We start from the raw sequence: 82,175 nt of genomic DNA, 5'->3' as shown, positions 1-82,175 counted from the left end.
GGTACCTGCCGCCTGCATTTTTTTCGCAGGCGGGCCATGGGTGAGGCCTTCACCCGGCATTCCCTGCGCCCTCTGCACTCTCGAGGGCCACGCGGATCGCAGCACTCGGGCATCCCATGCCGCGAGACTGCGCCGTCATGTCCCGGACCTCTCTTCGGCTGTTTGAATCGTAAATGAGTTCTCCCCTCCGCCGTCGTCCTAGGCAAGCTGCGCCGCGCCCATCCATCGTGAGGAGGCGATGCCGCCTCACCCCATCGCCAGCACCGCGACCGACAGCAGCGCCAGCATCACGGTCGAGCCCAGGAGCTGCAGCGATGCCTCGGGCTGCGTGCGCCAGCGCAGCACCTTGTCGGCGAGGCCCAGCGTCGCGTCGTAGAAATCAGCCGCGTAGGCCTGCTTGAGCACGCGCTGAAAGCGCGGCCCCGCAGCGGAAGTCATCAGCACGTGGATGATGGTCGCGCTCGCGACGAAGCCGATGATGCCGGCCCGCAGCGCCGTGCTGTGCGCCAGCTTGAGGATCAGCGCGGCGCCGGCATAGGTTGGAATGGCCTGGAACAGCGCGGTCAGCGCCATGCCTTCGAAGAGGTTGAGCAGCGGCGCCTTCGGCGCGGAGGTGCTGGGAGAGGCGACGGTGAGCATGGCCCGGACATCCGGTTGCGGCGGTCCTCGGCGAGGACCAGACCGCTCCCGTCTAACCGGCACGCCGGAGGAGGACCGTGAGCCCCGTCACGCGAGGCCATCGCCGCCGGCTGGGATGAGGGCACGCCGAGCACGGTCGACGCGCGGCATCGACTAGGTCCGGCCCTGCCCGTTCACCTGGCCCTGCTGCTGCTGACGCTCCTGCTCCTTGGCGCGGTGACGGCCATAGAGGCAGCCGGCGGCGGCGCCGAGCACGCCGTGATGACCGGCATAGTGGCCGGCCACGCCGCCGACGATGGCGCCCTTGATGCACCCCTTGGCCTCGGCGGCCTGCGTCGACAGCAGCGCCAGCGCTGCGACGGAGGCGGCCAGCATGGTCTTCGTGATCGACATCGTCATGATCGAGCTCCGCAAGAATGGTGCGAGGTAACGGCGACGCGGCGGGGCGGTTCCCGCCTCGCAACCGGCATGACGCATTGCGCGAACCTTATCGCGCGCGGTGATGACCCAAGAGCTGAGAAATGAGCTGAGAGATGAGCCGAGAGTGGGCTGAGACATGATCGTGACGCGATCACTCGCCAAGCTTCCGTTCACCGTACCGGCGCATTGAGCCGGCCGACGGTCACACAGGTGGTTGACGGCCGTCCGCCGGCATCTCCAGAACGAGATCGCCGACGCGGACATTCCCGTCAGTGGAGACAGGATGATCGAGCACATCAACAAGCAGCGCGTGCGCAAGCTGCTCGAGGCCCATGCCGCCGGCGATTTCGACAGCGTGCTGGCGCATTGCACCGACGACCTGGAGCACTTCGCCTCGGCGCCGATCGACATCTTCCCCCATCTCGGCGGCCGCCGGGGCAAGGCCGAGGTGCGGCAGATGTGGGAGACGGCGCGCAGCCGCTATGCCGAGGTCCGGCACGAGATCAAGACCATGATCTGCGAAGGCGACCAGGTCGCCGTGGATCTGCGCATCTTCCTGCGCAAGCGCGACAACGACCGCATCGTGCAATACGACCTCGCCGCCTTCTACACCCTGCGCGACGGCCGCATCGCCCGCATCCGCGAGATCATGGACACCTACGACCTGGTGCAGCAGGTGCTGGAATGCGATCTCAGCCGGCTGCTGATCGCGGGCGCCGCCCGGCCCTGAGGCCGGCACGGCCGTGGCGGACCAGGGCCTGGACCAGCCGATCACGCAAACGTCACCACCGGCGGCCTCGTCGCCTTGAACCTGTGGCCCGGGCTCCGCACCCCATGAGCGGTGGTATACGGGGCATCGGTGACATGAGAATAGCATTCCTGGCGATGGCCGGACTGGTGATGGGCGTCGTCGGCGGCGCGACGATCGGAGTAGGGCTTGGACTGGCCTGGATCGAGCTGTTCAACACCAGCGAATTCGAAGGCTATGCGGGCATGCTGGTGTTCTTCACCTTCATGCCGCTCGGCGCCCTGATCGGCGGCCTCGCCGGCGCCACCCTGTTCGGCATGGCCGCCTTCCGCGACCACGAGGTCGCGATCGCGCAGCAGCGCATGCAGCATGAAGGGCGTTAGGGCGCGGCGACCGGCGGTCGCGCGCATTTGTGCAATGCAAAAACAGCCGTTGCGCGCGCAGGTGGTTGATTTATGTGAGGCTCAAGAGAGATAGATTCGGCGCCCCGGCGCGACGTCCGTTGCGACGTCGCCTTGAGGCCGGCGCGCCCCCTTGCAAGCCAGTTCAGGATCCCGAGCCGATGACGGAGCACAGCCTCTGGCGTCTGTCGCGCGCATTGCATGGCGCGATCAACGACCGCCGTTTCGACGATTTCGCCGAGCTTCTCGATGACGACATCGACTGGGCCATCTACGGCCCGATCGACATGTTTCCCTTCCTCGGCGCGCGGCACGGCCGCGCCGCCGTGCTCGACGCCGTCAGGCAGATCGCGGACAATGTGAGCATCCGCCGGCTGGAGCGCGAGACCTTGATGCTGGACGAGACCAGCGCGGCGACCATGGTCCGCTGCGCGATGACGGCGCAGGATTCCGACAAGCCGATCACGGCGCGGCTCGCGCAATTCATGCAATTCCGCGCCGGCAAGCTCGCGCGGCTGCGGATCCTGATCGATACGTTCGATCTGGTCGAGCAGACGCTCGGCCGCCCCATCGACCTGCCGCGCATCGGCAGCTTCGCCTGAGCCCGCCGGCGTGTTGGATTGTGGTCACACTCACCGGCAACCCAACAGATCGTGACTGGCGCAGCCATAATTTTGCGCCAAGATTCCACCATATTCCGGCACACAGGTTCGGGCGGCGGGGGTTGCTCTCATGACATCGTATGGTTGCGCGCTGGCGGTTTTCACGGCCGGCTTCGGCCTTCTTGCGTCCGCCGCGCCGGCCCAGACGCTGATGCAGGCGCCGCAGCCGCTGCAGATCACACCCTGGCAGCAGATCGCGCCGGAGCCGGAGGACGAGGACAAGTCCGAGGACCAGGCAGCGGCCGACCCGATGAAGGACATCGACGTCGAGAAGCTCGACTGGAGCCAGCTCGCGATCGACGACACCACCTTCCTCGACCGTCCCGAAGCGGCCGCGGCGGCGAAGCGCAAGGCCGCCGCAGAGAAGGCCGCCGCGCTCGACTGGTCGAACCAGAACAAGGGCAGCCTCGCCTCGGGCGTGTCGGTCAAGCAGTCGGTGTCGCCGTTCTGGGACGCCCGCGTCGGCGCCGACATGACGGTCGCGCGGCAGCCGACCACGATGTCGGAATTGCTGGCGGAGAAGGCCGAGAACGGCGGCAATGCTCCGGAATCCGGCGGCTCGGCCTGGGCGGCCGTCACCGCGCCGGGGGCCGGCTCGATCTGGGACAAGACCGCCATCGAGGCCCGCGTCGATCCCGGATCCGATCACAGCCGGCTCGGCACCACCATCACCAAGGCGGTGCCGATCGATCACTACAATCTGACCCTGCAGAACGGCTACAACGTCACCCAGCAGGGCATGGTGCCGATTCCCGGCGCGGCGCCGAAGACCAGCCGCAGCTTCGACACCGAGCAGTCCGCCAAGCTCTCGATCGGCGACACCGGCACCAGCGTCACCGCCGGCCAGACCCTGTCGTCGAGCGACGACAAATGGCTGCGCAAGGTCGGCGCGGAGCAGAAGCTGTCGGATGGTCTCAGCATCTCCGGCTCAGTCAGCGAGACCGCGCAGGGCGGCACCAGCAAGAGCATCTCGGCCGGCTTCAAGCGGAGCTGGTGACGTTCACCATTGCGGCAGCCCGCCACGAATGATCGAACGTTCGCCGCAGCTTCGCCGCGGTGCGGCCCAATTTGGCCGCACTGATAGGCTTTGAGAAGTTCGTCGTGCGGGGACACCGCGCTCGCTTGAACGCGAAATGAGGAATTAGCCGATGAATGTCATTCGTCCGGACAAGATCGATGGAACTGAAGCCGAGCTGGATACGGATCTGGCCGCGGTCTCCGAAGTCGAGGCCGGCATTCGTGATTTCGTCCGTAACGATATCGCCTATCTGCGCCGCCCCAATGCGGCCGCCACGGCCGAGGCCTCGATCGATGCCGATGCAGCAGTGAACAGCGTCACCACGCTGATCCAGCGCGTCGCCGGCACCTCGCTGTCGGAGATCGAGAACCTGATCGGAGAGCTCGAGAGCCTGCGCGAACTGCTGCATGCCGAGGGCCAGCGGGTGCAGCGCGAGATCGCGAGCTATGCACAGCTCAGCCAGGCGGCGATGAAGTCGACCCGGGCGATCGCCGAGAACGTCACGCAGTGGAAGCGCGCCGCCGACGGCCTGCGCAGCAGCTGAACATTCTTTCCGGATCTTGAAGAGGGCCGCCGTGCGAGGCATCGCGCGGCGGTTTTCGTCTTTGCAGCGCCGCGTCCTTGAACGCGCTCCGGCCCTCCCGCGACCAACTTCCGCCGCTCTCGTGGCGGGCAGGTTGCGTCAGGGGGATGTCGCTCTCATGGAAACGATCCGGCCGCACAACACCGATCCGATTCCTCTGCGGCCCAAGCCTCAGCGGATCGGGACCATCATGGTCCGTTTCGTCGGTTTGCTGGTGGTGGCGATGGCGATCATGGTGCTCATCTGGAGCCGCTAGATCGCCTCTACGAACAGGACCGCGTGGTCCGTTCTGGTTAACGAGTAGTTAAACCGTCACTCGTTGATCGTCGCTGACGTCTCGAGCGAATACGATCCGTCCGCGTAGCCCTTCACGACCATTCCCGTCGCGAGCATCACCGCGAGCGTCACGCTGGCAAAGATAAAGCCGAGGAGTTTCAGACCACCGCGATCTGCCATACTCATCCCCCACATCCTGATCCCTGATTGGCTGTCTTATAGAGTCGGAGTTCAGAATGCGTTAGCGCGAAGTTCGTTCCGCGCCGACAATCCTACGAAGCGTGACCTTTTCGCCTCAACCGTTGTTCCGTCGAGGGACGAAGGCCGACGCAAGCACAGAGAACACCAGCTCGTCGCGCTGATTGATGCCGGTATTGCGCGCCTGCAGGATGCCCCACTCCGGGCGCGAGGCCGACTCGCGAAGCGAATCAATCTCGCTCGAGAAGCTGATCGTATCTCCTGCAAGCACCGGCTTGTGCCAGCGCAGATCACGGAAGCCGGGAGAAGGACCTCCGAGAGCGATCGGCTCGCCACGCATGCGCGCGATCTCCAGGAGTCGCTGATTGTCCGCGATGATCAGCTTCATGCAGACCGAGCCGATGTGCCATCCCGATGCCGCGAGCCCGCCAAACAGCGACCGGCGGCCCTCTTCCTCGTCGAGATGAAAGCGCTGCGGATCGAATTGAATGGCAAAGCGCTTAATCTCTTCGGCAGTGAACGTGTAGGAGCCGAGCTCGCGGCGCTGGCCGACCTGAAGATCCTCGAAAAAGCGCATCAGCCCACCTGCCCGCGGCTCTCACGGCGCTCGACGATGATGGGAGAAACCATCTCGCAAAGTCTCATGCCAGCCTTGTTGCGCACGCTGCATTTGAAGGTGACGATCCCGGTCGACGGACGGCTCCGCGACACCCGCGCTTCCAGAACCTCCACATCGAGCATCAGCTCATCGTCAGGACGCAGCGGCGACAGCCACCGGACCTCGTTGACGCCCGGCGAGCCGAGCGAAGCGGTGCGGCCGATGAAGCCGTCGAACATCATGCGCATCATCAGCGAGCAGAGGTGCCAGCCCGAGCCGGACAGACCCTTGAGCATCGACTGCGAGGCAGCCAGTTCGTCCAGATGCATCGGCTGCGGATCAAACTCAGACGCGAAGGCGATGATCTCGTCGCGGGTGACGTGTCGCGGGCCGAAGCTGCCGAACGGGCCTTGCGGAAAATCTTCGAAGGTGAGGGTCATGAGGTTGGGAATGGCTGAAAGAAGCCCGAATGTGGCCGCACTTTGCAGCAATCACAACCGGGCCGCTCGCATGGCTGACGCCCGGTCCAGTCGCAAGAGAGTGCCAGAAGGCGCCATACACCGGAACGAATTCGGCTGCCGCCGATGCCGTCTGGCGCGCAATTCGAGCACGACTTAAAGACGGATTTGACGACCGATTCGGACGTGGCCGGGGGATCAAGATGTTGGAATTTCGCGATTTGTTCCAGTGGGACCGCTTCATCACGCCCACCATCATCAAGACGTTCTATTGGCTCGTGATTGCGCTGATCATCCTGTCGGGAATTCGCGGCATTTTCACGGGCCTCTCCGAAATGGCGATCAGCCCGTTCGGCGGTTTCCTGATGCTGTTGTCGTCGCTCGCCGGCATCATCGTCGGCATGGTGTTCTCGCGCATCATCGCCGAGTTCGTGCTGATCGTCTTCCGCATCAACGAGCATCTCGGCGCGATCCGCGAGCAGGGGCGGATGTAGCCGCCCCGCACGGCCTTAGTTGTTGAAGCGGAAGTGCATGACGTCGCCGTCGGCGACGACATACTCCTTGCCTTCGAGGCGCAGCTTGCCACCCTCGCGGGCGCCCGCCTCGCCGCCGAGCGCGACATAGTCGGCATAGGCGATGGTTTCGGCGCGGATGAAGCCCTTCTCGAAATCGGTGTGAATGACGCCAGCCGCCGCCGGCGCCTTGGTGCCGCGGTGAATGGTCCAGGCGCGCGCTTCCTTCGGACCGACCGTAAAGTAGGTGATCAGGTCGAGCAGCTGATAGCCGGCGCGGATGAGCCGATCGAGACCTGCCTCTTCGAGCCCGAGCGTCTCCAGGAAATCCACCCGCTCCTCGCGCGACAGCGTCGCAATCTCGGACTCGATCTTGGCCGAGATCACGACGGCGACCGCGCCCTCCTCCTTGGCGCGCTCAAACACCGCCTTTGAGAAGCTGTTGCCGTCCTTGGCCGAGCCTTCCTCGACATTGCAGACGTAGAGCACGGGCTTGGAGGTGAGCAGTCCGAGCATGCCGAAGGCGCGCTCCTCCTCCGGCTTGCGCTCCAGCAGCCGCGCGGGCTTGCCGTCGCGCAGCAGCACCAGAGCACGGGTGACCAGCTCGTACTGCTCCTTGGCGTCCTTGTCGCCGCCCTTGGCCTTCTTGGCGAGGTTGTCGACCCGCTTCTCGAGGCTGTCGAGATCGGACAGCATCAGCTCGGTCTCGATGGTCTCGATGTCGGCGAGCGGGGCAATCTTGCCCTCGACATGGGTGATGTCGGAATCCTCGAAGCAGCGCACCACATGCGCGATCGCGTCGACCTCACGGATGTTGGCGAGAAACTGGTTGCCGAGGCCTTCACCCTTGGAGGCGCCGCGCACCAGTCCGGCGATGTCGACGAAGGTCAGCCGCGTCGGAATGATCTGGCCCGACTTGGCGATCGCCGCGAGCTTTTCCAGCCGCGGATCGGGAACGGCGACCTCGCCGACATTCGGCTCGATGGTGCAGAACGGATAGTTCGCGGCCTGCGCCGCCGCCGTCTCCGTCAGCGCGTTGAACAGCGTCGACTTGCCGACGTTGGGCAAGCCGACGATCCCGCATTTGAATCCCATGATCCGTCTCGCATCCTCTTGAGGCGAGGGCCCGGGGCGCCTTACGCGGCGCCGACATCGCCCTTGTCCAGAAAACCTTTGGCCTGCAGCGCCAGATGCACCTTGTTGGCGAAGGTGGAGTCGCGCCGGCCCGTCAACAAACCCGCATTGTCGGCCACCGCCTCGCACAGCGCCTCGACCCAGGGCATCTCGGACTTGGCGAAGTCCGACAGCACATGGCCGTGCACCAATTCCTTGACGCCGGGATGACCGATGCCGAGCCGGACGCGGCGATAGTCGTTGCCGAGATGCGCCGAGATCGAGCGCAACCCGTTATGGCCGGCAATGCCGCCGCCGACCTTCACGCGCAGCTTGCCCGGCGACAATTCCAGCTCATCCTGAAACACCGTGACGTCGCCGACGCCGAGCTTGAAGAAGCTGGCCGCTTCCTGCACGGCGCGGCCGGATTCGTTCATATAGGTCGTGGGCTTGAGCAGGATGACGCGCTCGGAGTCGAGCGTGCCTTCCGAGGTCTCGCCCTGAAACCTGCGTCGCCACGGCGAAAAGCGGTGACGCCGCGCGATCTCGTCAACGGCCATGAAGCCGATATTGTGCCGGTTGCGCGCATATTTCGCGCCGGGATTGCCGAGGCCGACAAACAGCAGCATGACGCGGCATCCGCCCCCGCCGTCGCTTCGAGAAGCACGGGACCCGCCCGTGCTTCCCAGAAGCGGAACGGCTTACTTCTTCTTGTCGCCGCCAGCCGGCGCCTTGGCAGCGGCCGCGGGAGCCTTCGCAGCGGCAGCCGGAGCAGCAGCAGCGGGCGCCGCTGCGGCGCCAGCAGCCGCCTTCTGCTCCTCGCCATAGCCCGACGGCGGCACGATGGTGACGAGCGTCGCGTCGTCGCGCGAGAGCGTCTTCACACCGGTCGGCAGCTTGACATCGGAGATGTGCAGCGAGTGGTTGATCTCGAGCGCGCTGACATCGGCCTCGATGTACTGCGGAATGTTCTCCGCGAGGCACTCGAGCTCGAGCGTGTGGGTCACGATGTTGACCGTGCCGCCGCGCTTGACGCCCGGCGCGCCTTCCGAGCCCACCACATGCAGCGGCACGCTGACGCGAATGGTCGCGCCCTGGCCGAGCCGCATGAAGTCGACGTGGATCGGGAAGTCCTTGACCGGATCGAGGTGGAAGTCGCGCGGGATCACCCGGTGCTTCTTGCCGTCGAGGGTGACGTCGAAGATCGTGGTCAGAAACCGGCCTGCGAGGATGCGCTGGCGCAGCTCGCGGTCTTCCACCGAGATCGGCAGCGGGGGCTGGTTGTCTCCATAAATCACTCCGGGCACTCTCCCGGCGCGACGCTCTGCCCGTGCGGCCCCCTTGCCGACTGACGGACGGGCGGTCGCCTTCAGTTCTCTGACGGTCGCCATCGTGTTAAGTCCTTGTTTTAAAAAGTTAAAGGCCGCAATGCGGCCCGTTGCTGGACGTCCTTCGGCAAGCCTCCAGGGGTGCGGGGGCCGCGGACGTGGCGGCGTTCTAGCGGCAAACCCGGGAAATGACAAGGAAATGAAGGGGCCGCCTGCCCCTCCCGTCCCAGGGCGACCCGGCCGCGGCGTCAGCCATCCGCGCTGCCGGCGCCCGGCGGCGTGCCGGCCGCACCACCCAGCTTGGCTTCCAGCGCCGCGATCCGCGTCTTCAGCGCCTCGTTCTCCTCGCGGGCGAGCCGGGCCATGTCCTTGACCGCCTCGAACTCCTCGCGCTTCACGATGTCCAGGTCGTTCAGGATCTTTTCCGCCTGGTTGCGGATGACGGAATCGACCTCCCGCTTCATGCCCTGGGCGGCACCTGCGGCATCGTTCATCAGGCGGCCGAGTTCGTCGAAAAACCGGTTGTTGGTCTGGGTCATGTGAGAAACTCCGCGTCCCGCGACGAGCAAGATAATGGAAGACAGAATGGCGATCCCTGTCGCCGCCCGCAAGATGGGCCGTCTTGTCATGCCTTGGTTTCCTTGTCATCGTACTTGTTGCGCCGGCCCGCGGCGCTGGTATGAGCAGCCCTGAGATCACATCGCGCCGCGCCCGTTCATGTGGCGAGGCTCGTTCGAAGCCCGCATCGCCCGGGGGCTTCCGGAAGCGGGACGCCGTGTCCACGAAAGCCAGTGAATGACGCCTCTCCTCATCGATTTCCCCGTGTTCGATCCGGTTGCGATCGCGATCGGCCCGTTCGCGATCCGCTGGTACGCGCTGGCCTATATCTGCGGCATCGTGATCGGCTGGCTCTACGCTCGCTCGCTGCTCAAGAAGGAGCGGCTGTGGGGCGGCCCGGCGCCGGTGTCGCTGGTCCAGCTCGACGACTTCATCCTGTGGGTCACGATCGGCATCATCCTCGGCGGCCGCACCGGCTACGTGCTGTTCTACAACCTGCCGTTCTTCATCGATCATCCGATCGAGATCTTCGAGCTGTGGAACGGCGGCATGTCGTTCCATGGCGGCTTCATGGGCTGCGTGCTCGCCGTGATCTGGTTCGCCCGCCGCAACGGCCTGCCGATCCTCTCGCTCGGCGACGTCACCACCGCGGTCGCGCCCATCGGCCTGCTGCTCGGCCGCATCGCCAATTTCATCAATGGTGAGCTGTGGGGCCGTGCCGCCGATGCAAGCGTGCCCTGGGCGATGATCTTCCCGCGCGATCCGACCCACCTCCCGCGCCATCCGAGCCAGCTCTACGAGGCCGGCCTCGAAGGCATCGTGCTGTTCATCGTGCTGGCGATCATGATCCGGTTCGGCGCGCTGAAACGGCCCGGCCTGATCCTCGGCAGCTTCATCACCCTCTATGGCGTGGCGCGCATCACCAGCGAGCTGTTCCGCGAGCCCGACAAGCAATTGGGCTTTCTCTGGGGTGGCCTGACCATGGGCATGGTGCTGTCGGTGCCGATGCTGATCATCGGCGCCATCCTGGTGGCGCGGGCGCTGCGCAAGCCCGGGACACATCAAGCCACTCCCCCGCTGCAGGCCAATCCGTGATCGAAACCTCTCCGCTCCACACCGAGATCAAGCGGCTGATCAAGGCATCCGGACCGATGCCGGTCTGGCGTTACATGGAGCTGTGCCTGATGCATCCGGAGCACGGCTACTACATCTCGCGCGATCCGCTCGGACGCGAGGGCGACTTCACCACCGCCCCCGAAGTGAGCCAGATGTTCGGCGAGTTGCTCGGGCTGTGGGCGGCCTCGATCTGGAAGGCGACGGGATCGCCGCAGCAATTCCGGCTGATCGAGCTGGGACCCGGCCGCGGCACCATGATGTCGGATGCGCTGCGGGCGCTGCGCGTGCTGCCGCCGCTGTACCAGACGATCTCGGTTCACCTGGTCGAGGTCAATCCTGTCCTGCGTGAGAAGCAGAAGGCCACGCTGACCGGCCTGCGCAACGTCAACTGGCACGAGAGCTTCGACGAGGTGCCGGAGGGCCCCAGCGTCATCTTCGCCAACGAGTATTTCGACGTGCTGCCGATCCACCAGATGATCAGGCGCGAGACCGGCTGGCACGAGCGCGTCGTCGAGCTCGACGAGGAGGAGAACTTCGTCTACGGCGCGGCCGCCGATCCGACGCCCGGCTTCGAGCTGCTGCTGCCGCCGCTGGTGCGCGCCGCGCCGGCCGGTGCCATCTTCGAGTGGCGGCCGAACACCGAGATGATGGGGATCGCCAAGCGCCTGCGCGAGCAGCGCGGCGCGGCCGTCATCATCGATTACGGGCATGTGCGCAGCGATGTCGGCGACACCTTCCAGGCCATCGCCCGTCATAGCTTCGCTGATCCCCTCAAGACACCGGGGCTTGCCGACATCACCGCCCACGTCGATTTCGACGCGCTGGCGCGGGCCGCGGAAGCCGTCGGCGCGCGCGTTCACGGCCCGGTCACGCAGGGCGAGTTCCTGCAGCGGCTCGGCATCGAAACCCGCGCGCTGACCCTGATGCAGAAGGCGTCGCCGGAAGTCTCGCAGGACATCGCGAGCGGGCTGAAGCGCCTGACCGGCGGCGGCCGCGGCGGAATGGGGTCGCTGTTCAAGGTGCTCGGCATCTCCGATCCGGCCATTCCGGTGCTGGCGGGCATCAGCGACGAACACACCAACGAGAACACGGGAGGCGCGTGATGCTGGTATCATCGGATGTGATGTCCGCGATCCCTGGCCTGCGCCACGCCTTCTTCACCCGCGAGGGCGGCGTCTCGGACGGCATCTATGCCGGCCTCAATGGCGGGCTCGGATCGAATGACGTGCCGGAGAACGTCCGGGAAAACCGCCGCCGCATGGCCGCCCATCTCGGCGTCGCGCCCGACCAGTTCCTCAGCCTGCACCAGATTCATTCGCCCGACGTCGTGGTTGCGACCGGGCCCTGGGACGGCCCCGTCAGGCCGAAGGCCGATGCGCTGGTGACCGCGACGCCGAATCTCGCGATCGGCGTCACCACCGCCGATTGCGGGCCGATCCTGTTCGTCGACCCGCATGAGCGCGTCATCGGCGCGGCCCATGCCGGCTGGAAAGGTGCGCTCACCGGCGTGCTCGAAGCCACGCTGCAGGCGATGGAGGAGCTCGGCGCAGAGCGCGGCCGGATCATTGCCGCGATCGGCCCCCTGATCCGCCAGCCGAGCTACGAGGTCGGCGCCGAGTTCGTCACGCGCTTCCTCGACGACGACGCCGAACACGCGCGCTTCTTCCTGCCGTCGACGCGCGACGGCCACGCGATGTTCGACCTCGCCGGCTTCATCCGGATGCGGCTGGAAAACGCCGGCTTGCTGCTGATCGACGATCTCGGCCTCGACACCTATGTCGACGAGCGCTTCTTCAGTTACCGCCGCTCGGTCCATCGCAACGAGCCGGACTATGGCCGGCACGTTCATGCCATCATGCTCGAAGGCTGAAGCTGGGCGCGATTGTGGCCGCATGTGGATTGCTTAACCCTTTCTGTACAACTGAATGCACTCTGTCCCAATCTGTGGCAGCCGCGACCTAGACGTTAATCGATTTTAACGATATCGCTCCCGACGATGAGGGGAGCGCCGACACCACTTCGACGGATCAGCCGCGCTGCGCAGCACGCCTGCGTTGCCGTTTTGCTGATGACGTCCGCTGCAACGCTCGGCGGCTGCGCGACCAGCAGCGGTGGCCCGTCCAACGCCTATGCGATGGCGCCTGCATCGGATAGCGCCACGATCGCCTTCGAGCAGATCGACGGCCCGCCGCCGCAGATCTTCGACCGCATGGTCAGCGTGCTCGACAGCGAGTCCAAACTGCGCAGCCTCGCCATCGTGTCGCGCGAGGCCCCTGCAGCGTATCGTGTCCGCACCTATCTCTCCGCCCAGGTCGTCGGCGGCAAGGGCGTGATCGCCTGGGTGTTCGACGTCTACGATCGCAATCAGCAGCGCGCGCTGCGGCTGTCGGGCGAAGAGCCGGTCGGACGCGGCGGCCGCGATCCGTGGAACAATGTCGACGACATGGTCCTTCGGAAAATCGCGCAGGCGGGCTTCAGCGGACTTTCGAACATGCTGAACGGCACCGCGCCCGCCGACGGCGCGCCACCGGCGGCACCGGCCACCCGCGGCCCTGCGGTCGCCGTGGCCGAGCCCGCGTCGCCGGCGTCCGGCGGCACCAGCGTCGCGGCCCTCGGCTACACCGACCATTAGGCAAAGAGGCGCATTTTGCGCCGTTTTTGACCGGGAAAAACACCCGCGGCGGGTTGCCATGCGCGCGGTGTCCTTGATATCACCTCGCCCGTGCAAAACTGCCGGTTCCATGGATAGCCCGATATGCTGAACAAGGTCTCCAGCGAGACGCGAGGAGAATTCACGATGTCGGCCAAGAACGGCTCCATCAAACTCGTCGCCGGCAACTCCAATCCGGCTCTCGCCGCCGGCATCGCCGCTGAACTTGGGCTGCCGCTGACGAAAGCGGTGGTCCGGCGCTTCGCCGACATGGAGATCTTCGTCGAGATCCAGGAGAACGTCCGCGGCTCCGACGTCTTCATCATTCAATCGACGTCCTATCCGGCGAACGACCTGCTGATGGAGCTCCTGATCATCACCGATGCGCTGCGCCGCGCCTCCGCGCGCCGCATCACCGCCGTGGTGCCCTATTTCGGCTATGCGCGGCAGGATCGCAAATCGAACTCGCGCACGCCGATCTCGGCCAAGCTCGTCGCCAACCTGATCACCCATGCGGGCGTCGACCGCGTCATGACGCTCGATCTGCACGCCGGCCAGATCCAGGGCTTCTTCGACATCCCGACCGATAACCTTTTTGCCTCGCCGCTGATGGTGCGCGACATCAAGGATCGCTTCGATCTCTCCAACCTCATGGTCGTCTCGCCGGACGTCGGCGGCGTGGCGCGCGCCCGAGGCCTGGCCAAGCGCATCAACACGCCGCTCGCCATCGTCGACAAGCGCCGCGAACGTCCCGGCGAGTCCGAGGTCATGAACGTGATCGGCGACGTCTCCGGCCACACCTGCATCCTGATCGACGACATCGTCGATTCCGGCGGCACCCTGGTGAACGCGGCGGATGCGCTGCTCAAATACGGCGCCAAGGACGTCTACGCCTACATCACGCATGGCGTGCTCTCCGGCGGTGCCGCGTCCCGCATCACCTCGTCGCGGCTGAAGGAGCTCGTCATCACCGACTCCATCATGCCGACCGAAGCGGTCCGCAACGCCCCCAACATCCGCACGCTGGCGATCGCGCCGCTGATCGCCGAGGCGATCGGGCGGACGGCGGCGGAAGAATCGGTGTCGAGCCTGTTCGACTGACCTCGGTTGTCTGCGAACGACGCCTCATCCTTCTCGCGCTAGAACTCGATTTGGCCCACCCTCCCCTGGAGGGGGAGGGTCGATCGCACGCGAAGCGGGCGAGCGGGGTGGGGTGATCTCTCCGCAGGCTCTGCTGCAAGTGGAGAGATCACCCCACCCCGCCTCACGTCTCGCTTCGCTCGTCGTGATGCGACCCTCCCCCTCCAGGGGAGGGTGGGCAGCTTGCCCCGTACGCCGTCATTGCGAGGAGCGCAGCGACGAAGCAATCCAGGGTGCCTCAACGGAGAGATCCTGGATTGCTTCCGCCTACGCTCTCCGAGCTCCGGCGGACAAGTCGCTGCGCTCGCAACGACGCCCGCGGTGTCTTTCATGGCAACATTGTCTGCCGACATCTGGCGATGCAGCTCCGCGATCTCGCGACGCATTTTGCGTCCGAGCTTTGCTCATCGTGCCGCCCTCACGAGATGAAGGGCGCAGGGAAGGCCGGGCGCTGGCCGCGCCCGTGGCCCGCCTGCTGAAAAAAATGCAGGCGGCAGGTACCACAGGTCTGGCCGAACACACCCGGCCCTCCCTGCGCGACGGTTTTGACGGCTGCTTCGCGTTCTCCCCGGTGCGCCGGCTTGTTGGCCACCGTGCGCGCAACGCGCTTGCGCGCGTTACGCGGGACACCAGCTTCGGGGTGCCAGGACCGCGCGACTTGACCGTGCGTGCCGGATCGTTCGTCGGCGCAACGTCAATCACGCTGCGACCCGACACGCCCATCGCATTCCGCTGCCGACGTCCATGACGACCGCGATACGTCCCCTCCGACGCAACGGAACGAGCGGGACCATAATGCTGATTTTGCGAAATCGTCAAGCGATTTATTTTTATCCGAAGGGCTGGACAGGATTTTGCAGCAATGAGGTGATTTGGTCGACGGGCAGAAGATTGCCCCTTTAGCGCGGATACATACGGCGGATTACGGCTGCGCCTAATCCGCCCTACGGTCGAGCGTAGGGCGGATTAGCGAAGCGTAATCCGCCACCACACAGCACGGGATTTCGAGACAAACTTGACTCCGTCAACGCTCTCCGAACGTTCCGCTGACCTCGACATCACCCGCCCAGTCCGCAGGAAACATTCCTGCGCGCACATCGCGATGAAACGAAGAATGCGGCCAGTCCGCGACGCGGCTGACGAAGCTATGCTTCACCGGATTGATGTAACAATACTCCACGTGACGGGCATAATCTTCTTCGTCGCGGATAAGATGCTCCCAGAATCGGCGCTGCCAGATGCCGCGCTCCTGCCGCACCACCCGAGTGGGGCTGAGATTTTCTGTCCTTGGAAGCGCCCGCGCGAAGCGGTTCTTGATCAGCCGCCAGCGCATCGAGAAGTCGGCTTCATCGGGCGGCAAGGTCCAGACGGCATGAAGATGATCGGGCATCACCACGAAGGCATCGATCTCGAAAGGAAAACGCCGCTTCGTGGCGGCGACCGCGGAGCGCAGGACGCCGATGTGATCGATCAGCAAGCTCTGACGCCGATCGAGCAGATTCAGCGTGAAAAACCAACAACCGCCTGGAACGAATGCGCGTCGATAGTTGGGCATGGATCGAGCTTCGAGTCGAAACCAACGTAAGCCTACTCGCAGCGGATGCATGAATTCAAGATTTGCGGCGGATTACGGCTTCGCCTAATCCGCCCTACGCTCGAACCTGTAGGGCGGATTAGCGAAGCGTAATCCGCCGATCAGCCCCGTGCCTTGCACAGGCCGTCCTGTTCGGCCAACATCCCCTGGAGATGCGAGGAAACAAGAACCCCAGCCCCGAGCCCCGCCCTCATGTTCAGCGCCATCGAACGCCCCGCGGGCCCGCCGCCCAGCGCCGCCCGGATCGCCGACGATTTCGGTCCGCTCTACGCCTCGCATGGCTTCATCGGCTGGCTGTTCGCGATCACCGGACCGGTCGCCATCATCCTGTCGGTCGGCGCCAATGGCGGGCTGTCGCAGGCGGAGATCGCGTCGTGGATCTTCGGCGTGTTCTTCATCAACGGCCTGATCACGCTTGCGCTGTCGTGGCGCTATCGCGAGCCACTGGTGCTGTTCTGGACCATTCCGGGCACCGTCCTGGTCGGCCAGTCGCTGACGCATCTCAGCTTCCCGCAGGTGGTCGGCGCGTTCTACGGCACGGCGCTGTTGATGCTGGTGCTCGGGCTCACCGGCTGGGTCAAGCGCGCGATGCAACTGGTGCCGATGCCGATCGTGATGGGCATGGTCGCCGGCGTATTCCTGCGCTTCGGCCTCGATCTCGTCCGCGCCGTGTTCGCCGACTTTGCCATCGCCGGGCCGATGGTCGTGCTCTGGCTGCTGCTGACCGCGCTCCCTGCGCTGGGCCGGCGCTGCCCGCCGATCATCGGCGCGCTCGTCATCGGCACGCTCGCGGCTCTCCTGTTCGGCAAATATGATCAGAATGCGTCGGTGCAGATCGCGCTGATCCATCCGGTGATCCCGACGCCATCCTGGTCGCTCGCGGCCATGATCGAGCTGATCGTGCCGCTCGCGGTCACCGTGCTGGTGGTGCAGAACGGCCAGGGCTTTGCGGTGCTGACCGCCGCCGGGCACAAGCCGCCGGTCAATGTGGTGACCGTCGCCTGCGGCATCGGCTCGGCGCTCGCGGCTGTCGTGGGCGGCGTGTCGACCTGCCTGACCGGACCGACCAACGCCATCGTCGTCTCCGGCGGCGAGCGCAAGCGCCACTATACCGCGGCGATGGTCGTGGGCGTGCTGGCGCTCGGCTTCGGCCTGCTGGCGCCGACCTTCACCACGCTGCTGCTGATCGCGCCGAAATCATTGATCACCGCGCTGGCGGGCCTCGCCATGCTGCGCGTGCTGCAAACGGCGTTCGTGACCGCGTTCAGAACGAACTTCTCGCTCGGCGCCCTGATCGCCTTCCTCGTCACCGTCGCCGACGTGCCCCTGCTCAACATCGGCGCCGCGTTCTGGGGGCTCGTCGCCGGCTTTGCACTGTCGTGGCTGCTGGAGCGGACGGATTTCACAGCCGCATCGGGCGCATAACGGATTGCCGCATCGCACCACGCGCTGTCGTCGCATCCCCAGTCGAACGGGCACCATGCTGTTGCAGCGCCGCTGGATCGCGCTACACTTCACGACCAAACAAGAAGTCTTCTGGGAGGATATGATGACCGCGATCACGCGCCGCAACATGCTTGCGGGTACGGCAGCAGCAGGCGCGCTTGCGCTCACCGGCCAGCCCGCCTGGTCGGAGCCGCAGTGGAAGAAATATGCCGGTACCAAGCTCGAGGTGATCCTGGCCAAGGGGCCGCGCGGCGACAATCTGCAGAAGAACATCAAGGAATTCACCGCGCTGACCGGCATCGAGGTGGAATCCGAGCAGATCCCGGAGCAGCAGCAGCGACAGAAGGTCGTGATCGAACTGTCGTCGGGCAAGCCGAGCTTCGACGTCGTCCATCTCAGCTATCACGTGCAGAAGCGGCAGTTCGAGAAGGCCGGCTGGCTCGCCGACATCACCGACTTCATGAAGGACCCGAACCTCACCGCGCCGGACCTCGTGCAGAGCGATTTCTCCGCCGCTGGCCTCAGTTACGCCAGCAACGACAAGGGCCGGATGTTCTCGCTGCCATGGTCGGTGGACTACTTCATCCTCTACTACAACAAGGAGCTGTTCGCGAAGAAGGGCGTCGAAGTGCCGAAGACGCTCGACGAGATGGTCACGGCGGCGCAGAAGCTGACCGATGCCAAGGACGGCACGTTCGGATTTGTCGGACGCGGCCTGCGCAACGCCAACATGACCCTGTGGACGAACTTCTTCCTCAACTATGGCGGCGAGTTCCTGGACGCCAAGGGCAACATCCTGACCGACGGCCCCGAGGCAATCGAGGCCACCAAGCTGTATCAGAATCTGCTGACGACCTGCGCGCCTCCGGGCGTGGCCGGCTTCAACTGGATGGAGTCGATGGCCTCGTTCACGCAAGGCCGCTCGGCGATGTGGATCGACGGCGTCGGCTGGGCGCCGCCGCTGGAGGATCCCAACGCCTCGCGCGTGGTCGGCAAGGTCGGCTACACCGTGGTGCCCGCAGGACCGAGGGGGCAGTACTCGGCGACCTATGGCGACGGCATCGGCATTGCGGCCGCGAGCAAGAACAAGGAAGCCGCTTGGCTGCTGTGCCAGTGGCTGGTGTCGAAGCCGCAGGGCGCCCGCCTGGTGCAGGCCGGCGGCGGCGTGCCGTTCCGCAACTCGGTGCTCAACGACCCCGGGGTCCAGGGCGGCGTGAAGATGCCGAAGGAGTGGCTGCAGTCGGCGATCGACTCCGGCAAGATCTCCAAGCTCGGCCTGCCCGTGATCATCCCGGTCGCCGAATTCCGCGATCTCGTCGGTGCGGCGCTGACCGCGACGCTGTCGGGCGCCGATCCCGCCACCGAGCTAAAGAAGGCGCACGAACAGTTCCGCCCCATCCTGGAGCGCAGCGAGAAAGCGTGAGCACGATCGTCGAACAGGCCGGCGCGGCAGCGGAGGCGGCTGCGCCGGAACGTGCGCTGCGGCCGCCGTCGTACTGGCCGTTCGTCATCCCGGCGCTGGTCACCGTGCTGGCGGTGATCATCTTCCCCTGGCTGTTCACGATCTGGATGAGCTTCCAGGAGTGGAAGGTCGGTTCGCCAACGACTTTCGTCGGGCTGTCGAACTATCTCAGGCTGCCGGCCGATCCCCGCTTCGTCGAGTCGGTCGGGCACACGCTGTCCTATACGGCTCTATCGGTGCTGCTGCCGCTGGTGCTCGGCACCTTCGCGGCGGTGATCTTCCATGCCCGCTTCCCCGGCCGGGGACTGCTGCGGGCGCTGTTCATCATGCCGATGATGGCGACGCCGGTGGCGATCGCCCTGGTGTGGACGATGATGTTCCATCCGCAGCTCGGCATCCTCAACTACCTGCTGTCGCTGGTCGGCCTGCCGCCGCAGCTCTGGGTCTTCCATCCGGGTACGGTGATCCCCTCGCTGGTGCTGGTCGAGACCTGGCAGTGGACGCCGCTGGTGATGCTGATCGTGCTCGGCGGCATCGCCTCGCTGCCGACGGAGCCGTACGAGAGCGCACAGATCGACGGCGCCAGCACCTGGCAGATGTTCCGCTACATCACCCTGCCCTTGATCATGCCGTTCCTGTTCATCGCCGCGATGATCCGCGCCATCGACGCGATCAAGAGCTTCGACATCATCTTCGCGATCACCCAAGGCGGGCCCGGCTCGGCGTCGGAGACCATCAACCTCTATCTCTACAGCGTCGCCTTCGTCTATTACGACCTCGGCTATGCGTCGGCGATCGCGGTGGTGTTCTTCGCGCTGATCATCGCGCTGACTGCGCTCTTGCTGGTGCTGCGCCGCCGCGCGCAGTGGAATGCGCTGGGGAGCGACACATGAGCGCGCAGACCATCCTCGGCCGGCTCGGGCTCGCGCTCGGCGTCTTCCTCATCGTCTCGCCGGCGATCCTGTTCTTCCTCTGGATGATCTCGCTGTCGGTGAAGTACGAGGTCGACAACGCCGCGTATCCGCCGGTGTTCTGGCCGGAGCATTTCGCCTGGAAGAACTATGCCGACGTGCTGTCGTCCAACCGCTTCTTCACCTACTTCAAGAACAGTCTGGTGGTGACCGGCGGCGCGACGGCGCTCGCGATGCTGGTCGGCGTGCCCGCCGGCTACGGCATCGCCCGCATGGCCGCGCACAAGTCCGCGATCGTGATCCTGATCGCGCGCATCACGCCGGGCCTGTCCTATCTGATCCCGCTGTTCCTCTTGTTTCAGTGGCTCGGCCTGCTCGGCACGCTATGGCCGCAGATCATCATCCATCTCGTCGTCACCGTGCCGATCGTGATCTGGATCATGATCGGCTATTTCGAGACCACGCCGATCGAGCTCGAAGAAGCCGCGCGTATCGATGGCGCGACGCGCTGGCAGGTTTTCCGTCACGTGGCATTGCCGGTGGCGAAGCCCGGCCTCGCCGTCGCCTTCATCCTCGCGGTGATCTTCTCCTGGAATAATTTCGTGTTCGGCATCGTGCTGGCCGGACGCGAGACCCGCACCTTGCCGGTCGCGGTCTACAACATGATCTCGTTCGATCAGCTCTCGTGGGGGCCGCTCGCGGCGGCCGCGCTGATCGTGACCCTGCCGGTGCTGCTGCTGACCGTGTTCGCGCAGCGGCAGATCGTGGCCGGCCTGACGGCGGGTGCGGTCAAGGGGGGCTGACGGGTATAATGCATACCAAAGAGAACCTGCGGCGGAATGCCAAACTTGCCTTGGTCAGGCCATAGTCTGCCACTTGGTTACCTGCGTGGAACCGGGATTCGCCCCGCCCCTGAGGCGCGGCGATGGCCGCGTTGATGGCTTCATCTCGTCTCTGCGCCGGCTTCGTTCCAGCCGAATACCACTGCGCCGCACGATCGACCGGCTCCGGATTTGCGCTCCGTCCGGTCCGTCTTGCAACCTGTCACTGGCTGAACGCCCGACCGACGAAAGCTGCATGACGTCCGATCGCGACGCCTCCGCGCCAGACCGATTGACTGCCCTGTTGCAGACCGAGCTGCTCGACTCGCCGCCGGAGCCGGGCTTCGATCGCGTCACCCGCTTGACCTCGCGGCTGCTGCAGGCTCCGGCGGCGATCATCGCGCTGGTCGATCGCGACCGGCAGTTCTTCAAGAGCTCGGTCGGCCTGTGCGAGCCGTGGGCGTCGCTGCGCGAGACGCCGCTCAGCCACTCCTTCTGCCAGCACGTCGTGACCTCGGCGCAGCCGCTGGTGATCAGCGACGCCAACGAGCATCCGCTGGTGAAGGACAATCTCGCGGTGCCGGTTTTCGGCGTGATCGCCTATCTCGGCGTCCCCCTGCGGCTGCCGAGCGGCGAGGTGATCGGCGCGCTCTGCGCCATCGATCACGAGCCGCGGCCGTGGAGCGACGACGACATCGCCCAGCTCACCGAGCTCAGCGAGATCGTGATGGACGAGATCGCGCTGCGCACCGAGAATGCACGGCGGCGCACGATCGAGCAGCACCATCGCGTGCTCGTCCATGAGCTCAATCACCGTGTCAAGAACACGCTGGCGCTGGTCGACAGCGTGATCGCGCTCAGCATCCGCGCCGATTCGGCGCTGGCCGCGTTCGGCGAGGTGCTGCGCGGCCGCATTGCCGCGCTGACCCGCAGCCACGCGCTGGCGCTGGACCGCGGCCGCGAGGCGATCGCGCTCGATGAGCTGGTCTGCGCCGAACTGGCGCCGCTGCAAGGCGACCGTGTCACGGTCGACGGTCCTGCCGTGCCGCTTCCGCCGGGCGTCGCGCTGTATCTGTCGATGGGGCTGCACGAGCTCGTCACCAACGCGGTGAAATACGGCGCGCTGTCGAACGATGCAGGACGGGTGACGCTGAGCTGGACCCATGCCGACGGACGGCTCAAGCTGTCCTGGGAGGAGAACGGCGGCCCGCAGGTCTCCCCACCTGCGAGCAACGGCTTCGGCTCGCTGCTGTTCGAGCGCATTCTCGGCGCGGCGCTGAAGGGCGAGGTCACGCGCGACTTCGCGCCGGATGGGCTCAGGGTTTCGTTCGACCTGCCGCTCGCGCCATGACGGAATTCAGCCGCGCTGGCCGCGCCGGCGCGTCAGCGTGATCTCGGCCAGAATCGACATCGCGATCTCCTCCGGCGTGATGGCGCCGAGATCGAGGCCGGCCGGTGCCTTGACCTTGTCGAGCAGCGCGGCGTCGATGCCGGCCCTGATCAGCTTGTCGCGCAGGCTGTCCATCTTGCGGCGACTGCCGACGAAGGCATGGTAGGCCGCATCGCAGGCGAGCGCGGCGCGCAAGGCCGCCTCGTCGCCCTTGCCTTGCGTCGACACCACGACGAAGCGGCTGCTCCCGGCCGGTTGATCCAGCGCGAAGCCATCGATCAGCACATCGGCCTCCGGTGTCGTGACGAGATCGGACGCCGGCGCCGCCAGCGTCACGTGATAGCCGAGCGGCCGCGCCTGCGCCGCGAGCGCGATCGCGACCGGGCTCGCGCCGAGGATGACCAGCGCGGGATGCGGCAGCACCGGCTCGACGAAGATGTCCATGGTGCCCTTGCTCGGGCACATGTTGGCGGCGAAGCGCACGCCCTCCCTGGTTTCGCCCGGCTTGACGCCGAGCTCGGCGAGCAGGTTCTCAGGCTGCACCGAGACCATGCGCGGGATGCCGTCGGCGAGCGCCTCGCGCGCCGCCTTCAGCACCGCGCCGCGGGCGCAGCCGCCGCCGATCCAGCCCGCGACGATGCTGCCGTCGGGGCGGATGATCGCCTTGGCGCCGGCCTTCGCGGCGGTCACCGACACCGTACGGACGACGGTGGCGAGCACGAAGCTCTCGTCGTTGGCTTTCAGTTGCGCGGCGAGATCGAGCAGTTCGGAAGAGGCGGTCATGATTGCCTCCTCTGCGGACTGTCGGAAGCACACTGCTTCGACAGAGAAGGTATGTTCCCTCCCCCCTTGTGGGGGAGGGCTAGGGAGGGGGGGCGTCTTGCACCGATGTCGGGGTACCCCCCTCCCCAGCCCTCCCCCACAAGGGGGGAGGGAGCGCACCACCGATGCTGCGACAGCGCGCCTTGAGCTCACAACGATGCCGCGCATCCGCATCCTCACAACCTCGCCAAATAAGGCTCCAGCGCCGCGAGCGAGCTCAACGTATGCGCGGGCGCGTAGAGATCGACGAAGGGCAGCGCGGCCTTGATGCCGCGCGCTTCCGGCGCATAGCCGTCCCAGCCGAGCATCGGATTGAGCCAGACGATGCGGCGGCAGCGGCGCGACAGCTGCGCCATCTCGCGGCCGAGCAAGGCTGGGTCACCGGTGTCGTAGCCGTCGGAGACGATCATCACGCAGGTCCGCGAATGAATGACGCGCGGCGCGTGCCAGCGATTGAAGGTCTGCAGGCTCTCGCCGATCCGCGTCCCGCCGCCGGCGCCCTGCGCCATCATCGAGAGACGGTCGAGCGCCCGCGCGGCATCCTTCTCCTTCATCGCATCCGAGACATAGGCAAGCCGGGTGTGAAACAGGAACGCTTCGGCCTCATGAAAGGCGTCGAGCACACCGTGGATGAAGCGCAGGAACACCGCGGTGTAGGGGCTCATCGAGCCGGAGGCGTCGAGCAGCACCACCAGCCGCAGCGGCTTGTGCTTGCGTCGCCGGTGCACCAGCGCAATCGGCACGCCGCCATGGCTGATGTTGCGGTGGATGGTGCGGCGCAGGTCGAGCCGCTCGCCCTTGCGCCGCAACTGATCGCGGCGCGTCAGCCGTGTCCGCATCGCCCGGGCGAGCCGCGCCGCGGCCTCGTGCGCCAGCGCGACCTGGTCGGGATCTGCGAGCTTGCGGAAGTCGGTATCGCTGATGGACTCCACGCGCGATGCCCCTTCGCGCAGGCCCTCGCCGCCCGCGTCGCGTGGGGTTTCGTCAGAGGGAATCTGATCGGTCGCGCCGTGAGACTCCGGCTGACCGGCATTCGCATCCCGCAGACTCTTCAGCGACGGGCTGTTCGCTCTCGCCGTCGCGCCGGCGACCAGCGAGCGCGAGCGCACGCGCTTGCCGAGCCAGAACGCGTCGAACAGGCCGTCGAAGCGATCCCACTCGCTCTTGCGCGCCGAAAGCAGGTGCTTGAAGGCGGAGCGCAACAGGCCGGGCTTATCGGCATAGCCCGCACTCATCACGGCCGCCGCGTCCTGCCCCTCCGACAGGCCGACCGCAAAGCCGTTGTCGCGCAACGTCTTGAGAAATGCACCGAGGCGTCCCGCGACCAGCCGCGCGACCGCGTTCATGTCCTCGTGGTCGGGTGTGGTGCCACAGCAGCTCATGCGACCTTCCCCAGCAGCCGCGCCGTGACCTCGCGCGTGATCCGCGCGCGGTCCTCATGGGTCTTGAGCAGGCACATCAAGGTGTCATGCACCATCTCCGGCTGGTCCTTGAGATCGCGCACGTCGAGCCCGACCAGTGCCGCCGCCCAGTCCAGCGTCTCGGCGACGCCGGGCACCTTGCGCAGTTCCTCCTTGCGCAAGGAGTCGATGAGGCGCGCGATCTGCAGGGCCAGTTGCGCCGAGGCGCCGTCGATCCGCGCCAGAATGATGCGGGCCTCGCGATCGACGTCGGGATAGTCGACGTAGTGATAGAGGCAGCGCCGGCGCAGCGCGTCGGACAATTCGCGGGTGCCGTTGGAGGTCAGCACCACGTGCGGGATGCTGATTGCTTTGATGGTGCCGAGCTCGGGAATCGAGACCTGGAAGTCCGACAGGAGCTCCAGCAGGAACGCCTCGAATTCGTCGTCGGCGCGGTCGATCTCATCGATCAGCAGCACCGGCGGCGTGGCGCGGCGGATCGCCGCAAGCAGCGGCCGCTCCAGCAGATATTTCTCGGAGAAGATTTGGTCCTCGATGGTGTCCGGCTGGCCGCGATGCGCCTCGATCGCGAGCAGCTGGCGCTGGTAGTTCCACTCGTAGAGCGCGGAGCTCTGATCGAGGCCTTCATAGCATTGCAGACGGATCAGCTCGGTGCCATGCACGCAGGCGAGCGCCTTGGCGACCTCGGTCTTGCCGACCCCGGCCTCGCCTTCCAGCAGCAGCGGCCGCCTGAGGAGCTGCATCAAGGTGATGGCAGTCGCGAGCTCGCCGTCGGCGATATAACCGCAGGCGGAGAGCGATTGTGCGATGTCGTCGCGGGCTTTCATGTCAAGTTCGACTGCAGCGTCATCGGAGGTGAACTCCCCTCCCCCTTGTGGGGAGGGGTTGGGGGTGGGGGTCTCCACGGCACACTGCCCGTGGGGTACCCCCCTCCCTAGCCCTCCCCCACAAGGGGGGAGGGAACGCACCGCTCGCGCGGTAAACGCCAGCGCCTTCAGTCTACGCCACCACACCCAAATTCTTCGCCGCCTGCCAGTTGCGCCAGAAGTCGTGGGGCATCTGGATGTGCGTCGCGCCCAGGAACGAGAACGCGTCATTGACCGCATTGGAGAACGCCGGCACGCCGCCGACATTGGGGCTTTCGCCGACGCCCTTGGCGCCGATCGGATGGTGCGGCGAAGGCGTCACCGTGAAGTCGGTCTCCCAATGCGGCGTCTCCACCGCCGTCGGCATGAAGAAGTCCATGAACGAGCCGGTGACGACATTGCCCTCGGCGTCGTAGCGGATCTCCTGGCCCATCGCGATGGCGAAGGCTTCGGTGAGGCCGCCATGGATCTGGCCCTCGATGATCATCGGGTTGATGCGGGTGCCGCAATCATCCAGCGCATAGAAGCGTCGGACCTTGTACACGCCCGTATCCACATCGATGTCCATCACGCAGAGATAGGCGCCGAACGGATAGGTCATGTTGGGCGGATCGTAGTAGCTCACCGCCTCCAGCCCCGGCTCCATGCCGGGCGGCACCGAGTTGTAGGCCGCCCAGCAGATGTCCTTCATCGACATCACCTTCTCGGGCAGGCCCTTGACCCGGAAGCCGTCGATGTCCCATTCGAGATCGTCCTCATGGACCTCGAGCTTGTAGGCCGCGATCATCTGCGCCTTGGCCTTGATCTTGCGCGCCGCCATCGCGATGGCCGCACCTGCCACCGGCGTCGAGCGCGAGCCGTAGGTGCCCAAGCCGTAAGGCGCGGTGTCGGTGTTGCCTTCCTCGACCATGATGTTGTCGGCGGGAATGCCGATCTCGCTGGCGATGATCTGGGCCCAGGTGGTCTCGTGCCCCTGGCCCTGGCTCTTGGTGCCCATCCGCGCGATGCCGGCGCCGGTCGGGTGCAGCCGGATCTCGCAGGAATCGAACATCGCGATCCCCAGGATGTCGCAGTTCTTCGACGGACCGGCGCCGACGATCTCGGTGAAGAAGGAGACGCCGATGCCCATGATCTCACGGGTCTCGCCGCGCTTGAACGCCGCGCGCTTCTCGACCTGCTCCTTGCGCAGGCCTGCGTAGTCCACCGCTTCCATCATCTTGCGCATGGCGGTGTGGTAGTCGCCGGAATCGTACTCCCAGCCGAGCGCCGAGTGATAGGGAAACTGCTCCGGCTTGACGAAATTCTTCAGGCGCAGCTCCGCCGGGTCCATGCCGAGCTTCTGCGCGAGAATGTCCATGCCGCGCTCGATGCAATAGGCCGCCTCGGTGACGCGGAACGAGCAGCGATAGGCGACGCCGCCCGGCGCCTTGTTGGTGTAGACGCCGTCGACGGAGAGATGCGCGACCGGGAAGTCATAGGAGCCGGTGACGATGTTGAAGAAGCCGGCGGGCCATTTCGACGGGTCGGCGCAGGCGTCGAAGCCGCCGTGGTCGGCGAGCACGTGGACGCGCAGGCCGGTGACCTTGCCGTCCTTGGTCGCCGCGATCTCCGTGGTCATGTGGTAGTCGCGGGCGAAGGCAGTCGCGGTCAGGTTCTCGATGCGGTCCTCGACCCATTTCACCGGCTTGCCGGTGACGATCGAGGCCACCGCCGCGCAGATATAGCCGGGATAGGCGCCGACCTTATTGCCGAAGCCGCCGCCGATGTCCGGCGCGATGACGTGGATCTTTTGCTCCGGGATCTTGGCGATCAGCGACACCACGGTGCGGATCACATGCGGCGCCTGGAAGGTACCCCAGATCGTCAGCTCGCCCTTGATCTTGTCGAACGCGCAGACGCACTGGCAGGTCTCGAGCGGCGACGGATGGGTGCGGTGATACGAGATCATCTCCTTGATGGTGACGTCGGCCTTCTTGAACGCGGCGTCGGTGAGCTCCTTGTCACCGACACTCCATTCGAAGATGTGGTTGTGATGCTTGCGTGGGCCGTGTGCGCCTGTGGTCTTGCCGGCGAGATCCTCGCGCAGAACAGGGGCGTCCGGGTCCATCGCCTTGAACGGATCGACCAGCACCGGCAGCGGCTCGTACTCGACCACCACCTTCGAGACGCCGTCATCGGCGGCGTAGCGGTCGGTCGCGACGACGAAGGCGACCTCCTGGTTCTGGAACAGCACCTTGCCGTCGGCGAGCACCATCTGCACGTCGCCGGCCAAGGTCGGCATCCAGGCGAGGTTGACGGTCTTCAGCGTCTCGGCGGTGATGACCGCGAGCACGCCGGGCACTTTCAGCGCCTCCTCGGTGTGGATCGCCTTCACCCGCGCATGCGCATGCGGCGAGCGCACGAAGTCGCCGTGCAGCATGCCCGGCAGCTTGACGTCGTCGACGTAGTTGCCCTTGCCCTGGGTAAAGCGGATGTCCTCGACGCGCTTGCGCCGGCAGCCCATGCCTTCGAGCGCGGCTTCGCGTTGTTCCCGCGTGGGAGTCAGGTCGTTCATTCCGCGGCCTCCTGGAATTCCACGCCGTTGATCTTGGCGGCGGCGTATTGGATCGCCTTGACGATGTTCTGGTAGCCGGTGCAGCGGCAGATGTTGCCGGAGATGCCGGCGCGGATTTCCGCCTCCGTCGGCGACGGATTCTCCTGCAGCAGCCGATGCGCGCGGATGATCATGCCGGGCGTGCAGAAGCCGCATTGCAGGCCGTGCATCATGCGGAAGCCTTCCTGCAGCGGCGACAGCGTGCCGTCGGCGTTGGCCATGCCCTCGATCGTGGTGATCTCGCAGCCGTTGGCCTGCACGGCGAGCATGGTGCAGCTCTTCACGCTCATGCCGTCGATGTCGATGGTGCAGGCCCCGCAATGGCTGGTCTCGCAGCCGATATGGGTGCCGGTGAGCTGCGCCTGCTCGCGCAGGAAATGAACCAGCAAGGTGCGCGGCTCGGCGAGGCCTTCGACCTCGCTGCCGTTCACCTTCATCGTGATATGGGTTTTGGGCATTGGTTGCTCCCTCGTGGGATTGTGGGATTGGCCTCACTAAGGCCACAGCATCGGTGCGCTCCCCTCCCCCTTGCGGGGAGGGGTCGGGGGTGGGGGTGCCACGAACACAGACCTTTCGTGGGGTTACCCCCCTCCCCGACCCTCCCCCACAAGGGGGGAGGGAGAAGACCGCCCTCGCGGCGGCTTCAATGCGAAAAGCGGATTACGTCGCCCGGCTCGCCGCGCGCTGCAGCGCGCGCATGACCATGATGCCGCCGACATGGATGCGGTACTCGGCCGGGCCGCGCGCATCGGACGCCGGCTGCATGATCGCGCGCGCCGCCGTCGCGGCGGCCTTCAGCGCGGCATCGTCCAGCGCCGTGCCGATCACGGCGTTCGCCGCGTCGGTCGCGAGCAGCGGCGTCTCGTGCAGATTGGTGAGCGCGATCACACAGCTCGCCACCTTGCCGCCGGCCATGGTCAGCACGACGGCCGCCGCGGCGGTCGCGTAGTCGCCGACCTTGCGCTTCAGCTTCTCATAGGCGTAGCCGTGTCCCGCAGGCGGAACGGGAATGCTCATCCCGGTGAGGATCTCGCCCGGCTCCAGCGCGGTGAAATAGGCGCCCTGGTAGAACTCCCGCGCCGCGACCTCACGGGCGCCGTTCGGCCCCTCCAGACGGTAGCTTGCATCGAGCGCCAGCATCAGCGCCGGCATGTCGTTGCCGGGATCGCCATTGGCGACGTTGCCGCCGAGCGTGCCGCGGTAGCGCACCTGCGGATCGGCGATCAAAAGCGCCGTTTCGTGCAGGATCGGCAGGCTGGCTCCGATCTCGGTCGAGGCCAGCAGCTCGGCCTGCGTGGTCATCGCGCCGATGACGATGCGGTCGCCATCGCGGCGGATGCCCTTGAGCCCGGCGATGCCGTGCAGATCGATCAGATGCGCCGGGGTCGCCAGTCGCAGCTTCATCATCGGCAGCAGGCTGTGGCCGCCGGCGAGCGGTCGCGCGTCATCGCCGAGGTCGGCGAGCAGCTTGATCGCATCGCTGACGCTCGCCGGCCGGTGATAGTCGAACGGGCCAGGAATCATGACATTTCCTCTCCTGTGCTGGCCTGCCTTATCGGCAAGGCCGTCGCGTTGTTGCGGCGGGCGTTCGTGCTGCGAGAGCGAAGTGCGAACGCGGACGCATCGCGGATTGGCGCGGAGCGTCGATCGGGATCGATGGTCGCGCAACGAAGCCGGCACGGAGAGCGGCGAAATCGCACGAATTGCGGCTGATCGCGCACGAATTGCGTCAGCGAGGGCGACCCAATCGCGCGAGTGACGGCGTGAGCGGCCGCGCAAGACGCGCGCGCGGTGTTGCATGCGTTGGGGAGAATGGCGGCGCTCTGTTGCAGCAGCGAAACGAGCGCTGAACTCAGGCCGGCCGCCGCAGCCCGAGCCGCGCCTTGACCTCGGCGACCTTGGCGCGGCTCACCGGCACGCGCGGCTTCGAGGGGCCATCGAGCTCGATGATCGCGCCCTCGCCTTCCCGACCGACGTAGATCACGTGCTCGATCGCGACGATGTGGCTGCGGTGCACGCGGATGAAGCGGCCGGGATCGAGCTGCGCCTCAGCCTCGGAGATCGACCATGGGCACATCCGCTCGCGGGTGCCGTCGTGGATCCGCGTGTAGTGCGCATCGGCGCGCACGCTGCGCACGTCCCCGGCATCGATGAAATGGGTGCCGTTGGCGCCCTCCAGCGGCAATCGCGCCGCGGTCGCGCGCGGCGGCTGGCCGATGCCCCCCAGCGGCGCCGCCGTCGCCCGGCTCATGGCGGCGACCTCGACCACCGGCTCGGCCGCCGTCGCGGCCGGCTCCGGCGCCAATTGCGGCGCAGCCTCGGCAACGGCCGGCATCGGCTGCGATTGACGGCGCGGGTCCGGCACCAGCGACAGCAAAAATCCGGCGGCGATGACGAAGCACAGCACGGCGACGACGATCGCGAGCGCTTGCGGCGACGCAGCAAGTCCCGGTGCGGCGTGGTGGTGTCCCTCGCCCATCGGCACGACATGCATTCCCAGCATCGCCGTGTAATGCATGCCGGACACGGCGATGCCGAACGCAACCGCGCTGATGGCGAGCCGCAGCCCGTCCTGCCGCGCCAGGAAGATGCGCAGGCCGCCATAGGCGGCGCCGATCGCAATCGCCACCGACAGCGCCACCAGCGCCGGATCATGCGTCAGCCCGAATGAGCCGGACAGGCCGTGCATGCCCACATAATGCATGCTGGCGATGCCGGCGCCGAGCAGCAGCGCGGAAGGGACGACGCGCCGGGGGGAGGGATCGCCGATGCTGACGAAGAACAGCGAGATGCCGATCACGAGCGCGCAGATCAGGAACGAGATGATGGTCGGCAGCACCAGATAGACGGCATCGGGCGGCAGTGGCGCCGCCATCATGCCCACGAAATGCATGGTCCAGATGCCCACAGCCAGAATGCCGGCGGCGCCGGACAGCAGCACGCGCGCATTCTCTCCCGGCCCGCTGCGGATGCGCGCGGTGAGACTGAAACCGGTATAGCCACCCAGGCTCGCGATCACGACCGAGAGCGCGACGAGATAAGGATCGTATCCTTCGATCATCCTTGTCGGCCGCCCGTCGCCACGGGCCAGCCTCCTCCCAAGGGAGATTTTACAGGGGTGGCGAGGAAATTGACAACACAAGGCGGGGAGCGTGAGGGGGCGTGTTGTCGCTGGGGGACAAGCGAGGGCGGCAAGCTTGATTGGCGTGGCGCCAGACGTTGGATTCGATCTGGAGCGGCGAACGCGGTGAGTTCCCCTCCCCCTTGCGGGGAGGGGAGCAGGCCGCCGTCGCGGTGAGACCTCGGCTCCCGACACTGAAGCATGTGTGGCCGGCCGTGACCGGCCACACACCGTCCGCCTCAGATAATCCCCGCCGCGACCTGGCTGCGCAGCCGCTCCAGGCTCAGCAGCGTCTCGGCGCAGGCGGTCGCCACCTCGATGCCCTTGATCGCAAAATGTTTGCGGAAGAACTCGAAATGCGCCTGCGTCTCGTGGAATTGCTGCGGCGTCAGCACCGCGGAGAACACTGGCACCTCGGTGCGCAATTGCACGTCCATCAGCGCCTTGATGACGGTGTCGGCGACGAATTCGTGGCGGTAGATGCCGCCGTCGACGACGAGGCCGGCCGCGACGATCGCTGTATAGCGCCGCGTCTTGGCCAGGAGCTGCGCATGCAGCGGGATCTCGAACGAGCCCGGCACCTCGAAGATGTCGACACGATCGCGCGGGATGTGGCGCGCCTCGATCTCGTCGAGGAAGGCCAGACGGCATTCGGCGACGACGTCGCGATGCCAGGCCGATTGCACGAAGGCGACGCGCTGCGGCTTGCTGAAGCGCGGATGCGACGGCGCCGGTGGCGACTCGTCGGGCGGTGACGCGACCGGCGTATCCGCCGGCGGCGACGTTCCTGCGGTGATGGTGTCGGTGGGCGTATCAGTAGGCGCGTCTTGCAACATCTGATTCATGGTTGTCCTCGTCAGAGACCAGAATCAGGGCACACGGAACGACGACGCCCCCACGCTGGATTGCGCGGGGTGCCGGGACCCGTTCTCTTTCATCCGGACTGTGACCGTCGGCTTCGGAATCGCACCGAATCTGCTGACCCTTCTCTGCGCGACACGTTCCGGAGAACAGAATTCTCCAGACCGTGCCTTGCCGAGAAGGCGCTCGCGGGCTCGCGCTCGACCGAGAACGCTTACCGCCGGTGGGGAATTTCGCCCCGCCCTGAGAACATCGGCCGCCCGGATGGACGGCCTGAATGAACTATGCAGGCGGTCGGCGGCTGCGGCAAGGCCTCACGCCCGCGGTCCGCGACGGGCGGCCATGCAGACGCTCACGGCCGTTCCTGCGGCCAAATCACCTCAGACCGAGCGGCTGCGGCGTGTCCGATTCCGTTTTGTTCTCGTTCGCCGATGATTCCACAGGCCGGACAGGAGTTGTGGACGAAGCGGTGTTTGGCTGTGGACGGACTCGCCCCCCCGTTGCGCAGATTCCGCAAATCACATCAGTTTGTCCTCGCACGCCTCGGGGTACCTCCGGGACTGCAAGCCGGGTCGCGAAGCGCCAAGAGGGCGTGGGCCGGGTCGCCGCGTATGTACCAACGAGATCAAGAAGACGAGGTCGAGACGGCATGTCCCTGCTCGAAAGCACTATCGATTCCGCAGATCATCCGCTGAGCGTGGTCGAGACAATTGCGGCCGACAATAATTGGATGTTCGAGCGCTCCGGCGAGGACGAGATCACGATCGCCTCCAAGGGCCAGTGGACCGACTATCAGCTTTCCTTCACCTGGATGGCGGAGATCGAGGCGCTGCATCTGGCCTGTGCCTTCGACATGAAGATTCCCGAGGCGCGCCGCGCCGAGGTGCAGCGGCTGATCGCCGCGATCAACGAGCAGCTCTGGCTCGGCCATTTCGACATCTGGACCCACACCGGCATGGTGATGCACCGCCAGGCCCTGGTGCTGCCCGGCGGGATCACCGCGTCGGGACTGCAATGCGAGAGCATGCTGGCGGGCGCCATCCACGCCTGCGAGCGCTATTTCCCGGCCTTCCAGTTCGTGGTCTGGGCCGGCAAGTCGACCCAGGAGGCCATGGCGGCGGCGCTGTTCGATACAGAGGGCGAGGCGTAAGCCGCCGCCGCTCCATCACACGCGGTGTCGTCCCTGCGCACGCAGGGACCCATACCGCGTGATGTCCGTGTGGCGCGCGACGCTTGTCGCTCTGCCCCTGCTCCACTAGAACCGCCGGTGGTTATGGGTCCCTGCTTTCGCAGGGACGACAGCGGAGTGCGTCGTGACATCAGCGGACAACAACCTGCTTCATCAGCTCACCGGCACCATCGTGCTGGCCGGCGCCGGCAAGATGGGCGGGGCGATGCTGACCGGGTGGCTGGCCGGCGGCCTTGATCCCGCGCGCGTGGTCGTGATCGAGCCGATGCCGTCGGCCGAGATCACGGCGCTAAAGGCCCGAGGCGTCCGCCTCAATCCGACGGCGACTGCGCCGGCCGAAGTCGTCGTCGTTGCCGTCAAGCCGCAGATGTTCCCCGACGCCGGCCCCGCCTTGAAGCCGTGGGTCGGCGACGCGACGCTGGTGCTGTCGATCATGGCGGGGACGACGATCGCCGGCCTGCAGCAAACGATCGGCGGCGCGGTCGTGCGCGCGATGCCGAATACGCCCGCCGCGATCGGCCGCGGCATCACCGTGGCCGTGCCGGCCGGCAACGTCAGCGCCGCGCAGCGGGGGCTGACGGACGCGCTGCTGCGTGCCACCGGCGCAGTGGAATGGGTCGACGAGGAGGCGCTGATGGACGCGGTGACTGCCGTGTCCGGCTCGGGGCCCGCCTATGTGTTCCTGCTCGCCGAGGAGCTCGCCCGCGCCGGCGTCGCCGCCGGCCTGCCCGAGTCCCTGGCGACGAAGCTCGCGCGCCACACCGTGTCGGGCGCCGGCGAGCTGCTGCGCCAATCGGACCTGCCGTCCGCCACCCTGCGCCAGAACGTCACCTCGCCGGGCGGCACCACCGCCGCGGCGCTGTCGGTGCTGATGGGAGCCGACGGCTTCCAGCCGCTGCTGACCAAGGCGGTCGCCGCGGCCACGGCGCGTTCGAAAGAGCTCGCGAAGTAGACAACCGCGAGCTGACAGCTCAGCGCGACGGCGTCGGCGGCCCGCCATGCTGCTGGCGCCATTGCAGGAACTGGCGGAACAGGGCGCTGCGCTCAGCCGGATCGTTCGACAGCTGTCCCCCGCTCTGGCGCACGAAGCTCTCGAACTGGGTCTGGCGCACGTCGGCGACCTGCGGCCGCGGCACCATGTTGTGCGCCAGCAGCCACTCTTCCGCGGCCTTGAACCGCTTCCAGTTCGGGATGGCGGCGACGATGCTCGACTCCCGCCATTTCGGATGCCGCGGCGGCTTCATGAACTCGTCGTAGTTGGCGAAGAACGCCTCGACGAAGCGCGCCACCTTTCGGTAGCGCTCGGTATTCTCCGGCCAATTGTAGCTGACGAGCAGCATGCCGATCGCCACCGTCTCGATCGTCTCGCCGGGGTTGAGCAGGTTCGGATATTCCTCGGAGGACAATGTCGTCGGCAGATAGAGGTCCTGCAGCCGGCGGTCGTAGGGGATCGTCACCAGGTGCAGCGCGCGGTTGTCGTTCCTGATGTTGCGGGCGAGCTGGAACACCTTGCCGGTGGAGACGATGTAGGCGTCCGCGTCGCCATCGATCAGCTTCTGGATCGATTTGGCGTCATCGGTCGCGTAGTCGAATGACGCCGTCAGGCCCAGCCGGTTGAAGATCACGCGCGCGGAATAGAAGCCGACATCGGTCGGCGCGATGACGCGCTTGCCGTTGAGATCGAAGATCGAGCGGATCGAGGAGCGCGCGATGACATGGATCTCGTTGTGATAGAGCCGCGCGATGTAGCGGAGTTGCGAGGTGATGTCGGGAATGCCGTATTGCAGGCGGTAGAATTCGGGCACGTCGGCGGCGACCGCGCCCATGTCGATGCTCTTCAGGAACAGAATATCCGAGACGTTGCGCACCGGTCCCTTGCCGAGCACCGGCAGCACGCGGACGTTGGTCTGATCATCGAGCACGCGCGCCATGTCCGAGCCGAACACGGAGGTGGCGCCGCCGGCCGGCGCGGTGATGATGGTGACGGTGCCGTCGTTGACGTCGGTCGGGTTGGGCAGCCGCCACACGTCCGGCCCGCTGCCGGGCGCGGGCGACAGCGACGCCGGCAGGCCGGCGGGACGTGGCGGCGCGGGGATCACGGGCGCGCCGTTCGGCCGGACGGCCGGGGCGACGGGCACGATGATGGAGCGGGTCGCTGCCGGGCGCGGCGGCTGCGGCGGTTGTTGTTGCAGCTGCGGCCAAGCCTGCGCCGATGCCTGGCTCAGCATGAGTCCGGCTGCGAGCGCGGCGAGCGCGACTTGCGAAGCTGCCTTCGTGACGATGGACATAGCGCAACGGCCTCCTGCACCATCGCGATGCCGCCGCAGCGTTCTCGACCCGTCCGGAGCATTCACCTCGAGGCCTGCCTGCGTCAGGCATGCGACGGGCGACCGCGGCCTCGGCTGAGACCTCGCGACAACCAACCTCGCGATGCGGAGCGCGCCCGAGGCCAAATGGCCGCGATCGGCTCCGATCGAGTTCCATAGTTGCGTGACGTGATTCGATCGATTTGCGGCGGCCGCCGGGATTTTGTATGACGACGTGCATATAAGCCGGATATTGGGCTCCGGCTGTGGCTCTCGTGCAACGCCTCTTGTTTCAGGCTGCCAGCCGGTGTTGCCGTCGTGCCAGGATCAGCAGCGTCACGACGATGGCCAGGTTCAGACCATTCCACGCGACGCCGTTGGCGAAGGCCGCCGAATAGGACCCCGTGGCGTCGAAGATGACGCCCGAGACCCAGCCGCCGAACGACATGCCGAACACCGAGGCGAAGATGATGATGCCGACCCGGGTGGCGGCCTCGCGCGCCGGCATCGCCTCACGCACGATGATCGCATAGCTCGGTACGATGCCGCCCTGGAACAGGCCGAACATGCCCGAGATCAGATAGAGCGACGTCAGGCCGTCGAAGAACAGATAGAACAGCAGCGCAAAACCCTGCGCCAGCGAGCCGATCAGCAAGGTCCTGACGCCGCCGATGCGATCGGCGAGAAAGCCGGAGCCGATCCGGCTGACGATGCCGAGCGCCATCATCAAGGACAGCATCTGCGCGCCGATGGCGACGCCGTAGCCGAGATCGCCGCAATAGGCGACGATGTGCACCTGCGGCATCGCCATCGCCACGCAGCAGGCGATCGCGGCGACGCTGAGCAGCACCGTCAGCGCATTGGTGGAGATCGGCAGCTCCAGTTGCGGCGGCGCCGCGCTGGCATGATTCTGCGCGCCGGCGCCATCCATGCGGGCGCGCAACACCAGGAGCAGCGCGCTCATCGTCACCGCGCAGAACACACCGAGCGCGACATGGCTGGCGCGCCAGCCGATCTGCTGCACGCCCCAATTCACCAGCGGCGGCCACACCGTGCCGGCGACGTAGTTGCCCGAGGCGACGATGGTGACGGCGAGGCCGCGATAGCGCACGAACCAGTGCGACGCCTCCGCCATCAGCGGCGCGAAGGTGACGGACGAGCCGAGTCCGACGAGGAAATACACCGCCTGAAACTGCCACAGCGTCACCGAGGCGCCGGCGAGCAGATAGGCCGCGGCCGTCGTCGCGATGCTGAGCGCCATTGCGGTGACGATGCCGAAGCGGTCGGTGATCCGGCCGACGATGACGCCGCCGAGGCCGAAGCCGAACATCGTCAGCGTGTAGGCCAGCGAGACCGCGCCGCGGCTGGCAGCGAACTCGGCCTGCACGACCGGCAGAACGACGACGACGGTCCACATCCCCGCGCCGCCGATGGAACCGATGACGAGCGCAAGCGCCAGCCGCGCCCAGGCCTGGCGCGAGTCCGGAATGAAATGAGGCGCTTGCTCGAATCTTGTATTGGGTCCGTGCACGATTTCAGCAACTTCGTTGCCGCACCGCATCAGGTCAAGCCACATTGCTGCGGCAATGGGCATGCAGAAGCAGCGCAACAGGAGGGATCTGCACGATCACGGTTCGGCCCTCTTGGCGGCGCAACGCTTTATCATTAGGTTGCGCGCCGGATTGGAGTGATTGGCCGCGCATGTCGTTGGGACTGACACGAAAGATGCTGATGGTGGCAGGACGGCTGCTCGTCCTTGCTTACCTCGTCTGCGTGGTCAGCCCCGGCGTGGCGCTCGCGCTCGGCGCGGGGGTGGCGCCCTGTCTCGACGAGACCGTCGTTGGCGCTGTGGTCTCGCCTCACGACGCGGCTCGCCACGAGATGGTCATGACTGCGATGCCGCAGACAATTGCGGCGCACGCCCATCATCATGCTCATCCTGTCGCCGACGCCGGAATGCACGCTCCAGCTTCCTCGCCGTCGCACCACGATCATGGCAAGATGCCAGGCCCGTGCTGCGCCATGATGTGCGCCGTGGGCCTGGCCGCCACGCTGCCGGCAGTCGCCCTCCCCGCCCGCCTCGCTGCCATCGGCGTCGTTGCGCGCGACGAAGGCCTGCCCAGCCGCACGCCGCCGCGCCTGTACCGTCCCCCCATCGTCCTGGCCTGAGCGAACGACCCCGGCTTCGCGCGCAAATGACGCGCGGCCGCTCGCGTTTCATCAGACCAAGGATACCTCATGTTGTCGCAATCCAGGGCGACGCCCGCTGCCGCATGTCCGGCGCGGCGCAGCCTGCCATTCTCCGTCGTCGCCGGCGCATTGACGCTGCTTGCCGCGACGAGCCTCGCCGCCTGCCAGCCGCGCACGGTCGCGTTAGCCGGGGCTGATCCGGCCGATCCGGCGGCGAACGCTGCGCCCGTGCGCATGTCGGGCGTCGTCGGACCCTACACGCCACTGCGCCCGGCCGCGCCGGCCGCCTGGGGCCAGCGCACCGACCCCGGCGCACCGCGCCCTGAGCCGAGCCGCTAAGGAGCGCCACATGCAGGGGACCATCAGGCTCGCGGCGCTCGCCGCAGCACTTGCGCTCGCAGGCTGCGCCTCGTTCTCGCCGGACGGCGGCATGAGCGCCGTCGCGGACATCGCCGGCCACACCACCGGCAAGGAGGTCGCCTCGGTGAGAGGCAATGACGACGCCGAACGCGTCCGCGCTGCGACGCGCCGCCTGCTCGCCCGGCCCTTGTCGGCTGATGCCGCCGTGCAGGTCGCGCTGTTCAACAACAAGGGCCTGCAGGCGACCTACAACGCGCTCGCGCTCAGCGAGGCGGACATGGTCGAGGCCAGCCTGCCGCCGAACCCGACCTTCTCCCTGATGCGCATCAGCGGCGACGGCGCGCTGGAGGCCGAGCGTCAGGTCGCCGGCGACATCCTGGCGCTCGCCACCTTGCCGCTGCGCTCGGAGATCGCGCGCGAGCGGTTTCGCCAGGCCCAATTGAAGGCCGCGCTGGCGACACTGCGGCTCGCCGCCGAGGTCCGCCGCGCGCATGTGCGCGCCGTCGCCGCCAACGAGCTGGTGGCCCTGCTCGTCGAGGCGCAATCGGCCGCGGAGGCGACCGCGAAGCTCGCCTCGAAGCTCGGCGAGACCGGCGCGCTCAACCGGCTCGATCAGGCGCGCGAGCAGGTGTTCTATGCCGAGACCACGGCCGAGCTCGCCACCGCCCGCCGTGCCGCAGGAAGCGCCCGCGAGCGGCTGATCCGTCTGATGGGCCTGTGGGGCGACGATCTGAATTTCCGCCTGCCCGATCGGTTGCCGGCGCTGCCGCGCCGCCCGCTGAGCCAGCCCTTCGTCGAGGCCGATGCCGTCGGCCATCGCATCGATCTGCAGGTCGCCCGCCTCGAGCTCACGGCGCTCGCCACCGCGCTGCAGCTCAGCGAGGCCACGCGCTTCGTCACCCTGCTCGATCTCGCCGGCCTCGACCGCAAGACCGTCGAGCCCGACGGCCGCATCATCCGTGAACGCGGCTACGACGTGCAGTTCCAGATCCCGATCTTCGACGGCGGCGAGGTCCGCGTGCGGCAGGCGGCCGAGACCTACAACATCGCCTTCAACCGCCTGACCGAGCGCGCCGTCACCGTCCGCTCCGAGGCGCGCGACGCCTATCGCAGCTACCGCGCGGCCTTCGACATCGCCGGCCATTACGCCCGCGAGGTGCTGCCGCTGCGCCGGATCATCAGCGAGGAGATGCAGCTGCGCTATTCCAGCATGCAGGTCGACATCTTCGCGCTGCTGCTCGAGGCGCGGCAGCGCCTGGCCTCGCGCCGCGCCGCGATCGACGCCGTCAGAGACTTCTTCCTCGCCGAGGCCGAGCTGTCGGCCGCCGTCAATGGCGGAGTCGCGAGCGGCGAAGACAGCGCACAGCAGACCGCGAGCGCGCTCGCGCCAAGCAACGACTGAGAGGAGAGCCAACATGTTGTCCCGCCGAACCCTGCTCGGCTCCGCGGCGCTGGCCGGCGCCTCCGCCGTCTCCGGCCGCGTCCAGGCTGCTTCCATTCCGGAGGCGCCGACCATGGACAAGGCCGTGATGCAGCCGCCGCTGCATCCCAGCGCCGGCCCCGACTATCAGCCGGTGGTCACGCTCAACGGCTGGTCGCTGCCGTTCCGCATGAACGGCGACTGGAAGGAATTCCATCTCGTCGCCGAGCCGGTCACGCGCGAGTTCGCGCCCGGCATGACCACGCATCTGTGGGGCTACAACGGCCAATCGCCGGGCCCGACCATCGAGGCGGTCGAGGGCGACAAGCTCAGGATCTTCGTCACCAACAAATTGCCGGAATACACCACCGTGCACTGGCACGGCGTGATCCTGCCCTGCGGCATGGACGGCGTCGGCGGACTGACGCAGCCGCACATCAAGCCCGGCAAGACCTTCGTCTACGAGTTCGAGATGAAGCATGCCGGCACCTTCATGTATCACCCGCACGCCGACGAGATGGTGCAGATGGCGATGGGCATGATGGGCATGATCGTCGTGCATCCGCGCGACAACCTGCCGCCGCCGGTCGACCGCGACTTCGTATTCGTGATGTCGACCTACCGCATCGAGCCCGGCAGCTATCTGCCGAAGGTCAACGAGATGACCGACTTCAACATGTGGACCTGGAATGCGCGGGTGTTTCCCGGCATCGATTCCTTGCCGGTGCGGCTCGGCGATCGCGTCCGCATCCGCATCGGCAATCTCACCATGACCAACCATCCGATCCACCTCCACGGCCACAAGTTCAAGGTGATCGGCACCGACGGCGGCTGGCTTCCCGAAACGGCGCAATTCCCGGAGACCACGACCGACGTGCCGGTCGGCGCGGTGCGCGTGCTCGACTTCACCGCCGACAACCCCGGCGACTGGGCGTTCCATTGCCACAAGTCGCATCACACGATGAATGCGATGGGCCACGACATGCGCAACCTGATCGGCGTGCCGCGCAAGGAGCTGGCCGCCGCCGTCGGCAAGCTCGCGCCCGACGGCATGGTGATGGGCAACACCGGCATGGCGATGGGCAACATGGAGATGCCGGCCCCCGACAACACGCTGCCGATGATGACCGGCAGCGGCCAGTTCGGGCCGATCGAGATGGGCGGCATGTTCACGACCGTGAAGGTGCGCGAGGGCCTCGCCCGCGACGACTACCGCGATCCCGGCCCGTATCAGTTCCCCAAGGGCACCGTGGCCTACGAGGTCGCAAGCGCGCCGGAGCCGGTGCGGCGAAGCGACGGCGCACCGACGCAGGTCCGCACCCAGCGCTGAATTCACCAAACACCGCATCAACCGACGACCACCATCAGGAGATATCCATGAAGACTGCATTCGCGATCAGCGCAATGGCGGCGGCCGCTCTGATCGTAGCACCGGCCCGTGGCCATGAGCAGCACGGATCGCGCGGCTATTCCGCCGGTGAGCCGGGTGATCCCAAACAGCCGTCACGCACCATCGAGGTGCTGCTGAGCGAGATGGAGTTCACGCCGGCGCGCATCGAGGTGAAGCGCGGCGAGCAGATCCGCTTCGTGCTGCGCAACACCGGCAAGGAGGATCACGAGTTCCTGCTCGCCACCAAGGCCGAGAACCTGAAGCACGCCGCGGTCATGAAGAAGCACCCGCATATGGAGCACGACGAGCCCAACGGCGCCCGGCTCGCGCCGAACAAGACCGCCGAGCTGCTGTGGCGGTTCACCAAGCCCGGCACGTTCGAATATTCCTGCCTGATCCCAGATCATCGCGAGTTCGGCATGACCGGCCACGTTGCCGTGAAGTGACGGATGAAGCCGTCTTGACAACGCGTAGGGCGGATCATCGCCGCGTCATTCGCCCTACGCCTCGCCATGAGTTCACCAGTAGAAGGAAACACATCATGAAGACGTTCTCTCAGCTCACGACCGCCGCCGCATTGGTTCTCGCTCTCGCGACCCCTGCCCTCGCCGCCGAGGCGATCAGCGGCGACGTCAAGAAGGTCGATGAGGCCAACGCCAAGATCACCCTCCACCACGGCCCGGCCAAGAGTCTTGGCATGGACGAGGCCATGACCATGGTCTACCGCGTCAAGGACGCTGCGCTGCTGAAAGGCCTCAAGGCCGGCGACAAGGTGAAGTTCGAGGCGGTCGAGGACGCCTCCGGCTACACGGTGACCAAGATCGAGAGGGGCAAGTAGGCGGCAGCGTTTCGAGCCGTCCCGTTCTTCACCGCTGTTCCGGGGCGCGCGCGGCGACGACGTCGCCGGACAGCGCGAGCCCGGAATGACGTGTGGATGGATCAGGCCACGAACCGGTGGCCGGATGGGTTTGCTTTCCAAGTTCGGATCGTATGATCGCGGCTCCCTGCGCGGAGCATGCCATGAAAGCCTATCTCGTCCTCGATCTCGCCGTTCACGACCTCGCAGCGTTCAAGGTCTACATCGAACGGATCCCCGCCTTCATCGCGAGGCATGGCGGCCGCTACATCGTCCAGGGCGCAGTGCCCACGCCGGTCGAAGGCGGCTGGACGCCAGAGCGCATCGTGATCCTGGAGTTCCCGTCGCGCCAGAACGCCACCGACTTCCTTGGTGATCCCGAGATCCAGGATCTGTTCGCGATCCGGCACCGCGCCACGTCGAGCCGGTTGGTGCTGGTCGACGGCTGCGCGGAGTGAGCGCTGCAATGTTGTGCCGGAAGGCTGTGCCGAGCCAAGGAGGCGCCCTATCGTCGGCGTGACATCCGCAGCTGGCGGATCACGCGGCGCTGATCCGCCCTGCGCGAACTGCCCCGTCGCTTCCTGGGCATTCGCGGGCGCGACAAGTTCCCTCCGTCCTCCCGTTAACCATTTGCTAACCATGGCGCGGGCAAGCTTCGCCGCGTCGCGCTGCGCGTGGCCGGCGACCGGACGACCACAGGACATCCTGGGCTTTGCTGCCGCCGGGCATGGCGGCGGCCCGGTTGCCGGCCGCAGCGCGCCGCTGCGGCGTCCGACGCCATGCCGTCCTGTCTGTCCGGAGACCCAAGTCCTTGAGCACCGTCGGTTCGCGCGCCTTCCAGAAGGCGCGGCAGGAAAAGAAGCAGAAGAAGCTCGTCGAGACGCAGCTGACGACGGCGTACAAGGCCTTCCAGGCCGGACGCCAGGCGGAGGCGCAGGCGCTGTGCGCGAAGCTGCTGCAGGAGGTCCCCGGCTGCTTCGATGCCATGCATCTGCTCGGCGTGTCGCTGGTGTCATCGGCGCGCTTCGCCGAGGCCACCGCCTTCCTGACGCAGGCCGTCGCGATGGAGCCGAATTCCGCCGACGCGCAGTCCAATCTCGGCTGGGCGCTGATCAATTGCGAGCGCTACGCGGAGGCGCGCGCCGCGCTGGAGCGATCGCTGGCGCTGCGCCCGAATGCGCCGATCACCTTGCGCAACCTCGCAATCGCGCTGCTGCGGCTCGGACAGGGCGAGGCCTCGCTCGCGGCCGCGACCCGCGCCCTCGAGCTCAAGCCGGACGACGTCGATGCCTGGTGCAATCGCAGCGTCGCCGAGCTGATGCTGCGGCGCTGGGACGCCGCTGCCGCCAGCGCCGAGCGCGCGCTGGCCTTCAGCCCGAACCATTTCGAGGCCACGGTCAACAAGGGCCTCGCCCATCTCGAGCTGCACCATTTCGAGCTGGCGGAAGCGACCTTCAATGCGGCGCTGGCGGCACGCCCGGCCCACGCCGAGCTGCGGGCACATCGCGGCCGGCTCTACATGATCTCCGGACGCACGGCGGAAGCCGAAGCCGATTTCGACGCCGCCGTGACGCTCGATCCCAATCTGCAACTGGGATGGCAGGGCAAGGCGCAGATCTGCATCCTCAACGGCAACGTCGCGCAGGCGATGGCCGCCTGCAAGCGCGTGCTCGACACCAATCCGAAGGCGCAGGTCGCGCTCACCCTGCTCGGCGCCTGCCGCGGCCGGCTCGGCGACGTCGCAGGCGCCATCGCCCAGTTCGACCAGGCGCTCGCGGTGCAGCCGGACTATGACGAGGCGATCACCAAGAAGATCTTCTATCTCGACTTCCTGCCCGGCGCCGACTTCGCGGTCCAGCAGGCGGCGCGGCAATATTGGTGGATGGCGGTCGGCTCCAGATTCCCGCGCCGCAAGCTTGCGCCGCGTTCGCTCGATCCCGACCGGCGCATCGTCGTCGGCTACGTCTCGGCCGACTTCCGCATGCATTCGGCGGCCTTCGCCTTCCTGCCCGTGCTGCGCGGCCACGACAAGACGCAGGTCCAGGTCAACTGCTACTCGACCTCGCCGCGGCACGATTCCTACACCGCGACGTTCCAGTCGATCGCCGACGTCTGGGTCGAGGCCTCGAGCCTGTCCGACGACGAGCTCGCCGACCGCATCCAGGCCGACGGCGTCGACATCCTGGTCGATCTCTCCGGCTACACCACGGGCACGCGCATGCCGGTGTTCGCGCGCAAGCCGGCGCCGATCCAGGTTACGGCCTGGGGCAGCGGCACCGGCACGGGCCTTGCCACGATGGACTACTTCTTCGCCGATCCGGTCACGGTGCCCGAGAGCGTCCGGCCGCTGTTCGCCGAGCACGTCCACGACCTGCCGTCGGTGATCACGATCGATCCGGTGCTCGACGTTCCGCCGTCGCCGCTGCCGATGCTGACGAACGGCTACGTCACCTTCGGCGTCTACAACCGCATCGACAAGATCTCCGACGCGGCGATCGCGCTGTGGGCACGGCTGCTCGCCGATATCCCCGACGCGAAGCTCGTCGTCAAGCATCTCGCGCTGAACGATCCCGCGGTGCGCGACGGGCTGCTCGCCCGCTTCGTCGCACACGGCGTGCCCGAGGCGCGCATCCTCTGCCTCGGCGCCAGCGAGCGCGTCGAGCATCTCAAGTCCTACGAGCGCATCGACATCTCGCTCGACCCGTTCCCGCAGAACGGCGGCATCTCGACGTTCGAATCGCTCTACATGGGCGTGCCGGTCGTCGCCAAGCTCGGCGCCGGCGCGGCCTCGCGCGCCGCCGGCGGCATCCTGACCGCGGCCGGCCTCGCCGACTGGGTCGCAGGCGATGATGACGGCTACATCCGGATCGCCAAGAGCTTTGCCGCGCGGCCCGAGCTGCTGGCGAAGCTGCGGCCCGAACTACCCGACCTGGTCGCGCGCTCGGCGGCTGGCGACGTCGCCAACTACACGCGCTGCGTCGAAGCCGGCTATCGGCAGTTCTGGCGGGACTATTGCGCCAAGGGAAGCAAGGCCGGCGCCTGATCGCGCCGTGCCAAGGCCTCGATCTCGCAGCAGCCCTCGACGCCCGATCGCACGAACGTCCGGCTTCGACCGCCCCCTGCAACCGCAAGCTGCATCGATCTCCGCTGTGCCATTTTGGCCGCGTGCGATCTCGCGCGCGGCTCTCGGACTGATACCACGGCGTTTCTCCGTCCAGACCAAGGCGCAATCAAGCCTATGGCTTTTTGGTGGCGAGGATGCGCCTCGCAGCAGCCCCGGTTGCGCCCAACCGGCGAGTAGTAGACCTGATTCATCAACCAAGGAGATAATGCGCGAAAATCGACCGTGCCTCGCGATCGCCGTGTGGCCGGCAACGGAGGAATTTGGGGCATGCGGGTCGCGTTGTTGAGTTGCGTCGTTGCGGCGGGATTGAGTTTGGCGGCACCGTTGCTCCCGGCCATGGCACAGACGGCGCGGACCGGAAGGCCGGCGGCGGCAACGGCCGCTGCGGCCGGCGAAGGCGGCAAGCTGCAGGAGTCCAACGAATGGACGGTCGGCGTCGCCGGCGGCCTGCTCGAAGGCACCAACATCCGGTTTGCCGCCGAGATGGCCAAGGTGCTCGACGACCGCCCGAACCTGCGCGTGCTGCCGATGGTGACCTACGGCGCGCTCGGCAACATCGAGGACCTGCTGTATCTGCGCGGCGTCGACGTCACCATCACCTCGGCGGACGTGCTCGACGAGTTCGTCCGCAACGGCACGCTCGCCAACATCAAGAACCGGATCCGCTACATCTGCTCGTTCTACATCAACGAGATGCATGTCTACGTCCGCCCGGAGATCAGGACGCTGGAGGATCTCGCCGGCAAGAAGGTCTCCTTCAACACCGTGGGCAGCGCCGCCAACCTCACCGGCGGCATCGTGTTCGACCGGCTCAAGATCGGCGCGGAAAAGGTGTTCATCAACAATTCGGTGGCGCTGGAGAAGATGCGCAGTGGCGAGATCGCCGGCGTCGTCCACGTCACCGGCAAGCCGACCGATCTGTTCGCCAAGTTCAAGCCGGAGCCGGGCTTCCACTTCCTGCCGATTCCGTTCGCGCGCAGCCTGCAGGACTACTACGTGCCGACCAAGCTGACCTCGCAGGACTACCCCAATCTGCTCAAGCCCGGCGAGAGCGTCGAGACGATCGGCGTGCCGCAGGTGCTGGCGGTCTACAACTGGCCGCCGGAGACCGAGCGCTACCGCCGCGTCGCGCGCTTCGTCGACTATCTGTTCAAGCGGTTCGACCAGTTCAAGCAGCCGCCGTTCCATCCGAAATGGAACGAGATCAACCTCGCCTCCTCGCTGCCCGGCTGGACCCGCTTCCGCGCCGCGGAGGAGCTGCTGGCCAGCACGCGCCCGCCGCAGGCCGACGGCGCCGCCGTCAAGCAGCAGTTCGACGAGTGGATGAGCACGCGGGCGCCGACCGGCGGCCGGCGGATGAGCGAGGACGAGACCAGGGTCCTGTTCGAGCAGTTCCGCGACTGGATGAAGCGGGACGGCGGCCAGCCGGCGCGATAGCGCCGAGGGTCGTGGCGTCGACTACGACACCGCCGGCTTGCGGCGCAGCGCCGCCGGCGTGTCGGGTTGCGCCAGCGGATGGGCGGACGCGAACGCCGGCAGCGCCATCGCGGCCTCGACGACGCGCTGCACCGTCGGCGTCGCGGCGAGGTCGAGGCCTTTATTGCGCGCGAAGACGGCGTGGCCGGCGAGGCAGATGTCGGCCATCGTCGGCGCATCGCCATGGCAGAACCGGCCGGTCGCGACATGGCCGGCAAGCTGGGCCTCGATCGCGACCAGCATCTCCGCCGCCCAGTGCCTGAGCCAGGCCGCGCGCGCCGCGTCGTCCACGTGCAGCACCTCGGTGAGATAGCGCTGCACCCGCGGCGTCGTCAGCGGATGCGCATCGCAGGCGATCATCGCCGCCAGCGCCCTCACCCGCGCGCGCCCCTTGGCATCGGCAGGCAGCAGCGCAGCGCCCGGACAGGCTTCGTCGAGATATTCGAGGATCGCCAGCGACTGCGTCAGCACGGTGCCGTCGTCGAGCACCAGCGCCGGCAGCGCCATCTGCGGGTTGAGCGCGGCATAGGCCTCGTCGCGATGCTGCTGCCGGTCGACATCGACCGCGACCTGCTGATAGGCGATGCCCTTGAGGTTGAGCGCGATGCGCACGCGAAAGCTCGCCAGCGACTGCCAGAACGAATAGAGCTTCATGCGGGGTCCCCCTGGGCAGGCGAGTGAATGTCGACGTCTTCGATCGATCCGTCGCCCACGGTCGACATTCGATATCCGGCGATCAGTTCACGCTCGAGATGAAGCCTGCGAGAATCGTCCGGCTCTGGCTGAGTGCCTCGATGCGTTGATCGATGAGGCCGACCTGCTGCGCCAGTATTCTTCGCAAATTGTCGCAAGGCCTGAAATCTGGACGGTTGTTGCGCACGCAGGGGAGCAACTGCTTGATCGTCTCGAGCGTCATGCCGGCTGAGCCGAGCAGTTTGATCCGGCGCACGGCTTCCTCGTCCGCCGGCCCGTAGTCGCGGTAACCGGACGAGGTTCGGTGCGGCGCAAGCAAGCCTTCGTCCTCGTAGTAACGCAGCATCCGGATGCTGACTCCCGTCCTCCGGGAAAGTTCGCCGATCTTCACTGAAAACCTCTTGACCCTGACAGCGCTGTCAGACCTTACAGATCGTGCTCATCCAAGTGGAGTCCCTTGTGAAGGAGCGACGATGAAAGCCTATCATTTGAATGGCCATGCGGGCGCGGGTCGCCTGGTGCGCACCGACGTCATCAAACCCGAACCCGCCCCTGGCGAGGTCCGCATTCAGGTCGAGGCGGCAAGTCTCAACTATCGCGACCTCCTGATCCTCGACCGAGCGGGTGAAGGCGGTTTCGACCGCCGAGTCCCGCTCTCCGACGGCGCAGGCATCGTTGATGCCGTAGGCTCCGATGTCGTTCAATGGCGCCCGGGCGACCGTGTGGCCGCATCGTTCTTTCGCGATTGGATTTCCGGGCCGTTCAAGGCGAGCTATGTTCCGTCAGCCCTCGGCGGCAGCACGATGGATGGCATGCTGGCGGAGTACGTGGTGCTGCCGGCGACGGCGCTGGTCCCCGTGCCGGCGCACCTCACGTCGATCGAAGCCGCGACCCTGCCCTGTGCCGGCGTGACGGCCTGGCACGGCCTCATCACCCGTGGCGGAATGGGCAAGGCCGACACGCTGCTGGTCCAGGGAACCGGCGGCGTCGCGCTGTTCGGCCTTCAGTTCGCGGCCGCGCTGGGCGCGCGCGCGATCGTCATCTCGTCCTCGGATGAGAAGCTCGCCCGCGCCCAGGCGCTCGGCGCCTCGATCCTGATCAACTACCGCGACACGCCCGATTGGGATGTCGCCGTGATGAAAGCGACGGATGGCGAAGGCGCCACGCATGTCCTCGAGCTCGGCGGCCCCGGCACCTACGACCGATCGCTGCGGTCGGTCGCTTCGGGTGGCAAGATCGTCCAGATCGGTGTCTTGACGGGGTTCGGCCCCAAGCCCGACCTCGCCCGCCTGCAGTGGGAGAATGCCGACATCATCGGCGTCACCGTGGGTTCGGTCGAACATTTCACGGCCATGAATCGATTCCTGGCCGAACACGCGATCCACCCGATCGTCGATCGGGTCTACGACTTTGACGACGCTCCCGAAGCGTTCGGCCTTCTCCGGTCCGGCTCGCACTTCGGCAAGATCGTTGTGAAGCTATAGGCGAGAGGATGTGAGCACTTCGCCGATCTGCGATGCCGGAAAGCGCATCCCCCGGAGTTGGCACCTGCCAACAAAGAGCGGCCGGAAGTCTCTCCGGGTTGGAATCAACCCACGCAACAAACCGAGGGGTCGATCACGCCTCGCTGATCCGCACGCGTGGCCCCGGCCGGCAGCAGCGCCGGACGGCGCGTGACCGGTCCTGCTTCACCGTCCGCCCGCTGTCACTCCGCGCCGGCCGTGAAGTCCTGGTCGGCAACGCTGGCGGTCTGCGGCACCTTGATGACCACGGCGGCGCGATTGAGCGCCTGGTGGCAGGAGTTGCAGGCGGCGGTGAGGTCGGCATAGGAGCGCTCGAAGCGGCCGATGTCCTTCTGCTTGATGGCCTGCGCCAGTTCGTCGAACGGCTGCTGCGTCACGGCCGTCGTCATGTCGGCAAACGAATTGCCCTCGACCAGTGGCTGCGCCCGGCTGACGCGGTTGAACGCGCCCTTGAGATTGCCGAGCTCATAGGCGCTGAACGCCCAGTTGCCGCTATGGCCGGCGATCCAGAGCCTGAGATGGCGCGGCTGGATGGTCGCGATCATCAGGTCGCTGACGGTCGGCAGGTAGGCTGGCGCCGGGGTCGGTGTCGGCGTCTCCGCCCTGGGCGCAGCGACCGCGATGAGCGATGCAAGCCCGGCCAGGCCAGCAGCCGTCGCTGTCAGCCGCAGACCATGGGGGAGCTTCTGTCGACGCATTTTCGGTTCTCCTGCATTCAATTTAGAAGCCTTCTAAAGAGCAGCATCCCTCGCCGCCAATCGCAAACGCTGATCGCAGCGATCAGAAAAACTTGATGCCGCGCGCCGCGCGACACGCACGATATCGACACATTGCTCGGCGCCATGCGCGCAGCCGGACGACGCGCAAGCGCCGAGCCCCGGGTCAGCAGAAAACCTGAATTTTGATTTGACGAAATATTCTTGTTTCATTTTTTCCGAAATCATGTATATGATCTCCCATCCTGCTTCCGCCGGAGGGGCGTGTCGCGACCGTCACGAGACGTGGGAGGTGGGATGCGATGGGCGCAGGGAATCGCAGCGTGGCTTCGTGCCGCGCGGACGAACGGTTCGTTGCGCACGGCGAAATCGTGCGGTCCTGATACCCCGACGCTGGTATCAAGCGGGTGGCGGTGCTCACGCATTGCGCCTGTGATGGTGGCCAACAAGCCCGGCGCACCAGGGAGACCACGTATAAGCCGTTCCAACCGTCGCGCAGGGAAGGCCGGGTGATTCGGCCAGACCTGTGGTGACTGCCGCCTGCTTTTTTTGCTGCAGGCGGGCCACGGGCGCGGCCAGCGCCCGGCCTTCCCTGCGCCCTCCATCCGATCGAGGGCGGACCTGACGCACAACTCGGGCGCGCGGCGCCGCGAGACCGTGGGCGCACGCCAACCAAGCCGATGCAGGAGACCGACCGATGCAGACCAGCGCCTGGCTCGCCAAGTGCGCCCGCTCTCCTGCCCCCGCAACCCTTTGTTAACCGCCATTAACCGAACGCTAACCAACCACCGGGCAAAAATTGCCGGGTGGAATGTGCGTGTCGTGGTTGGGTGCAGTTGACGGAGGAGACCTTCCGTGGACGCCGGCGCGGTACCTCAGTTTCGGAACGGCGGCCCTGCGGCCGTCGCGCAGTCGTTTGGGGCCGGCACACGCGGCCCGCGGGAAGGGGCGAAAGCCATGGTCGACGTCACGGCGGGTCAGGGGGTCGGATCTCCGGCCGGCGGGTTCTCATTCGCTGACCTCAAGACAGCAGTCCTGCGCGGCGACATCGCGCTGGCGCTCGGCATCCTCACCATCCTGGTGGTGCTGATCCTGCCGCTGCCCTCGCTGGTGCTCGATCTGTTCCTGGCGATCTCGATCACCCTGTCGATCCTGATCCTAATGACCGCCTTATTCATCCAGGCGCCGCTGGAATTCTCGTCCTTTCCGACCATCCTGCTGATCTCGACGATGCTCCGGCTGTCGCTGAACCTGGCCTCGACCCGCCTGATCCTGTCGCGTGGCCACGAGGGCACCGATGCGGCCGGCCACGTCATCGAGGCGTTCGGCAACTTCGTGATGAGCGGCAATTTCGTCATCGGCATCATCGTGTTCGCGATCCTGGTGACGGTGAACTTCGTCGTCATCACCAAGGGTTCGGGCCGCATCGCCGAGGTCGCGGCGCGCTTCCATCTGGACTCCATGCCCGGCAAGCAGATGGCGATCGACGCCGACCTCTCCGCCGGCCTGATCGACGAGAAGGTCGCCAAGATCAGGCGCAAGGAGCTGGAGGACGAAAGCGGCTTCTTCGGCGCCATGGACGGTGCCTCCAAATTCGTCCGCGGCGACGCGGTCGCCGGCCTGCTCGTCGTCTTCATCAACATCATCGGCGGCATCATCATCGGCGTCGCCCAGCAGGGTCTCGGCTTTGCCGAGGCCGCCCGCACCTACACCACGCTGACCGTCGGCGACGGCCTCGTGACCCAGGTGCCGGCGCTGATCGTCTCGACCGCCGCGGGCCTCCTGGTCTCCAAGGCCGGCGTCAGCGGCGCCGCCGACAAGGCGCTGATCAAGCAGTTCTCGGGCTATCCGCAGGCGCTCGGCATGTCGGCCGCCGTGATGCTGGTGCTGGCGCTGCTGCCGGGCATCCCGACCCTTCCGTTCCTGGCGCTCGGCGGCGGCGCCGCCGCGCTCGCCCTCAAGGCGCGCAAGCAGAAGGAGGTCGCGAAGGCCGAGGAGGTCGCCGCGGCTGCAGCGCCGGCGGCGGCTGCCACCGCCGCGGCCGCAGAGGAGCCGATCTCGGCCGCGCTCAAGATCGACGACCTCAAGATCGAGCTCGGCTATGCGCTGCTGCCGCTCGTGAACGCGCCCGACGGCACCGACCGCCTGACCGACCAGATCAAGGCGCTGCGCCGGTCGCTGGCGATCGAGATGGGTTTCGTGATGCCGTCGGTGCGCATCCTCGACAACGTCCAGCTCGAGGCCAACACCTACATCATCAAGATCAAGGAGGTCGACGCCGGCTCCGGCAAGATCTGGCCGAGCCAGTTCATGGTCATGGACCCCGGCGGCAACCAGGTCGCGGTGCCCGGCATCCACACGACGGAGCCGACCTTCGGCCTGCCCGCCACCTGGGTCGACGCCGGTCTGAAGGAAGAGGCGACGCTCAAGGGCTACACGGTCGTCGACGCGGCGACCGTGCTGTCGACGCACCTGACCGAGCTGCTCAAGGCCAATATGAGCGACCTGCTGTCCTACGGCGAGGTGCAGAAGCTCCTGAAGGAGCTGCCGAAGGAGCAGAGCGAGCTGGTCAAGGACATCGTGCCGACGCAGATCACGATTTCCGGCATCCAGCGCGTGCTGCAACTGCTGTTATCGGAGCGCATCTCGATCCGCGACCTCTCGACCATCCTCGAAGGCATCGCCGACGCGCTCGCGTTCTCGCGCAACCCGGCAACGATCGTCGAGCACGTGCGCGCCCGCCTCGCCCGCCAGATCTGCGCCCAGAACACCTCGCCGATGGGCTACCTGCCGCTGATCGCGCTGTCGGCCAGGTGGGAGCAGGCGTTTGCGGAATCGCTGATCGGCCAAGGCGAGGAGCGCAGCCTCGCGATGCAGCCGTCGAAGCTGTCGGAGTTCATGACCGCGACGCGCGATGCGTTCGAGCGCGCCGCGCGCGAGGGCGAATCGCCGGTGCTGGTGACGTCGGCGGCGATCCGGCCGTTCGTCCGCTCGCTGGTCGAGCGCTTCCGCGCCCAGACCACGGTGCTGTCGCAGGCCGAGATCCATCCGCGCGCGCGGCTGAAGACGGTGGGGAGCGTGTGACGGCTGGCGTTGCGGAACCGCAGAATTCCGGGCGCGTTTGATCGGCGGGGCCGGCGCGAGGCGTCGGCTTTTGCCGTTTTTACCGGCGGACCACCCCTTGCTTTGCCGCCACAGGCAAACGAATTCTTAATTTTGCGTTAGGTGGCTGAAATTTCATCCGCATACCGAACAACAAATCAAGTTATTGATATAACTATATAAATTCATATTTTATCGACTTTCGATCGCGAGGCATCACGCCTTATCACACACTTGTGATGTGGCCTACGAAACAGAATTGAGGTTTCCTACGTTAGTTCACGCGAGACGATGAACCGGAAAGCCCCCGGCTCACACGAATCAGCGAAGGACGGAAGACGGCAGGAGGCTTCCATGAACCACTCGATTTACAGCGCGGATCGTACGACCCACCTCAAGATCGTGGTGGTTGCGCTCGTGGCTGGCATCGCAGTGGCCGGCCTCGGCATCTCCGCCCGACTGAATGCGGAGCCGAACTACGCGCAGACGGCAAAGGTCCTCAAGGCCGGCAAGCCGGTCGTGGTGACGAGCTCGGAGATGTCGGTGGTTCGCTGACAGGAATTCCCGGAATTCACGCGGTTCTCACAGCCCCCCAACTGGCCGCGTGGATATGTAGTAGACCCAACCCCAAGTCGACTACTGAAAACGCCCGCTCCCCACGGGCGTTTTCTCTTTTGGGCCTTAAATCACCGCGCCGACGGCACCGTCTCGATCAGCTTGCCGGTAAAAACGATCGGCCCGGTCGCCTGCCCGGTCGGCGACCCGCCCTCAGGCTCGACCGTGACGGCGTAGGTCGCACGACTCACGGTGTCGGCGTCGTAGGACGAGAGAACGGGACGGCTGGTGAAGTCGCTGCCGCCGATCACGCCGAGCGAGCGCGGCTTCTGCAGCTTGTCGGACACGAGCCACAACTCGAAGCTCTTACCCGGCTCCGGCGCGGCGCCGACCCGGCGCACAGTGTAGCTCTTGCTGGCGGCATCGACGGTCAGGATGAACGCCGGCGACGCCGCGTCCTTCTGCAGGAGGGCAACGAACTGGGCGGAGGGTTGCGCGACCGGCACCTTGACCTCGACAGTCTGGATCCGCGGCTTCGGCTGCAATGGCCGCGGCAGGAGGTCGGGGCGGTAAACCTGGACGCCGACCAGCGCGAGCAGCACGGCCGCGAGCGCGGTCATGACGTTGGCAACCGCGCGCAACTGCCGGACCTTGGACGAAAGCTGAACGACATTGGTGTCGTCGTTCGCGATCTCGCCAGCCGCGAACGTGCTGCGTGTCGGCGTGATGACCGGCGCCGCGACCTCAGGCTCTGGTTCGCTGACGGGAGACGCATGGATCGGCGCAGCTTCCGCTTCGACAGGCGGGACCTCGGGAGGCGCGGGCTCGGGCTGAGCGGCAACGACCGGAGCCTCGACGATCGTCACCTGTCCAGCCGGCGCGCTCTCCGCGTTCGCGCGCAACCGCGCGATCTCGGCCTTGATGCGCTCCCACAGCTCGGGGCGCGGCTCGACCAGCCCGACCATCTGGTTGAGCGGACCGAGACGAAATTCCCACGCCTGGACCAGCGTCGTAAATTCCATGTCGACGGCCATCATGGTCTCAACCTGCGCCCGTTCGGCGGCATCGAGCGTCCCGAGCGCATATTCCGCCGCCAGCGCGATATGGTCTTCGCTATACGCCATCACAGGTCCAGGTCACGTCCTACAAGGTCTCTCGCCGGTCCGAACAGCACCTCATCCGAGACCGAGGCATTGGCGGATGTCCATCATGCTCCGCCTCAGCCAGGTCTTCACCGTGTTCACCGGCGCCTCGAACTTGGTCGCCAATTGCTCGCGGCTCCAGCCGTTATAGTAGGCGAGCAGCACGAGCTTCTGGCGGTCGGGCTCGAGCTGGCCGACGCATTCCAAAAGACGCTTGAGCTCCTCCGACATCTCGCGGCGCGCCAGCGGATCCGGCGTCTCGGCCGCAACCTCCAGCGCGGAGGGCTCATCCTCCAAAGACAGCTCACCGCGCTTTCGCACCAGGTCGATGGCGCGGTTGCGGGCGATGGCGGCCATCCAGGTGATCGGGGAAGACACCGCCGGGTTGAACTGTGCGGCGTTGTTCCAGACCTTCACATAGGTCTCCTGGACGACCTCCTCGGCGAGGTCCTGTCGGTGCAAGATACGGAGCACGACGCCATAGAGTTTCGCGCGCGTCGCCGCGTAGAGGCGCTCGAAGGCGGCCTCGTCCCCTTTGGCAACAGCGGCAAGCAACCAGACCAGCTCTGCCGGCGTCAGCATTCAGCGTCCCCGAAAATCGCCCCACTCCCTCGTTCGAGCCTACGTCCTCCCGTAGCACAAGTCCTGGGCAACTCTCCACCGGGGCGGGCGCGACGAAAAACCCGGACCTCGCGGCCCGGGTTTTCGAAAGCGACAGCCGTGACGGCGACAGGCTCAGGCGATGACGCCGAGCCGGGCGCGCATCAGGCCGATAGAGTCCATGTCGGCCTGCTCGCGGGCGCTCTCCTCGGCCTTCTCGCGGGCCTGGTCACGCTCGTCGAGCAGCTCGACCTTTTTCATTTCCTCGAACGCCTCGGACAACGCGGCCTTGGCGTCCTCAAGCTGGGTGCGCAGCTCGTCGGCCGAGCGCGTCAGGTTTTCCCGGCGCTGGATCGCGGCCTTGGCGTAGGTCGGATAGGCAAAATGGGTCGGGTCGTTGATGCCGGCCCGCTCCTGCTCGGTCTGGATCTCCCGCTCGAGCTCGGCCGACATGCGCTGGAAGTCAGCGATCATGCCCTCGATCTGCGTCACCCGGCGGCGTTTCTCATCCACCTGAAATTTCTTCAGACGGATCAGCGTTTCGCGCGACTTCATCGACTCATACTCCCCAGAAGTCCCGTGTACGGCGCGGGACAGGGCCGGCCGCCCTTGCTGGGCTCGCCGACTAGGCTCATTACATGGAGGGGATGATTACCCGACAAAGTTAGCTTTCCGTTTCCAAGCGCCCCAGGATCTGTTCCAGCTCCCGATACCCGTTCTGCAGCGTCGAGACCTCGTCCTTGCGCTGGCGCAGGAACGCCTCCAGCGGCTCGTGCAGCCGGATCGCCTCGTCGACCTCCGGACTGGAACCGGCGCGATAGGCACCGAGCCGGATCAGCTCCTCCATGTCGGCATAGGTCGCCATCACTTGGCGCGCGCGCATGATCGTCGGCAAGAATACGGGGTCGGCCGATTTCGGCATCGTGCGCGACACCGATTTCAGGACGTTGATCGCCGGATAGCGGCCGCGTTCGGCGATCGAACGCTGCATCACCACGTGGCCGTCGAGAATGCCGCGCACCGCATCCGCCACCGGCTCGTTGTGATCGTCGCCATCGACCAGCACCGTGAAGATCCCGGTGATGGTGCCCTCGCCGCTGCCCGGCCCCGCCCGCTCGAGCAGTTTCGGCAGCTCGGTGAACACCGTCGGCGTGTAGCCCTTCGCGGTCGGCGGTTCGCCGGCCGACAGCCCGATCTCGCGCTGCGCCATCGCAAAGCGCGTGACCGAGTCCATCAGACAAAGGACATCCTTGCCCTCGTCGCGAAAATATTCCGAGATCGCGAGCGTCAGATACGCCGCCTGCCTTCGCATCAGCGCCGGCTCGTCGGACGTCGCGACCACGACGACCGAGCGCGCGAGGCCCTCCTCGCCGAGATCGTCCTGCAGGAACTCCTGCACCTCACGGCCGCGCTCGCCGATCAGCCCGATCACCGACACCGCCGCGTCGACGTTGCGCGCCAGCATCGACAGCAGCACCGATTTGCCGACGCCGGAACCGGCGAAGATGCCGAGTCGCTGGCCGCGGCAACAGGTGAGAAAGGTGTTCAATGCACGGACGCCGAGATCGAGCGGCGAGCCGACGCGCCGGCGCGAATGCGCCGGCGGCGGATTGTTCCGATAAGGAACCGGCGAGGCGCCCTGCGGCAGCGGCCCCTTGCCGTCGATCGGCTCGCCCATCGCATTGATGACTCGGCCGAGCCAGGCCGGCGACGGCCGCACCTGATTGGCGGCATTGGCGATCACGGCGCGGCAGCCGCGGCGCACGCCCTCCAGCCCGGCGAACGGCATCACCACGGCATTCTTGCCGGAGAAACCGATCACTTCGGCAGGGATGTAATTGTTGCCGGTCTCGATCACGATGCGCGCGCCGACCGACATCGCATGAATCGGCCCGGCGATCTCCACCATGAGTCCCTTCACGCCGACGACACGCCCATAGGTGTTCACGGCGTCGATGTCGCTGATCTGCTCGGCCAGAGCCTTCATTGCCAAAGCGCCTTCATCGCGAGAGAGCTGTCATTGGGCCAGAGCCTTCATTGCGAAAACCTTAAGTAGGGGCAGATTCGCGTCGTCGGCTTAACTCTGTGTTTACTCGCATCATTAATCATTACGTCATGGTCTGGAGTGACTGACGTGCTTCGCTTTGCCGCCCTCAAAAAGCGGTGAGATCCGAGAGTCGGTTAGGTCCATCTCTTAACATGGAGCTTGAACGAGAGCGGCTAAGAAAAACTGCTTCATCGCAACACCTTACGGCGATTCGATAAAAATTGCACGGATAGAGCTTGCGGAGGGGAATCAGGATTTGTTAACCATCTCTCGTCAGGATCCGAATCAGTTGTTCAAAGGCGTTTTGAGTGCCGCAGATGGCGGCCGACCTGACGCCCGGAGCGGCGACTATGGGGAACTGGCATGCGCGTTTTGCTGATTGAGGATGACAGCGCCGTCGCGCAGTCGATCGAACTGATGTTGAAGTCCGAAAGCTTCAATGTCTACACGACTGACCTGGGCGAAGAAGGCGTCGACCTCGGCAAGTTGTACGACTACGACATCATCCTTCTCGACCTCAATCTGCCCGACATGTCCGGTTACGACGTGCTGAAGCAGCTGCGTGTCTCGAAGATCAAGACGCCGATCCTCATCCTGTCCGGCCTCGCCGGCATCGAGGACAAGGTCAAGGGTCTCGGCTTCGGCGCCGACGACTACATGACCAAGCCGTTCCACAAGGACGAGCTGATCGCCCGCATCCACGCGATCGTCCGCCGTTCCAAGGGCCACGCCCAGTCGGTCATCCAGACCGGCGACCTCGTCGTCAACCTCGACACCAAGACGGTCGAAGTCGGCGGCCAGCGCGTGCATCTGACCGGCAAGGAATACCAGATGCTGGAGCTGCTCTCGCTGCGCAAAGGCACCACCCTGACCAAGGAGATGTTCCTCAACCATCTCTACGGCGGCATGGACGAGCCCGAGCTGAAGATCATCGACGTCTTCATCTGCAAGCTGCGCAAGAAGCTCGCCAACGCCTCCGAAGGCCGCAACTTCATCGAGACCGTCTGGGGCCGCGGCTACGTGCTGCGCGAGCCGCACGACATGGACGAGCGCATCCCCGCCTGATCTTTCACTGGGTCCACCGGCGAGCCTCACGGCTTGCTCCTCCCAGACTGGGCCCCGCCGCGAATGGCGGGGTTTTTGTTTGTGGGGGGTGTTGTCGTGTCGCTGAACGCGCAACGCGGACGCTCACGCTCTGGGCTTCGATGAGCGTTCGACACGAGCTCTCGCGCCGCGACCGGTGCGCTCCCCTCCCCCTTGCGGGGAGGGGTCGGGGGTGGGGGTCTCCGGAAACGGTCTTCATGGAATCCCCATCGAAGCTGACAAAGCAACGCTCGCACCGATGATACTGGGCGCCTGCCCCAAACTCCGTCCTGAGCAAGTCACCCCCACCCCCAACCCCTCCCCGCAAGGGGGAGGGGAGCTCACCGCGACTGCCGCACGGGGCGTGCCTCAAACGTCCAGAAACTGTCGTCCGCGTCTCGCAGCACAGCACGTCACAAGCACTTCGGCGGTCGCGTGCCATCTGCATCGCGCCCCACATCCAATCACCCCAAACCCTCGCGATCTCGCGGCGCCCAGCGCCCGAGCTATGTGCCATTCTCACCGCCCTCTCCTAACCGAGGGCGCAGGGAAGGCCGGGCGCTGGCCGCGCCCGTGGCCCGCCTGCAGAAAAGAAAGCAGGCGGCAGTCACCACAGGTCTGGCCGAAACACCCGGCCCTCCCTGCGCGATGGCTTTACGATTTATACGCGATCTCCCTGGGGACCGGCTGTCTTGCCCCCATCACCCGCAGGCAGCTCATCAGCAACGCCCGCAGGCTCGACCTCAGCACCGGGAGGCCAGGACCACGCGACTTCACCGTGCGCCCGGGATCGTTCGTCGGCACGGCGAACCATGCTGCGATCCCAAGCGCCCATCGCATCCCACACCCGACGTCCGTGACGACCGCGAAGCGTCCCCTCGTTGGGGCGGGACGCGCGGAGTAAAGCACATTTTTCGTAAAAACAAAATAGAATTTCGATAAACAGAAATCATATTTCTTCCAGCCGTTCGAACGGCCACCGTGAAGGCTTGCGTTCCCGATCGAGACCCTGTCGAACGCTCCTGTTTCGGATCGACGATCTGCCATGTGCGGCTTCGCGCAAGTCACCTGCGATGCCCATGCGGCGCAGAGATCGGTCCCAACGTCAGAGGCATGTTGCGGAGCGACATCGGCTCCGCCGGGCACCGCACCAGAGCCGAAGAAATGATGCCAAAAGGTGTGCGGACCGTGACGTCGCACCCGCCCTTATTACCTTGAGTTGCATCAAAGACGGCCAGCAATTTCCGTGGCAGGCTAGCACTGACGGCGTATCCGTCATCAATGGTCCTTCAACGTGAGGAGTTCACTATGGCTAGAAGCATTGCTGTTGGTCTTGCTATTCTCGCCGTCTCTACATCTGCGGCCTTGGCAGGACATCGTACTCATCATGCAAAAGGTACTCATGCAAAAGCCAGTGCGGCTCAGCAGGTCGGGGCGAGCAAAAGTGATCGCGACCAATATGGAAATATGCAGGTCAATCCCGGAACTCCGGGCCTGAGCGGCAGCAACGCTGCCCTACATGCAAAAACGCATCGCGATTCCGGCTACGGGCCGAAGAGTGACTACAATGCAGACGGGACCCTGCGGGTTGATAGCGGAACTCCGGGCGTAAGCGGCAGCAACGCTGCCCTACATCGTAGAACGCACCGCGATTCCGGCTACAATCCCAAGAGTGACTACAACGCGGACGGGACCCTGCGGGTGCATCAATAGTCGTTTCTTGCGACCACGTGATTGGCCCGGAGCGTTCCGCGTACCGGGCTTTCACGTCCACGAAAACTAGCGGTCCTTGCATTGACCGACAGCGATTACGGTGACGCTGCTCGACTGCACAAAACTATCATCTCGGCCGTTGTGTAACGGCGGGCCCATGAGTCTGGCCGGTCGCGCTGGCGGCACCGTACGCGCGGACGCCATGTAGGAGCTAGTCGCAAAGATACTGTTCCTGCTGTCGTCCGAGGCGTCGAACCTGACCGGCGCGTTCTACGCGACGGACGGCGGATGGACGGCCTATTGAACCCGCTTCCAGTCCGCTGAGGACTGGAACGATTGTTCACCCACGATCAGCTTCGAGCAAAGAGACGAGATCATGATGCGATCCCGCGGACCCGCATCATGATCTCAGAGTCTCGGAAGAGCCGCGGACCTAGCGGCACTCCTTGATTACGGTGACGCTGCAGAAAACTATCGGAAAACTACCGCGCGATCCTCCTCCAACGGCGAGCCTCGCCAAAAGCACGTCCATGAGTCCGTCCGGTCGCTCTCGCTGCAGCGGCGCGGACCGGATGGGTGGCCTGCGGCACATTTCGCTCTGGTTGATCAAGATCAATCGCGCTACCTTGGCCTCGCCGATCATCGGATCACGCAATGAGCTGGTGGCAGAGCCATGCCGGACGGCAGACGTCTCCCAATGCGCGGAAGCCTCGGTCCGCACCTGGCGGCGTGGCTGTTCTCGCTGCTGCTCGTTTCTGCCGCCGGCGCCCAGGCACTGGGGCCCACGTTCGAGAACCGGCCGATCGAGTCGGTGCGTCTGGTGCTGTCGGGCGTGGTGCCCAGTGGGGCGCAGCGGGTCGCGTTCGAGGATCGCATTCGGCGGGCACTCAACATCTATCCGGGGTCGCAGCTTCACGACCTGATGGTCGATTTCGGGCTCGCCAAGGTGAAGCGCATCCCCGGCGTGGCCACGGCCTCGATCAACTACGTCGACGGCAACACCGGCGGCGTTGCGGTCGAGCTCAGCGTCGTCGTCGGCGACCGGCCGCAGGCGGATCCGGGCCGCGTCGATTTCCCCTATCTTCATCAGGGCGACGACAGCCTGCTGAAGCTCAAGCTGACGGCCGCGACGCTCGGCTACGCCAATCACGATGCCTGGTATGGCCGGCCGCAGGCCTTCGTCGGCGCCAATCCACTCGCCAAGGGACCGGCCGGCGCCGGCTGGTCGTCGTTCGGCGAAGCCGCGCTGGAGGGCGGGCTGCAGGGCATCGGACCGGTCGGCAACAACATCTATGCCTATGGCAGCCTCTCCTATCTGGCCAGCGGCTCGACCGGCACGGACCTGTTCGTCACCGGCCCGCGCCGCCATGGCGCGATCGAGGACGCCTATGCGGGCCTCGTCACGGGGATCACGGGCGACGACGGCTCGCGGCTGGTGATCAACCTGTCCGGCGGACGGCAGCCGTTCCAGATTGCCGACGGCATGCTGATCAGGATCACGGCAGCCAACGGTTTTGACCGCGCCGCGCTGCAGCTCAATCCGCGCTGGGCTGCCGACAGTTTGTTCCTCGCGCAGGCTCGCTACAACACCACGAAATTCGAGGCCTTCCGTCTCGCCCCCGACGAGCTGCCGGCGATCGATACCCACACCGTCATCGCCGGCGCGAACCTCGAGACGGGCCTGGGCACGCCGCATCAGCTCGGACTGACCTATCTGACCGTGCCGCGCTCCGACTACGGCTGGTACACGGCGACGGCGCAGGGCACGCGCCAGGGGCTGCAGGTCGCCGACGTGCGCTACTACTGGACGCCGGCCATCGGCGCGTCCGGTCCCTATGCGAAGACGGAGCTGGCGTTGCAATGGAACGACCGCAACGCGTTTCCGATGCGCGCCTGGGGCGGCTATGTCGAGGCGGGCTACACCTTCAACGAGGCGCTGTGGCGCCCCACTTTGAGCTATCGGCTGTCCGGATTCAGCGGCGACAATCCGGCGACGCGGACCTATGAGCGCTGGGATCCGCTGTTGTCGGGCGGCACCGGCGAGGAATGGGTGCAGGGGCTGAACCACTACAAGCTGTTTCAGGACACCAACCTGATCGCCCATCGCCTGCAGGCGATCCTGCGGCCGGCGCCGCAATGGGAGCTCGTGCCGCAGGCCTGGCTGTTCCAGGCGCAGCAGCTCAACAATATCGGCGGCACCACCTCGACGCTGGCCAGGCATCTGCTCGGCTACGAGGTCAATTTGACGGTGAAGTATTTCATGAGCCGCAACGTGATGTTCCAGTCGGGCGTCGCGCTGACGGCGCCGCTGTCCGGCGTCAGCCAGGCCGTTGCCGGCAACACCCGCCCGTGGTTCAGCGCGATGTCGCTGGCCCGGATCAGCTTCTGAGGGGAGATGTCGATGGATCGCCGCAGCATGTTGCAGAGCCTGGGTTCGGGGGCCGTGACGATTCCGCTGGCGCAACTGCTTCCGGGAGGCGCTGAGGCGGCTGAGCCCGTCGGCCCGGCCAACCTCGCGATCAGCCCGATCGATCCGGACTACTTCATCAAGGATCGCTTCAAGTCACGGACGATCGCCATCACCGGATTTGCCCGCGGCATGGGCCGCGCCGCCGCGCTGCGGGCGGCGCGCGAGGGCGCCAACATCGTCGGGATCGACTGGCTGCCGGACACGGCGCGCGAGACGGCGGCCATGATCCAGCGCGAGGGTGGCGCGATCGAATTTCTCGTCGGCGATGTCGCGAAGGGCGACACCTGCGACATGATGGTCAGGCGGGCGGTCGAGAAATTCGGCGGACTGGATTTTGCCATCAACAATGCCGGCGTCATGGACGGCGTATTTTCCGGCGAGGCGTTCGACTACGACAAGCAGAAGGACCTGCTGTTCGCGCCGATCCACGAAGCCTCCGATGCCTATTGGGACAATGTCCTCGCCACCAACGCCACCGGCGTGTTCCGCGCCATGCGGGCCGAGCTGCGGCAGATGGTCGCGCAGAAGCGCGGCGGGGCGATCGTCAACGTCGCCTCGATCGCCGGCCTGACCGGACTGGCCGGCAATCCGGCCTATGTCGCCAGCAAGCACGCCGTCAACGGATTGACCGCCAACGCCGCGGTCGACTACGCGCCCCACGGCATTCGCATCAACTCGGTCAACATGGCGGCGACGGACACGCCGATGATCGCGCGGGCCGCGCAGGCCGTCGCGGCCAAGATGCAGCGGTCGCCGGCCGACGGCGGCATGGGACGGCTGAAGACAAACTCGATCCTCAGCTATGCCGATCCCAGGCATCGTCCGGCCACCGTGTGGGAGCAGGTCGCGGTGATGCTGTTCCTGCTGTCGCCCGAGGCGTCGAACCTGACCGGCGCGTTCTACGCGACGGATGGCGGATGGACGGCCTACTGAGCCCGCTTCAAGACGGCTAGAGCATGATCTTTTCGGAAAACCGGTTTCCATTTTTTTGGATCATGCTCTGAGGACTGGAACGCTCGTGTGCCCGCGATCCGCTTCGGGCAAGAGACGAGATCATGATGCGATCCCGCGGACTCGCATCACGATCCCATGGCCTCGTCTGCGCGGCGACGGTTCAGCGCGGGCGCAACGCTCAGCGCCCTTTCCTCTTGGCGCTCGTCTTGGCTCGCCTGGCGGTCTTGGTCGCGGTCTTCTTCGCCGGACGCTTGGCCGCCGTCTTGGTCGCCTTGGCCTTCGCCTTCTTCGCTGAGGCGGCACGCTGGCTTGCCGTTTTCGACGCCTTCTTCGCGACCTTCTTTGTCGTGCTTGTCTTGCGGCCGGCCGAGGTCTTGGCTGCAGCGGCGGTCTTCTTTTGGGCCTTCTTGGCCGGCTTGGTCGACGGCCTCGCGGGCTTCGTCGTCGCAGCCGGTGTCTTGGCCGGCTTGGTGGTGCCGGTTGGCTTGGCGGGCTTCTTCGGCGTCGGTGGCGTTTCGACCGCCCCGCCGCCACCCGCCGCCGACAGCCAGAACCGCAGCTCCGGCGACTTCTCATCCGCGCCCTTGATGTAACGGTCCTGCCAGGTGTCGTCGGATTGCAGCGGCTTGCCGAAGATCTCCGGGTGCTGCTGCAAGAGGAAGCGCCAGGCGTAGTGGTCGTAGAGGTCGAGGACGTGGCAGGCATAGGCCTCGGCGAGACCGCGGTGACCGCGGATGATCAGCATGTTCTCGTCGTTGTTGTGCGAGGCGCGGAAGCCGAGATTGTGCGAGCCGGTGACGACGACGCAGTCGTCGCTGAACGGATCGATCACCACGATCTTGCTGTGGATGATGGCGAAGCCGTATTTGCCGAGCTCCCTCTCCCACTTGCCGAACGCGTCCTGCACCGCGCCGGCCGGCACGGCGCGGAAATCGATGCTGCCCTTGGCGCCCGGCTTCTTCGGCTTGCCGGCCTCGCCGACCACCGTCACCTGGGGCGCGGTGTCGTCCGCTCCCTCCTCCGCCGGCACCTCCGAATGGCCGCCGGAATGCAGCGCGGCGGAGAAGTTCGTCGCGCGCACCGGGCTGGTCAGCGCGCCCCGCACGAACAGATCGGGCTTGTCCTTGAGCAACTGGCCGGCGACGTCGAGGATCGAGTTGTTGCCGGGATCGAAGGCCAGGAACAGCACGGCGTGCTTGGCCGATCGCATCAGCTCGAACACGCGGCCCATGTCACCGGGCGTATCGGGATTCTTGCCGAGCTTGCCCGGCGTGTTCGGCGAGAACATCGGCTCGATGGTGACGCCGTGGCCCAGGTCGACCGGCGCCTGGATCGCGTCGGCATTGTTGGCGCGGGCGAAGTCGCGCAAGGTCTTCGACTGCAGCGCCGACTTGTCGCCGGCGGCGGCGTCGACGTCGGCCTTCAGCGCGTTCCAATAGCCGAGATAGCGCTGCGCCAACACTGGGCTCTCCACCACCAGCGCGTTGTTGGTCTGGGTGCACAGGCCGGTCGAGGTCCAGTTGGTCGAGCCGGACAGCACCGCGCTCGGCTTGCCGTTCTCGGTGAGCACCATGAACTTGTTGTGCGGGATGCTGCCCTTACCGAGGATGCGGTCGATCACGGTGACGCCGGCGGACTTGAGGTCGGCGCGGTTCTCGGCGTCGGCGTCGTCGGTGTCCTTGCCCTGCTCGTTGCCGAGGATGACCGTGCGGCTGTTCGGGTTCTGGTGCAGCTGCTTCTCGAGGCCGTCGGGATCGTTCAGCTCGTAGAGGGCGGCATGGATGGCGCCGCCGCCGGCATCGGCGCGCGCCAGCAGCGAGGTCAGGCCGTCTTGAAGCTGGCCCATCAGGCGGATGCGAATGGGATCGGCAGGATCGAGGATGTGCGGGGCCAGCGCCGACACGCTCGGCTTGTCGTTCAGCGCATGGCTGAGCGCCTGGGTCGCGGTGATGCCGCGGTTGAAATAGACGTGGAACGGCGGCCGCTCCGGCGTCAGCGTGACCGGATTGCTCTCCAGCGGCGCGACGCCTTCGAGCGGCGTCAGCGCCTGGCCGGGCGTGCCGGCCATCGGCACGATGCGATATTTGTAGGTGCCGCCGCGCTTGGCGAACAGATCCTTCCACCAGAACTTCTGGATCGGCGCCTGCTCGGTGGTGAGCTTGTCCGCGGTCTGCCCGGCAAACCGTGCCAGCGCCGGCAGCACGGTGTCGGTGTGATCGGCGAGATCGATGCGATGAATGGCGAAGCCGAGACAGCCGTCGAGACGGCGATCGAAGGTCCAGGCGATGACGGCAATATCATTGTTCGAAAAGGCAAGCGCGGGCATGGCGGCACTCCTTGTCTGACAAGGATATGTCGTGCGGTTGTGACAAGGGTTCGACACATCCGGAACAAGAAGTGGCTAGTCGGAGGTCGCGAGGGAAGATGGTGCGGTGCGGGAGAGCAGTGGCTCGACCGGATCGCTGCTCACCCTCCTCCGGAGAGCCGGGGTGGGGGACAGACTACCCACACATGAGGTAAATGGGATGGATTGGCGAGGAAGCTTTCCGGATGGACGACGCGCGTAGCCTCACCCTCCCGGGCAGAGCGATCGCATATGGCCCCCTACGTATTGCTCTCGTCTGTTTCCACGTCGTCCGGCGCCCTGGGAGCAACGTGGATGCCCGGGACAAGCCCGGGCATGACGGAGTAACTAGCCGGCAGGCGTCGCTGCCGCGATTGTCGCATTCGTCATATGCGATCGCCCTGCCGTCCAGGGGAGGGTGGGCACCTGTGTCCAACTCGTCATTGCGATGAGCGCAGCGACGAAGCAATCCAGAGTCCCGTTCACGACTCTGGATTGCTTCGCTTCGCTCGCAACGACGCGTCGAGAGAGCGCGCTCAGGCCGCTCAGGCCAGGCCGCCCGGCTTGCCGCGGGTGACGTAGCGGCCACTGCCCTTGGCGCCGATCAACTCGCCGTCGCGCACGACGAATTTTCCGCGCAGCATGGTCGCCACCGGCCAGCCGGTGATCTCGATGCCTTCATAGGGCGTGTAGTCGGAGCCGTGGTGCAGGCCGGACTGGCTGATCTTCGCGGTCTTCGCCGGGTCCCACAGCGCGATGTCGGCGTCGTAGCCGATCGCGATGGAGCCCTTGCCCTTCAGGCCGTAGGTCTTGGCATGGTTGGTGGCGGTGAAGGCGACGAACTGGTTCAGGGTGATGCGGCCCTTGCTGACGCCTTCGGAGAACAGGATCGGCAGCCGGGTCTCCACGCCGGGGATGCCGTTCGGCACCCAGCGAAAGCTGGTGCGGCCCTTCGGCGTCAGCTTGCCGGCCTCGTCGTCGTAGCGGAACGGGCAGTGGTCCGACGAGAACAGCGAGAACACACCCCTTTGCAGGCCTTCCCAGCACGCCTCCTGGCTGGCCTTGTCGCGCGGTGGCGGCGAGCAGACATATTTGGCGCCTTCCATGTTGAGGCCCTGCATGTCCTCCTCCGTCAGCACCAGATATTGCGGGCAGGTCTCGCCATGGATCTTCAGGCCGCGCGCCTGCGCGCGGCGGATCTCCTCCATCGCCTCGCGGTTGGACACGTGGACGATGACGATCGGCACGTCGATCAGCTCGGCCAGCGAGATCGCGCGATGGGTTGCCTCGCGCTCGACCGGAATCGGGCGCGACTTGCCGTGATAGTACGGCGCGATCTTGCCGGCGCGCTCCAGGCGGTCGGTGAGGAAGCGGATGGCGTCATAGTTCTCGGCATGGATCTGCACCAGCGCGCCTTGCTCGCGCGCGACCTGCAGCACGCCGAGGATCTCGTAATCGTTGAGCGCGAGCCCCTCATAGGTCATGAAGATCTTCAGCGACGAATAGCCGTCGGCGACCAGCGCCGGCAGCTCCTGGCCGAGCACGGCGTCGGTGGGATCGGCGATGATGAGATGGAAGGAGTGGTCGACGTAGCAGGCCTTGTCGGCGAGCGCGTGATAGTCCTTCAGCGCTGATCGCAAGGGCTGGCCCTTCTCCTGCAGGCAGTAGGGCATGACGAACGTGTTGCCGCCGAAGGCGGCGGCGCGCGTCGCGCTCTCGAAATCGTCGGCCATGACGATGCCGGGGCCGGAGGGCTGGCTGATATGGACGTGGCTGTCGATGCCGCCCGGCAGCACCAGCAGGCCCGTGGCATCGACGATCTCGTCGGCATCGGTGATGGCCTCGCCGATCGCGACGATGCGGCCGCTCTTGATGGCGACATCGGCCTTGAACGTATCGCTCGCGGTGGCGACGGTGCCGTTGCGGATGACGGTGTCGAAGGCAGCCATGTGACGCGCTCTCCCTAGTCCAGATTCAAGCGAATTTCTGAAACAGCGATCCCCACCCGCTGACGCCGCTGACATCGACCCCTGCCAGTCTCAGCGATTTCCATACCACGGTGGCGATGGTGTCGAGAATCGGAATGCCGGTCTCCAGCTCGAGCCGCGCGACCAGCGGCGCGGCGCGCATGTTGGTGCAGACCACCGCGATCGCATCCGGCTTCTCGCGCGCGACCTCGCGGATCATGGTCTCGATCTCGGACGGCGTCACCTCCGCGAAGGAGAAATTGTCCTGCAGGTTGAGGTGCCGGTCGCCGCGGCAGGCGATGCCGAGCTTGTCGTAGTTGGCGATGATGCGCGCCTGGACGTCGTCGCGGTAGGGCGTGACGAGGCCGAGCGAGGTGGCCTTCGCCGCCGCCAGGATCTCGTTCAGCGCCAGCATCGAGGTGGTCGCAGGGATGCCGGTCGCGGCCGTGATCTGCTCGCACAGCTTGATGTCGGCTTCGAAGCCGAGCCAGCCGGACGAGGTGCCGTTCCAGCCGATGACGTCGACCTTGGCATGCGCCAGCAGCTCGGCGGCGCGCAGGATGTTGGAAATGTCGAACTGCGCGAGCGCGTCGGACGAGAGCGCGATCTCGGTGACCTTGAAGCGCGAGAAATGCGCGGAGACGTTGGGCAGGCTCGCGACCATCGCCGAGGTGATCGGCTCCAGCGCGGTGTTGGACGACGGCGTGAGCATGCCGAGCAGCGTGCGTGTGGTCATGGGTGAACGACCTCGTTCGATCGCGGATGGCGAGCGGGAGAGCCTCCCCCGCTTGCGGGGGAGGCCGGATCGCATCGCAGATGCGATCCGGGTGGGGGAACTCTATCCGCTCGGGCAGCGCGCCGTGCGGCGCCCCCACCCCAGCCCTCCCCCGCAAGCGGGAGAGGGGGCGCACTGCCGTTGTGGCGAGGGCTTGACCTGAACATGCAGCGCTTGGGCGGGCGCGATTGAGCAGCAATCATGCACTCGCCCCCTGCTCCGCCCGCTCGCCACGCAACAACGCCAGGATATGCCGCTTCAACTCATTGAACTGCGGTGACGTGATATCACGCGGCCGCGGCAGATCGATCGGGATGATCTCGACGATGCGCCCCGGCCGTGCGCTCATCACCGCAACATGCGTGCCCAAGGTCAGCGCCTCGTCGATGCCATGGGTGACGAACACGATCGTGCCCTGGTGCTGCTGCCAGATGCGCACCAGCTCGGTCTGCATGTCCATGCGGGTCTGCTCGTCGAGCGCGCCGAACGGCTCGTCCATCAGGATCACCTGCGGATTCATCAGCAGCGCCCGGGCGATGCCGACGCGCTGGTTCATGCCGCCCGACAGCTCGGACGGATAGTGGTTCTCGAAGCCGCTCAGGCCGACCATGTCGATATAGACCTGCGCCCGCGCCCGGCGCTCGGCCTTCTGCCCGCCGCCGAGCAGGAGATGGAAGGCGACGTTCTCCCACACCGGCAGCCACGGCATCAGATTGGCATGCTGGAACACGACGCCGCGATCGGCGCCGGGCGCGATCACCGGCCGGCCGTCGACGGTGATGTTGCCGGCGCTCGGCTTCTCGAAGCCGGCAATCATGTTGAGCAATGTCGACTTGCCGCAGCCGGAGGGACCGAGCAGGCAGACGAGCTCGTTGCGGGCAATGGACAGATTGATGTCGGCGAGCGCGGTGACGTCGGCGTTGCGCTTCTTGTCGGTGAAGATCTTGGAGACGCCGGAGATCTCGATCGTGGCCATCGTCATTCTCCGCCACGAAGCGTGGTGTTGCGCTGCCAGTGCAGCACGCGCGCCATCACGAAGCGGATGGCGAGGTCGCTGCAGAAGCCGAGCAGGCCGATGCTCGCCATCGCCGCCAGCACCAGATCGTAGCGCAGGAAGTAGTAGCTGTCCCACAGCACGTAGCCGAGCCCGCTTTTCACCGCGACCATCTCCGCAGTGACCGTGAGCATCCAGGCCGAGCCGATGCCGATGCGCAGCCCTGCAAAGATGCTCGGCATCGCCGCGGGCACGACGATGTAGCGCAGCAGCTTGCGCTCGCTGCCGCCGACCATGGCGCCGGCGCGGATCAGATTGCGGTCGCAGGTCTTCACGCCGTGGATGGTGTTGAGCAGGATCGGAAAGAACGCGCCGAGGAACACCAGGAAGATCGCCGGCTTGTTGGCGATGCCGAACCAGATGATGGCGAGCGGGATCCACGACACCGGCGGGATCGGCCGCAGCATCTGAAGCGTCGGCTCGATCACGATCTCTATCTTGCGCGACCACCCGATGGCGACCCCGAGCGAGACGCCGAGCACGGTGGCAATCGCAAAGCCTGCGGCAACGCGCGACAGGCTCGCCAGCATGTCGGCGAGCCAATGGCCGCTGTAGGTCTGGGTGTTGCCGTCGGTGCCGACCAGCCAGTCCGCCCACGCCCACACGACCGTCGACGGCGCCGGCAGCAGCGCTGCCGGCAGCGCGCCGGAGCGCGAGAACGCCTCCCAGCCGGCGAGCACGAGCACCGGCACGACATAGCGGTCGAGCTTCCTGAGCTGGGCGAGCGCCGTCATCTCAGTAGCCGAGCTCGGTCTTCGGCTTGCCCGTGGCCGCTTCCAGGAAGCGGTAGTCGAGGTTCTTCTCGACGGCGGCCGTGACGTCCGAGTTGATGTATTTCAGGTCGCGCATCATCGCGGCGATGGCGAGCGCCGAGGCGCGGTACATCTTCGGGTCGGGATCGAGATTCTCGACCGCGCCGGTCGCGATCGCCTTGTCGAGGCCGGTGATCTTGGAGATGACCTCGATCAGCGCCGGCTTGTCGGCGGCGATGTGCGCATCGACCTTGACGACCGCGCGCACCACGCCCTCCAGCGCCTTCGGGTTCGACGCGATGACGTCGGAGCGGGTCAGGATCAGGTTGGTCAGCTTGCCGGCGGCCTGGTCATAGGGGAAACCGAAGAACTTCGCCGCCTTGGCCTGCATGATCTGGGTCGCGAACGGCTCGACGGTGCAGATCAGCTCGACCTCGCCGCGGCGCAGCGCCTGCAGATGGTCGGACGGATTGGGGATGTTGACGAACTGCACGTCCTTGTTGATGTCGATGCCCTGCTTGGCGAAGGCGCCGCGCATGTGGATGTCCTGCGCATTGCCGCGCGAGGCGGCGACGCGGAACGGCTTGCCGTCGGCCTTGTATTTGGCGATCAGCGCCTTCAGCGCGCTCCAATCGCCCGGCGCGACCTCGAGATCATTGCCGAGCAGGATCGCCGAGCCGCCATTGACCTGGCCGGAGATCGCGACCACGTCGAAGCCTTTGTCGAGCGCGATGGCGTAATGCAGATAGGTCACCTGCGCGACGTCGATGTTCTTCGAGACCAGCGCGGTCAGCGCGTCCGTGCCGGTGTTGAAGCTGACGGCATCGATCGCGACGCCTTCGGCGAACTGCGGCGTCAGCGACATCGGCGTGCAATGCGCGCATTTGGCGTAGCCGAGTTTGATCTTGGGCGCGTCGTCGGCGAAGCTGAGCGAGGGCAGCGCGAGCAGGGCGAGAATGAGCAGCACGAAACGTTTCACATCCATCTCCAGGGCAGGTCGATCCACGGGCTTGTCTCTCATGGCTTGTGCTCTCATCAGCAAGCGACATGCCAACTGGATGCGATATGCAATGTTGCTTTTATGCAATAAAATCAGTATTTAATGACCATCAAATCTTGAAGGACCTGCCTGATCCGCGGGCGCATCGCCCGAATTTCAGGCATCTCGCAGCGGAGCAGCCGCGCCGACATGACCCCACCAGCACCCCGGCCCAGACTGAAGACGCGCTTCAAGCCGGCGCGGCTGAAGCTGTCGTCCGACCACTCCAAGCGGCCGCTCGAGCGGCTGTCGCTGCACGATCAGGTCGTCGCCAGGGTGCGCGAGATGATCGTGGACGGCGAGCTCGCCGCCGGCGCTGCCTTGCCCGAGCGCATGCTATGCGAGACTTTCGGCGTGTCGCGCACGCCGCTGCGCGAGGCCTTCAAGATCCTCGCCGCCGAGGGCCTCATCGAGCTGCGGCCGCATCGCACGCCCGTGGTGGCGCCGATCGACGCCCGCGAGATCGCCGAGATCTTCGACGTGATGGTGTCGCTCGATGCCGCCGCGGGCCGCGCCGCGGCCGCGCGTGCGACGGCGGACGACCTCGCCAGGCTCGAGGCCATGCATGCCGAGCTGGTGGCGCTGCATCGTGCCGCCGAGCGCGCCGCCTATTTCCGGCTCAACCAGCAGATCCATGCCGAGATCACCAAGCTCGCCGGCAACGCCGTGCTGCTCAACATGTGGGGCACGCTGCACGCGAGCGTCTTCCGCGCCCGCGCCGTGGCCAATTACGATGCGCGGCGCTGGGACGAGTCGATCCGGGAGCACGAGGCCTTCATGGCGTTGCTGCGGGCCCGAGACGGCGACGGCTTCGCGCAGGCGCTCTCCGAGCACACCCGCAAGACCGGGGATTCGGTGCTGCAGATGCTGGACCAGGCCAGGCGGGATCTGGCGAAGGGCGGATAGACTTTGTTCACGTCGAACCGGGCATGCTGGCATAGCGACAGATGAGAGCTCCACACGCTTGGCCTGATCATGATCCTGCAATCGCTCGCCGGCCTGCCGGCCTTTCTGGTGTACTTCTGTACCGCGCTGGCCGCGGTGACGGCCTACCTGTTCGTCTACACCCGCGTCACGCCCTACAATGAATTCCAGCTGATCCGGGACAATCACCCCTCGGCCGCGATCGCGCTCGGCCTCAGCCTGCTCGGCTTCACCCTGCCGCTGGTCAGCGCCATCGCCCATTCCGCCAACGTGCTGGACTGCCTGGTTTGGGCGCTGGTCGCGCTGATCGTCCAGGTGATCGTCTATTACCTCGTCCGCATTCCGGTGCCGGATCTCGCCCAACGCATCGTCGCCGGCGAGCTGGCTTCGGCGATCTGGCTCGGTCTCGCGTCGCTCTCCGCCGGCGCGCTGAACGCCGCCTCGATGATCATCTGACCATGGCCGAGAAACGCCGCGAATTCGGCAAGCGCCGGCCGATGCCGCCCCCGCCCGCGACGCCGCCGGTGAAGCGCTCCGGCCATGTCGCGCTGCTCTTGATGGGCACGCTCGCCGTCGGCAGCACTGCCTATGCGCTGATGCCGCGGCATCAGAGCTGCCCGCAGCCAGGCGCCGAGACGCCGACCATCGCCGGCCAGCCGCAGACGAGCGAATGCACGACGCGCCGCTCGAGCGGCGGTGGTGGCGGCGGCAGCGGCTCCGGCCGCTGGGGATTTTCCAGCGGCGACAGCGATTCCAGAAGCAGCGGATCGAGCCATGTCGCCGAGGCCTCCTCCGCACATGTCTCGCGCGGCGGCTTTGGCTCGTTCGGACACGGCTTCGGAGGCGGCGGCTGATTTTCGTCGCGCCGGCGCCGTGAAAACACCGCGTTCATGCTGTTATCTCGGATTCGGATCTTTGACACAGACTCAAAATCATAAAAAACTGGCCTACCTACTGATCGGAAGCGATCCGATGCAATGTCGGCACCTGATGGTGCCAGCGACGATGAGGGCTGCGGCGACCGCCGCCGCCTCGCAGCAATCTGCTGGCAGGCGATCGCGTGGTCGCCGGCGCGGGATGGCGCCGGGACCGCGCGGACGTGATCATGGCCGCATCATTGATGGCGGCCGCGGTCGTGCTGCGCCCTGTTGCCACGGGCACGGCTTGTTCGCTGCTGCCTTGGGCTGACGCCGATGCAGCGCATCCCCTGTCCCGAACGTGACGACTGGCGCGAGACCGCGGCACGATGCGGATTCGACTTCTACGAACTCGACGGCGAGCGCTATTGGGACGAGCGCGCCTACTACGCATTCACGATCGCCGAGATCGAGCTCGGCATCGAGGAGCCGACGGCCGAGCTCGAGCAGATGTGCCTCGCGCTGGTCGCGCGCGTCGTCGGTGACGAGGCGCTGCTGCGCCGGCTGAAGATCCCGCAAGCGGTCTGGCCGCTGCTGGCGGAGAGCTGGCGCCGGAGGGACGGCAGCCTCTATGGGCGGTTCGACCTCAGCTATCAGGGCGGCCGTACGCCGGCGAAGCTGCTCGAATACAACGCCGACACGCCGACGTCGATCTTCGAGGCCGCCGTCTTCCAATGGACGTGGCTCGAGCAGGCGATCGAGCGCCGCATCCTGCCGGGGCGCGCGGACCAGTACAACTCAATCCATGAGCGCCTGATCGAACGCTGGCGCGCCCTCGGCAAGCGGCGCCGCGTGCATCTGGCCGGGCTGACCGCCAACGCCGAGGACGCCACGACCCTGGCCTATCTGGCCGACACGGCAGCCCAAGCGGGCCTGTCGACAACCATCCTTGACGTCGCCGACATCGGCTGGCGCGAGACCGGCGGCGGCTTCGTCGATCTCGAGAACGGCGACATCGCGCTCGCCTTCAAGTTGTATCCCTGGGAATGGATGTTTCGCGATGCGTTCGGCGTCAAGCTCGCGGAGGCGCCGACGCAATGGATCGAGCCGCCGTGGAAGGCCATCCTGTCCAACAAGGGCATCCTGCCCCTGCTCTGGCAGATGCACGAAGGCCATCCGAACCTGCTGCCGGCCTATTTCGAGGACGATCCGAAGGCCGCCGGCCTCGGCCCGAGCTTCGTACGCAAGCCGATCTACTCGCGCGAGGGCGCCAATGTCAGCCTGGTGTCCGACGGCGTCGCCGTCTCTACGCAGGAGGGTCCCTACGGCGCCGAAGGCTTCATCCGCCAGGCGCCGGCGCCGCTGCCGGATTTCGGCGGTGTGTTCCCGGTGATCGGCAGCTGGCTCGTCGACCATCAGCCCTGCGGCCTGTCGATCCGCGAAGACACGAGCCCGATCACGGGCAACCGCTCGCGCTTTTTGCCGCACGCAATCCTGTAGGATATTAACGACCGCCGACGAAAACGCCTCGACACGCCGGTCGAGAGGATTAGATAGACCGAGGGTGAACTCCCTGCGCGATGGGCGCGCATGACCGGGACATGACCGGGACGAGGCATGGCGACGGACAAACCCGAACTCGAAGGCTTGCGTATCCTGGTCGCCGAGGACGAGGGCCTGATCGCGCTCGAGCTGGAAACGGTGTTGCAGGGATTCGGCTGCGAGGTGGTTGGTCCCGTCTCGCGCGTCGGCGACGTGCTGCGCGAGGCCGAGCGCGGCGGCCTGGACGGCGCGCTGCTCGACGTCAACCTGCGCGGCGAGCAGATCTTCGCCGTCCTGCCGCAGCTGATCGCGCGCGAGCTCAAGATCGTGATCACCTCCGGCTATGACGATGCGACGCTGTTTCCGCCGGAGTTCCGCAGCCTGGCCCGGCTCGCCAAGCCGTTCGACGAGCGCGCGCTGCGCGCGATGTGCGAGGCCACGTTCGTTCGGCGTCAACGCAACTCATAACGCCTCGCTCACGCCCGGCGCATCGGGAGGCATCGCGTGTCCATCATCGAAGATACCGCGGCCTACGAGGCCTGGCTTCGCAGCCAATGCAAAGTGGTCGAGGACGACCTTCTCGCCAAGCACCAGCGGATGCGAAAGTCTCCGTTCGCCCTGCTGCGCGCCACCTACTATCGCTGGGCGCGGCGCATCGAGGAGATCTGCCCGGAGCTGGCCGAGGCGCCGGTCGCGCTGTGCGTCGGCGACATCCATCTGGAGAATTTCGGCACGTGGCGTGATGCCGACGGGCGCTGGGTGTGGGGCGTCAACGATTTCGACGAGGCCGCGAGGATGCCCTACGCCTTCGATCTGGTCCGGCTCACGACCAGCATCGAGCTCGCGCCCGACATGGCAATCGACAGCCGCGACGCCGCAGACGCGATCCTCCAAGGCTATCGCGACGGTCTCAAACACCCGCGGCCGGCGCTGCTCGACGAACACGAGATCTGGATCAGGCCCTACGTCAAATGCTCGGATGATTGCCGCCGCGCGTTCTGGGAGGAGATCAACGGCCTCGCGGCCGCCGATGCGATTCCATCCGCGGTGCAGAAGCTGCTCACCGCCAGCCTTCCGGAGCAGGCGAAGAATGCCGCATTCTTCCATCGCTTCGCCGGCGGCGGCAGCCGCGGACGCACGCGCTACGTCGTCGTCGCGACATGGCGCGGCGGCCGCGTCGTCCGCGAGGCCAAGGCGCTGGTCCCTTCGGCCTGGACCTGGGCCAAGAACAGGACGAAGGGCAGGATGCAGCCAAAGCCGGCGCCGCCGCACCGATTCGTCGAGCTGTCGACCGGGACCTATCGCGCGCCCGATCCATTCCTGCACGTTCACAGAACCAATGACGGGGACTACGTGGTCCGACGCCTGTCCGCGGACTCGCGCAAGATCGATCTCGGCAAGGAAGCCGGCGCCGATCTCAAGCTGGAGCTTCTGCGCGGCATGGGCACCGACCTCGCCTCCATCCATGCCGCCGACCGCCGCGCCGGCGCCGGGATCGCGGCGGACCTGAAGCAGCGCGGTTCAGGCTGGCTGCGCCGAGCAGCGCGCGCCGCGCGTGAGGCGACGGAAAGGGACCACGACGTCTGGCGCCGCAAGGCGGCACGCTCCGTTCCGATCGCGCGCTGAGGCGGGCATCCGATCAGTCCGGCTGCACGGCCGATGCCGGCAGATGCTCGGGGGTCGTCTCCGCGGTCAGCGCAAAGGTCAGCGAGCAGCGAATGCCCGCGGGCTCGAAGTCGAGCAGGGCTTCGCCCTCGAGATCGAAGCGGACGACGCGGTCGATCAGCGTGGTGCCGAAGCCGCGCCCACCGCCGCCTTCGATCAGCGGTCCGCCGCGCTCGAGCCAGACCAGCTCCAGCCGGCGGCCATCGTCGCGCAGGCGCCAGGAGATCGTGACCTGGCCGTGGGAGGCGGACAACGCGCCATATTTGGAGGCGTTGGTCGCAAGCTCGTGCAGCACCATCGAAAGCGGCAGCACCAGCCGTGCCTCCAGGAGCACCGGAGGGCCGTCGATGGCGATCCGCCCTTCGCCGATGCCATAGGGCGCCAGCACGGCGGTGAGCAGTTCGTTCAGTCCGATGCCGATCCAACGGGTCTGCGTCAGGATGTCATGCGCGATCGAGACCGCCTGGATGCGCCCGGAGAACGCCTTGTTGAAGGCCGGCAGCGACGGTGAGGTCCGCAAGGTCTGCCCCGCCACCGACTGCACGATCGCCAGGATGTTCTTCACCCGGTGATTGAGCTCGGCGACCAGCACGGTCTGCTGCTCTTCCGCGCGCTTGCGTTCGGTGATGTCGGTCAGGGTGACGATCGAGCCGACCGTCTCCTTGAGATCGTTCACCAGGGGCCCGCCGGACAGCAGGAACGACCGCCCCGACGCCCGCGCGTTGCGCAAGGCGACCTCGACGCCATGGAAGGGCTTGGTCGCCAGCGCCTGATCAAGGCTCTCGCGCGAGAAGCGCGTCAACGTGCCTCGCTGGCTGGCGCTCTGCCCATCGAGCGGGAACGCCTCAGAAAACAACTGGCCGACCGGCGGTCGTTCCGCGAGCTGCTCCGCGACCCAGCTCGCATGGGTGATCCGGCCGTCGAGCGCCAGCACCACGACCGCATCGGTCGCCTGCTCCAGGATCGAGCGCGCAAAGCGCTCGGCATTGGCGACCTCCTCGGCGCGCCGCTGAATCGACATGTCGGTCAGCGTCACGAGCGTGGCCACCACGCCGCCCATCGCCATCTGGCGCATCCACACCGACACTGGCAGTTGGCCGCCGTCAGCGCGGCACAGTTGAGCGTCGGTTGCCGCATCGTCGGCGCGCTGCTCGGGCACCGCTCCCGCAAACAGCGAGGCAAAGCTGCGTCCCACCAATTGCTGTACGCCGAGGCCGGTCAGCGCGCACAGCCTGGAATTGACATAGACGATGCAGCCGTCGGCATCGAGCGTCAGAGCGCCGTCGCTCATGCGCTCGACCAGAACATGATAGGGCGCGTCCGCGCCCTGCAGCATGATGACCTGGGGTCCGGTCGGGCCCTGCACCACCACGGCATCGACGTTGCCGCGATGAATGGCCTCGACCGTCTCCTCCGCCTCGTTACGCGGCCGTCCCGCCTGCATCGCGTCTGTTGATGCCACGCGTCCTCCGTTCAGCTCGGTGCGATGTCCAGACCAACCAGCACCTTCTCCGCATTGGAGAGATCGCCGATGATTCGCTTGAGGGGCTCGGGCAGTTGACGGATCAAGGTCGGGATTGCGACGATCTGATCTCGTTGTGCGAGGGCCGGATCCTTCATCAGGTCGATCACCTCGATCGTGTAGCGGCCCGGCAGATGCGTCTCGCACAGCTTCTTGAGGTTGGCGAGCGCCGCCAGCGATTTCGGCGTCTGACCGGCGACATAGAGCCGGAGATTGTAGCCATCCTGTTCCATCGGAGCCGCCGTCATTTTCTGGATGTCAGCGGGTTGGCTGGGGAGCTCGGACGAGGCCTGGACGAGCGGCTCTCGATCTGCGCGAGGCGAGCGGCTGCGCGCTGATCCTCGCGGGCAGCGCCTTCCAGATTGATGAGCTCCATCTCGCTCTCCTCGTTGGCCAGCTGAGCCTTGAGCGTTTCGATCTGAGCCGCGAGGTCGCGGCGGCGACGTTCGATCTCGCGCGTGCGTCGTTCCGTATCCTGCATGCGCAGCAGGCGCTCGACGCGATCTCTCGCCTCCTGCGCCACCCTGGCCGATCCCGTGAGCACGCCCTCCGGGCCGACATAGACCTCGCGCAGCGAGATGCCGTCGGCACTCATCAGGAATTCGCGGACCTGGTTGGAATGCGCCATGCCGCGCGACTTCAGCAGATAGAGCTGGCGGTTGTGCTCGCCGTTGCTCTCGCGATTGTAGAGCAGCAGCCAGGTGTCGGTGAGCGACGAGATCTGCATCTCCGTGGTCGCCGTCTCCGCGCTGCCGGCGCCGAGATTGGTGAACAGCGCCGTGACGCCGCGCGCCTTCAGGAAATCGATGAGGCGCAACGTCATCGAATGCACGTCGCCGGCAATGCCGGCGCCCATGAGCGCCGAGATGGGATCGACCACGACGGCGGCGGGATCGAACTCCTTGACCTCGCGATGCATGGCGGCGAGATGCGTTTCCAGTCCGTACAGATTGGGGCGCCGGGCCGAGAACCGCAGCAGGCCGCGATCAACCCATTGCTGCAGGTCGAGACCGACCGACTTCATGTTGCGGATGATCTGCTGCGGGGATTCCTCCAGCGCGAAATAGATGCAGCGTTGCCCGCTCTTGCAGATCGAATTGGCGAAGTGTGCCGACACCGTCGACTTGCCCGAGCCGGCCATCCCCGAGATCAGGATACTCGACCCTTTGAAGTAGCCCTGGCCTTCGAGCATGTCGTCGAGATCGGCAATGCCGGTGGAGACCCGCTCCGTCCACGCATCATGCGCGAGCCCCGACGAGGTGATCGGCATCACCGTGATGCCTTCCTGGTCGATGATGAAGGGGTATTCGTTGGTGCCATGCGCCGTGCCGCGATACTTCACGACGCGCAGCCGGCGGGTCGAGAGCTGATCGTGCACGCGGTTGTCGAGCAGGATGACGCAGTCGGCGACGTATTCCTCGAGGCCGTAGCGCGTCAGCGTACCATCACCGCGCTCGCCGGTGATGATGGCGGTGACGCCCTTGCTCTTCAGCCATTCGAACAGCCGGCGCAACTCGGAGCGCAGCACCGCCTGATTGTCGAGGCCGCCGAACAGGGTCTCGATCGTATCGATCACGACGCGCTTGGCGCCGATCGAATCGATCGCGAAGCCGATGCGGATGAACAGGCCGTCGAGATCGTAGTCGCCGGCCTCCTCGATCTCGTTGCGATCGAGATGGATGTGATCGACCACGATCTTCTTCTGCTCGATCAGCCTATCGATGTCGTAGCTGAGCGAGCCGACGTTTTTGATCAGGTCCTCGGGCTGCTCCTCGAACGCGATGAACACGCCCGGCTCGTCGTAGGCGACCGCGCCATTGTAGAGAAACGTCATCGCAAACAACGTCTTGCCGCAACCGGCCGCGCCGCACAGCAGCGTCGGCCGCCCTTGCGGCAGGCCACCGAAGGTGACCTCGTCGAGGCCGTCGATCCCGGTCGGCGATTTGGCGATGACAGGGAGATCCCGCGTCACGATTCGAGGACGCACACTCGTTTTCATCCAATCCCCCGCCACCAATTCAACACGCGTGAGTCCACACCAAGGCGTGAATAGACGCGTCAGGAACCGAAAAGTTCCATGGGTCGGCGAGATTTGCTTCGGAAGGAGGCCTGCGGGCGCAGAAAGGACCGGCCGCCCGCGCGGGACGGACGCACGCGGGACGGAACGGCCGACCGCCCGACCGGTCGAAGCGCCCCCCGGTCACAGACGGCTCCGGCCGGCGTCAGCGCGCCGCGACCACCTTGAGGCCGGGCAGCAGCGCCGCGCCGCCGCGCGGGCTGCGCACCGGATTGATCTGGTACAGACCCCGCCGCTCCTGGTTGGGCCGGAACGCGTCGGTGATGCCGACGACCGATTCGGCGGCTCCCAGCAACAGCGTGCCGTCCGGCTCCATCACCTTGGCCATTCGCTCGAAGATCGAGGCCTTGGTCTCCTGATCGAAATAGATCAGCACGTTGCGGCAGAAGATGATGTCGAACTTGCCGAGATGCGAGAAGTCCTGCAGCAGATTGAGCTGGCGATGCTGGACCATGCCGCGGATGTCGGCGCTGAGCTGCCAGAGCTCGCCGAGCTGCGTGAAATATTTCACCAGCAGCTGGATCGGCAATCCACGCTGCACCTCGAACTGGCTGTAGAGGCCGGCCTTCGATTTCTCCAGCACCTCCTGCGACAGGTCGGTGGCAACGATCTCGATGCGCCAGCCCGCCAGAGCGGGACCGAATTCGCGCAGGCACATCGCGATCGAATACGGCTCCTGTCCGGTCGAGCAGGCGGCCGACCAGATGCGCAGGGAACGACGATTGGCGCGCGACTGGATCAGCGCCGGCAGGATGCCCTCACGGAGATGATCGAACGGAATCTTGTCGCGGAAGAAGAACGTCTCGTTGGTGGTCATCGCCTCGACCACCTGCGTCGTGAGCTGCTCCGCGCCGCTCTTGATCTTCTGCACCAGCTCCGTGATGCCCGGCAGGTTGGAGCGGCGGGCCAGCGGCAGCAACCGGCTTTCGACCAGGTACTGCTTATCGGCCGACAGATCGAGGCCGGAGCGATCCTTCAGGACCTTACGCAAGAACTCATAGTCCAGGGGTGTCACGAACGGTCTCCAGCAAACAGACGAACCAGCTTCGGTCCAATCTGATTCAAGGGAAGGACGGCCGCGCAGATGCCGGCATTGGCTGCTGCGCCCGGCATGCCCCAGACCACGCTGGTCGCCTCGTCCTGCGCGATCACGCTGCCGCCGGCGGCGACGATGTCCTTGCCGCCGCGCATGCCGTCGGATCCCATGCCGGTCAGGATCACGGCCAGGGTCGAGCCCTGCCAGACCTCGATCGCCGACATGAACAAGGGATCGACGGCGGGCTTGCAGAAATTGACCGGAGGACCGTTGTCCAGCGCGATCACCACATCGGCGCCATGGCGCGCCACACGCATGTGGCGGCCGCCGGGGGCAAGGTAGATCTGACCCGGCTTCACCACTTCACCGTCGACGGCCTCATGGGCCGGCCTGCGGCTCGAGCGCGCCAGATGCTCGGCGAGGATGGTGGTGAAGGTCGGCGGCATATGCTGGGTGATCAGCACCGGAAAGCGGTCGATCACGGGACCGAGCTCGGTCACCAGCGACATCAGCGCCTGCGGGCCGCCGGTCGACGATCCGATCAGCAGCACCTTCGGCATCTGCGTGCTGAAGGAGCGGCGCGCCAGCTGGGCCGGCGCGGCGGGCGCCACGGGAGCGACCATCGGCCGCGCCGTTGACGCAGGCCGGAGCCCCTGGACTTGCGGAACGATCGGCGATGCGGCCGGCGCATGCGGGGCGGGAGCGGCGCGGCGCGCCTTGGCGCCGAGATTGCGGATCTTCTGAATCAAATCGTAGTGGAAATTGTCGGCCGCCGAGGCCTCGCGCGTGCTCTCGGGTTTCGGAATGTAGTCGGCCGCGCCGAGCGACAGCGCCTTGAAGCTGATCTCCGCGTTGCGGCGGGTCAGCGTCGACGCCATGATGACGGCGAGGTTCTTCTTCTTGGCAAGCAGCTTCGGCAGGGCGGCGATGCCGTCGAGCTCGGGCATCTCGATGTCGAGCACGGCGACATCGGGATTGACGCGATCGATCTGGTTCACGGCCTCGAGGCCCGTGCGCAGCGACGCCGCCACGACCATGTCGGGCTCAGACGCGATCCAGCGCGAGATCATGCCGCGAATGACCACGGAATCGTCCACGACCATCACGCGGAGAGGTTCCTGCCTGGTCGAACTTGGGATCGAAGAACTGGCCAACGCGACGCTCATAGTTCACCAACAGGACAGAGGCACGGGGTGACGGCAAGCCCGGACGACCACGGGACCGACGCACGCGACGGAGATCAGATCAGCCCGACTTCCTGAAACTTCGCCGTCACGATGTCCTTGTCGAAGGGCTTCATGATGTACTCGTTGGCGCCGGCGTGCAGCGCGCGCGCGATGTGCGCGACATCGTTCTCGGTCGTGCAGAACACCACCTTCGGCGCGTCGCCGCCGGGCATACGCCGGAGATTGCCGAGGAACTCGTAGCCGTCCATGACGGGCATGTTCCAGTCGAGCAGCACCGCATCCGGGAGGCCCCGCTTGCAGATCTCCAGCGCCTGCTCGCCGTCCTCCGCTTCCACGATCTGGAAATCCAGACCTTCCAGAATGCGTCGCGCCACCTTTCGAATGACGCTGGAATCGTCAACTACCAGACACGTTCTCATATCAGCCTCACGAGATCAGGATCCAATGCAACGACGCATGATGCGCCGCTGCCCGCACGTTGCAGTGTTCAGGCCGCCATCTTGTCGGCGGCGAGCTCGAGCACGCGATCGACGTCGAGAATGACCATCAGCTGGCCGTCGAGGCGGTGCACGCCGCCGGCAAGCTTCGCCATGCGCGGGTCGAGATTGACGGGGTTCTCCTCCCGGCCCTCCTCGGGCAGCCGCAGCACCTCGCCGATCTGGTCGATCAGGAGACCGTAGGACTCGCCGCGCAGATCGACGCCGACCGCCATCGGCGGCTTGCCGTCCTCGGCGCGGGCAAGGCCGAGCCGCGCCCGCATGTCGACGACGGTCACGATGCGGCCGCGCAGGTTCAGGAC

The 82,175-nt window shown here is 66.2% G+C and carries 82 protein-coding genes and 1 riboswitch; of the genes, 41 read left to right on the top strand and 41 right to left on the bottom strand.

Annotated elements, in window-relative coordinates; genetic code table 11:
* Nucleotides 1-246 precede the first annotated feature (246 nt).
* Complete coding sequence (locus ACQR0U_RS31090) at nt 247-639, bottom strand: hypothetical protein (RefSeq protein WP_316203664.1); 393 nt, start codon at nt 637-639, stop codon at nt 247-249.
* 153 nt (nt 640-792) lie between these two features.
* Nucleotides 793-1,014, bottom strand: a complete 222-nt coding sequence (locus ACQR0U_RS31085) for a hypothetical protein (RefSeq protein ID WP_315714380.1) — start codon at nt 1,012-1,014, stop codon at nt 793-795.
* A gap of 328 nt (nt 1,015-1,342) precedes the next feature.
* On the opposite strand from ACQR0U_RS31085, the gene ACQR0U_RS31080 reads away from it, so the two are divergent.
* From ACQR0U_RS31080 to ACQR0U_RS31055, 6 genes are all read left to right on the top strand, one after another.
* Nucleotides 1,343-1,789, top strand: coding sequence for a nuclear transport factor 2 family protein (locus tag ACQR0U_RS31080; protein WP_316169334.1), 447 nt, complete (start codon nt 1,343-1,345; stop codon nt 1,787-1,789).
* A 134-nt stretch (nt 1,790-1,923) separates the two neighbouring features.
* Nucleotides 1,924-2,190, top strand: coding sequence for a hypothetical protein (locus tag ACQR0U_RS31075; protein WP_315714089.1), 267 nt, complete (start codon nt 1,924-1,926; stop codon nt 2,188-2,190).
* Between the two features lie 179 nt (nt 2,191-2,369).
* Entirely contained in the window at nt 2,370-2,810 is a 441-nt protein-coding gene (locus ACQR0U_RS31070; protein WP_315714088.1) for a nuclear transport factor 2 family protein, read from the top strand.
* Nucleotides 2,811-2,940: 130 nt separating this feature from the next.
* Nucleotides 2,941-3,867, top strand: coding sequence for a hypothetical protein (locus tag ACQR0U_RS31065; protein WP_315752727.1), 927 nt, complete (start codon nt 2,941-2,943; stop codon nt 3,865-3,867).
* 151 nt (nt 3,868-4,018) lie between these two features.
* A complete protein-coding gene (locus tag ACQR0U_RS31060) occupies nt 4,019-4,432 on the top strand; it encodes a hypothetical protein (protein WP_315714086.1) in 414 nt (137 codons plus the stop codon).
* Nucleotides 4,433-4,589: 157 nt separating this feature from the next.
* Nucleotides 4,590-4,727, top strand: a complete 138-nt coding sequence (locus ACQR0U_RS31055; protein ID WP_315752726.1) for a hypothetical protein — start codon at nt 4,590-4,592, stop codon at nt 4,725-4,727.
* 56 nt (nt 4,728-4,783) lie between these two features.
* Here ACQR0U_RS31055 and ACQR0U_RS31050 read toward each other — a convergent pair whose 3' ends face one another.
* The 3 genes from ACQR0U_RS31050 to ACQR0U_RS31040 form a co-directional block, all read right to left on the bottom strand.
* On the bottom strand, nt 4,784-4,933 hold the full coding sequence (locus ACQR0U_RS31050) for a hypothetical protein (protein WP_315714401.1): 150 nt from the start codon (nt 4,931-4,933) through the stop codon (nt 4,784-4,786).
* A 109-nt stretch (nt 4,934-5,042) separates the two neighbouring features.
* Nucleotides 5,043-5,522 carry a MaoC family dehydratase gene (locus ACQR0U_RS31045; protein ID WP_316201325.1) on the bottom strand — a complete coding sequence of 160 codons (480 nt, stop codon included), beginning with the start codon at nt 5,520-5,522 and terminating at the stop codon, nt 5,043-5,045.
* Nucleotides 5,522-5,983, bottom strand: coding sequence for a MaoC family dehydratase (locus ACQR0U_RS31040; RefSeq protein ID WP_315714379.1), 462 nt, complete (start codon nt 5,981-5,983; stop codon nt 5,522-5,524). Before ACQR0U_RS31040 ends, ACQR0U_RS31045 begins: the two co-directional genes overlap by 1 nt.
* Before the next feature lie 221 nt (nt 5,984-6,204).
* Here ACQR0U_RS31040 and ACQR0U_RS31035 point away from each other — a divergent pair, with 221 nt between their 5' ends.
* Nucleotides 6,205-6,495, top strand: a complete 291-nt coding sequence (locus tag ACQR0U_RS31035; protein WP_315714083.1) for a DUF4282 domain-containing protein — start codon at nt 6,205-6,207, stop codon at nt 6,493-6,495.
* A gap of 15 nt (nt 6,496-6,510) precedes the next feature.
* On the opposite strand, the gene ychF is transcribed toward ACQR0U_RS31035, so the two are convergent.
* From ychF to ACQR0U_RS31015, 4 genes are all read right to left on the bottom strand, one after another.
* Complete coding sequence (gene ychF, locus ACQR0U_RS31030; protein ID WP_315714082.1) at nt 6,511-7,608, bottom strand: redox-regulated ATPase YchF; 1,098 nt, start codon at nt 7,606-7,608, stop codon at nt 6,511-6,513.
* Nucleotides 7,609-7,649: 41 nt separating this feature from the next.
* Nucleotides 7,650-8,255 (bottom strand): aminoacyl-tRNA hydrolase, encoded by a 606-nt coding sequence (pth, locus tag ACQR0U_RS31025; protein ID WP_315752724.1) that lies wholly within the window; start codon nt 8,253-8,255, stop codon nt 7,650-7,652.
* Nucleotides 8,256-8,327: 72 nt separating this feature from the next.
* The gene (locus ACQR0U_RS31020) at nt 8,328-9,017 is read right to left on the bottom strand and encodes a 50S ribosomal protein L25/general stress protein Ctc (RefSeq protein ID WP_315714080.1); all 690 of its coding nucleotides are present in this window, start codon (nt 9,015-9,017) and stop codon (nt 8,328-8,330) included.
* Between the two features lie 185 nt (nt 9,018-9,202).
* The gene (locus ACQR0U_RS31015) at nt 9,203-9,493 is read right to left on the bottom strand and encodes an accessory factor UbiK family protein (protein WP_316169337.1); all 291 of its coding nucleotides are present in this window, start codon (nt 9,491-9,493) and stop codon (nt 9,203-9,205) included.
* Nucleotides 9,494-9,749: 256 nt separating this feature from the next.
* Between ACQR0U_RS31015 and lgt the strand changes: the two genes are divergently transcribed.
* The 5 genes from lgt to ACQR0U_RS30990 all read left to right on the top strand — a co-directional run bounded on the left by lgt (nt 9,750) and on the right by ACQR0U_RS30990 (nt 14,379).
* Nucleotides 9,750-10,607, top strand: coding sequence for a prolipoprotein diacylglyceryl transferase (gene lgt / locus ACQR0U_RS31010; protein WP_316194012.1), 858 nt, complete (start codon nt 9,750-9,752; stop codon nt 10,605-10,607).
* Nucleotides 10,604-11,731 carry a class I SAM-dependent methyltransferase gene (locus ACQR0U_RS31005; RefSeq protein ID WP_316194011.1) on the top strand — a complete coding sequence of 376 codons (1,128 nt, stop codon included), beginning with the start codon at nt 10,604-10,606 and terminating at the stop codon, nt 11,729-11,731. Before lgt ends, ACQR0U_RS31005 begins: the two co-directional genes overlap by 4 nt.
* A 20-nt stretch (nt 11,732-11,751) precedes the next feature.
* Entirely contained in the window at nt 11,752-12,498 is a 747-nt protein-coding gene (gene pgeF / locus ACQR0U_RS31000; protein WP_434842915.1) for a peptidoglycan editing factor PgeF, read from the top strand.
* A gap of 198 nt (nt 12,499-12,696) precedes the next feature.
* On the top strand, nt 12,697-13,260 hold the full coding sequence (locus ACQR0U_RS30995) for a hypothetical protein (RefSeq protein ID WP_315714075.1): 564 nt from the start codon (nt 12,697-12,699) through the stop codon (nt 13,258-13,260).
* A gap of 165 nt (nt 13,261-13,425) precedes the next feature.
* Nucleotides 13,426-14,379 carry a ribose-phosphate pyrophosphokinase gene (locus ACQR0U_RS30990; RefSeq protein ID WP_315714378.1) on the top strand — a complete coding sequence of 318 codons (954 nt, stop codon included), beginning with the start codon at nt 13,426-13,428 and terminating at the stop codon, nt 14,377-14,379.
* Between the two features lie 1,063 nt (nt 14,380-15,442).
* On the opposite strand, the gene ACQR0U_RS30985 is transcribed toward ACQR0U_RS30990, so the two are convergent.
* Nucleotides 15,443-15,973 (bottom strand): REP-associated tyrosine transposase, encoded by a 531-nt coding sequence (locus ACQR0U_RS30985; protein ID WP_316203669.1) that lies wholly within the window; start codon nt 15,971-15,973, stop codon nt 15,443-15,445.
* A gap of 231 nt (nt 15,974-16,204) precedes the next feature.
* On the opposite strand from ACQR0U_RS30985, the gene ACQR0U_RS30980 reads away from it, so the two are divergent.
* From ACQR0U_RS30980 to ACQR0U_RS30960, 5 genes are all read left to right on the top strand, one after another.
* Nucleotides 16,205-17,437 (top strand): benzoate/H(+) symporter BenE family transporter, encoded by a 1,233-nt coding sequence (locus tag ACQR0U_RS30980; protein WP_316166503.1) that lies wholly within the window; start codon nt 16,205-16,207, stop codon nt 17,435-17,437.
* Nucleotides 17,438-17,561: 124 nt separating this feature from the next.
* Nucleotides 17,562-18,881, top strand: a complete 1,320-nt coding sequence (locus ACQR0U_RS30975; protein WP_316193561.1) for an ABC transporter substrate-binding protein — start codon at nt 17,562-17,564, stop codon at nt 18,879-18,881.
* Nucleotides 18,878-19,813: a carbohydrate ABC transporter permease gene (locus ACQR0U_RS30970; protein ID WP_315714070.1), complete on the top strand. Its 936-nt coding sequence runs from the start codon at nt 18,878-18,880 to the stop codon at nt 19,811-19,813. The genes ACQR0U_RS30975 and ACQR0U_RS30970 overlap by 4 nt, the downstream gene beginning before the upstream one ends.
* Nucleotides 19,810-20,634 (top strand): carbohydrate ABC transporter permease, encoded by an 825-nt coding sequence (locus ACQR0U_RS30965; RefSeq protein ID WP_315714069.1) that lies wholly within the window; start codon nt 19,810-19,812, stop codon nt 20,632-20,634. Before ACQR0U_RS30970 ends, ACQR0U_RS30965 begins: the two co-directional genes overlap by 4 nt.
* A gap of 274 nt (nt 20,635-20,908) precedes the next feature.
* Nucleotides 20,909-22,003, top strand: coding sequence for an HWE histidine kinase domain-containing protein (locus ACQR0U_RS30960; RefSeq protein WP_316201336.1), 1,095 nt, complete (start codon nt 20,909-20,911; stop codon nt 22,001-22,003).
* A gap of 6 nt (nt 22,004-22,009) precedes the next feature.
* Here ACQR0U_RS30960 and ACQR0U_RS30955 read toward each other — a convergent pair whose 3' ends face one another.
* The 8 genes from ACQR0U_RS30955 to ACQR0U_RS30920 all read right to left on the bottom strand — a co-directional run bounded on the left by ACQR0U_RS30955 (nt 22,010) and on the right by ACQR0U_RS30920 (nt 31,710).
* Complete coding sequence (locus tag ACQR0U_RS30955) at nt 22,010-22,825, bottom strand: XdhC family protein (RefSeq protein ID WP_315752713.1); 816 nt, start codon at nt 22,823-22,825, stop codon at nt 22,010-22,012.
* Nucleotides 22,826-23,040: 215 nt separating this feature from the next.
* Entirely contained in the window at nt 23,041-24,246 is a 1,206-nt protein-coding gene (locus ACQR0U_RS30950) for a vWA domain-containing protein (RefSeq protein ID WP_434842727.1), read from the bottom strand.
* On the bottom strand, nt 24,243-25,112 hold the full coding sequence (locus ACQR0U_RS30945; RefSeq protein WP_315826172.1) for an AAA family ATPase: 870 nt from the start codon (nt 25,110-25,112) through the stop codon (nt 24,243-24,245). Before ACQR0U_RS30945 ends, ACQR0U_RS30950 begins: the two co-directional genes overlap by 4 nt.
* Nucleotides 25,113-25,284: 172 nt before the next feature.
* Nucleotides 25,285-27,705 carry an aerobic carbon-monoxide dehydrogenase large subunit gene (locus ACQR0U_RS30940; protein ID WP_434872374.1) on the bottom strand — a complete coding sequence of 807 codons (2,421 nt, stop codon included), beginning with the start codon at nt 27,703-27,705 and terminating at the stop codon, nt 25,285-25,287.
* Nucleotides 27,702-28,202 (bottom strand): (2Fe-2S)-binding protein, encoded by a 501-nt coding sequence (locus ACQR0U_RS30935; protein ID WP_315714063.1) that lies wholly within the window; start codon nt 28,200-28,202, stop codon nt 27,702-27,704. The genes ACQR0U_RS30940 and ACQR0U_RS30935 overlap by 4 nt, the downstream gene beginning before the upstream one ends.
* 202 nt (nt 28,203-28,404) lie before the next feature.
* Nucleotides 28,405-29,268 (bottom strand): FAD binding domain-containing protein, encoded by an 864-nt coding sequence (locus ACQR0U_RS30930; RefSeq protein ID WP_316166496.1) that lies wholly within the window; start codon nt 29,266-29,268, stop codon nt 28,405-28,407.
* A 328-nt stretch (nt 29,269-29,596) separates the two neighbouring features.
* Nucleotides 29,597-30,805: an MHYT domain-containing protein gene (locus tag ACQR0U_RS30925; protein WP_315714061.1), complete on the bottom strand. Its 1,209-nt coding sequence runs from the start codon at nt 30,803-30,805 to the stop codon at nt 29,597-29,599.
* A gap of 299 nt (nt 30,806-31,104) precedes the next feature.
* Nucleotides 31,105-31,710, bottom strand: coding sequence for a 6,7-dimethyl-8-ribityllumazine synthase (locus ACQR0U_RS30920; protein ID WP_315714060.1), 606 nt, complete (start codon nt 31,708-31,710; stop codon nt 31,105-31,107).
* A gap of 77 nt (nt 31,711-31,787) precedes the next feature.
* A riboswitch (FMN riboswitch) is annotated at nt 31,788-31,981 on the bottom strand.
* A gap of 394 nt (nt 31,982-32,375) precedes the next feature.
* Between ACQR0U_RS30920 and ACQR0U_RS30915 the strand changes: the two genes are divergently transcribed.
* Both ACQR0U_RS30915 and proC read left to right on the top strand, forming a co-directional pair.
* Complete coding sequence (locus ACQR0U_RS30915; RefSeq protein ID WP_315714059.1) at nt 32,376-32,876, top strand: YbjN domain-containing protein; 501 nt, start codon at nt 32,376-32,378, stop codon at nt 32,874-32,876.
* 163 nt (nt 32,877-33,039) lie between these two features.
* Entirely contained in the window at nt 33,040-33,867 is an 828-nt protein-coding gene (gene proC / locus ACQR0U_RS30910; protein ID WP_434842725.1) for a pyrroline-5-carboxylate reductase, read from the top strand.
* 19 nt (nt 33,868-33,886) lie between these two features.
* On the opposite strand, the gene ACQR0U_RS30905 is transcribed toward proC, so the two are convergent.
* Nucleotides 33,887-35,203 (bottom strand): TAXI family TRAP transporter solute-binding subunit, encoded by a 1,317-nt coding sequence (locus ACQR0U_RS30905; protein ID WP_316166492.1) that lies wholly within the window; start codon nt 35,201-35,203, stop codon nt 33,887-33,889.
* Nucleotides 35,204-35,513: 310 nt separating this feature from the next.
* Nucleotides 35,514-36,782, bottom strand: coding sequence for an MFS transporter (locus ACQR0U_RS30900; protein ID WP_434872377.1), 1,269 nt, complete (start codon nt 36,780-36,782; stop codon nt 35,514-35,516).
* 140 nt (nt 36,783-36,922) lie between these two features.
* On the opposite strand from ACQR0U_RS30900, the gene ACQR0U_RS30895 reads away from it, so the two are divergent.
* The 9 genes from ACQR0U_RS30895 to ACQR0U_RS30855 all read left to right on the top strand — a co-directional run bounded on the left by ACQR0U_RS30895 (nt 36,923) and on the right by ACQR0U_RS30855 (nt 45,998).
* Nucleotides 36,923-37,390 carry a hypothetical protein gene (locus ACQR0U_RS30895; RefSeq protein WP_315752703.1) on the top strand — a complete coding sequence of 156 codons (468 nt, stop codon included), beginning with the start codon at nt 36,923-36,925 and terminating at the stop codon, nt 37,388-37,390.
* Nucleotides 37,391-37,459: 69 nt separating this feature from the next.
* The gene (locus ACQR0U_RS30890; protein ID WP_315714054.1) at nt 37,460-37,750 is read left to right on the top strand and encodes a hypothetical protein; all 291 of its coding nucleotides are present in this window, start codon (nt 37,460-37,462) and stop codon (nt 37,748-37,750) included.
* A 10-nt stretch (nt 37,751-37,760) separates the two neighbouring features.
* Nucleotides 37,761-39,173, top strand: a complete 1,413-nt coding sequence (locus ACQR0U_RS30885) for a TolC family protein (protein WP_434842724.1) — start codon at nt 37,761-37,763, stop codon at nt 39,171-39,173.
* Nucleotides 39,174-39,186: 13 nt separating this feature from the next.
* On the top strand, nt 39,187-40,521 hold the full coding sequence (locus ACQR0U_RS30880) for a multicopper oxidase family protein (RefSeq protein ID WP_316191569.1): 1,335 nt from the start codon (nt 39,187-39,189) through the stop codon (nt 40,519-40,521).
* 47 nt (nt 40,522-40,568) lie between these two features.
* Nucleotides 40,569-41,027, top strand: coding sequence for a cupredoxin domain-containing protein (locus ACQR0U_RS30875; protein ID WP_315752700.1), 459 nt, complete (start codon nt 40,569-40,571; stop codon nt 41,025-41,027).
* 95 nt (nt 41,028-41,122) lie between these two features.
* Complete coding sequence (locus tag ACQR0U_RS30870) at nt 41,123-41,419, top strand: copper-binding protein (protein WP_315752699.1); 297 nt, start codon at nt 41,123-41,125, stop codon at nt 41,417-41,419.
* Nucleotides 41,420-41,601: 182 nt separating this feature from the next.
* Nucleotides 41,602-41,895 (top strand): DUF1330 domain-containing protein, encoded by a 294-nt coding sequence (locus ACQR0U_RS30865; RefSeq protein ID WP_434872373.1) that lies wholly within the window; start codon nt 41,602-41,604, stop codon nt 41,893-41,895.
* A gap of 353 nt (nt 41,896-42,248) precedes the next feature.
* Nucleotides 42,249-44,480 (top strand): tetratricopeptide repeat protein, encoded by a 2,232-nt coding sequence (locus ACQR0U_RS30860; RefSeq protein ID WP_434872372.1) that lies wholly within the window; start codon nt 42,249-42,251, stop codon nt 44,478-44,480.
* Between the two features lie 348 nt (nt 44,481-44,828).
* Nucleotides 44,829-45,998: a TAXI family TRAP transporter solute-binding subunit gene (locus ACQR0U_RS30855; protein ID WP_315752696.1), complete on the top strand. Its 1,170-nt coding sequence runs from the start codon at nt 44,829-44,831 to the stop codon at nt 45,996-45,998.
* A 21-nt stretch (nt 45,999-46,019) separates the two neighbouring features.
* Here the strand turns inward: ACQR0U_RS30855 and maiA are convergent, their stop codons facing one another.
* Entirely contained in the window at nt 46,020-46,691 is a 672-nt protein-coding gene (gene maiA / locus ACQR0U_RS30850) for a maleylacetoacetate isomerase (RefSeq protein WP_315714046.1), read from the bottom strand.
* Between the two features lie 82 nt (nt 46,692-46,773).
* A complete protein-coding gene (locus tag ACQR0U_RS30845) occupies nt 46,774-47,121 on the bottom strand; it encodes a MerR family transcriptional regulator (protein ID WP_315714045.1) in 348 nt (115 codons plus the stop codon).
* An 82-nt stretch (nt 47,122-47,203) separates the two neighbouring features.
* On the opposite strand from ACQR0U_RS30845, the gene ACQR0U_RS30840 reads away from it, so the two are divergent.
* Nucleotides 47,204-48,214: a zinc-dependent alcohol dehydrogenase family protein gene (locus ACQR0U_RS30840; RefSeq protein ID WP_434872376.1), complete on the top strand. Its 1,011-nt coding sequence runs from the start codon at nt 47,204-47,206 to the stop codon at nt 48,212-48,214.
* 221 nt (nt 48,215-48,435) lie between these two features.
* Here ACQR0U_RS30840 and ACQR0U_RS30835 read toward each other — a convergent pair whose 3' ends face one another.
* Together ACQR0U_RS30835 and ACQR0U_RS30830 are read right to left on the bottom strand one after the other, a co-directional pair.
* The gene (locus ACQR0U_RS30835) at nt 48,436-48,951 is read right to left on the bottom strand and encodes a cytochrome family protein (protein WP_315752692.1); all 516 of its coding nucleotides are present in this window, start codon (nt 48,949-48,951) and stop codon (nt 48,436-48,438) included.
* Between the two features lie 33 nt (nt 48,952-48,984).
* Entirely contained in the window at nt 48,985-49,197 is a 213-nt protein-coding gene (locus tag ACQR0U_RS30830) for a hypothetical protein (protein ID WP_434842722.1), read from the bottom strand.
* Between the two features lie 729 nt (nt 49,198-49,926).
* On the opposite strand from ACQR0U_RS30830, the gene flhA reads away from it, so the two are divergent.
* Entirely contained in the window at nt 49,927-52,053 is a 2,127-nt protein-coding gene (flhA, locus tag ACQR0U_RS30825; RefSeq protein WP_315714040.1) for a flagellar biosynthesis protein FlhA, read from the top strand.
* Between the two features lie 372 nt (nt 52,054-52,425).
* Entirely contained in the window at nt 52,426-52,626 is a 201-nt protein-coding gene (locus tag ACQR0U_RS30820; RefSeq protein WP_315714039.1) for a hypothetical protein, read from the top strand.
* A 131-nt stretch (nt 52,627-52,757) separates the two neighbouring features.
* Here ACQR0U_RS30820 and ACQR0U_RS30815 read toward each other — a convergent pair whose 3' ends face one another.
* The 4 genes from ACQR0U_RS30815 to fliI all read right to left on the bottom strand — a co-directional run bounded on the left by ACQR0U_RS30815 (nt 52,758) and on the right by fliI (nt 56,355).
* Nucleotides 52,758-53,750 (bottom strand): anti-sigma factor, encoded by a 993-nt coding sequence (locus ACQR0U_RS30815; RefSeq protein WP_434842721.1) that lies wholly within the window; start codon nt 53,748-53,750, stop codon nt 52,758-52,760.
* 51 nt (nt 53,751-53,801) lie between these two features.
* Nucleotides 53,802-54,350, bottom strand: coding sequence for a sigma-70 family RNA polymerase sigma factor (locus ACQR0U_RS30810; RefSeq protein WP_315714037.1), 549 nt, complete (start codon nt 54,348-54,350; stop codon nt 53,802-53,804).
* Nucleotides 54,351-54,503: 153 nt separating this feature from the next.
* Nucleotides 54,504-54,923 (bottom strand): flagellar export protein FliJ, encoded by a 420-nt coding sequence (fliJ, locus tag ACQR0U_RS30805; RefSeq protein ID WP_315714036.1) that lies wholly within the window; start codon nt 54,921-54,923, stop codon nt 54,504-54,506.
* Between the two features lie 109 nt (nt 54,924-55,032).
* On the bottom strand, nt 55,033-56,355 hold the full coding sequence (fliI, locus tag ACQR0U_RS30800; RefSeq protein WP_315714035.1) for a flagellar protein export ATPase FliI: 1,323 nt from the start codon (nt 56,353-56,355) through the stop codon (nt 55,033-55,035).
* Between the two features lie 423 nt (nt 56,356-56,778).
* Between fliI and ctrA the strand changes: the two genes are divergently transcribed.
* The 4 genes from ctrA to ACQR0U_RS30780 all read left to right on the top strand — a co-directional run bounded on the left by ctrA (nt 56,779) and on the right by ACQR0U_RS30780 (nt 62,614).
* Nucleotides 56,779-57,480: a response regulator transcription factor CtrA gene (ctrA, locus tag ACQR0U_RS30795; RefSeq protein ID WP_012046382.1), complete on the top strand. Its 702-nt coding sequence runs from the start codon at nt 56,779-56,781 to the stop codon at nt 57,478-57,480.
* A gap of 1,326 nt (nt 57,481-58,806) precedes the next feature.
* The gene (locus tag ACQR0U_RS30790) at nt 58,807-59,211 is read left to right on the top strand and encodes a hypothetical protein (protein WP_434872371.1); all 405 of its coding nucleotides are present in this window, start codon (nt 58,807-58,809) and stop codon (nt 59,209-59,211) included.
* A 697-nt stretch (nt 59,212-59,908) separates the two neighbouring features.
* Nucleotides 59,909-61,600 carry an alginate export family protein gene (locus tag ACQR0U_RS30785; RefSeq protein WP_434872370.1) on the top strand — a complete coding sequence of 564 codons (1,692 nt, stop codon included), beginning with the start codon at nt 59,909-59,911 and terminating at the stop codon, nt 61,598-61,600.
* Between the two features lie 12 nt (nt 61,601-61,612).
* Entirely contained in the window at nt 61,613-62,614 is a 1,002-nt protein-coding gene (locus ACQR0U_RS30780; protein WP_315752689.1) for an SDR family NAD(P)-dependent oxidoreductase, read from the top strand.
* A gap of 199 nt (nt 62,615-62,813) precedes the next feature.
* Here ACQR0U_RS30780 and ACQR0U_RS30775 read toward each other — a convergent pair whose 3' ends face one another.
* From ACQR0U_RS30775 to ACQR0U_RS30750, 6 genes are all read right to left on the bottom strand, one after another.
* A complete protein-coding gene (locus tag ACQR0U_RS30775; RefSeq protein ID WP_434872369.1) occupies nt 62,814-64,961 on the bottom strand; it encodes a phospholipase D-like domain-containing protein in 2,148 nt (715 codons plus the stop codon).
* 563 nt (nt 64,962-65,524) lie between these two features.
* Nucleotides 65,525-67,003, bottom strand: coding sequence for a dihydropyrimidinase (hydA, locus tag ACQR0U_RS30770; protein WP_434872368.1), 1,479 nt, complete (start codon nt 67,001-67,003; stop codon nt 65,525-65,527).
* Nucleotides 66,954-67,682: a maleate cis-trans isomerase family protein gene (locus ACQR0U_RS30765; RefSeq protein ID WP_434842718.1), complete on the bottom strand. Its 729-nt coding sequence runs from the start codon at nt 67,680-67,682 to the stop codon at nt 66,954-66,956. Before ACQR0U_RS30765 ends, hydA begins: the two co-directional genes overlap by 50 nt.
* Nucleotides 67,683-67,920: 238 nt before the next feature.
* Entirely contained in the window at nt 67,921-68,697 is a 777-nt protein-coding gene (locus tag ACQR0U_RS30760) for an ABC transporter ATP-binding protein (protein ID WP_434872367.1), read from the bottom strand.
* A 2-nt stretch (nt 68,698-68,699) separates the two neighbouring features.
* Complete coding sequence (locus ACQR0U_RS30755; RefSeq protein ID WP_315767806.1) at nt 68,700-69,509, bottom strand: ABC transporter permease; 810 nt, start codon at nt 69,507-69,509, stop codon at nt 68,700-68,702.
* Nucleotide 69,510: 1 nt separating this feature from the next.
* Nucleotides 69,511-70,512, bottom strand: a complete 1,002-nt coding sequence (locus ACQR0U_RS30750) for an ABC transporter substrate-binding protein (protein WP_434872375.1) — start codon at nt 70,510-70,512, stop codon at nt 69,511-69,513.
* Nucleotides 70,513-70,716: 204 nt separating this feature from the next.
* Here ACQR0U_RS30750 and ACQR0U_RS30745 point away from each other — a divergent pair, with 204 nt between their 5' ends.
* The 6 genes from ACQR0U_RS30745 to ACQR0U_RS30720 all read left to right on the top strand — a co-directional run bounded on the left by ACQR0U_RS30745 (nt 70,717) and on the right by ACQR0U_RS30720 (nt 75,515).
* Nucleotides 70,717-71,472, top strand: a complete 756-nt coding sequence (locus ACQR0U_RS30745; protein WP_315752684.1) for a GntR family transcriptional regulator — start codon at nt 70,717-70,719, stop codon at nt 71,470-71,472.
* Between the two features lie 69 nt (nt 71,473-71,541).
* Nucleotides 71,542-71,946 (top strand): DUF350 domain-containing protein, encoded by a 405-nt coding sequence (locus tag ACQR0U_RS30740; protein WP_315714024.1) that lies wholly within the window; start codon nt 71,542-71,544, stop codon nt 71,944-71,946.
* A gap of 2 nt (nt 71,947-71,948) precedes the next feature.
* The gene (locus ACQR0U_RS30735; protein ID WP_315752683.1) at nt 71,949-72,344 is read left to right on the top strand and encodes a hypothetical protein; all 396 of its coding nucleotides are present in this window, start codon (nt 71,949-71,951) and stop codon (nt 72,342-72,344) included.
* 339 nt (nt 72,345-72,683) lie between these two features.
* Complete coding sequence (locus tag ACQR0U_RS30730) at nt 72,684-73,847, top strand: glutathionylspermidine synthase family protein (RefSeq protein ID WP_315752682.1); 1,164 nt, start codon at nt 72,684-72,686, stop codon at nt 73,845-73,847.
* A 117-nt stretch (nt 73,848-73,964) separates the two neighbouring features.
* Nucleotides 73,965-74,357, top strand: coding sequence for a hypothetical protein (locus ACQR0U_RS30725; protein WP_315714020.1), 393 nt, complete (start codon nt 73,965-73,967; stop codon nt 74,355-74,357).
* 36 nt (nt 74,358-74,393) lie between these two features.
* Nucleotides 74,394-75,515, top strand: coding sequence for a DUF2252 family protein (locus tag ACQR0U_RS30720; RefSeq protein ID WP_315752681.1), 1,122 nt, complete (start codon nt 74,394-74,396; stop codon nt 75,513-75,515).
* A gap of 13 nt (nt 75,516-75,528) precedes the next feature.
* Here the strand turns inward: ACQR0U_RS30720 and ACQR0U_RS30715 are convergent, their stop codons facing one another.
* The 7 genes from ACQR0U_RS30715 to ACQR0U_RS30685 form a co-directional block, all read right to left on the bottom strand.
* Nucleotides 75,529-77,016: an HWE histidine kinase domain-containing protein gene (locus ACQR0U_RS30715; RefSeq protein WP_434872366.1), complete on the bottom strand. Its 1,488-nt coding sequence runs from the start codon at nt 77,014-77,016 to the stop codon at nt 75,529-75,531.
* Nucleotides 77,017-77,027: 11 nt separating this feature from the next.
* The gene (locus ACQR0U_RS30710) at nt 77,028-77,324 is read right to left on the bottom strand and encodes a circadian clock KaiB family protein (protein ID WP_012046401.1); all 297 of its coding nucleotides are present in this window, start codon (nt 77,322-77,324) and stop codon (nt 77,028-77,030) included.
* Nucleotides 77,321-79,075: a circadian clock protein KaiC gene (gene kaiC, locus ACQR0U_RS30705; protein WP_316225863.1), complete on the bottom strand. Its 1,755-nt coding sequence runs from the start codon at nt 79,073-79,075 to the stop codon at nt 77,321-77,323. Before kaiC ends, ACQR0U_RS30710 begins: the two co-directional genes overlap by 4 nt.
* 223 nt (nt 79,076-79,298) lie before the next feature.
* Complete coding sequence (locus ACQR0U_RS30700; protein WP_315752677.1) at nt 79,299-80,168, bottom strand: CheR family methyltransferase; 870 nt, start codon at nt 80,166-80,168, stop codon at nt 79,299-79,301.
* Nucleotides 80,165-81,355, bottom strand: a complete 1,191-nt coding sequence (locus ACQR0U_RS30695) for a protein-glutamate methylesterase/protein-glutamine glutaminase (protein ID WP_434842713.1) — start codon at nt 81,353-81,355, stop codon at nt 80,165-80,167. The genes ACQR0U_RS30700 and ACQR0U_RS30695 overlap by 4 nt, the downstream gene beginning before the upstream one ends.
* A 74-nt stretch (nt 81,356-81,429) precedes the next feature.
* Nucleotides 81,430-81,795, bottom strand: a complete 366-nt coding sequence (locus ACQR0U_RS30690) for a response regulator (protein ID WP_006613312.1) — start codon at nt 81,793-81,795, stop codon at nt 81,430-81,432.
* 68 nt (nt 81,796-81,863) lie between these two features.
* The coding region (locus tag ACQR0U_RS30685) for a chemotaxis protein CheW (RefSeq protein WP_434842712.1) at nt 81,864-82,175 on the bottom strand (312 nt) is incomplete at its 5' end.

It is taken from the genome of Bradyrhizobium sp. HKCCYLRH3097, from assembly GCF_051167875.1.
GTDB lineage: Bacteria > Pseudomonadota > Alphaproteobacteria > Rhizobiales > Xanthobacteraceae > Bradyrhizobium.
This window is presented reverse-complemented; position numbering and strand designations above follow the sequence as displayed.

What these genes read in the sequence shown, in the direction of transcription:
- flhA (WP_315714040.1), top strand. Translation starts at nt 49,927, where the DNA reads ATGGTCGACGTCACGGCGGGTCAGGGGGTCGGATCTCCGGCCGGCGGG.
- maiA (WP_315714046.1), bottom strand. Translation starts at nt 46,691, where the DNA reads ATGAAGCTCTATTCGTTCTGGCAGTCGCTGGCGAGCTTTCGCGTGCGC.
- lgt (WP_316194012.1), top strand. Translation starts at nt 9,750, where the DNA reads ATGACGCCTCTCCTCATCGATTTCCCCGTGTTCGATCCGGTTGCGATC.
- ACQR0U_RS30840 (WP_434872376.1), top strand. Translation starts at nt 47,204, where the DNA reads ATGAAAGCCTATCATTTGAATGGCCATGCGGGCGCGGGTCGCCTGGTG.
- ACQR0U_RS30690 (WP_006613312.1), bottom strand. Translation starts at nt 81,795, where the DNA reads ATGAGAACGTGTCTGGTAGTTGACGATTCCAGCGTCATTCGAAAGGTG.
- ACQR0U_RS31040 (WP_315714379.1), bottom strand. Translation starts at nt 5,983, where the DNA reads ATGACCCTCACCTTCGAAGATTTTCCGCAAGGCCCGTTCGGCAGCTTC.
- ACQR0U_RS30755 (WP_315767806.1), bottom strand. Translation starts at nt 69,509, where the DNA reads ATGACGGCGCTCGCCCAGCTCAGGAAGCTCGACCGCTATGTCGTGCCG.
- ACQR0U_RS30760 (WP_434872367.1), bottom strand. Translation starts at nt 68,697, where the DNA reads ATGGCCACGATCGAGATCTCCGGCGTCTCCAAGATCTTCACCGACAAG.
- ACQR0U_RS30820 (WP_315714039.1), top strand. Translation starts at nt 52,426, where the DNA reads ATGAACCACTCGATTTACAGCGCGGATCGTACGACCCACCTCAAGATC.
- ACQR0U_RS30945 (WP_315826172.1), bottom strand. Translation starts at nt 25,112, where the DNA reads ATGAAAGCCCGCGACGACATCGCACAATCGCTCTCCGCCTGCGGTTAT.
- ACQR0U_RS30810 (WP_315714037.1), bottom strand. Translation starts at nt 54,350, where the DNA reads ATGCTGACGCCGGCAGAGCTGGTCTGGTTGCTTGCCGCTGTTGCCAAA.
- ctrA (WP_012046382.1), top strand. Translation starts at nt 56,779, where the DNA reads ATGCGCGTTTTGCTGATTGAGGATGACAGCGCCGTCGCGCAGTCGATC.
- ACQR0U_RS30900 (WP_434872377.1), bottom strand. Translation starts at nt 36,782, where the DNA reads ATGCGGTGCGGCAACGAAGTTGCTGAAATCGTGCACGGACCCAATACA.
- ACQR0U_RS30940 (WP_434872374.1), bottom strand. Translation starts at nt 27,705, where the DNA reads ATGAACGACCTGACTCCCACGCGGGAACAACGCGAAGCCGCGCTCGAA.
- ACQR0U_RS30765 (WP_434842718.1), bottom strand. Translation starts at nt 67,682, where the DNA reads ATGACCACACGCACGCTGCTCGGCATGCTCACGCCGTCGTCCAACACC.
- ACQR0U_RS30730 (WP_315752682.1), top strand. Translation starts at nt 72,684, where the DNA reads ATGCAGCGCATCCCCTGTCCCGAACGTGACGACTGGCGCGAGACCGCG.
- ACQR0U_RS30785 (WP_434872370.1), top strand. Translation starts at nt 59,909, where the DNA reads ATGCGCGGAAGCCTCGGTCCGCACCTGGCGGCGTGGCTGTTCTCGCTG.
- ACQR0U_RS30815 (WP_434842721.1), bottom strand. Translation starts at nt 53,750, where the DNA reads ATGGCGTATAGCGAAGACCATATCGCGCTGGCGGCGGAATATGCGCTC.
- ACQR0U_RS31065 (WP_315752727.1), top strand. Translation starts at nt 2,941, where the DNA reads ATGACATCGTATGGTTGCGCGCTGGCGGTTTTCACGGCCGGCTTCGGC.
- ACQR0U_RS31060 (WP_315714086.1), top strand. Translation starts at nt 4,019, where the DNA reads ATGAATGTCATTCGTCCGGACAAGATCGATGGAACTGAAGCCGAGCTG.
- ACQR0U_RS30895 (WP_315752703.1), top strand. Translation starts at nt 36,923, where the DNA reads ATGTCGTTGGGACTGACACGAAAGATGCTGATGGTGGCAGGACGGCTG.
- ACQR0U_RS30925 (WP_315714061.1), bottom strand. Translation starts at nt 30,805, where the DNA reads ATGATCGAAGGATACGATCCTTATCTCGTCGCGCTCTCGGTCGTGATC.
- ACQR0U_RS31045 (WP_316201325.1), bottom strand. Translation starts at nt 5,522, where the DNA reads ATGCGCTTTTTCGAGGATCTTCAGGTCGGCCAGCGCCGCGAGCTCGGC.
- ACQR0U_RS30695 (WP_434842713.1), bottom strand. Translation starts at nt 81,355, where the DNA reads ATGAGCGTCGCGTTGGCCAGTTCTTCGATCCCAAGTTCGACCAGGCAG.
- ACQR0U_RS31035 (WP_315714083.1), top strand. Translation starts at nt 6,205, where the DNA reads ATGTTGGAATTTCGCGATTTGTTCCAGTGGGACCGCTTCATCACGCCC.
- ACQR0U_RS30905 (WP_316166492.1), bottom strand. Translation starts at nt 35,203, where the DNA reads ATGTCCATCGTCACGAAGGCAGCTTCGCAAGTCGCGCTCGCCGCGCTC.
- fliJ (WP_315714036.1), bottom strand. Translation starts at nt 54,923, where the DNA reads ATGAAGTCGCGCGAAACGCTGATCCGTCTGAAGAAATTTCAGGTGGAT.
- ACQR0U_RS30935 (WP_315714063.1), bottom strand. Translation starts at nt 28,202, where the DNA reads ATGCCCAAAACCCATATCACGATGAAGGTGAACGGCAGCGAGGTCGAA.
- ACQR0U_RS31085 (WP_315714380.1), bottom strand. Translation starts at nt 1,014, where the DNA reads ATGCTGGCCGCCTCCGTCGCAGCGCTGGCGCTGCTGTCGACGCAGGCC.
- ACQR0U_RS30870 (WP_315752699.1), top strand. Translation starts at nt 41,123, where the DNA reads ATGAAGACGTTCTCTCAGCTCACGACCGCCGCCGCATTGGTTCTCGCT.
- ACQR0U_RS30955 (WP_315752713.1), bottom strand. Translation starts at nt 22,825, where the DNA reads ATGACCGCCTCTTCCGAACTGCTCGATCTCGCCGCGCAACTGAAAGCC.
- fliI (WP_315714035.1), bottom strand. Translation starts at nt 56,355, where the DNA reads ATGAAGGCTCTGGCCGAGCAGATCAGCGACATCGACGCCGTGAACACC.
- ACQR0U_RS30965 (WP_315714069.1), top strand. Translation starts at nt 19,810, where the DNA reads ATGAGCGCGCAGACCATCCTCGGCCGGCTCGGGCTCGCGCTCGGCGTC.
- ACQR0U_RS30920 (WP_315714060.1), bottom strand. Translation starts at nt 31,710, where the DNA reads ATGAATCAGATGTTGCAAGACGCGCCTACTGATACGCCCACCGACACC.
- ACQR0U_RS30975 (WP_316193561.1), top strand. Translation starts at nt 17,562, where the DNA reads ATGACCGCGATCACGCGCCGCAACATGCTTGCGGGTACGGCAGCAGCA.
- ACQR0U_RS30930 (WP_316166496.1), bottom strand. Translation starts at nt 29,268, where the DNA reads ATGATTCCTGGCCCGTTCGACTATCACCGGCCGGCGAGCGTCAGCGAT.
- ACQR0U_RS31080 (WP_316169334.1), top strand. Translation starts at nt 1,343, where the DNA reads ATGATCGAGCACATCAACAAGCAGCGCGTGCGCAAGCTGCTCGAGGCC.
- ACQR0U_RS30890 (WP_315714054.1), top strand. Translation starts at nt 37,460, where the DNA reads ATGTTGTCGCAATCCAGGGCGACGCCCGCTGCCGCATGTCCGGCGCGG.
- ACQR0U_RS30745 (WP_315752684.1), top strand. Translation starts at nt 70,717, where the DNA reads ATGACCCCACCAGCACCCCGGCCCAGACTGAAGACGCGCTTCAAGCCG.
- pth (WP_315752724.1), bottom strand. Translation starts at nt 8,255, where the DNA reads ATGCTGCTGTTTGTCGGCCTCGGCAATCCCGGCGCGAAATATGCGCGC.
- ACQR0U_RS30960 (WP_316201336.1), top strand. Translation starts at nt 20,909, where the DNA reads ATGACGTCCGATCGCGACGCCTCCGCGCCAGACCGATTGACTGCCCTG.
- ACQR0U_RS30750 (WP_434872375.1), bottom strand. Translation starts at nt 70,512, where the DNA reads ATGGATGTGAAACGTTTCGTGCTGCTCATTCTCGCCCTGCTCGCGCTG.
- ACQR0U_RS30950 (WP_434842727.1), bottom strand. Translation starts at nt 24,246, where the DNA reads ATGAGCTGCTGTGGCACCACACCCGACCACGAGGACATGAACGCGGTC.
- ACQR0U_RS30990 (WP_315714378.1), top strand. Translation starts at nt 13,426, where the DNA reads ATGTCGGCCAAGAACGGCTCCATCAAACTCGTCGCCGGCAACTCCAAT.
- ACQR0U_RS30875 (WP_315752700.1), top strand. Translation starts at nt 40,569, where the DNA reads ATGAAGACTGCATTCGCGATCAGCGCAATGGCGGCGGCCGCTCTGATC.
- ACQR0U_RS30855 (WP_315752696.1), top strand. Translation starts at nt 44,829, where the DNA reads ATGCGGGTCGCGTTGTTGAGTTGCGTCGTTGCGGCGGGATTGAGTTTG.
- ACQR0U_RS30775 (WP_434872369.1), bottom strand. Translation starts at nt 64,961, where the DNA reads ATGCCCGCGCTTGCCTTTTCGAACAATGATATTGCCGTCATCGCCTGG.
- ACQR0U_RS31075 (WP_315714089.1), top strand. Translation starts at nt 1,924, where the DNA reads ATGAGAATAGCATTCCTGGCGATGGCCGGACTGGTGATGGGCGTCGTC.
- ACQR0U_RS30915 (WP_315714059.1), top strand. Translation starts at nt 32,376, where the DNA reads ATGTCCCTGCTCGAAAGCACTATCGATTCCGCAGATCATCCGCTGAGC.
- ACQR0U_RS30985 (WP_316203669.1), bottom strand. Translation starts at nt 15,973, where the DNA reads ATGCCCAACTATCGACGCGCATTCGTTCCAGGCGGTTGTTGGTTTTTC.
- ACQR0U_RS31015 (WP_316169337.1), bottom strand. Translation starts at nt 9,493, where the DNA reads ATGACCCAGACCAACAACCGGTTTTTCGACGAACTCGGCCGCCTGATG.
- ACQR0U_RS30880 (WP_316191569.1), top strand. Translation starts at nt 39,187, where the DNA reads ATGTTGTCCCGCCGAACCCTGCTCGGCTCCGCGGCGCTGGCCGGCGCC.
- ychF (WP_315714082.1), bottom strand. Translation starts at nt 7,608, where the DNA reads ATGGGATTCAAATGCGGGATCGTCGGCTTGCCCAACGTCGGCAAGTCG.
- ACQR0U_RS31055 (WP_315752726.1), top strand. Translation starts at nt 4,590, where the DNA reads ATGGAAACGATCCGGCCGCACAACACCGATCCGATTCCTCTGCGGCCC.
- ACQR0U_RS30830 (WP_434842722.1), bottom strand. Translation starts at nt 49,197, where the DNA reads ATGATTTCGGAAAAAATGAAACAAGAATATTTCGTCAAATCAAAATTC.
- hydA (WP_434872368.1), bottom strand. Translation starts at nt 67,003, where the DNA reads ATGTCAGCGGCGTCAGCGGGTGGGGATCGCTGTTTCAGAAATTCGCTT.
- ACQR0U_RS30780 (WP_315752689.1), top strand. Translation starts at nt 61,613, where the DNA reads ATGGATCGCCGCAGCATGTTGCAGAGCCTGGGTTCGGGGGCCGTGACG.
- ACQR0U_RS30735 (WP_315752683.1), top strand. Translation starts at nt 71,949, where the DNA reads ATGGCCGAGAAACGCCGCGAATTCGGCAAGCGCCGGCCGATGCCGCCC.
- ACQR0U_RS30980 (WP_316166503.1), top strand. Translation starts at nt 16,205, where the DNA reads ATGTTCAGCGCCATCGAACGCCCCGCGGGCCCGCCGCCCAGCGCCGCC.
- ACQR0U_RS30835 (WP_315752692.1), bottom strand. Translation starts at nt 48,951, where the DNA reads ATGCGTCGACAGAAGCTCCCCCATGGTCTGCGGCTGACAGCGACGGCT.
- ACQR0U_RS30865 (WP_434872373.1), top strand. Translation starts at nt 41,602, where the DNA reads ATGAAAGCCTATCTCGTCCTCGATCTCGCCGTTCACGACCTCGCAGCG.
- ACQR0U_RS31070 (WP_315714088.1), top strand. Translation starts at nt 2,370, where the DNA reads ATGACGGAGCACAGCCTCTGGCGTCTGTCGCGCGCATTGCATGGCGCG.
- pgeF (WP_434842915.1), top strand. Translation starts at nt 11,752, where the DNA reads ATGTCCGCGATCCCTGGCCTGCGCCACGCCTTCTTCACCCGCGAGGGC.
- ACQR0U_RS31020 (WP_315714080.1), bottom strand. Translation starts at nt 9,017, where the DNA reads ATGGCGACCGTCAGAGAACTGAAGGCGACCGCCCGTCCGTCAGTCGGC.
- ACQR0U_RS30710 (WP_012046401.1), bottom strand. Translation starts at nt 77,324, where the DNA reads ATGACGGCGGCTCCGATGGAACAGGATGGCTACAATCTCCGGCTCTAT.
- ACQR0U_RS30885 (WP_434842724.1), top strand. Translation starts at nt 37,761, where the DNA reads ATGCAGGGGACCATCAGGCTCGCGGCGCTCGCCGCAGCACTTGCGCTC.
- ACQR0U_RS30790 (WP_434872371.1), top strand. Translation starts at nt 58,807, where the DNA reads ATGGCTAGAAGCATTGCTGTTGGTCTTGCTATTCTCGCCGTCTCTACA.
- kaiC (WP_316225863.1), bottom strand. Translation starts at nt 79,075, where the DNA reads ATGAAAACGAGTGTGCGTCCTCGAATCGTGACGCGGGATCTCCCTGTC.
- ACQR0U_RS30740 (WP_315714024.1), top strand. Translation starts at nt 71,542, where the DNA reads ATGATCCTGCAATCGCTCGCCGGCCTGCCGGCCTTTCTGGTGTACTTC.
- ACQR0U_RS30995 (WP_315714075.1), top strand. Translation starts at nt 12,697, where the DNA reads ATGACGTCCGCTGCAACGCTCGGCGGCTGCGCGACCAGCAGCGGTGGC.
- ACQR0U_RS30725 (WP_315714020.1), top strand. Translation starts at nt 73,965, where the DNA reads ATGGCGACGGACAAACCCGAACTCGAAGGCTTGCGTATCCTGGTCGCC.
- ACQR0U_RS31090 (WP_316203664.1), bottom strand. Translation starts at nt 639, where the DNA reads ATGCTCACCGTCGCCTCTCCCAGCACCTCCGCGCCGAAGGCGCCGCTG.
- ACQR0U_RS31050 (WP_315714401.1), bottom strand. Translation starts at nt 4,933, where the DNA reads ATGAGTATGGCAGATCGCGGTGGTCTGAAACTCCTCGGCTTTATCTTT.